The organism is Bacillus sp. NMCN1, assembly GCF_002998085.1.
Taxonomy (GTDB): domain Bacteria; phylum Bacillota; class Bacilli; order Bacillales; family Bacillaceae; genus Bacillus.
This window is the reverse complement of record NZ_PVQL01000002.1, coordinates 1-115,343: the sequence shown is the minus strand read 5'-3', so window position 1 is coordinate 115,343 and position 115,343 is coordinate 1. Positions and strand designations below refer to the sequence as shown.

Genomic DNA, 115,343 nt, shown 5'->3' with positions numbered 1-115,343 from the left:
TATATATCTAATTGATATATCTTTTAGATAGGTGTGCTGATATGAAAAAATACAATGATACGACGTATGCGATTTTAGGTATTTTAACGACAGATTGTAAGTCAGGGTATGAAGTGAAGCAATTAATTGATAAGAGCTTGCATCATTTTTGGAAAATTAGTTATGGACAAATCTATCCTGCTTTAAAGTTTATAGTCGAGGAAGGACTTGCTGAGGTTTCACCTGCTTCTACGACTGGCCGCTCCGACAAGCGGGAATATCATCTGACTGAAAAAGGGCTGGACACGTTAAGACAATGGCTGGCGAAGCCGCTCGATCAGTTACCAGCAGAACGAAATGAAGTGTTATTAAAATTATTCTTCGGTCAATATCTTTCGTTTGAGAAAAAGCTGGTGCTTCTACAGGATTATGAAAGGCAGCTTCGTATCCGTTATGAGACCTATGTTTCGATTGAAGAAAACATTCAAGAGCTTTATCCAGATGAAGCGGATGCGAAGTATTGGCTGTTTACTTTAGATTACGGAAAAAGAGTGGCTCAAGCAGGAATTGATTGGTGCTTGGAAACATCCCATTTGATGAAGAAGGAAGGGTAAATGAATGAAAAAATACATACGTGCTGGCAGGTTTACAACAGAGAATTCTGACTCGATTGTTGTGTTTATCATCGGCATGCGGATCAACAAACGCTGGGCGGTTCATCAATGGCTGCCTGTGTTCATGGCGATGCCTGGCATGATCAAAGAACTGTATACCCATCAAGACGAGCTTGGTTTCCTCGGGACAGAAAATTACTTCGGTTTACGCACGACAGCCATGATCCAATATTGGAAGTCAACAGATGACCTCCTTGCCTATGCGAAGATGGAGAAACATTTGGCGGCTTGGAAGAACTTTCATCAGAGAGCACAGAACAATGACGCAGTGGGCATTTATCATGAAACCTATCAAATTCAAGCCGGCTCGTATGAATCCGTCTATGTGAACATGCCTTCCTACGGACTGAGCCAAGCGAGAGCTCCTATTCCAATTGGTAAAGGAAAACAAACAGCGAAAGAACGGCTGAAAACAACAAATTCCTAGAGCGCGAATCTCTAGGAATTTCTTTTTGCAACGGTCACAAAATGCTTTAATATGCGGGCTGTTAATCCCCAAATGGTATAGTTTTCATAATCATAAAACCATTCCTCTATCGAACGGCTCCCCCAGTGGTACTTCTCACCATTCATGATTTTTTCATAAGGAAAATCGTCAGCAGGTGTTGGCTGAACGGATACATGATGTAAGTACGGCTCATATTGGCTGAGCCATGATAGAGGCACGGTAAAGGTCTCTTCTACTTCTTCTTGATTGAAGGAGTGTTTCACTTTTTGTACATCAATGATACCGACATATGGGTAGACCACGAAGGATGGAGAAGCAATGTAAGGACTGAGCTGTCCAAGAATCTCCACCGATTCTGGCGGAATGCCCAGCTCTTCATGTGTTTCTCGCAGTGCAGCTTCCTGTGCCGTTTCGCTGCCATCGAGTTTGCCACCAGGGAAGCTAATATCACCCGGCTGTTTTCTCATGGTCAGCGATCGCACCTCAAATAAAATATGCCATTCCCCGTTTAATTGCACCAAAGGAACAAGGACCGCAGCTTTGAACGCTGTCTCTTCTCCAATAAATAACGGTTGTGATTGAAGTAAGTCATTTTTTAATTGGTCAATGAACACGGACATCACCTGTTTTCTGTTTCTCTTTCCTTTAGCGTATCATGGTTCACCTTTTGATTAAAGATGATCTTTCTGACAATTATTTTTATCAATTTGACAACTAAACTTGTCAAATTGAATATAATACTTTACAATCAAAGAAAGATTTCAATCAAAGTTGAGGTGACAGAATGAAAAATCGGCTAAAAGAGCTTCGTGCGCGTGATGGGTTGAACCAAACTGAGCTTGCCAAGCGTGCAAAGGTTTCTCGTCAGACCATCAGCTTAATGGAACGAGATGAACTAATGCCGTCTCTTTTGCTTGCTGTTAAGCTTTCACGAATTTTTCAGGAACCCATTGAACGTATTTTTCTATTCGAGGAGGATGAACTCACATGAAAACTGTATACAAAATGCTCTTAGGTGCTCTCCTTGGCTTTCTCGGCGCTTACTGTCTGCTGGCTGCCGAATTTGAAATGACACTTCTTGATATTGCATTCGAAGCGACTCTTGTCTTCAGTGGATTGACGATTCTATTGATTGTTTATTGTTTTTCAGGGATTTCACGTATGAAAAAAAGAGTATCTCTTTCAGTATCTGGAGATGAAGAGGATGAACTGGAAGCAAAACAGTCTCGTACCTTTAATGATGTGTCTTTATCCAATACGGTGAGTACCATTTTATCCATTATTGCCATCGGTATGGCTATCGTTACCGAACAGCCTATTTGGCTGATTCTGGTCAATGTTGCTTTATTTATCGTCACCATTATTAGTTCTTATGTAGCGATATCCGTTCTAAAGCTTGTCTACCCTAATCGCGACCTACCAAGCCCCACTGACAAAGATTATAGTAAAAAGCTGCTCGCTATTTCGGACGAAGGTGAAAAGCATGTGATGCTGGGAGGGCTGTTTCATACGTATCAATTGATGAATATCCTATTGATCGGTGCCATGTTTATTTTGATTGTGTATTCCCTCGGCGCCAATCACTCTCAGCTCTTCTCGATCATAGTGATTGGACTTGTTTTGATTATTTTGAATGCAAATTATATGTTGAAGATTAGAAATCGTTAAACGAACAAAAGCACAACCTAATGCAAAGGCTGTGCTTTTTTCCGTCCATTATGACGCACGGCGTTTCTTTCGTGCATAAATCAATAATAAGAAACCAAACCAAACCGGTGTTAATAAGAGTGCCGGACGTGTTGCATCCGCAAACAGCATGATCACAAGAATGGCAGCGAAGAGCACTAGAACACAAATATTCACAAAAGGTGTGAACGGTGCTTTAAAGGTAGATGCTGCATGCAGTTCAGGCTGTGTTTTTTTATATTTCAAATGACAAATTAAAATAATACTCCATACCCAAATGAAACAAATAGCGCTGATGGTTGTGACAATACCAAAGGCTTGTTCCGGAATCAGCTTGCTTAAAAGAGCACCGACCGATACCACAATCGTTGAAACGAATAGTGCATTACTTGGAACAGCGTGCTTGTTCAGACGGCCAAAGGAAGATGGTCCCTGTTTTTGATGACTGAGATTATACAGAATTCGGCTCGTTGAGAACATACCGCTATTACAAGCAGAAGCCGCAGACGTCAGGACAACAAAATTAATGAGTCCCGCTGCTACCGGGATTCCAATCAGTCCAAAGGTTTTTACAAAAGAACTTTCTGATGGACTGAGCTCAGTCCATGGGTTGATACATAACAAGACAAAAATGGCACCCACATAGAAAAATAGTATTCTTAATGGAATTTTATTAATCGCAGACGGGATATTTTTTTGCGGATTGGCTGTTTCTGCTGCGGACACACCGACCAGTTCCACTCCCACATACGCAAAAATCACCATCTGGAATGACAGTAAGAAGCCTGTGACACCATGAGGGAATAGTCCGCCGTGTGACCAAAGATTTGTTACCGTCACTGGACCTGCATCTGTTTGAAAACCAATAATTAAAAGGACAATTCCAACGCCGATCAATAATAGAATCGTAATCACTTTAATGAGTGCAAACCAAAATTCCATTTCTCCGAAAAGCTTCACCGTTAATAAATTAAACCCTAGTAAAATCAACAAACAAATGATAGCAGGAATCCATTGCGGGATGTCAAACCAATACTGCACATACACTCCGACTGCAATGACATCCGCCATCGCGGTCATAATCCAGCAAAACCAATACGTCCACCCTGTCACAAAGGAAGCCCACGGACCAAGGTAGTCCTCTGCAATATCGGTTAATGACTGATAGCCTGTCTTCGATAAAAGCAATTCACCAAGTGCCCTCATGACAAAAAAGATCGCCATTCCGACAATTAAATAAGCAAAAATGATCGATGGACCTGCCAATTGAATGGCCTTTCCAGAGCCTAAAAACAGCCCTGTTCCAATGGTTCCGCCAATTGCAATCAACTGAACATGGCGGTTTGATAAATCTCGTTTTAATTCTTGTTGTTCCAATGCTAACGCCCTCCTACGACACGATCTTATACTGAAATAATGAACCCTCAAAAAGTCCATAAAAAAAGAGATTGGATGCGCTCCAATCTCACGGTCATAAAAGAATAGCAAAATAGAGAAAAGCAATACACGGCGTCATCCATGCATTACAAATACAATATTTCGTACTCTTCTGTCCTTTTGCCTGAGATTGTGAACCCTTCGGCGCCGCACATACATGCGGTCTCTCCAGAAGCTGCTCCTGCCATAGTGTGACCCACAGCAATCATAGCCTTCGTTATTTACTTAAAATGTTGCTATTTCTGAATAATTTCATATTTTACGCCTCTAGAAGAAAGCTGTCAATGGAAATCTTTGATTTCTGTCACTCTAGCTGACTACACTTCATCAACACCCCTCATTAAGGTATAATAAATCAAAAGATGTTCGGCTCGTTTGATGGAGAATTCCATCCTGACCATGAACCAAGTTAGGCAATCCATTGAAGTTGGTGAAGATAAATGAAAAAAATGAACAAACAGCGTGTCACATTACAGGAAGTCGCCCGTCATGCCGGTGTATCGACTTCAACGGCCTCACTCGTTGTTCGAAACAACCCAAGAATCTCTGAAGTCACTCGAAAAAAGGTCCTGCAATCTATGGAGGAATTAGGATACGTGTATGACCGCGTCGCTGCTAACATGCGGTCAAAAAGTTCAAATATTGTAGGTGTGATTGTCACGGATATTTCAAACACGTTTATTTCTGAGTTTTTAATCGGCGTGCAAACCACACTTGAATCACTGGGCTATACCGTTTTACTTGGGACAACCTTTGACAGTGTCGATAAGCAGGAACGGCTCATTTCTACCATGGTAGAGCACCGAGTTGGCGGGATCATTTTAAACCCAGCTTCGAAAAGCTCTGCTCGGACGGTCAAACAATTAAATCAAATTCGCACCCCAAAAGTATTGGCAAATCGTGAATTAGCGGATGTGCATTGTGACTATGTCGGCGCTGATTATGAACAAGGCACTTGGATGGCGGTCCATCATCTTCTTCAAAAGGGACATCGGCGCATTGCCTTTTTAGGCGGCATCAAGGCCTCCTCGACTTGGATCGACCGAATGAAAGGGTTCAAAAGAGCCCACGATGAGGCAAACCTAACAATTGATGAATCTCTTATTATTGATATGGAACCGACTCGTGAAGGCGGGAAAGAAGCACTCGCCCAAGTCATCGATCAGCCCGAACCTCCTACAGCTATTTTTTGTTTTAGTGACTTAGTTGCGTTTGGGGTCATTCAAGGACTGACATCACGTGACATCAAGCCTGGTGAAGATATCGATGTAGTTGGATTCGATAACATCCCTGAAGCGGAAATGTATCACCCACCGCTCACCACTGTGTCTTCATTCCCACGGTCCATCGGGGTAAAAGCAGCGAACCTTTTATATCATAAAATGAACGGGCAGGATGAAGAGCTGCAGCGATTGATCTTAAAACCTCAACTTCATATCAGAGAAACCTCTACCTCATCGTGAAAAGGAGAATTGTGTACAGCAATTCTCTTTTTTTATTGAGCAAGTCAATCATTTCTTTGTTTCATTTTTCTTTTTTTAAATCACAAAGTCATAAACTTGACACATTTTAAACACAGGAGTATATTTATCTCGTTGCTTCTTTTAGTATATCGTTATACCTTTTTCTGTGTATCGTTGTTTTTATTCAACATCAGTTAAAAGTGGGATTTTCTGATTCTGATCAAATTATGAAGATTCACTTTCTCATCAAGGCTATTTTTATTTTTATATTTTAGTAGAACGATGTACTTAATTGAAGAACAGATGAATATTCATTATTTTTTCATCAATCACATAAGGGGTGTTGTGATGGGCTTTATGTACATTCATAGAAAGAACAACCGACATACAAAGAATTTAACCCTAAAAGGGTTGCAAATATAGGAGTGGGAACATGAAAAATCCTTATATTAAATCGTCACTCGGCATGTATTTAAATTACTTCATGCTCGGCATGATCAATATCATTGTAGCGTCCAATATGGATAGCTTATCTGAACGCTACCATGTGGATATTACGAAAATCAGCTTGCTTGTATCGGCGATCGGAATTGGTAAACTGATTGCTCTCTTTTTCTCTGGCCGGTTAGCAGACCGCTGGGGACGTAAGCCTGTCATTATTACAGGAAACTTTCTTTACTTATTATTCTTAATCGGTATTCCAACGACAACGAATTATACACTGGCTTTTATCTTTGCGATTTCAGCTGGGATTGCAAACTCATTACTTGATTCGGGAACATATCCTGCTTTGACAGAATCGTTTCCTAAAAAGGCAAGTTCAGCTTCTGTTTTAGTGAAGGCGTCCGTTTCAATTGGAGCGACTGTTCTTCCATTTATCTTGGCGTTCCTTATTGCACATGACATCTTCTGGGGCTGGGCGTTCTTTGGACTAGGACTTCTTTATTTACTTGTAGGGATTTACTTGATCTTTATGCCGTTCCCGAACCATAAGCAAGTCTCTTCACAAGATGACCTTCCAGTGCAGGAACAAATGAAGGAAGAACCTAAAATGTTGGGTGAAGGCTTAGCCGTCGTGCTCATGGGATTCACGTCTACTGCATTGTTTGTCGTATGGCAAACGTGGCTTCCACAGCTCGGATTGAAATTGATTGGGCTTGGCGCAGGACAAGCGACACAGCTTCTTTCTTATTTTAGTATTGGTGCCCTTGTGTCAGTTCTACTGCTCTCAATTGTATTAGATAAATTCATTTCGCCGATTATGGTCGCAATCATTTATCCAGTTGGAGCATTTCTTGCCATGCTTTCACTATTTCAAATTGAAACGTATAGCATTGTCATTGTCAGCACCTTTTTCTTAGGATTATTTACAGCAGGGATCTTCCAGCTGGCGATGAGTATTATGATGAAATTATTCCCTACAAACAAAGCAACGGCTTCATCATACGTCAACATTGCGGCAAGCTCAGCGTTTATTCTTGTGCCGCTCATTACAAGTGGGTTGGTCAGCACGTACGATATTAAAATGACGTTATTTTTCGATATGATCATTGCGGTTATTAGCGTATTGTTAGCAATCTTTGTTCTTGGACGCATGAAAAAATTGTTTAGATAATTAAAGGAGATGTCAATCATGACAAACATACATGAACGTAATATTGATGGAAAAACAAAATTAGTAGGCCTTCTTGCTACACCAATCGGACACAGCCTGTCACCACGTATGCATAACCTTGGCTATACACTAACAGGGATCAACTACGCTTACCTCGCATTTGAAGTAGGGAATGAGGAACTAGAAGCAGCTGTCAACGGTATGAAAGCAATGGGTGCAGCTGGGTTTAACGTTTCTATGCCGAACAAAATGAAAGTGCTAGACTACTTAGATGAACTAGATGATTCTGCAAAATACACACGTGCAAGTAACACCGTCGTAAACAAAGATGGCAAACTGATTGGCTACAACACAGATGGTCTTGGTTACGTGAGAAACTTGATTGAACATGGCGTTGAATTAGCTGGACAAAAGGTCACACTAGTCGGATCTGGCGGAGCTGCAACACCGATTGCCATTCAGCTTGCACAATCAGGTATTCGTGAAATTAGTATTTTTGCTCGTAATGATCAATACTTTGTTCAAGCGGAAGAAAATGTGACTTACATCAACGAAGAAATGACATCATTCGGTGTGAAAGCAAACATTTTCCCACTTGAAGACAAAGAAGCGTTCCGCCGTGAAGTAGCTGAAAGTGCCATCTTAGCAAATGGGACAAGCCTTGGCATGAAACCACTAGATCAGCTCAGCATCATCGATGATACGCTTGATGTCCTGCGTGAAGATTTAATCGTGACAGACGTCGTATACAACCCGCAAAAAACAAAGCTTCTTGCGCAAGCACAGGAGGCTGGCGCCAAAACCATTAACGGTCTTGGCATGATGTTATGGCAAGGGGCACTTGCTTACAAACTCTTTACTGGTGAAGATATGCCAGTTGATCAAGTGAAACAAATTCTTTTTGAAAATGACCGTTTCTAAACAAAAGAAAGACGACTTCCTGAGCGGAGGTCGTCTTTTTTATTCATGGACCATGATTTGGCGGTATCGATACAGAATATACAGTGCACCAATAATGGCGACAACTGCCACCATCGCATCGAACAGAAAGATTTGTAAAATGGTCGAGTGACTTTCAATTAAACCTGTTACGACCGGAATGACAATAGCTGACACCCCGCCGGCTGTGGAAATAATCCCTGTCATCGTTCCTTTGTTCTTCCAGAAGAATTCAGCCATCACCGTTAACGTCAGCTGAAAAACACCGGCTGTGGAGAATCCCAATACAAAGGCATTGACGGTTCCGATGACTGGGGATTTCACGACCAATAGGACACAGATGGAGACAAGTGTAATGATTGGATAGATCAGCAGCACAGTGACTGGACGGACAAAACGTCGCAAAAGAAATGCGAGCAATAAGACAGACAGCAGCCCGCCCATGCTATAGTAACTAAGCAGCTTCACAGCACTCCCTGAAGCCATCCCTAATATGGCCTCACCGTACGTAGGCAGCCAAATTTGCGGCAACGCATACAGCCCATTTGACGTAAAGCTGATCACAATGAGTGCAATCCCTTCTCTCCAAAACGTAGGCTCTGTCGAGAAGCGCGGAAGTCCGTCATGCTCCGTTACCTGGACTTGCTCCACCTTGCGATGATTCGGAAATGGCAAGCTCCACAGCATCAAGACATTCACAAGATAGATCAGAGCGGGAACAAAAAATGCCATTCCATAAAACAAATCATGCTCTGCTAAAAAGAAAATCGCCAGTGGCAAAATGGTTGCCCCAATCGAGATAAAGGCCTTCACCATCACATTCGCAGATCCCGAGTTTTGAGGAAAAGCCTCCATTAACGCTGGATACGTTCCTGCATCCATCGCCGAATTCGCCACCCCTGCCAAAATCGCAAACGTAAACGCAATTTGATAATTCGGAGACAATGGGATTCCGATGAGAAACACCGCCATCAGCACCCCCGAAACCAAAATGACCGGCTTTCGCCCAAAACGATCTGACAGCACGCCCGATAGACCATACGTCAGCACCCTGCCAATGCCGAGCGCTGCAATCATATAACTAATTCCTGCACTATTGGTATCTAACTGTTTGATTAAAAATGGCATATTTGAGGCCAAAATAATATTGACCATACCTAATAAAAAATAATTGATATAAAGACTAGAAGCCGTTCTCAAATACGGATTTCTCATGCTGACACACCCCTCAACACCATTGCAATGAAGTGACAAATAATGGTTAAAATTACAAGATCTTTCGTGAGGAGGGACAGCTTCGCAACCTTCACGTTTAAACATCTCATGCAGCTCACAGCCTACATGCCCTTCATTTATCAAGCATCTCTTCAATTTTTCACTAGGTCTTATTTTATATGAATGTGAAAGGTAATGATAGTGAATTGCTTAAATTTGAGGGAAATGCTGTAGCGAATATTCCCTGGGAAATGCAGAGGGATTATGAATAATGGATATAGTTTTTAATCATTGTCGTTTTGGAGGCATCATAAATAAATTCATGATATTAGCCCCCACGTACTAAACTCGTAATAATATTCCGTTCTCTTTATGCATAAACCAAAACGAAAACCTATGCGACTAAAATAAAATCTCCGTATCCACTTAAAAATTTCGTTTGCTCAAGAAGCTGGTTTAAATGGCTAAAAACTTTATTCAAGTTCAATAAAACCGCTTCAATTTCATGCTCTCGAAAAAATATTAATCTACCTTGTGTAGGAGTTACTTTCACCTGGCTGACCATTTCCTTTAACATGTGTGTAGACTTCTCAATATGCTCTCGATAGTGGTTTCCGTGTATTTGAATTTTATCTTCTCTCGATTGAAGGAAAGTAAATACCTTCTGACAAAACAATTGATTTTCTTCGATATCTAAAGATGGGTGTTCTAGAAGTTTAATTCGTTCATTAAGGGCTTTCTTCTGCTTTTTCTTTTTAAGGTTTCGATTTTTGTTTTTTGGTTATTATTCATAGAAGTCACTTTTTTAGGGCTACCTTACTCTTTTTATATTCAAACATCTAAGATTTCTAATCGCCAATAATGAGATTTACTCTTCAAATATTTCTGGTATTTTCTTTTTCCAAATTAACAACAGCTCTATGAACTCCTTCGTTTCGATTTTATTTATATGAGGTTCTTCAATCCTATAATGATGTTCAACTATTGTCTCATCTTTTTTGATACTGACACTTGTAGCATTCAATGTAATTTCAAAGTTTTCATATACTCCATCTATAACATTTTGAATATAACCTATATACTCATCCACTTCTTCTTCTGTTGAAATATCTTGTATAAAATCTGAGAAAATACTTATTTCTTCTGGTAGTATTATAGCTAAATCGCCAAATTGGTCTTCCTTAAATTCATATGAATACCTCATATTAGTTAATCACCTTCTATTATTTTTTATATAGTGGATATGCTGTAGCTATTGACCCATCTTTTTTTAGATACATCTCTATTTTAATTCCTGATGATGTTACACCTTTAAATTTATTAGGACCTACCTGTTGTTTATTTTGGTAAGCTTCATCGATAGCTTTTAACACATCAACACGGTTCCATTCCTTGGGAAAGAAACTTGATTTAGCTACTTTTTCAATCCCATCAATTTCAACTTTAGCTCTATAAATTCCGTTTTTATCAGGTAAACTTTCACTTCCTGGAATAATCTTACCACCTTGCATACTTTCATGATGATAACCAACTGCTTTTCCCCGTTTGTTAATTTCGCCATGATAAATGTGCTTCATTGTATGGGTATCATACTTTTCAGCATCCTTAATTCCCAACTTTCCATGAAACCCTTTCGCCCCAAACGGCAAAAGCATCCCCAGTGCCGCATTCATACTCGCTTCCTGCTGTTCTTTCGAGACCTTATTACCAAACATATCTCGACCCGTAATCGCTTCGCTGAAGCCGTTGGTGGCGGTGAGACCATATAAGCCTTTTTGAGATGTTTTTAAGGTGTCAAAGGACTTTTGCGATGACTTGTAAATGTCGACTGCTCTGACTGCGGCTGATGTGGCTTGGGTGGTTTTGTAGACGGCTTTTCCACCTTTGAAAATACGTCCTGCCCAGCCGACGATAGGGATGTAGCCGGCTGCTGCCATGCCGCCTGCGGCGACTCGCTGTCCTGAGGTGAGTTCCTCGCCTGTGATTGGATCAATGCCCGTTGCAGCACGTTTTGCATCGTTCACGCCTGTCAATTCATTGACGATATTTCCGCCATAATCGAGCGCTTTTTCATACCAAGGACGGTTGGCGAGTGCTTCTTGTTCCTTTGCGATCTCGCGTGCTTCTTCTTGTTCTTTTTTAATTTTGAGATATTCAGAAGTTTGTTTCTCAATATCGCTTTTTGCCTTGTAGATTTCGCTATTTTGATACGCTTTCTTGTCAAAATTCATAGGCGAAATGGCTTTTCCATCATTTGTCGCATTCATCATTTCTGCGTACAATGCCATTGTAGCTTGCTGCTCCGTTTCTGACAAAGCATATTCATCTTTTAAATTTTGATCAAGTTCTATTAAATCTTTAACCGTCTTTTTTCGTTCGTCTTCGGCATCTGCGATCTTTTCATCAAAGGTTTTGCTGTCAAATACCTCTAGAAAAATGAGGTCGTCGATGTCTTGAAAAATCGTTTTGAGTGCCTTTTTTTGATCCTTTACAATGCTTTTGGCATTCTTGATGCCCATATGTACAGCGTTGTCTAAAAAGTGTTCTTCTACAAAGGTATCGCCGCCAAAGCTTGTATCATCGAGTGTCCCAGAAACACCTTCATGGAACGCTTTTTGCTTATCAATGAAGCTGATAAACATGTCCACATTTCCAGCCAGCTCTTTATAAAAGCTTTTAATGTTGTCGGCGCCTTTTCCAGTGAAATCATCACCGAGATTCGCCACACCTTGTAGTGCCTTTTTTAAATCTACCATTTGTTCACGGAGTTCCTGATAGTGTTTTGCCCTTGTGTCCGTGGCACTTGTTAGTGCTTTTGTATCAAGTATCTTGCCCAGAAGAAGTCACTCCCTCCATTATTGATCATAAAGTCTATTTTACCGTGTCCACCAAAACGGAAAAATAGGCTAATTGACTTAAAAAATGGAATAGACTCACTATTTAACGGGCTAAAAAATAAGCTAGACAATGCGCTTTGCTCTGTCTAGCCATACATTCGTATTATTTATAATCATTGACAGGTCCTTTATCCATCAAAACCTCAATTTCATTAGAAGACTTCATTTTTAATTTAGGTCTGCGCTCAGAGTTTGGTTTGCTGTAAAGCTCAAGTGGGCGGATGATCACACCATCATTTGTATTTTGAAGTATACCTGGCACACAAGAATAAATACGATCATTGTCATTGGCATGTTTGGCATGAATCGTCACAGACGTTCCTTGATGATTATCGATACTCATAGATACTCTATATCTATAAAAGGAACCTGTTCCGTTTGATTGGGCAGAATAAACAACCGGAACGACAGCAAGGATATCGTCATTTAACCGTAGTTTAATAACTTCTGTTTTCATTGATTCATGGTCTCTACCGACATCTCCCATATGCTCAACAGCTCCGCTGCCGTAACTTTTGAGAGCAGGAATTCCTTTCGCACCAAACATAGCCACATCTATTTGCTTTCCTGACTTTGTGTAGACCAATGCATAAATATCATAATCGGTGCCGGACTCCCAGGATACTGTAGCTGTGATCTCAGGCGTTTTCTCGATTATGATCGGTTTATGACCTTTGTCTAGACTAATTTTACCCTGAACTTTCTCTAAACTGATAGGTGCAGCGACTTTCTCTTTAGCAGTTGTCTTCGTTTGAGCAGGGTCTTCAATTGGTTGTTTTTCAGGAGCCATTTGAGGTGTAGAAATATCCTGTTCATCAGGTTCAACCTCCACACCATAAAGCTTGCATAGACCTTCCAGTCCAGAATCGAAACCACGCCAGATTGAGCGTGCTTTCGTGTCACCATTTCTTATATATAGCTCTACTACGACAATGCCCTTTTCATTTGTAAAGTTTACTGGTGTTAGATAAAACACCTCGTCACCTGTACGAATTTCTGCTTGCAAATTCTTCACTTGAGAAAAGCCCGTTCCTTGATCTTCTGTTAATGTAATAGCCATCTTTGTGATTCCAGCAGGCACTTTGCTCATATCAAAATTCAATTGATGCCTTTTCAACTGACCTGATACCTCTGCTGGTAAAAGTGACGCTGCACCCGAAGCACTCTCTGGTTGATTGTAAAAAATAATGCCATGATCTCCTTCAACCTGATCTGAATCTGTTAAAAGAAACGCCGTTAAAGAAATATCAATTGCAGATGACACTTCATAGCTGATGGATACATGCCCCTTTGGAGAACTTAGTACGGTATTGGCTCCCATTTGCAGTGTTTGATTCATTTCAACAACTCCTATACTTTATCTACCATTTATCATTTTTATAGATCAATTATACCAAATCATGTAATAGAACCTATTAATATCTTTATCTCTTTTCAACCTCTGCAAAGATATGAGACAATGCCAACTAAAAGATAGACTACTCTTATAAGGAGAATCAATGTGTATAAAAGAATCATTCCTGCTGTTATGGTGATATTCGGCCTTTGGATTCTTCTTCAAATATCCTTGAACATTGAGATCTTTCAGAATCCAATGAACTATTTTGTCGCCATTACCCTCTTTTTTCTTTGTATTCAGGCTCTATTAAAACATAAACGATGAAAAACCCGAACAAGCATTTACCACGCTCATCCGGGCTTCTATTTTTCCCTTTATTACACTTCTTCACCGTTCGTGGCGATGACGTTTTGATACCAAGTAAACGAATCTTTTTTGAGTCTCTTCATTGAGCCTTTGCCTTCGTTATCACGGTCAACGTAGATCATGCCGTAGCGTTTTTTCATTTCACCTGTTGTGAATGACACGATATCAATGATGCCCCAAGGTGTGTAGCCAATAAGGTCAACACCGTCGTATTCAATGGCTTTTTTCAGTGCTTCGATATGAGAAGCGAGATATTGAATTCGTTCTGGATCGTGAATAGAACCGTCTTCTTCCACTTGATCTATTGCACCAAACCCATTTTCAACGATGAATAGCGGGATTTGATAGCGATCGTAAAAACGATTCAACGTATATCTTAAGCCTGTCGGGTCAATGGACCAGCCCCAGTCGCTTGATTTGATATAAGGATTGTCTACACCATGCGGCAGGGCTCCGTTGACAATGTCTCCGTTGTGATCAGACACTGCATCACTTTTAACTGTTGTCGACATGTAGTAGCTAAAGCCAAGATAATCTACTTTCCCTTTTCTTAAGCTTTCTTCATCGCCTTCTTCAAACGGAATATGATAGCCTTCGCGTTCGAATTCTTTAAGTGCATAGCTTGGATAGTAGCCCCGAACTTGTACATCTGGGAAGAAATAGCGTTGTCTCATATATTCTTCAGCAAGCATGACATCCTCTGGATTTGAGGAATATGGATAGATTGGTACGTGAGAAACCATTGCTCCAATTTGAAAAGCAGGATTGATTTCTTTTCCTTTTGCTACTGCCCATGCACTTGCAAGTAATTCATGATGTCCTGCTTGATACATGATTTCTTTGGCATTTTCACCTTCTTTGACTGATACCCCTGAGTTTGTCCAAAGGAACAGTGGATTGTTGACATCCATTTTGTTATTGATTTCATTAAATGTCATCCAGTATGTGACTTTGTCCTTGTATCGATTGAAGCACACTTCTGCGAATTTCGTGAAATATTCAGCGACTTTTCGGCTTCGGAACCCGCCGTATTCTCTTGCCAAATGAAGCGGCATCTCAAAGTGAGACAGCGTAATCACAGGCTCGATGCCATGCTTGAGCAGTTCATCAAATACATCATCATAGAATTGTAAGCCTGCTTCATTCGGTTCTGCTTCATCCCCCTTAGGGAAAATCCGACTCCAGCCGATGGATGTACGCAGGCATTTTAAACCCATTTCGGCAAACATCGCGATATCTTCCTTGTAACGATGGTAGAAATCGATTGCTTCATGGTTCGGATAAAATTTGCTGGCTTCTATCGTCTCAGTAATTTGTCTCGGTACTCCGTGAGCACCTGCTGTCATTACATCCACAACACTTGGGCCTTTTCCTCCTTCATTCCATCCACCTTCGAATTGATGAGCGGCTAATGCTCCGCCCCACAGAAAATCTTTTGGTAAAGTCATTATTTATTCCTCCTATTTCACAATTGTTATCATGACGTCAGTTGGCTGACATGTCGATTGTTCTTCTACTATCACATCTTCGTACGCTTGTGTATTGGTGATGATGACTGGTGTGACTGTTTTTAATCCTTTGCTTTCAATGGCTTCTTGATCAAATGTCATCAACAAGTCACCCTTCTTCACCTTGTCACCTTCTTTGATCTTGAGTGAAAATGCTGAGCCATCTAGGGAAACCGTATCAATTCCTACATGAACAAGTAACTCTACACCAAATTCAGACCGCAGCCCAATGGCATGCTTTGTTGGTGCAAGCATGACGACACTTCCGTCAAACGGTGCATATAGTTTATCGTCTGTCGGTTTAATGGCAAACCCTTTGCCCATCGCCCCAGAGCTAAATACGGCATCCGGTACTTCAGATAATGTGAGCACTTTTCCTGCAAGTGGTGCAGTGATTGTTTCCTCATTGTTCATCGAAGCATTCATTTTTTCTCCATCTTGATCTTTGACAGGTGTTGCACCGGCTGTCTGTTCTACTGTATCTTCCCCATAACCAAACATTTGAATGAGGACAACTGGTAAGATCAGCGCAATTGCGACACCAATTAAAATACCGATGATCGATGTTGGATAATCTGCACTAATTCCGTTCACAATTGTCAGCGGACCAGGCAAGCCTGCATATGCAAAGTAATAAGGTGTGAAGAAGCTAGCAACGATGGCACCGGCTGCTCCAGAAATACATCCGAAAATAAACGGCTTTTTAAAACGTAAGGTAACACCGTAAATCGCAGGCTCCGTAATCCCGAAGAGTCCCGTGATTCCAGCAGACACTCCGACTTTCCGTGTTTCGCGATTTCTTGCTTTTAAAATAACTCCTAACACTGCGCCGACCTGAGCGATAACAGCGATGGTTTGATATGCCTGGAAAGAGTCACGTCCATATTGTTCAAAGTTGGCAAGCACCATTGGCGTAATGCCCCAGTGAACGCCGAATATGACAAGTACTTGCCAGAATCCACCGATAATGGCGCCTGCTAATGCCGGTACATTTTCTGCCAAGATATTGTATCCGTTTGCAATCCCATTTGCACCTGCTGTTGAAAGTGGACCAATTAATAGAATGGTTAACGGAACCATGACGACCATACAGAGAAATGGCACAAATAGCGGTTTGACAACCTCGTGAATCCGTTTATTTAAAAATCTCTCTACATATGAAAGAATCCATACCAAGAACAGCGGAGGCAAAACAGATGACGTATAAACAGTTTCAGATAAAGCAATGCCTAAAAAGGTAACGCCTTCACCTGAAGCCACACGTCCAGCAATTTCCGTCCAAGCCGGACTAACAAGCGCTGCTGTACACGCTACTGCGATATACATATTCGTTTTAAAATGCTTGGCTGCTGTGATGGCAATAAAGATTGGTAAGAACGTAAACGGCGCCCAGGAAATAAAGCTAAAGACTTCATACGTTCCCGTTTTCGAAAAGCTTGGAAATAACAGATTAATGAGGATAAGTGCACCTTGCAAAATACCAGCAGCGGCCAAAATATACACAAAAGGCGCAAACACAGCGGACATGGTCGCAATGACACGGTTCAGTACCGTTCCTTTGTTTTCATTAAGCTGGTCATCATCCGACGTTTGGAGCTGAACAAGGCTTGAAAAATGCTCGTATACCTCACCAACATGCTGGCCGATGACGACCTGAAATTGACCGCCGTTTTCCACCACGGTAATGACGCCAGGCATCGCATTGACTGCTTCCTTGGCCTTTGGATTCGAACGTTTCAGTACCAAACGCAGCCGCGTGGCGCATCTTGCGGCACTCACCACATTTTCTTCTCCACCAACTGCCTCTAAGATGTCTTCTGCAAGCTTTTGATAATCCCTCACTTTTGACATATAAAATCCCCCCTTTATCACTACTAGTATATGTACATTATAATTATACCGGTACAATTAATCAATACATATATAATTTTAATTAATATATCAAAGAAAAATCGGTATGTGCTATAATCAAAGACAATAAATCGTGAAAACAAAGAGGAATGGCTATGTTAAAGTATCAACAAATTGCGAGCGATATTGAAAAATATATTGTCACCCATGAGCTGCAGCAAGGGGACAAACTCCCTGTACTGGAAACACTCATGAGCCAATTTGCTGTGAGCAAAAGTACAATTATCAAATCATTAGACTTACTCGAAAGAAAAGGCATTATCTATCAAGTGAGGGGCAGCGGCATCTTTGTTCGAAGACACAGGCGCAAGGGCTACATCAGTCTTTTATCCAACCAAGGGTTTAAAAAAGATTTAGAGGAATTTCAACTGACATCAGAGGTTTTAATGCTAGACACCATCAAGCCGTCCGAAGAAGCTGCACTTAATTTGAACATTGAACAAGAAGAGGATGTTTTTTACCTCAAACGTATTCGTTACATCAACGGAGAAACCTTATGTTTAGAAGAATCCTATTATCGAAAAACCATCATTCCCTATCTCAACACAGAAATTGCCGCCGATTCTGTTTTTAAATTCATCAGTGAAGGCCTTGGACTCAAAGTCGGCTTTTCCGATATGTACTTACAAGTAGGAAAACTGAATGAAACCGAAGCAACGCACCTCGGCCTTAAACAAGACGATCCCGCTCTCCGCGTCGAAACCGTCTTTCATCTCACAAACGGCCAGCCCTTCGACTTTTCAAAAATCACGTATAACTACATGCAGTCCCAGTTTTTTATTCAAGCGAATAATTATTATGGGTGATGGATGGAAAAAGCCTCCTGAGACAATCAGGAGGCTTTCTTACAATTTACCTTTCAACCATTAAACATTCCTTCTTTCTTGAGAAGAAAGCCCGTCAATCGCCACATCACCATAATAAATGTCTATATGATCTCCTTTGCCAATGAAACCAACTGGAAAGGCATGATGTTCTTGTAGACACTTTTCAAACTCATCGGGATGAATCTCGACTTCAATTTCATGTCCAATGAATGCATATTCAAATGGAAGCGTATGATAAAGATCCACAAGACATCGTATGATCTCCTGTTGAAGATGAACTACACCGTGAGAAACAACCTCTGCCCACTTTAAACAGATAACGAATCCTACATGATCTGCTTCTTTTTGTATGTTGATCGTCATATCTTTTAGCTTTGAACTTAAGCCCGACAATTCAAACTCCATATAATAACCTGAAAAGTCATCGTCTTTGATGATACTCTCTTTTACACTGTGTTCAATCCATATATCGCCGTCAGGGTCCTGACTAAACTTTACTTTTGTAATAGATATATCTTTTTGGGCTAGATAATTAGTCAATTGGCGAAAAGTATTTGGTATATGAATAGCCTCATAAACAACGAAGCCGATATTGATGTATCCACCTATAGCTATCATGCATCCCTCACTTTATTTTTTCTTTAATTATACTTTACTCAAACCTTTATTCTGAGAAAACTCACTCTCTTACATAAACATTTCCGATTTAAAGTATCAAAAAGATTCATTTTACGAATGCATTAATCAAACTTATGATTATACATAACAAGAGTGTATAGGAGGATTCATCATATGAGAAATATTAGAGTGTTTCATGTCGATGCATTTACAACTGAGAAATTTGGAGGAAATGCTGCTGGGGTTGTGTTGGATGGTGAACTTTTAACGGAAGATGACATGCAGAACATCGCCAAGGAGTTGAATTTACCCGAATCTGTCTTCTTGCTTCCTGCCCATAATGAGGATGCCGATTATCGGGTCAAATACTTCACACCGACGGAGGAGGTCAATTTCTGCGGGCATGCGACTATTGGATTGACTTGGCTTTTAGCGACGGAGCTAGGGCTGGCAAAAGAGAAAACAGGGGTTGTGTTAGAAACAAAGATTGGCAATGTCCCTGTTGTATGGCACGAAGAAAATGGCAAAGTCGTTGATGTGGAAATGACGCAGGTGACCCCGAAAACGCGAGATTTTGTTATCGATTTAGAAGAGCTTAGTGACATGCTTGGTGTCAGCAGTGACCGAATTGATCCATCCTATCCTATCAAATTAGCAAACACCGGAAATTGGCACCTTCTCGTTCCGATGAAGCACCAGCAGGACATCGATCAAGCGGCACCGAACTTAATGGCTTTAGCTAGAATGAATAAAAAGCATGATATCACAACGACTCATCTATATACGTTTCACACCTCAAAAGAATGCGATCTTTATACGAGGGATTTTGCACCTGGGATTGGGATACCCGAAGATCCGGTGACGGGTGCAGCAAACGGAGCATTGGCTGGATATCTTTATTTGGAGGGTATCATTTCTCAGCAAGAAACCACTCACCTGAACATTGTCCAAGGGGATGCCATCGGCAGACCTGGCATGCTTCGAATCACGGTCATTCCGAATGAATCAAAGCCTGTGATCAAAGTGGCGGGCGCAGCGGTTATCACTATTCGCGGCGTGTTGACTTTATAAACCATCAGCTTGAATGGGAGACATCTCGTTCAAGCTGATTTTACTTGAAATGATCTTTGACCGCTTCGATCCATCTTTTGGCCGATGGCGATGCTGCTTTGAATGATTTGAACGCCAAGTTGATTTCACGATAGACGCTCGTCTCAAGTGGAATGACTTTCGTATGAGACATCTGCGGCGGCAAAATTAATGTCGGAATGATGGTCATTCCGAGCCCTTCTTGAACCATAGAAATGAGCGTATTGTTGTCTCCAATTTCAAACAAAACATGAGGCTTCACGCCTCTTTCTTTTAATAATTTCTTGATGAATGTGTCACAGCCCGCTTTCGGCATGATAAACGATTCATCATGTAACGAGTCAGCTTCAATCACTTTCTTCGTATTGAAGCGATGATCCTCTTGCATGAGCACCACCAATTCATCTTGAAATAACGGAACCGTTTCGAATTCTCTCGATGGTTGCGTTAAAAAACCTACATCAACCGCGCCAGACGCAATCCATTCCTCAATCTCTTCATAACCGCCTTCATATAACTCTAATTGGATATTGGGGTACCTTTTTGTAAAGTGGTGAATCAGTTGCGGAAGCATTTTTGAAGAAAAACTAGAGAATGTTCCGACCTTGATACTCCCCACTTCCACCCCTTGAATCAATGCCGCCTCCTGCTCAAGCAATGACGCATGATGCATGATTTGCCGAATGTGCGGCATCACCCGCTCACCTGAGTCCGTTAACGACAGCCCGTTTCGATTCCGCCGAAGCAGCACAATCCCGAGTTCCGACTCAAGCTTCGCAATATTATGACTCACCCCAGACTGCGTTAGTCCTAGCTTCTCCCCGGCTTTTGTAAAACTGCCGCATTCGACGACTGTTAGAAATACTTTGTATTGGAATGTGATCAGTTTGGTCACCTCACAAGCTCATATTAGATCTTGGCAAAATCTACTGTTAGACATTTCTTTGATTTTTCGATTTAAATGGTGTTCTATCAATTGAAAGCATGTCTGCTGAATCCATAAACGTTGAAATGTATAGACCTGTTCTTTTTCATCACCATGCAAATCTTCATCTTTCTCTAACTGGAAATCTGTTAAGTCTATTTTTTCATGAACATGCATCTTAGTAAAAACATGAGCATTGTGAAAATCGTGCATATGCTCTACTAAAGAAGAGATCGTGGTGATAAAATCATCAAAGGTATCTTCTTCAAGCGTTTTTTTGAGATCGACATTACTATGAGCATCAATTGAAATGTAATTATCTCTCTCATCCAATTCTTCTTGGGGAGCTAGCGGATTATCGTGAATCGTTGCTTTTCTATTTAAATCGGTAATGGAGAAATAAATAATGATTTCTTTTTTATCGAGAAATTCATACTCCCATAATTCTGCATCTCTCAATCTTATGATGCGGGTGAGATTGGTCAATTTTTTAAGCCCTCCAAATTAATTCGTCGTTGTCGACGACGAAGACCTAGACGCTACTTCATCAGCCTTCACACAATCAATCGCAACAACGAGCGCAATCATCATAGGCTCCATCTCTTCTTTCAAAATATCGACCTTATAACTATCACCCCAAGTAAACCATTCCTTCTTCACCTGACCGATCACTTCGCCGTTCTGCAGCACTTGGAAATTCATATCCCACCAGTTGCCTTGTACTTCTACACCAGCAGCATCAATTGAATATTTTGCTTTAAAGAACGTAAACTCTTTTTTGATCGTCAATACCTCTTGACCACCTACTTCTACTAAAAACTTCGGTAAAAAGCTAAACATTTTCTTCGTAATCACAGCGATTTCTTCTCGGTCTGTAGTCAGAATGGTAAACGTCTTCGGCACCTTCATAAAGCTGCCCTCGACCACATACACATCGTTCTCCTGCTGATCCTTTACCGTAAACCTGTTGCTCAGACTAAATACTTTCTGCTTCATGTATAGTTGCTTCATATGTACCTCCAATTAAATTCAATTTATCAGGCTTTTCTTACATCTAATTATACCAAAGATTAGAATGTACAAAAAAACTCAATCAAGTGGCTTACGGTTACTGTGTCATTATTGTTAATATCAAAAACATGTCTGTTGTTGTAGGTTTGCCATAGAAAATAAAAAAGTCTCGTTTGAGGGAAATCAATCAAATGAGACTTTTTTGTTTAGTTTCAGCAATTATTTAATAACCATTTACAAAGTAAGCAATGGTTTCTAATTCATCTTCTTTCAGTTCTCTGTTCACGTAATTTTGATATTCTATCGTGATTTTCTGCTTATCTCCACCACAAAGATCAGTGTATTTCGCAATCATCCTAAGCTTATCTGTTTCCTGACGAAACTCCTCTTTTGTCCACGGTCTTTGGTGCGATGGAATATACGTATCGGCATCAAAAGCATCTAACTCATCTAAAAGACGCAAGATTTCTTTCAACGTATAATGTACTTTTTCAGCATACATTTTCGGATAAATGCAATCACCAAGAAAAAGGATTTTCTCTTCTTTCACATACACGATGACTGAATCCGCGGCATGATCGCCTCCAACATGCTGCACGACACAAGTAACCCCGCCAAGATCAATCTCTATCCGACGGTCAAACGTCATATCCGGTAAAACCACCTGAATATCTCGATAATCCTGATATTCTTCCTTGATGGCCTTCGCGCAGAACTCAATCTCCGTTCCTTCCCTCACCCGCTCATCAATTGACTCATCTGACCACGAAAACGGGAGAAGCTTCTCCATTTCCTTTCTGGTCTTTGCAGAAGCAATTGAAACCGTATCAGGAAGTGCCGGCAGACCAAAAATATGATCCCAATGCCAATGCGTGAGCACAACCATATCGGCCTTGGCGTTCTCGTGTTTTAAGGTTTCTTTGATAAAGTATTTGGCATGATCTTCTGAATTGCCTGCATCGATCATTAATGTTTTGTTATTGCCTATGACCATGCCTAGGATGGGGCGGTCGGTTCGTGATACTGGTGTGATGTAGGTGAAGGTTTGGCCTATTTTTTTGATTGTGTGCATGGTGACGCCCGCTTTCTAATATTTTTAGATTTTATCTTCATTGAATCGTTGGCAGTTGGCAAATCAAATCTTATTTTAATAAGTGTTTGGCTAACTTTCGATCTTCTTTATCATCCGTCTTCACGGAAATATGTTCAATCAATTCCCTTGTGGCCGCTTGCTGCGAATACGAAGGAGACCATTCTTTTAATACACTTAAAGCATGATACTGTAAATTTCCATCATCTGATCTAAGTGCAGCTTGAATCAATGACAATCCTACACCTTCGTGTTCATATAAATCTTGCACAATATATTGTAGACAAGCCACTTCATCATCGGAGAGGTTTAATAACGATAAATGTGTTTCTGCAAATGTGCAAAGCTCTCTAATATGCTTTTGATGATTTGTGTCCATCACAGCAAAGTAAATTTCACTATTTGCCGGATCTTTCTCAAGTAAAGCAAATAGATGTTCAATCACATCTAAACGATAAAAGAGAGCAATTTTAAGTGTTTGGGGGCTAAAACCCTGTTGTAACGTATCGATTGCAAGCTTTGGCCATCTACTATCATTGATAAACGGTTGAACCGCTTCTTGGACAGCCTCATATTCGTCCTGTTTCCATGAATCATTCAATCGGTCTTCCCAAATCTCTTGATCATCATTTAAAAACTCATTTATTTTCAAAATTGGATAAAAGTCCTCAATTGTTTGGCAGTGCTTATGAGCATGGTGAATAAAACGGCAGAGAACTGAGCTTGCATTTGGATACTCTTCGATTCCGTTGATAGAAACCTCATCTTCTAATAATGCTTGAATGATGAGACTCGCTCCATCATATAATTCTTTGGAAATTTTATCTTCTGATAAAGCTGTTTCCAAATCACCATTAAGAGCGCAAGTATAGGCTAAGTATTCATTCATGATTGTATTTTCGCAGCCCTTTGTTAGCAACCATCGTTTTATTTCTGGCGTCGATGCTTCCAATTGCTCAACAGCCGAAATTTTCCCCCATCCATCGACGGACTTTGCAAGACGCCAAACATGTTCGTTTCCTTGACTTGTGCCATTCTTCAATGCAAACACGACATAAGAAGTAAATTCTTCATGCATACCTATTGTGAATAAAAGCTCTTTGTATTTTTCGCAGTTCGTACACCCAAGTATCGTGACTGCAAATTTGACAACCTCCCGATGTGCCGCATGTTCAAGAAGCCATAACGCTTCTTGTTGTACACGGGATTCATCCCATTGTGTTTGCTGAAATCGTTCAATTAATTCACTACTGCGGCTCGCCATATTGTCAGAAATGATTTTTTCATATGTTTTCTTTCTTGTTTCATTTGTAGGATGATTTAGTTGTTTTTCAAAAAGCTTCATTAGTTTCTTCACATAAAAAGGGGCAGGTCGTTCATCTACATAATAATCAGATAAACCGGGAGCCAATCGTGGTTCATGTTCGTCAAATAAATAGTCTTCATCGGGTAAACGATCATCTACTATTTTATGATGTGATTGAATTTGTTGTTGAATAAAGGGAACGATTTTCTCTTTATGATCCCACGGGAGAAAATCCAACTTAATTGAATCATCTAAAACCGTTTCATGATCTACCTTCACAATACAGCGAAATCGTAAATAACCGCCAAGTTTAACGGATACCTTGTGTTTAGTACCATCTTGAAGTTCCAATATCCCCGACAATTTTGAATATGGAATTATATGAGACAATAAACTTTTCCGTTGTTTTTTATCAACTGTCACACCATCAATGATCAGTTGCTCTTCTTTTATATGGTTTATAATTTCTACAGAATGCCCTTTATAATCAATTTTCCACATTTTATTTATTTCTTTTTCTACGTCTTTTACTACGTTACGCATTTCACGTTTAAAGTCAGCTTTAAAACTCATGGAAGTCTCCTTTAAGTAATTATGGATAGAATGTGATTATGAATCTATGTTTCTGGTCGTTTCCAATTCTCGCTGTAATTGTTTTTTGAACTAAGTTTTCTTTGTCTATACTACGATATTTATTAAAGAGAGTCTTCTTATCTTTTTACATAAAAAAGGTATGGGAAATGAATAAATTCCCGTACCTTTTTAAAATATTATTTATTAAATGTCGGCTCTTTTTTCTTTGCATTTTCAAAATACTGAGTAAACAAAGAGACGCCTGAATAGGATATTGATAGATACTCTTTAGCACGAGTCATTCCTATATACATTAAAGACACTTCTTTATCTTGATCCTCTTCATACTTTAATGGCATTAGATCAGCTTTCACAATAAAAACTGAGTGGAAGTCAAGACCTTTACTACTATCAAGGGAACAAATTTTGACTGTCTCTTCCTCTGGATTGAACTTGTGTTTTGTTCCACCATTTTCAGTTATCCAATTGTAAGGAATATTCTTTGTTTGAAATGCCGATTGAATCGCTGATATATAATGACTATTATATCCCTTTATACGATATAAAATGGCCATTTCAGAATAAGGTATGTTCTTTTCAAAATGTTGATCCACTATTTGTTTAGTAATTTCCTCTATTTCTTCTTTAAAAGTATTACATCTTAAAAGATCTACCTCTGGTCCTTTACGTTTTGTCTTTTTTGGAGGGATGATTTCGATTGTGTCTGTCTGTTCTTGTTTTAATTTATGATCTAAAGCTCTATGGCTATCGTAAAATTTCCAAGCAAAAGTCACAATTTGTGACGTATTACGATAATTTATATTTAAGATTCTAGATCTACCTCTAAAATCAAGCCCCGTATCTTTCACATAACTTCTACTTTTTTTATAGATATTTTGCGCTCTATCTTCTACTAATAGCAAAGATTGCGACTCTTGATCTAAGCATAAACTGATGAGATGCAGCCAGCTCCCTTCAAAGTCTTGTCCTTCATCAATTAAAATGGCATCATACTTTACAGGAGTTAAAGTATCATTTTCTATCTTTTCAATGTAGTCATCTATTTCAAGTTCTGAAATCCCATGATCTTTTTTAATCCAGTGATGAAAATTTAATATTTGTATATTATTAAAATTTGGTATTTTTCTATGGTCGGATGTCAGAAAATCATCTGGTTCTGTAAATTTAGAATGAATCATTTGTTTAATATTTTGTTTCAAAGCTACATTGTAACAGAGTATTAATATCTTCCAATTCGGATGTTGTTCTGCTAACATTTTTGCTCGGGTTGCTAAGATTAAGGTTTTACCACTTCCTGCTACTCCTCTAATTAACCGATGTTTATCACCAATCTGTTTAGCCAAGTTTTCTTGATGCAGATCCATCGTTTTGATGTTTCGAAAAGATAATAACAGTTTGGCTTGGTATGGAACTGGTTCAATATCTGCCCCAACACGTATTTCTTTGTATAGATGATAACGAATCCTTTCTAATTCGTCAGATGATAGTGGTGTATTTAACTTGAAAGGCACATGAAACATATCAAACAATTTTTCTATTAAAATCTCAGGATCAAAATGATCATTATCCGGATCAATTTGATCACGGGATAAAATAAAATGTGGATCAATAACCTCATATACTTTATTTTTAAAAAGTTGTTCTTCATGAAGTCGAGTGAAGACGACACCATAACCATAAGGAAACTTTAATTTAAACTGATATTTCCCTTCTGTATTGATTAAATCAATGTCTTTCTCAAGCATATCTTTTATTTTAAAGGCATATTCTCTTGATTGAACTAGAGGACTCTTCACTCTATGTAAATCACCAGACGAATCTAAAATTCCCCAGGTATTGTCGTTTAGCTCTTGTATTGTATTTTTAGTGTAATCTTTTACTTCCAGAACTAATACTCCTAAATCAGGACCGATTATCACAAAGTCTGGTCTAAACCCATTGATATTAGGCTCATAATGAACAATATAATCCTCGGGTAGATATTCCTTTAATGTTCGAAATAGAATTCGTTCCCCTGCAGTAGCAGTACTTTTAATATTTTCTGGTAATGTAATTGCCATTTATACTAACACCCCTCTATTATCCTTATACATTATATATCGGAATAATTTGGGTGTTTTAAACGTTGTATATTACATTATATAGGATTATTTCAGCAATAGTCGTCAGGATGTTTGTTATAAAGATAGATGAAAACTCAAAAAAGCTCTTAAATTATTAATTTAAGAGCTTTTTGTTAAAATTTCGCTTTGTACCTGTATTTATTTTTATTTAATTTGTGAATAATCGCTTTATATACAATATACACTAGATACATTACATAGCCTAAAACAAATGTAATTACTCTAAATCTTTAAACGCTAAGCTTGTCCTTTTTGGGTATAGATACTCCATATTAAGGGTAGTATTTTTACAGTGAACGCCAAAGCAAATCCTAATAATGAAGGTAATACGATATAAGTAATAACAAATGATTTAATTATGCTCTTCTCCTTTAAGAATTTTTACAATTAATTTCTATTAACTGCCCAATTAATTTGATTTGAGTTTGGCCTACTTATTTTAAGGCTCTCCGTGATATATCAAAATGAGGCTTTTGTTATCGAAATTATGTTTAATTATTTAAAAAGGATTGAATAAAATAGAATTTCACATATCAATCAAGAGTTATTTTGTTATCTAATAGTACCTTCGAGAATAACTCTCCTTTATAAATTATAAATTAAACGATTATGCCTTCTCCTTTTAGAACATCTTTAAAATGATTTTGTATGTTTTCTTTAAGTATTATGGTCGATGCTAAATCTAAATTGTTATCTTTAATTATTATTTCAAAGATATTTTTTATATATATCAAATTTAAATTCTCAACAATTTTAATAACATATTCAATTAAATCAGTATCTAATTTAGTGAGTTGCGTAAAATTCAACAAATCACTTTGAGTGCTATAGGTATGATGAATTAACTTAGAATAATCAGTGTATAGCGTATCTAATGTTTCTTTTTCTTTTACATCAAATTTTTCAAGACGTTCAGACATTTTTTTGCGATCATGTTTTCTGATTGAAGATTCGACTAAATGTGGATGATGACTCCCATAAATTATTCTATAAAGTTTTTCAATCAATAACCTTGCAAGTGCATCTATTAAATATTTATCATTTAACGGTATTAGGAGTAATATTCTGCTTAAATATACTCGGTACTCCTTTAATAAGTTGATAAAATTACTCGTTAAATATCCCTGTTTATCAAAAAAAAATGAAATCGTAACAAAAACATCATTTACTGATAAAAATAATGTTTCAAGATTTTCTCTATCTTCATCTTGAAGCCTATCTAAATAGTTCGGGTGATTTTTTTCTAGAAATTCTAAATATGCCTTAAACTTTAATTGGTTTTGCAAAAATTATCCCCTATTTCTTGAATATTTATTTATGAACTTAGTAGTTTCTGAAAAGTCTACCAATTGTTTTTCTTCTATAACTTTCAATACAAATTCTTTAAAAATTGATATATTAAAATTAATGTCTTCAATTTTATTTCTATCAATTTCTCTTATAACTTTAGCTACAAGCGCTGTTCTATTAGAAAATAAATATTCTCCTATTGTATTTTCAAATTTAAATAGCTCTAACAGTTCTTTAATATCTTTGTTATATTGAAAGATTTCTTTAGATAGAAGCACTGGTATAAGAACAGAATAAAATTCCATTTTAACATGATCTATATCAGAGTTTGACTCCAGTAATCGAATCCTTCTCCACAGGATCTTCATTATTCATCTCCTCAATTCTATCCATCAATTCATTACAAATATTATTGATAGTATCATCTAAAGCTTTATCTTGCCTGTCAACAATACTTTTTTCAAAAGGAGCTGTCGCCAGTTTATTTGATTCCCCAAAAACACTTTTAAAGATATGTATTTTATTTTCCATAACTATATCTGAATCTTTTAAACCTTCTATATAATCTGCTTGTCTTGGTTTCCTAGTTAGATTTACTCCTGTCCATATTACACCTAAGTTTCTAGGTTGTCTTTCTTTAAACACTCCATTTCTCTGAGCTTTAACTATATCTTTTACTACTTTTTCTAATAAGTCTACACCTAAAACAGAATACGCATCCGGTACAGCTGGTACAAAATAATAGTCACTAGCATAGAATGACATCTCCGTATAAACAGAATATGTTGGTGGACAATCTAAAAATATAAAATCATACTCTCCACGTAAATCTTCTTCTAAAATATAATCCATTAACTTGTTAGGTGTACTAGGGTTATTCTGTCTTTGAATAAAAATTGTTTCTAACTCACCTGGCATTAGATCCAAGTTTTTTGTTAAATTTAGAATAACACGCTTCCTATCTGCTCCAACCATATCTTCTTTAAAGATATTATCCACAGAACATTTATATTCTAAAACTTTTTCTCCGGCTTCATTTTCAGTATAGAACTTAGTATCTTTTGAATACTTTTCTAACAATGATTGTGTTAAATTAGCTTGTGGGTCAACATCAATTAACAAAACCCTAATTGGAACTTCAGTACCTCCTTCTGCTTCTTTCTTAAAATATGTAGATATATACAGTGCTATTTCTCTACAAAGAGTGGTTTTACCTACACCACCTTTCATATTAATTAAAGAAATTACCTTTCCTTTCACGTCCATAGTAATAACCTCCCAGAAATTTAAAATACTTATACTTTTTTCTACATTATATGCCAAAATTTCTTTTATTTTTTCATTTTAGTAAGCCTTTTCTCTTCCAATCTTATATTCTTTACTAGACTACTAGTTTTTTGTATTCTCACTTACCTTTAATAAATCATTCACCTTCTTCTTTACCTTTTCATTACTTGCTTCCTGACTCTCGTTTATTTGCTACTTTAAGCACTGCTTTAATACATATCATTATAGTTTCTCTTTCAAATTACTCAAATAAATACTGCTAAATTAAACGGCCGCTATTAAATGACAGCGGGTAAAGTATGATTAAGTTTCTCTGAATAACAATAATACTCATCTCCACCTTCAACAGTCATTTGCTTAGGAAGGTTCTACACCTACAATTGCAATTCTATAAAAAAGTATAGAATATTAGTTTACTGTTCCTTGCTTTATTAAATAGATCACACCAGTTTTATTCTTCCTTAAAAACCCCATTCACTTATGATAAGGCTCCCCCCGCACAATCCGAAACGCCCGATAAACCTGCTCAACCAACACCAACCTCATCAACTGGTGAGGAAACGTCATCCTCGAAAACGATAACTTCTCATTCGCGCGCTGCATGACAGCATCGCTTAATCCGAGGGATCCGCCTATGACGAAACATACCTTGCTTTTTCCGTATGTTGCCAGCTTATCTATTGTATCGGCTAATTCTTCGGAACTTTTCATTTTTCCTTCGATGGCGAGGGCGATGACGTGGGCGTCTGGGTTGATTTTGCTTAGGATGCGTTCGCCTTCTTTGTCTTTGATGATTTTCATGTCTTGATCGCTGAGGTGTTCGGGTGCTTTTTCGTCTGCGAGCTCAATGATGTCGATTTTCGCATAGGCTTGTAATCGCTTTGTGTATTCGGCTATGCCTTGCTTTAAATATTTCTCTTTTAATTTTCCTACTGTGATAATTGATATATTCACAGGTCATCCCCACCTTAAGAACAAGTTATTCATATAAGTTATCAACAATTGTGGATAAAATTTGTGTATTTTGTGTCCGATCATTCGTTCCCCACTATATATATTGCAGGTTCATCGCACAATTCACAGGTTGTGGATAAGCTGTGTGTATGTTCGATTTTTCTGAATTCAGGTGGCATTTCGTGATCATCTATGTACATGTCTAGTACGGTTTCTATATGTTCTGCACAAGCATAAAGTGATTTGTTCATAAGTTTCTGATTCCTCCAATATGTTGTCTTGTTATTCACAAGTGTTTTGCTCATTGTTCAATATAACCGATTTATTCACATGTTAATAGTCTTTTACCATTTTCCACACCTTTTATCCACAAACAAAACGAAAAAGCCTCCACTCCTGTGAAGGCTTCTTTCTATAGAAATGGATTATAAAATCTTGTTCCTCTTACAAAAGTAATCACAAGCGACACGATGAGCACCACACCAACAAATATTAACGCGGCATAATCTGCTTTTTGAAAGTCTTTCGCCGTAAACCATGTGCGCTTTTTATGCTTTCCAAATCCGCGCAGCTCCATCGCATTGCTGATCGTTTCAATCCGCTCCAGGCTGGAAAAAATCAGCGGCATGACAATCGACAGCGCATTTTTGATTCGTTTCCCCAGCTTTTCATTCTTCGATAAATCAATTCCTCTTGCCTGCTGAGAAATTGCGATCGTTCGAAAATCCCTCTGAATATCTGGAATATAGCGCAGAGCAATCGCGACAGCATAGGAAATCCGGTAGCTGACCCCAATTCGGCTGAGCGATGAGGCAAATTCACTTGGATTCGTTGTGACGATAAATAAAAGTGCTGCTGGCATGACCGTCACATATTTGAGTGTAATATTCAACTGATAGAAAAGCTGTTCAAGTGTGACATTGTACCAGCCTGCAATATGAAATAGCTCATGCTTTGCTCCGTAGATGACGACACCTTGCTGCGGCGCAAAGATGTAAATGGCGATGTTGTTGATGACTAGGAAAATTGCCAGGACGATCACCACGAAGGAGATATCACGAAATCGCACGTTCGATAGCTGAAAGAATACGATACTGGCGGCGAGCATAAAGACTAAAATGCCTGTATCATATGTGAGCATCGCTGCGGATGACCAGAGGATAAAGCAAATGAGTTTGGTTGCACCGGTCAGCCGATGAATTGGCGACGGGCGATCGATATAGGACAGCATGTCTACAGCCATGTCATTCGTTCCTTTCTGTCAACCTCAATGAAGCGATCCACGAGTCCATTTGGATTCGGCCAGTCTGCTTTCAGCGCCAATTCATACAGCGACGTTTCCTTTAAACTCGCCTTTTGGACAAGCAGCTGATCTGTCAGCACTTTGGCTGGTGTATCATCTGCGATTTTTTCTCCATCTGAAATGACAATGGTTCTTGTTGTGTATTCGAGCATCAAATGCATATCATGTGTGATCATGAAGATCGTGACACCTTGTTTGTTTAATTGTTCTAAAAACGTCATCATCTCTGTGTAATGTCTAAAATCCTGTCCGGCGGTTGGCTCATCTAAAATAATGATTTCTGGCTCTAATACAAGAATAGACGCAATGGTGACGCGTTTTTTCTGTCCGAAGCTGAGGGCTGAAATCGGCCAGTTCCGAAATGGATATAAGCCGCACACTTTCAGGACCCGCTCCACCCGTTCCTTTATTTCTTCTTCCTGTACGCCACTTAAAACGAGACCAAGTGCGACTTCATCAAAGATCATTTGTTTTGAAATCATTTGATTTGGGTTTTGCATGACGACACCGATTCGTTCGGAGCGCTGTTTGATCGTATCTCCTGTGATGTCATCGCCATTTAGATGAATTGTCCCTTTTGTTGGCTTTTCAAATGCGCAGAGCACCTTGGATAATGTCGTCTTACCTGCGCCATTGGCTCCTGCGATGCTGATCATTTCTCCTTTTTTGACGGTAAAGGAGATGTTGCTCAGCGTGTTTGGTCTTGTCGGATAGTCAAAGCTCAGCTCACGCACTTCTAGTAAATCCTGCGCTGCAATCTGCTCGACTGACGGCTCAGACGCTTCCATCCACTGCTCGATTTTCACTTTTGCCTCTTCATTTAAGGTAAGATGCTGTAAATTAGCTATCTGATCTCCTGCTTCAACCGGAATGCCTGCATATTTCATGGCTTTTACATATAAAGGCTCACGTAAATATGCCGCTTCTAATACATTTGAGGCGAGCAATTCATCTGGTGTCATGTCCGCTGCTATCGTTCCGTCATTGACGACAATGATGCGGTCCACATGACGGAAGAGGACGTCCTCTAATCGGTGCTCGACCATCACGACAGTTTTTTTCGTTTGTTTTTGCAGTCGATCAATGAGATCGATCACTTCTTTGCCTGTTGCGGGGTCAAGACTTGCAAGTGGTTCGTCAAATAGCAAAATGTCGACATCGTTGACAAGCACGCCTGCGATGGCAACACGTTGTTTTTGACCGCCTGACAGCTCATGTACGGACGATGCCAGCTTGTCATCTACTTCTGTTAGTCTTGCCGCTTCTTCAACACGTGTTTTCATTTCTTCGCGTGTGACTTGATCATTTTCAAGTGTAAACGCGATGTCTTCTCCAACGGTCAGCCCGATAAATTGTCCATCAGGGTCCTGCAGTACCGTTCCAACGAGCTGTGAGAGGGAGAAAATGTTCTCTTTCTCTGCATTTTTCCCGCCAATGTGAAGACTTCCTTCCATAGAGCCTTTATAAGACGCAGGAACTAGCCCATTGATACAATGGGCTAGTGTGCTTTTTCCCGATCCAGACGGGCCTGCGATGAGGACTTTTTCTCCTTCATAGATGGTCAGGTTGATATCTTTCAATGTCGGTTCTGACTGACTGCGATACTTGAATCCGAAATGCTCGAATTGAATCATCGGTTTCTTCATTTATGTGTTCCACCTTGCTTCATGATGTTTCTTTCGATAGGCTGCCGCTTTTGCTTCTCGTTTTCGCATAAGCCGCAATGATGATAGTTCCTAGTACACCGACTGTGATGATGTTTGAGATCCCTGCCACGATGCCTTGAACAAATACTTTGTTCGCAGGTTCTGCATAGATCACAATGTCGAGTACAGGAGCAATGACAAACCAGCCTAATGCCTGCGCACCTGCTTGTACGGCGTTGAAAAGCGTGATTTTTTTCCAGCCAAAGTCGCCCTCTTCTACTTTTAAACGGTTCGAAATGAAGCCGATTAATAAACCAACAACACCTGAAACGATAATCCAGCTCCACCAAGGGCCGAATGTGGTGGCATCTTTAATGAGATGACCAATAAACCCAATCAGTGCGCCTGCAACAGGACCAAATAGTACGGCCATTAATGCAAGAAATGCATACGATGTTTCAATTTGTGTATTCGGAATCCCAGTTGGAATGGAGACGAAGCGTCCTAAAATGACAAAGACGGCTGCGCCAATTCCGATGGCAACGACAGTTTTCGTTGAAAGTTGTTTACCTGCCATGGTGTATCCTCCTCTTATTCGTATATAATGCGCGGAGCTTTGCGAATCGAAAGGCGCCAGCCTGTGCCTGTACCGATGTTATAAGCCTTTGCAAATGACCCTTGATTGATCGCCACGCCTAAATGGTCGAGTGAATTGACATATACGAGTGGTTCGCCTACCTTTAAATCGGCAAAAGATCGTCCATAGGTCATGATATTTTTATACACATTTTTCGGCCCGTTGGCAATGGTAACTTCTATTGCATCCCCATAATTGATTGAAAGCTGTTCAAATAACGTGTGATGAATGTTTGTCCAAAGGTTTCCGAACCTCACATCTAAAATATCAATCGTTCCTGTGATGACCTCTTCTTTCGCATACGCCTGTACGACTGGAAGGTGAATAATATCATCAATATTCGCCTTTGGTCCAACCTCTTCAAAAGAAATCACGCCTGAAGCGATTCTCGCCCCTGTATACGCGTAAATATCTCTCCCATGGAAAGTATGTGATTTTCCCGACTTGGGCAGCCGGTTAATGGTTTCATCTAAATAACGGGCTTCCACAATGCCAATATCCTGCGCGACGTGCGTGAGTGTCCCGTTATCTGGGGTAATAATGTAGTGCGAGCTTGTGGTTTTGACGACAAGACTCTTCCTTTCTGACCCAACGCCTGGATCAACAACGGAAACGAAAACCGTCTCTTCCGGCCAGTATGTGACGGTTTGGAGCAGTCGGTAAGATGCCTCCCAAATGTCATACTGCGGAATATTGTGTGTTAAATCAAAAATGCGAATGCTGCTGCTGACCGTATTTGCCACTCCGTACATTGCGCTGACTGCTCCATCATCAATGCCGAAATCTGATTGTAAAACCAATGCATGTTCACTCATGTCAATCTCCCTTTCATTTGAAAAAATGGATGTGGTGTTTCACGTGGAACATTTGAACATTTGTATGAAAAAAGTGGACAATAAAAAATACCCCATCCTTATCTTTGAATCATAAGGACGAGGTATTTGTCTCGTGGTACCACCTTTATTTACTGTTTGCTCGCGCTAAACAGCCTCTACAAGTACAAAGCTCCAATCTGGCTCATATACTGTGGTTTTGATAACGAGTACCAACTCTCGTCGTGACCTACTAATATCATAGATATGTTCAGCACGAGGCTCAGAGACCATTTTTCGAATCATTATTTTTGCTTCTTTTCAGCTACCGAAGCTCTCTGTGGAAAAATTGATGATTGTACTTTCTCTCGTCATTGCCTGTTTAACTATCTTGAATTAAAGCTATCATACATGATGTTTTTTGATAAATCAAGATATTTTTCTGAACATTTTCAAAAATGAGTCAACTGATGCTGGAAGAGTCTTCTTTTTATAAAATTTAAACAAATGTTAAAGAGCGAGATATGGTGTCTTTCCTTTCTAGCGGTATAATAAAGATGAAGGGAGGTACAGCGTGTGTGGACCATCTGTATGAATGAGTTTAAGCAGCTCTTCAAAAGCACAAAATCTATTTTAACAATTGTTATTATTTTCATTTTATCTACTTTTGTTTCAACTCTTCCGTTTATTGCTGCTCATCAGGACAAATGGGAGCAGGCAAAGGATCCTTATTCTATTGGGAATGAACTGGTGATGTCGTTATTTGGTTTCTTCCTTATTTTTTTATTGTCGCACGATATTTTGAGCCGCGAAATTCATTTGAAAACCATTCGTTTTCTCGTCAGTAAAACAACCCGTTTGAACATTATTATCGGGAAATATCTTGGGCTGATGCTGTTTTGGCTTAGCTGCATTATGACGACATACGTACTGAATATGGTGATTTCACATCGTTTTCTGTTCTCTGATGCGTTAAAAATCTTAACCTTTATCAGTGTCGGTATCTCATGTGCTTTATTTTTGTCCATGCTCTTTCCAACCCCGCAGAAATCAATGTTTGTTGGGATGTTGTTTTCCTTTCTTTTCCCAATCGTCAGTATGATATCTGTTCTTTCTTCAGAACGATTGATTCATTGGTTCCAATATATGACGCCTTATTATTATGCGCGCTTGAGTGAGCCGCTGACCTATGTACTCATGAATACAGCATTGACCGTTATCTTACTCATTGGAACAGCACTCCTATTTCAAAGGAGGGATGTTTAAATGCTCCATACAAAAGAGCTCACAAAAAAATATCGGACAAAAGTCGCGATAGATCACATTACTCTTGATGTCAATCAAGGCGATATTTTCGGACTCATTGGACCGAAGGGTTCAGGTAAGACGACGTTTTTCAATATCATTACGGGAATTTCCCGGCCAACCTCTGGTACGTTTACGATGATGGATATGCCTTCATTAAAAAAGGTGAGGCAGCATATCGGTGTTCTGCCTGAATATACGGATTTATATGAAGGGCTCACGGCACTTGAACATATTGCCTACTTATCAAAAATCACCGGGACACGCCAGAAAACGAGTGATTATGAGGAACTCCTCGAATTTGTAGGTTTACATCACTATCATCAGGAAAAGGTCGGTACCTTCACACCTGGTATGAAGAAGCGGCTCGGAATGGCGCAGGCCATCGCCCATCGGCCCGAATTTATTTTACTCGATGAGCCTTTTGCCGATATTGATGCTGATTCGATCTTGCACATCCAGCAGGTCATTGAAGTGTTAAAACATGAAGGGAAAACCGTCTTTTTAACGGCTGACCGCCCAAGGTTCACAAATAGTATTTGTACAAAAACTGCTTTTATTTCTGAAGGAAAATTAGTGTCCCCCCATACACATCCTCAAGAGAAAACCATCACATCCTCAAACATACGTGCAACCTTCAAGCATGCGTGGATTGATGATGAGGTGAAGCCTGTTCTCACGCAGTACTTACAAACTGTTGGAACAGATCTTGTGATCAGTGATGACGAGACCTCATTGTTGATTCGTTCAGAAGCCCAAGTCCCATCGATCATCCGCGCTTTCGTGAAATGCAAAGTCGATTTATACAGAGTCACGGCTCAGGATGCCATGAGCACTTCATAAAAAAGTACCGTACGCGATCCGCACGGTACTTCTTCTTTTTTATAAAGGTTTACTCATATAGATTCCGGTTTCTGCAAATCCGGTCTTCTCGTACAGTGAACGAGCGATTTGATTGTGAGCAAAAACATGCAGCGAGAGTTTTTGCACGCCTAATGACTTTGCCTGCCCCTCTAATGCAGCAATAGCCTGCTTTGCAAAGCCTTTTCCTCGATAGGCTTCGAATAAAATAAAGTTATAAATGAATCCTTCCTGCTGAGGGTGATTCGGGTCATAACAAAGCCAAACCCAGCCAATCGCTTCTTCCCCATTTAAGAAATTCCATAGTTCATGATGCTCTGTTTGCAGACCTTCTGGAAGCAGACGATCAAATTGTTCTTCTGCGTTCGCAAGTGATTCTTCCTTTCCCCATGTCCCTGCGAGTACCTTTTCTTCTGCGTACCGCTGAATGGCCTTCTCCATCAATACATCGTAATCCGTTTGTGACATTGGTTGTAGTGTAACCAATCGTACCGCCCCCTTTCCTCCATCATATGATGAGCATGCAAAAAAAACCAGTCCCATCAAGGAACTGGTTATCCGCCGAATCGGTCGGTTTGAGAAAGTTTGATCTCTACTGATTTTTTCTTTCCGCTTCGGTAAAACTCCATCTTTACCTTGTTGCCGACTTTCTTTTGATATAAATACTTACGAAGATCTACGATATTCTGTACACTCTTGCCATCAAAGGAAGTGACAACATCCAACTCTTTTAGTCCCGCTTTTCCTGCCGGAGACAAAGGCTCGACACTCATCACGACAACCCCTGATGTGACTTTGGATGGCAGCTTCAACGTTTCCTGCCAGTGATAGCTCGCAATATCTGCTAATGATTTCATGCCAACGCCTAGATACGGACGCTTCACCTCTCCGTAGCGCTCTAAATCCTCTATGACAGGGATGACTAGATTTGCCGGGATAGACAGCCCGATGCCTTCTACCTCTGATTCAGCTATCTTCATTGAGTTGATGCCAATCACTTTCCCGTCCATATTGATCAAGGCACCACCGCTGTTGCCTGGATTGATGGCGGCATCTGTTTGCAGTACCTCCGCATTCCAATCCGCCTGACCGTCCCCATTCGAATCCACAGGAATCGCACGTTCCGTTCCCGAAATGACACCTTGTGTGACAGAGCCAGCGAATTCAAGCCCTAATGGATTTCCAATGGCGATGACTGGTTCACCTGGCTTCACATGATCTGAATTGCCAAAGGCGGCGGTTTTCTTGATCTTATCACTTTTGACGGTGAGAACTGCTAAATCCATGAGCTGATCGCTTCCGACAAGATTGGCACCAATTCTTGTCCCATCATGAAGGCTCACTTCAAGCTGGTTGGCGCCTTTGATGACGTGGTGGTTGGTCACGATATAAAAGGTATCACCCTTTTTCTTATAAATCACACCTGACCCGCTGCCTGCCTCTCCGCCTTCTTCCCAAAAGCTCGACTTTTGGATATTAATGACGCCGACAACCGTATCCGACATATTAGATACTACTTTTGTTACCGCATCATTGACGTTCACATTGACGGTCTTTAAAGGGCCCTGTGCTGCTTGCTCATCTCCGTTCTGCTGCCACCCAAAGGGACTGCCGCTCTGTCCTGTCACATAGGGGAAAAAGAATCCCATTAAAAAAGCTCCTACCAATACACCGATCAGACCAGATAGGAAATATCCTTTTCTGCTTCGTCTCGGCTTCCACTCTACATCGCGATAATCCACTATGTTTCCTTCCTTTCAGTGAATAGATGATGTATATAGTGTTGGTAAGAAGCTCTTATCTTAATCATAAGTTTGTAAAAATCATACGGCGCAAAGCGGGGTTGCTTTTTTCGGGTCCGTATCATATAAATCAAAGCCATCCCCGACAACAAAGCCTTTCATTTCAAGCGTCTGCTGGACCGCCATACGAGCTAAATCCTTCATGTTGTTGTCTTGACTCAAGTGAGCCAAATAAATGCGTGAGGTGGCATCTCCAATCACATCTGTCATCGCAAGAGCGGCATCTTCATTTGATACATGTCCGACATCACTCAAGATTCTGCGCTTAATGCTCCACGGGTATCGGCCCATTTGCAGCATACCGACATCATGATTGCTCTCAAATACAAATGTATTGGCTGACTGAATGATGCCTTTCATACGGTCACTCACATAGCCTGTATCCGTCATTAGAGCAAGTTTGCGCCCTCCATAATGGAACACGTAAAACATGGGCTCAGCCGCATCATGTGAGACGCCAAAGGACTCAACATCGAGACCCCCAAAGGATTGGACGGTTTCCATATCAAAATGGAATTTTTGCTCTGTGTCAATCTTCCCGATATGAGTCTCCATCGCCTTCCATGTTTTCGCATTTGCATAGACAGGGAGCTTGTACTTTCTTGCCATGACACCGAGCCCTTTAATATGATCTGAGTGCTCGTGTGTCACAAAAATGCCGTCCAAGTCTTCAGGCTTGCGGTTGATTTGACTCAGCAGCTCGACCATCTGTTTGCCGCTTAACCCAGCATCCACTAAAAAGGCATGCTCGTCTGTTTCTAAATAAAAAGCGTTCCCCGTACTTCCGCTCGCTAGTACACTGAACTGCAAGCTCATGTTCTCTCACTCCATTGAAGATTTGTCATCTTTCTCTATATGATCAAGTGTTGAGCCATCAATGGCATTGATCAAATATTCTTCTTCTGTCTTTTTCTTTGAACTAGCTGATACACCTTCAAGCTCGACTCGCCATACAGGCACCATAACCTGCGTGCTTGCACCCGGGTATTGCGTATAGTAGCCAAGCTCTACCTTTTTCACGGTCGTGTTTTGGCTCAGCATATTTTGCGTATATAGGTCCTTCACGGTTTCAAGCGCCGGGACAAGGGTTTCTTTTCTCACTTCATTAATCGATGTCACCATCGACTGCTGATACGATACGACCTCGTTTTTATCATTTACATCGAGGGTGATTTTTCCGATGGTTTCGGTGTCATCAAGGCCTTCTTGGAAGATGTATTTCCCTTTATACGTTTGGAAAAAGACGATCTTCCCTGTCTCTTCATCAATACTCCACAGCTTATAATTCTTCCCATCCAGCAAACGCTGGTTCACAAGGTTTGCCGCCGCTGTTTTCATATCTTTTTTCGGCAAGGCAACGGGTTTATTGAAGGTCATTTCAAGCAGCGTGACAGGATCATCTTTGTCTGTTTTCGGGAATGTGCTTTTCGCCTTTTGATCAGCTAATCCGTCGACATCCTTTTTCGTATATTGCTTCTTTTCAGCTGTAATGCGGTATCCAATCTTCGCTTCATCTGATAGATTGCCATATTTGATCCCATCTGCCTTCATTTCTTCCAGCGTATCCGTTTTTTCGATAATCGCAAAATGATCGGTGGATCGTTTTTCAAAGTATTGAAAACCTAGAAAGATATCGAGAACGAGAAAGGCTAGGATAAAGATCGTTTTGGTCTTATTCCACTCCATTCTTCTCGCTCCCCTCTGTCAACAAATCATGCGATAGAATCACGGTTTTGCCGTTATATTTCATGCACCATACTGGCTCCAGCCAGACAAACATCGCTTGATCTTGATCTGATGGGGTTGAAGCAGCTTGATAGGCCGGGAAAATTTGTTCAATTTTCTCCAGGTCATCATATTTCGTCTGCTTGACGATTAAGTCCTTCAGCTCTGTCCCGTTCATCAGCTTGACCTGTTCACTTTGACTCGCTTTGTTGCCTAGAATAAAGTTTGGACGCTTGTAATTCAAGATGTCATCATTCGCCCACTGTACTTCAAGAGAGGTCATCCCAAATGGATGCTTTGTACTGTTGACGATTGGCAGGCCATCCATAAACATATTAAAGGAAAGCTGCTGGTTGCTGTTGATGCCAAAGTATTGATAGTCATCAGTAAAGCTCCCCGTATCATTGAAATACTTCACACTTCGCTTGATCAAATCTCCCGTTTGGAATACGGTGCTGGAATTGATATTGCGGTGCTGATATTGAATGCGGTGGTCTTTTTGATTGGCTTCAAGGCGGCTTGTGCCATCTGTGTACACCGTCCGGTTTAAATTAGACTCCTCGCCGACAAGACTCGGGTCCGTAAACAAAGCGTCCTTGAATTTGCTTGTTTTAATCGTTTCGATAAAGAACATTTTCGCTTCAAGCTGCCTTTGCTTTCTCGGAAGGAGGAAATCTCGTTTCGAATTCGCTGAGAATGTATAGAGATCATAGTGCGGCATCTCGTTTTGGGCGGCTGCGATACTGTCCATTAGATTCCGATAGTTAGCGGATTCTATTGTCAGCTCAAGCACCGTTTCCTTGCTGTATGAAACCAAATAGACTTTCTTATTGGCCTTGTCCTGCTGGGAGAACGGCACAATCATCCGGTCAAACGAGTTGTATTCAATGGACTTATTCGGCCATTTAAACAGTGCTTGGAAAATATCAATCGGAATCGGGTCATTGAACACAAGATCCAATGTCTTCCCCTGCCCTCCGCTTCCATAGAAGAAATTCTTAAATCTCTGCTCCGAATATTGATCCGACACATCCGAAATCTCTTTCACATCCCAAAGGCTCACATCATTCCAAAAGTTTTGAAAGAGTTCCTTTTGATCCACTTTAAAATGCTCCCCATTTGAATGGATGAACATCTCGCGCGGCTTTACGACATCAATGAGGCTTCTTGGCTCGTCGCTTGAAATCTTCTTCGTTTCCACGACCTTTGTGCCGGCATCTGCCTGGTCCTGCATGACGGGCTGGAACATCCAAATATTCCACGTAAACACAAGACTGATCGCAATCAGGATTGTCAATATTATGGTTTTAAAGGTCTCACGCTTCATCCCAATCATCCTCTTGTTCTTCATTGTACGGAAGGGTAAAGGTCACCGTTGTTCCTTTTCCTTCAATGCTGTCAGCCCAAATATCTCCGCCATGAGCCTGAACCATTTCTTTTGCAATCGCAAGGCCTAGGCCGGTGCCGCCAAGCTTTCTTGTTCTCGCCTTATCCACTCGATAAAAACGTTCAAAGATTTTATCCATATCCTTCTTCGGAATACCGATCCCTTCATCTTTGACGCTGAATAATACAAGGCCCTTCTCCTCATCCAGATCAACGGTAAACGTGATATGTCCACCCTCTGGCGAGTATTTCATGGCATTGGAAATGATATTATCGAGCACCTGTGTGATTTTATCTTGATCAATTTCCACATATATTTCACGCTGCGGAAGATTGCGGATAAACTCGACATGCTGCTCCTTCGTCATTTCAAAACGATCAATGACCAATGAGATAAACCTGATAAAATTCGTCCACTCACGGTTGAATTGATAATCCTTGCTGTCGAACTTAGACAGCTGCAGCAGGTCATTAACAAGCCGGATCATGCGCTCTGTTTCATTTTGCGTGACACTGAGGAACCTTGGCGCAAGCTCTTTATCACCAATTGCCCCTTCAGCCAGTGCCTCAAGATAGCTTCGCATCGTCGTCAGCGGTGTGCGCAGTTCATGTGATACGTTTGCGACGAATTCACGGCGTTCTGCATCAATTTTCTCCTGCTCTGTGACGTCATAAATGACCGCAATTAAACCATCAATCTTCCCATGCTCTTTCTGAATAACTGAGAAATTCACACGCAAAACAGACAGCTGATCTTCGCGTTCAATTTCTATCAGCATGGAATCTTGATTTTCAACTAAATCTTCAAATGTATGAGTTTCCTCGAGGCCCAGTAAGGACGTAATCGGCATCTCTAGTGCTGTTTCACGTGAAACATTTAACAGCTCTAATGCCGGGCTGTTTAATAGAATAATCGCACCGTTTTGATTCGTGGCGATGACGCCATCTGTCATATAGGCAATGACAGAAGAAAGCTTTTTCCGCTCACCCTCCGTCATCAGCTGCGCTTCCTCCAGCTCTCTCGTCAAATGGTTAAAGGTCGTCGCAAGCTGGCCAATCTCGTCATGCCCATACTTTCGGACCTTTCTGGAAAAGTTCCCTTTGGCGAGCTCTATCGCTTGCTTTCTCATATCCGAAATTGGGTGTGTAATGGTTCTGAATATGAATATACCAAGTAGAGCGGTTATCCCAAGGGCAAGCAGCGTTCCCGTTGCCAAAATAGTATTAATGGTTCGCATTTGGTTAAAAACACTTTCCATGGATGAGACCACATAAATGACACCAACGGTCTCTTGGTTTTCATTTTTCACAGCTGTCGCAGAAATACGCACCCGTTTATTTGAATCTGGGTCATAGAATTTCTTTTCATAGTCTTTGCCAACCGCGAAAATACGGCTAATGATTTGATCTGTGATTTTCTTCCCGGCAATCTCCTGACTGCCGTTATTCACAGAGGCAATAACCTCTCTGCTTTCGTCAATATAGCTGACTTCAGAAATTTCATTAGACTCATCTTTGTTGTTAAAATCGTTTAATATCTTTTGAGCATCCTCTTTTAATTCTGCTTTGCTTTTCGATGAATCTTGTTCTAGGTAATACGATAACGAGTAGATTCGCTGATTCAAGGAATTGTCATAGGAATTAATTAAGGACTGCTCTAGCTGCTTCACAAAGTACACGCCAATGATCTGCATGGCGACAATGATCAGCAGCACGTAAATTAAGGTCAATTTAAAATGAATCGAGCGAAAAAAACCTACTTTATTCATAAGAATCTTAGTCCTGCTCTGGGTTTCTTAAATAGTAGCCAACGCCTCGTCGTGTCACGATCCAGCTCGGGTGGCTAGGATTGTCTTCAATTTTCTCACGAAGACGGCGGACTGTGACATCTACTGTACGGACATCACCGAAATAATCGTAGCCCCATACAGTTTGCAGCAAGTGCTCACGTGTCATCACTTGTCCGATATGTTTCGCTAAGTAATGAAGCAGTTCGAACTCACGGTGTGTCAATTCAATCGTTTCCTCACGCTTAGACACCACATACGCATCTGGATAAATGACGAGTGATCCAATTTCAATATCATTTGATTCAGATTCTTCTTCTGTCTGCGGCGTAGCAATTTGTCTTCTTAAATTCGCTTTCACACGGGCAAGCAGCTCGCGCGTGCTAAATGGCTTCGTCACATAATCATCTGCTCCAAGCTCAAGACCGATGACTTTATCAATTTCAGAGTCTTTTGCTGTCAGCATGATAATCGGCATGTCATATTTTTTTCTCACTTCACGGCATACCTCAACGCCATCTTTGTTCGGCAGCATAATGTCGAGCAGAATGATGTCCGGTTTGATTTCTTCTACCATTTCAAGGGCTTCATTTCCGTCATATGCACAATGAACCTCATAGCCCTCTTTTCTTAAGTTAAACTCCAATATATCAGCAATCGGTTTTTCGTCATCTACGACAAGAATCTTTTTTTCCATTGTGATTTCCTCCTGCATTTTTAGCATCTATGTCATTCCATTTTGCATCTCTCATCAGGCCTTTTCGTTTGAGCAAAAAAGGCTCACTGTCTATTATAACGTTTTACGTGGCAAAGATAAAAATAATAACGGCTTTCTTTTCTAGTAAACGTTGGATAGGAAGACACCTCTCAAAAAAATTGATGGCTTTTTCCTTTTTTATCGAAACTTTTCCAGTCACCAATCGTCTATATAGATGTAACGTCTTCTTCTTATGGAGCCGGGCCCTACCTAGGTCCGGCTTCTCCCTTTTTATGCCTTCTTTTCATAAAATAAAAACGCACCTGCGATTGCAGATGCGTTTGGAAGTGGCTCGGGACGGAATCGAACCGCCGACACACGGATTTTCAGTCCGTTGCTCTACCAACTGAGCTACCGAGCCATCATCAAAAAGATGAATATGTATAAATGGCGGTCCGGACGGGACTCGAACCCGCGACCTCCTGCGTGACAGGCAGGCATTCTAACCAACTGAACTACCGGACCTCAGTAACTTGCCCGAAAAAGCAATCGTGGTGCTCCTTCAAGCAAGTGAGGAAAAATTAGCTTAACGCTAAAGTAAATCAATGACCCGTACGGGATTCGAACCCGTGTTACCGCCGTGAAAGGGCGGTGTCTTAACCGCTTGACCAACGGGCCAATACATGGTGAGCCATGAAGGACTCGAACCTTCGACCCTCTGATTAAAAGTCAGATGCTCTACCAACTGAGCTAATGGCTCTCGGTTTGTGAAAAGTGAATCTGAAGAAGCTGTATTGCGTCAAACCAATCGCTTTAAAAAGCTGGAACATCGCATCCTAACAAGTTTCAGAGACCTTTGCAACAACGAGATTTATAATATCATAGAGTAATTACATATGGCAATACGTTTTTCGACATTTTTTTAAAAAAAGTGTCGGATTTGAAATCTCCTGTCAAATCGCCCATTTCTGCAAACGCCTTCAATTTTGATCCTTCTTTTCAATGGTCACTGCCTCTTCAAGCACATAGAAACGTTTCAAAGCGCCTGAAAATGGTTATACAAGAGACAAGTAACATTGTGATTGAAAAAGGAGGAAGCAGTATGAGTTCATTTAAATTAGGAGATAAAATGCCCAACTTTTCACTTCCAACCATTCAGGGCGAACATATTGATTTTCACAAACATTTAGAGGAGCATCAAAGCTGGCACCTCATCATTTTCTTTAGAGGATCATGGTGCCCAGTATGCGTAGAGGAATTAAAAGAGCTAGAAAAGCAACAATCATACTTTCAAGACAAGGATATTCACTTAATGGCGATTTCAACGGATAAACCTGATGACTTGAAGGAATTTTCTGATAAAGAGGGACTTTCCTTCCCAATCATGTCTGACCAAGATCTCACTTCATTAAAAGCATATGAAGTGTTCTATCATGGGGAAGATGCCCCATATGAAGATCACGGGGTACACGGAGAACCCGCCTATTTCTTATTAAATGAAAAAGGCCAAGTACTCTATCAGCAAAGACAAACAAGTCCATTTGGCAGACCGCATGCGAATGAATTGCGCAAAATCATCCAATACATTCGTAAAAATTTAAAAGGGCAATATAAAAGCCTGAAATAAGAAAGAAGCTCTCGTGATGAGGGCTTCTTTTATGAACTCCTTTTATTATATAACCAATCTGCCGTAAAAAAAACAAAGAGACCCGCCATGAGAATGACAAAGGTGACGGGTGTTCCATCATCCTGGAAATAAGAGTACAACGCATGTCCTCCTAATGCGAGAAGATAAAAGATAAATGCCGGCTCAGCGGCTTTATGTGCATTCGCTTGTTCTCTTTTCGTACTTTTTTTAAAAAACATGATAACGACTCCCCTTTATCCTGCTTTCTTCTTCGTCACCCGGCGAAGTGCCTGCGAACGAATATATTCCATCGGACCCATTCTCCAAACCTTTAGACAACATGCTGATATGGCGATTTGCAGAAGAGAAATCAATAGCCATGCCAATACGATAAGAGGGGCGTTGATTTGTCCGCCAAGACCCAATCCCCAGCTATAAAAAAGAACCGAGCAGATGATATTTTGCAGGATGTAACAGCTGAGTGCCATTTTCCCTACATATTCAAACCAATTCCACATGAACCATGATTCCGTGTGAACCAAGAGCTTCGCAATGACAGCGATATAGAAAAGAGAGAGGAATGGCGAAAACGCATAGCGCACCACGAATTCCACTAGTTCGTTCGGAACGAAGACAAGTGCATTCAGCGGCAGACCCACCCACAGACCGACTCGGAATAATATTTTCCGTAGAGATTGCCCGCGTTCATTTGCATAAAAAACACCGGCTCTCATCATCCGCACACCTAATAAAAACAGAAATGTGTTCATTGGAATGATAAAGATCGCTTCTTCACGGTACATGAAAAAGTGTTGTAATCGTTCTTGAACCTGCGAGATCCATGTCTCTGGCAGCTGCTCTTCCAGCGCCGGTTCACTGCTTTGATCATACGATTCTGTCTCCATTTCAGAGAGGGAGAACACCATCAGACAGGACAGAACAAGCAAATGAATGACTCCAGAGAAGATCATGCCCTTTTTGATGCTCTTGCTCCCTCCTCGTACAATAAATGCCACAAGCAAACCGGTCACAGCGTAACTCATGAGCACATCATATTCCATCACAAGTGCAAAATGGACAAAACCTTCGATAAATAAAAATAAAAGAATCCATAAATATGTACCCGGCCAAGGCGTGTATTTTCTTTTGACCTGCTGATATTTCAGCTCTAGCCCTACACCGAACATGATGGTGAGCAGTGAGAGCATTTTCCCATAGACGAACATGGAAACAAGGCTTTCTAGAAAACTGCCATGTTCATATTCATCTGCAATCTGATCTGTCGCAAAGGTATCCCCTGCATACGCAAAAAACCAGACGTTCGTTCCCAATGTGCCTAATATGGCAAAACCTCTTAAAATATCTAATAATCTTATTCTTTCTAACACTAGAACGCTCCTTCCCCCCTATACAGTTATCATATTTTGGTAATGATCGGAAGCCTGTTCTACTGAAATTAAGAAATATTTAAACAAAAAGACACCAGTAAAATGTGCAATTTTACTGGTGTCTGATCAGTCTATTATTATGGACGGTACACGCTACGGACAACGTTCGTTTGTGAACGATCTGGTCCGACTGAGAAAATGGAAAGTGGAATACCTGTTAATTGTGAAATGCGCTCTAAATAATGACGGGCATTTTCAGGCAGTTCGCTTAAATTCTTCACGCCTGTAATATCCTCTGTCCATCCTGGCATTTCTTCGTAGACAGGCTCACATTTCGCTAATTCATTTAGACTTGCTGGGAATTCTTCTGTGATTTCTCCGTTCAATTTATATGCGACACAGATTTTCAATGTTTCAATCCCTGTCAGTACATCAATTGAGTTAAGAGATAGATCTGTAATCCCGCTCACACGGCGAGCATGGCGGACAACGACACTGTCAAACCAGCCAACACGGCGCGGGCGTCCAGTTGTTGTACCGTATTCACGGCCAACCTCACGGATTTGATCGCCGATGTCATCATGGAGTTCTGTTGGGAATGGGCCATCTCCAACACGTGTAGTATACGCTTTTGACACGCCGACCACATGTTGAATTTTCGTTGGTCCTACACCAGAACCAATCGTCACTCCTCCAGCTACTGGGTTAGATGACGTGACAAATGGATATGTCCCTTGATCAATATCAAGCATAACTCCTTGTGCTCCTTCAAATAGCACACGTCGTCCTTCATCTAGTGCGTCATTCAAGACAACAGATGTGTCCACGACATATTTTTTCACTTGCTGGCCATATTCATAATACTCGTCTAAAATATCTTCAATCTTGAAGCCTTCTGTGTCGTACATTTTCTCTAAAAGACGATTTTTCTCTTCTAGATTACGTGCAAGCTTCTCTTCAAATACTTCACGATCTAATAGATCTGCGACACGGATACCGATACGAGCTGCTTTGTCCATATAAGCTGGTCCGATTCCTTTTTTCGTCGTACCGATCTTGTTAGCCCCTTTCCGCTCTTCTTCTACCTCGTCCAATTTTAAATGGTAAGGCAGAATCACATGGGCTCTATTGCTGATTCTGAGGTTATCTGTACTCACATTCCGTTCGTGAAGATACGCAAGCTCAGTGACCAACGCTTTAGGATCAACCACCATTCCATTACCGATGACACAAGTTTTCTCTTTATAAAAAATACCGGACGGAATGAGGTGTAGCTTGTAAGTCACTCCATCAAATTTGATCGTGTGACCTGCATTGTTTCCCCCTTGATAACGGGCAATCACCTCTGCATTTTCTGAAAGGAAATCGGTAATTTTCCCTTTCCCTTCGTCACCCCACTGCGTACCTACTACGACTACTGAAGACATATCGTGCACCTCCGTTAACCTTTCAAAACGTTATCTCTTTCAAACACATTTATTTTATCAATGCAAACCGAAAAAGTCAACGCTAAATCCGAACATTAATATCTCTAAATCAAATTTTGTTCGCTTTAAATGTGAGGAAAAGCGCTTTAATCGCTTCTTCTACGCTTGAAAAAGAAGATTTTGAGCAAAAACAACTGTTTTTATCGATTCCCGCTTTATTCATGATTTTCAATTAATTGAATCATCGAGCTTGCCATGAAGTCAGGTGAATACGGTCTTCCTTTCCTCAGCCACCATTCAGCGGTTCCAACATAAGCAGAAATGACAAATTGCTTCTGCATCTCGAGAGGAACATGATGCGGGTCAGGTTTTGAACCCGCGACCTCCTCTAACCCCAAAGAAAAACTTTCCTCAAAAAAAGCACTGGCTGTCTGATGAATATTAAGCTCTCTCCCTCGTTTCAAGAGAATCTGATACTCCTCTTCATGTTCCTGCAAGTGCTGATAAAATCGAAAAATATACACATATGCTGCGTGGTCTGCCTGCCAATCCTCTTCTTGTACAGGAGCAAAAATAGCTGCTTTCATCACATCAAACATCTCATCCATGACCTGCTGGGCAAGATCAAACTTATCTTCATAATGCTGATAGAAGGTGGTGCGATGGATGCCTGCCTTTTTCGTTAAATCCTGTACGGAAATCTTTCCCCATTCCTTCTCTCTTAATAAATGAAATAACGCTTTTCTTAATTGCTGTTTTGATTCCGTTGCACGCTTATCCCCTCTGTAGCAGTCCGCCACAAATCGCTCTCCCCTTCCTATTTTCTTCAACAGATTTCGCTTTTCTGTTGGTTGAATCCTCCAGGCTGATGAATTAACTTTAATCTAACACAATGAAAAAAAGGAATCATCTGACAACCTATAAGGAGTGATGATCGTGGAAACAACAACACCAACTGCCGTGCAAAAAGCGTTATTAAGAGGAAAAAACAAGCAGGATCCGTATAACCCATTTGATTGGTATGCCAACATGCGTCAGACATCCCCTGTTCATTTTGACGAAATCAACCAAACATGGAGTGTATTCACCTATGAAGAAGCAAAACGTGTGGCAATCGATAAAGATACCTTTTCTAGTCAGCCTCCTAAAGACCGGCGGAAGCATTCCCTGATGAAAACAATGGTGATGATGGACCCGCCCAATCACACTCGCATCCGCTCCATTGTCAGCAAAGCCTTTACACCTCGAGTGATGAAATTGTGGGAGCCGCGTATTCAAGAGTTGATGGATGAACTCATGGCACAAATAGAAGGGAAAAAAGAGATTGACCTAGTGCAAGACATCTCTTATCCACTCCCTGTCATCGTGATTGCAGAGCTTTTAGGTGTGCCGTCAGAGCATAAACAATCCTTTAAAGAATGGTCAGATATTCTTGTCAGTATGCCTAAAAGCGAAAATAAGGAAGATGTAGCGGAATGGCAGAAAACTCGGGACCAAGGAGAAGCGGACATGATGGCGTTTTTTGCAGACATCATTGAAAAGAAACGTCATAACCTCGGTGATGATTTGATTTCCCTCATCATTCAAGCGGAGGAGAATGGAGACAAGCTGGCAGCGGATGAATTAATTCCATTCTGTAATCTTCTTCTTTTAGCCGGCAACGAAACAACCACCAATCTGATCTCTAATATGATCTTCAGCCTGTTAGAACAGCCGGGTGCGTATGAAGCGCTCGCTCAATCACCTGAACTCATCCCACGTGCGGTGGAGGAAGCCGTCCGTTTTCGTGCACCGGCTCCTACGATCGTCCGCTATGTCACAAAAGACACAGAACTTGGAGGAAAAGTGTTGAAAAAGGGAGACAATGTGATTGTGTTTCTTGCTTCTGCCAACCGGGATGAGCGTCAATTTTCAAACGCACATGAATACGATATACACCGCCACCCTAACCCTCATATTGGTTTCGGGCACGGCATCCATTTCTGTCTTGGCGCGCCACTAGCACGTCTTGAAGCATGTACAGCTATAAAGGCCTTAATGGAACGATATGAGGCGCTAGAGCTCCTCTCTTACGTTCCGATGACAAGCAGCAGTATGTATGGACTGAAAGAGCTGAAACTGCGTGTCACGCCTCGTTCATAACAGAAAAAGACTCCCAGGCATGGGAGTCTTAAAATTGTTGGCAAAGGGCTAAAATGATCTTTATTTTAGCCTTTTGTCTTCTTTTCAGTGTGATAGAAAACCTTTGCAGTCTAGGAAGGTCGAGTACCGGAGCAGAGCGAATTTGACATTCGTGAGCACCGGCGCGCAGACCTGACACCGAATGCGAGGGTTTGCCTACACACTGAAGACTCCCCAGCATGGGAGTCCTTTTTTAAACGGGGGTGATTCCATCTGTGTTCATGAGCACAATGCGATACCCATCTGGATCTTCAATGGTTGCTCCTCCCCGTTCCCAGTATGGATTTGTAGAGGTGACTTGCCGTCCGCCAAATGAGATCAATCTCTCTTTCATTCGCTGAAATTCCTCAGCATCTGGAATGTAGAACACAAGAAGCTGTTCTGGATGCGGGGCGGGCAGGCTTTCTTCTTCTTCATGTTTGGTGATTTCTAAATGAACATGCTGATGAGGAAGCCCCAGCATGACACCATCGTATCCTTCATGCTGATCAAATGAGCCTATTCGTTTGAGCCCTAAGCCTTCTTCATAAAAGGAAACAACCTCTTCCATGTTGACGGTCGGGCGTGCGATGCGTAATTGAGCGGCTTCGAACTGTTGAAATTTCATCAGTCATCACTCCTTTTCTCCTTTTAGTATACGATTTCTCTCTCTACCTCTCCTCCTCATTTCGACCGTTTTTCAATCATTCTTTCGATGTAGATCCATCAAAAAAAGCCCAGCTTCTTGAGCTGGGCTTTAAGCACCGGGTGGAACACCCGCATCGTCAAATCTTCTTTCCAGGTTGACGAATTTGTTATATTCTTTGACGAACGCCAGTGAAACTGTACCAACTGGGCCGTTACGCTGTTTGGCAATGATGATTTCAATAATGTTCTTATTCTCCGATTCTTTGTCGTAGTAATCATCACGATAAAGGAATGCCACGATATCGGCATCCTGCTCGATACTTCCCGATTCACGAATATCAGACATCATTGGCCGTTTGTCCTGACGCTGCTCTACTCCGCGTGAAAGCTGAGACAAAGCAATAACTGGAACTTCAAGTTCCCTCGCCAGCGATTTTAATGCCCTAGAGATTTCAGAAACCTCTTGCTGACGGTTATCGCTTGATCGTCCGCTCCCTTGAATGAGCTGCAAGTAGTCAATCAGGATCATGCCAAGACCATTTTCTTGCTTCAAACGGCGGCATTTCGAGCGAATTTCACTTACTCTAATTCCAGGTGTATCATCAATGAAAATCCCACTATTTGATAGCGAGCCCATCGCCATTGTCAGCTTGCCCCAGTCCTCTTCTGTCAGATTACCGGTTCTTAGGTTCTGTGCATTGATATTCCCCTCTGCACAAAGCATACGCATGACGAGCTGCTCAGCCCCCATCTCTAAACTAAAGATGGCGACACTTTCGTCCGTTTTGGTCGCGACATTTTGTGCGATGTTCAATGCGAAGGCTGTTTTCCCTACTGATGGACGAGCCGCTACAATGATTAAGTCATTTCGCTGGAATCCAGCAGTCATTCGGTCAAGCTCTGAGAAACCTGTTGGAATCCCTGTGATATCACCTTTGCGGTTATGAAGCTGTTCAATATTATCATATGTCTGAACAAGAACGTCCTTAATGTTTTGGAAAGCTCCTGAGTTTTTACGCTGCGCCACTTCCATAATGGTCTTTTCAGCATCACTCAACAGATTCTCTACTTCATCCTCACGCGTGTACCCATCCTGTGCAATGGTTGTCGCCGTACGGATCAGACGTCTTAAAATTGATTTCTCTTCTACAATTTTTGCATAGTATTCAATGTTTGCGGCAGTTGGGACAGAGTTCGCAATATCGGTTAAATACGAAATCCCGCCTACCTCTTCTAGTAAATCTGTATTGGCAAGTTCAGAAGTCACCGTGACAAGGTCAACCGGTTCCCCTCTATCGCCAAGTATAAGCATCGCATTGTATATCTTTTGATGCGACATTCTATAGAAATCCTCTGGAATTAATACTTCAGAAGCGAGCGTGAGCGCAGATGGTTCTAAAAAAACAGCACCTAATACGGCCTGCTCGGCTTCTATATTTTGCGGCGGCAGCCGGTCATCGAGAAGTTCCGTCATGCCAAGCACCGTCCTTTCATAAAAAAATACGCTACTCATCATTTTAACATTTTCATCATTAAAAAAGTGAAAAACATCGACTATAGTCAAAATTACCATGAGGATGTTTCGTTGAACAGTGTGTTTCTGAACAGCAAAACTAACGCACTTCAATAGAAAAGACTCTATAACATAAGTTGTTATAGAGTCCCAGATTGTTGACAAAGGGCTAAAATGATCTAGGTTTTAGCCCTTTGTCTTCTTTCCAGCGTGATAGAAAACCTTTGCAGTCTAGGAAGGACGAGCACCGGAGCAGAGCGAATTTGATATTCGTAAGCACCGGAGCGCAGACCTGACACCGAATGCGAGGGTTTGTCTACACGCTGAGACTCTATAACATAAGTTGTTATAGAGTCCTTCTGTATCAGATTTTTATCTGTTGAAGTTCACACCTGTGATCGACGCTCCAACATGGCATGTTCGAATGCGTTTTTTTAATCTATCGTTTTCTTAAGTCCTTAATTTTCTTTTTGTCCAATATCATATAAAGACCCGTTTTGATAACCAATAGATAGTACCAAATCGGGAATAGAATCAAATCCGTTTTTCGCTAGATCAAATAGCTGTGCACCATAATGTGAAGCGGCAATGCGCGCATTTTCTGCTGTGTATGGATTTTTCAGGAGTTCTTCTTTGTATATATCAAAGATATTCGTCCCGTTATCCGTGACAAATTGACCGTTTACAATGCTTAAATCTTTTAAATTGTAGCCTGTCACCGTTTTGATTTGATTGACAAGGTGGAACTTGGCAAGAGAATCCGGCGTAAATTGAGTAGAATCTTCATTTCTACTTTTCATAATATGGAAAAATAGTTCTCTTGTATTATTGGTTGTATTCAATAGGTCTTCTATTTGTTTGACCAGCGTTTCGTCTTTTGATCCACTCACCACTAATTTAAAATGATTTGGGTCAATGGTAAAAGTTAAATTAGTGTTTTTGGGAATGTTTAAACCATTGGTAGAAAATAAAGCTTGCAGTTGTTCGTTTACCTTCTGTCTGTTGAATATTTTCTTTTCTACACTTTCTTGGGTAGGATCGTACCGTTTTTCATTGCGGAAGATGGCGTCATTAAAGTCATATTGACCTCCTTTTCCAGAATTAGCCCAGCCAATCTCCATCGTATAAGCAGCTTCTCTCTCTACTTTAGTTAGATCATTCCTGAAATAAGGAGAGTAAGAATTTCTATACTTATCGTGTATATGACCATGAGGATTTTTGAAACGTTTATTTTGTTCATTTATTTTTTCGTATTTTTCATCTAATATTTTCATTCGTCTATCAGATTCGGTCATCACCTCATTTGTACTTTTAATAGCTGATTGACCTTTATAGTCTATTCTGTTCTGATTGTTTGAAGCACCTGCCGTGTATGACGTATTAATATTCATTTTGATTCTCCTTTTTAAAAAAATTAGTGATTATTAAATATATCGGCAATTCAGTTAAAATTTGTTAGTTTTGATCCGATATAGTAATTATTACAAGGAGGGTTAAAATATGACAAATACTTTCTTCAAACGTTTTTTATTACCTGCATTGGTATTAGTGCTTGTTACTAGTTTTTTTGCACCTCATTCAGCGGAAGCAGCTATTACTGGGAATAACAGCCCTAACACAGCAAGCTCAATGGGATATTGGAAAAATAATCGTCCAGATACAACAATCTTACCTGAAGGTGAAAATGAAGCGTATTATCAGTTCACGATCAATAAGGGTGAAAGGGTTTATGTGCGAAGTTCATATGATAAGCAATATACAGGGATGAAAATCGAGGTGTATAATTCGAAGAGTTCTAAGCCAGGGTCAAGAGTGATTAATCCTGATTCAGTAACGCCCTTTATATTTGCAAATACTGGTGACGTTACTTCTACTTCAGAAACATATTTTGTGAAAGTGACCCGTGGTACATATACAGGGAATATGTATTTTACTGTCTCCATTCAAGATCGTATCAAATCTGGAAATGGGACATTCAATTTTACGGGAGCCGCTATCAACTCGGGGAATACTTCTTTGAATTTTTTGGGAGTTGATTCTTCTATCATTACAATGGATTTAACGAACAATTCTTCTATTCCTAAAAATGCAATCGTTAAATCGATTTCAACAACTAGTACCCAATCGCCTAACCAAGGAAATGTCACACATAAACTGATGGCTGATGAAAACAAGATTTGGAACGAATCCGTTTTTTCATCTGCAACAAGTGGTTCTTACCGTATTTCTCTGGAAGATCAATTAAAAGTCGCTCAAAAATGGAGCTTTAAGTACAACGCAAAAGCTACAGCGAGATCTACTATGAGCAATGTCAAAGCCGATATCCGTTACGAATATGATGTCACAGATGGATTCTAATTTAATGGTGTTTACAGACATGTACACCAATTGATCAAAAAGTAAGGGTACATCCCTTACTTTTTTAATGCTATACTTCGCCACTCTTAAAACAGCTACGCATGATATTGAATAAGTTGTGAGATATGATCACCAGCTTTTCGCAAAATCCCCCTCTTTTTTCCTAAAAATACAAGTGGGTCTATAGACTTATTTTTCCTCAAAATTATTTCGAGAAGAAAAGCCTATATTTATTCCTGAATCAAACAGAAGAAAATGGTAAATATTCCGAGACAGTCAAGGTCTTTTGACATTTCTCCTCTTTTTAAATGACAAGGTCCGGTATTCCCTATTTCAATCATTTGTTAGTGAGTTAGTCTGTTATTTTCTGAATATTGAGATTTAAAAGATCAAATACACAACTTTATGAACATTTGACTTCATAATTGATAACCATTATCATTTGATTTGCTTGCGTGATAGTTGAGAATCATTTTCATTTGGTGGAACCTTTCATCAATTACTACACTCATCCAATATCCGCAAGCCTGCTTTTATCATCGTATGAGGGTCAATTTGAGGAAGGAGATTTTTTACATATGTCCAAACGCCCTGAAGGAATGGGTACTGAGGATTCACTTTTCGGAGAAAGCCGTCCTTTTTTTATACCTGGGACGGAGCAACTGGATATCACAGCACACCCATACAGACTTTTTATATTTAAACCGAATACTACTCCTCCAGCGGCTGGTTTTCCAGTCATGTACGTGCTTGATGGGAATTCACTTTTTGGCACAATGGTCGAAGCAATTCGTTTACAGTCAAGAAGACCTGAAAAAACAGGTGTCGTACCTGCCATCATTGTTGGAATTGGCTATCAGACAGAAGCGCCCTATCATCCGCTCAGGCATTATGATCTCACTCTTACCAGCCCTGACGCTTCCATTGGGAGCAAAAGAAAGGACTTCTCCATCCATACATATGGCGGAGCCTCTGCTTTCTTTTCTTTTTTAGAAAAGACTGTAAAGCCTTATATCGAGCAACGCTTTCCGATCAACCTGAGTCGTCAAACACTGTTTGGGCATTCTCTTGGCGGTCTTTTTGTATTACACACACTATTTGAGCACCCTGAAGCTTATCAGACATATATTGCGGGCAGTCCTTCTATCCACTGGAATAAAAAATTATTTCTAGAAAAAGAAGACCAATTCACCAACCGTATACGTCAGGTGCCTATGAATGTCAGGCTGCTTGTAGGTGTAGGTGAGTTAGAAAAACATCATCCATGTCAAATGAATGATCATGCAAAGTCACTAGCAAATCGTATGTTGCCTTTATCCTCATATGGCTTACATACGGCCTATCATGAGTTCCCTGAAGAAGGACATACGTCCGTTTTACCGGTGCTGATGAATTACGCTTTTCGTTTTGCACTCTATCATGATGATCCTTTAACAACCACAGACATGAAAGAAAGGTAGTGAACGCATGAAACATAGTGGTCTATCTCAAAAGATTGCCCTTATCACAGGCGCAGGACAAGGTATTGGGCATGCAGTCGCAAAAAGACTATCCGAAGAAGGTGCGATCATTGCAGCAGTTGACGCAAATGAAGATCAGCTGCAAAGCACCATCCAACAAATGAATGATGAAGGCATACGCGCCTTTGCCTATCCAGGTGACATTACCGATCAAGCTTCTGTTCAACACATTGTCGATCAAATTGAAAAGCAGCTCGGACCCATTTATTTACTAGTCAATGTAGCAGGCATTCTTCGAATCGGTTCTATTGACCAGCTTTGTGCAGATGACTGGCAACAAACCTTCGCAGTCAACACACATGGTGTCTTTTACGTATCTCAAGCTGTCTCCAAATACATGATGAAAAGATCAGAAGGGGTCATTGTGACCGTCAGCTCTAACGCAGGTGCCATTCCTAGAATGAATATGGCTGCCTATGCCGCTTCAAAAGCCGCAGCTACTTCCTTTACAAAAACGCTTGGATTAGAGCTATCAGCCTATGGAATCAGATGCAATGTCGTCTCTCCTGGCTCTACCGCAACACCTATGCAATGGGCTTTATGGTCTGATGAACAAGGAGCAGACCATGTGATCAAAGGTTCATTAGAGACGTATAAAACCGGTATTCCTTTACAAAAAATCGCTGATCCTCAAAACATCGCTGATGCAGTAATCTTCTTTGCATCTGAGCAGTCCAGTCATATTACGATGCAGAATCTCACGATTGATGGTGGCGCAACACTCGGAATCTAGCATTTCATTAAAAAGGAGGCCTTTTCATGAAACATTCACTATTGTCGTCAGAAGAAAAACTACAGTTGATTCAAGACTATCAGCCAGGCGCTTTTTTCCTTGCTTCCCCTAAACGCACGATACTTGCAGAAGGGATTTTCCAGCATATTGAAACCAATCAGCTAAATGAACTATCCACAAGGGTAGCTCACGTATTTGACGCTGCCAAACAAGCTGGTATTCGAACACCGATTGTTGCTGGTGCTGTTCCGTTTGATCCAGCGCAACCCGTTCGTTTAAGTGTTCCACTCCATGTACAGTTTAGTGATCCACTCGAATTTCATCAAGGTGATGAGGAGACGGAAGTGGCAGCTCCATCCTATGAGGTGACACCTGTACCCTCTCCAGATGTCTACATGAATGGTGTGAACGAAGGGTTAGCTAAAATTGAGAAAGGAGAGCTTAGCAAAATCGTACTCTCTAGATCTCTCCATCTCAAATCAAATCGAGAAATTAATACGAAAGCAATACTCGAACGACTTGCTCGTCGTAATACGACTGGCTATACGTTTGCTACAAATGTAGCCGACCCGGAATCTTCCCAAAAGCGCACACTGCTTGGGGCAAGCCCTGAGCTGCTTCTTTCAAAAACTGGTTCATCTGTTATTTCCAATCCACTTGCTGGTTCTAGACCACGCAGTTCAGATCCAGTAGAAGACCAGCGTCGTCACGATGAACTCCTTACTTCAGCGAAGGATTTACACGAGCATGCAGTGGTTGTCGATGCTGTCACTAAAGCGCTTGCTCCTTACTGTCATACACTAGATGTGCCTGCATCACCATCCGTCATACAAACAGAAACGATGTGGCATTTATCTACTGTCGTAAAAGGTGAATTAGCAGATGCAGGTGTATCCTCAATTGATTTAGCGCTTAGCCTTCATCCAACACCCGCAGTATGCGGAACACCTACAGCAGATGCTCGTGAAGCAATCCAAGCGATTGAACCCTTCGATCGAGGATTTTTCACAGGAATGATCGGTTGGTCAGATGCAAATGGTGATGGTGATTGGATTGTCACCATTCGTTGTGCAGAAGCTGAGGGGCACTCCCTTCGCCTCTTTGCTGGTGCAGGAGTGGTCAAAGGATCAAAGGCAGAAGAAGAGCTAGCCGAAACATCTGCAAAATTCAACACGATGCTTCATGCGATGGGCATCCATCAGCTATAAAAATACATAGGAGATGACAAAACATGTTTGTTCAACCACCTACATGGCCAGAAGAATTTGCAAAACGCTACCGTGAAAACGGCTGTTGGCGTGGGGAAACCTTTAGCGGCATGCTTCGTGAACGCGCCATATCGTTAGGGAATAAAACAGCAATTACATACGCTGATACGCACATGAGCTACCAAGAACTTGATGAGCGCGTCAGCAGTCTTGCCGCCGGTTTTCATCAGCTTGGAATTCAAAAGGGAAGTCGAGTTGTCGTTCAGCTTCCTAACATTCCTGCTTTTTTTGAAGTCATTTTCGCTTTATTTCGAATCGGTGCTTTACCCGTCTTCTCGCTACCATCTCATAGAAGCAGTGAAATCACTTATTTTATTGAGTTTGCCGAAGCAGACGCATATGTTATTACAGATATCGACGGCGGCTTTGATTATCGATCACTTGCACGTCAAGTGAGAGAAAAGCTTCCCTCATTGCCTCATGTCATTGTTGCAGGGGAAGCTGAGGAATTCCTTGCCTTGGATGATCTGCGCAAGGACCCAGCGCTTGATCCTCAAATTCATGTAGAAGCAAGCGATATTGCGTTTCTTCAGTTATCTGGAGGCAGCACAGGCCTTTCAAAACTCATTCCCCGCACACATGATGACTATATTTATAGTCTTTGGAAAAGCAATGAAGTGTGCGAGCTCACACAGGATAGTGTGTATCTAGCTACACTTCCAGTTGCACACAACTATCCATTAAGCTCGCCTGGAGTCCTTGGGACGTTATACGCAGGCGGAAGAGTCGTTCTTGCACCTGGATCAAGCCCTGATGTAGTCTTTCCACTCATTGAAAAAGAACGAGCGACCATTACCGCTGTGGTTCCACCTATCGCATTGATTTGGCTAGAGGCCGCTCCTCAACGATCAGATGACTTATCGAGTCTTGAGGTCTTACAAGTCGGTGGTGCTAAATTAAGTGCTGAGGCAGCAAAACGAGTGATGCCTGCCCTTGGATGTAAGCTCCAGCAAGTTTTTGGCATGGCAGAAGGTCTGGTCAACTATACCCGATTAGATGATCCTGAACATGTCATTATTCATACACAAGGACGCCCGATGTCTGAATATGATGAGGTACTAGTGGTAGATGATGAGGACAAGCCCGTCCCGAATGAAGTGGCTGGACATCTTTTAACAAGAGGACCTTATACGATTCGTGGCTACTATCAAGCCGATGAACAAAACAAAAAAGCATTTACACCCGATGGCTTTTACAGAACAGGTGACATCGTGCGATTAACCAAAGAAGGAAATGTTGTTGTAGAAGGCAGAGACAAGGATCAAATCAATCGTGGTGGCGAAAAGGTTGCCGCTGAAGAAGTCGAAAACCATTTACTTGCGCATGCTGACATTCATGATGCCGCCATGGTGTCCATGCCAGATCCGTTTCTTGGCGAACGCTCATGTGCCTTTGTTATTGCGAAAGGCAACAGCAAACCAGCGCCCGCGGCCTTAAAGTCATTTCTAAGAGAACGCGGGCTCGCCGCCTATAAAATTCCTGACCGCATTGAATGGATCGATGCGTTCCCACAAACAGGTGTAGGCAAAGTCAGTAAAAAAGCATTAAGAGAATTAGCTGCAATCCATACTGCCAACGTATAAAAAAAGAGGAGTGAAAACCATGGCAATCCCTACTATTCCTGCGTATCCAATGCCGAGCACACAAGATTTACCCGAAAATAAAGTGAACTGGATACCGGATCCGAAACGTGCTGTCCTACTGATACATGACATGCAGCAATATTTTTTAAATGCATTTCAACAAGATACATCACCGATCACAGAGTTAGTTCAACATATTGAACAATTACGTAATACATGCAATGAACTTGGAATTCCAGTCGTCTATACAGCTCAACCAGGTGACCAAGACCCGAAGGATCGTGCCTTATTAACAGATTTTTGGGGACCTGGACTTGGTGATGATGAAGCATTGACAAAAATCATTGATCAGCTTGCTCCATCTGAAGCAGATACAATGCTGACAAAATGGCGTTATAGCGCATTCAAAAAATCCAATTTTTTAGATATTCTTCAAGAAGGCGGGCGTGATCAACTGATCATTACTGGCGTATATGCACATATTGGCTGTATGCTGACAGCCGCAGAAGCATTCATGCTCGATATTGAAACCTTTTTTGTCGCCGATGCCGTTGCTGACTTTTCACTTAAGCATCACAAAATGGCAATGACCTATGCAGCTGAACGCTGTGCGGTCACCACAACGACAAACCAAATCATTAGTCGTTTAACAGGACAGGAAGCAGACGATGACCTATCTTTTGAGGCCATCCTTCACCAAGTAGCTGAGTATCTCCAAATCGAGCCGAATGAAATACCGCTTGACGAAAATCTCGTCTACCTTGGGCTTGATTCTATTAGAATGATGAGCCTAGCGGAAAAGTGGAGACAGCAAGGAGCGACAGTCAATTTCGTTGAGCTTGCAGCAAATCCAACGCTCACTCATTGGCGAACTCTCCTTTTCCCAGAAAAACAGCCATCTATCCCAAATATCGATTACATGTAAAGGAGGTATAGACCCTTGTCGATCCAGTCAGTCGATTCATTCCCGCTAACCGGTGCCCAATCAGGCATATGGTATGCGCAGCAGCTTGATCCATCTAATCCCATTTTCAATACAGCTGAGTATATAGATATTAAAGGTTATATTGACTCCATACACTTTGAAGCAGCCATTAGAAAGACTGTCTTAGAAGCAGATTCCTTGTATATGCGCTTCGTTGAGGATACTGACGGTCCAAAGCAATGGTTTACATCTAAGAAAGAGATTCCATTTCAATATATCAATTTACAAAATGAAAAACAGCCGCTTGATGCGGCTAAAGCATGGATGAATGCAGATCTTTCAACACCAGTCTCTTTAGAGAACGATGTATTATTCCGTGAAGTACTTTTTCAACTTGCTGACGACAGATTTATCTGGTATCAGCGCATTCATCACATTGCCATTGATGGATTCGCCTTTTCGCTCATTGCACGCCGTGTTGCTGAGGTCTATTCAGCCCTATCGAAAGGGACACCTGTGCCTCCTCAAACATTTGGAGCCTTACATGACGTAGTCCAAGAGGAGATCACCTATCAACAGTCCAATCGGTATGAAGATGATCGAGCGTTTTGGAAAAATCGCTTTGCTGATCAACCTGAAATTGTCAGCCTTGCTGAGCTTGCCCCAAGAACTTCAGATGATTTTATCCGAAAAACCGCTAGCTATGATGCCGAAAAGGTAAGCAAAATGAAAAAAAATGCTCAAGCTTTCGGTTGTACCTGGCATGAAATGATTCTTGCCGCATCCGCTCTATATATGCATCGTATGACTGGTGCACACGATATTGTTTTAGGATTGCCTGTTATGATGCGCCTTGGATCTTGCGCCTTACAAACACCCGGAATGGTCATGAACCTAGTACCGCTTCGTTTAACATGCAAACCAGAAATGGCGCTCTCAGCACTTGTTCGCCAAGTATGTGATGAACTGAAAGCCATTCGTCCTCATCAAAGATATCGTCACGAAGACATGCGGAGAGACTTTAAACTCATCGGAAGAAATCAACGATTATTCGGCCCACAGATCAATATCATGCCATTTGATTATGATCTCATGTTCGATCAGAGCATTGGCCAAGCACATAATCTTTCAGCAGGACCCGTAGATGATTTATCGATCAACATATACGACCGCGCGGATGGGAACGGATTTCAAATCGACTTTGATGCAAACCCTGCCGTTTACAAAGAGCAAGCAGTTGACGCTCATCAGCATCGTTTTCTTCAATTGCTGGAGGAAATAACTGGACTAGAACAAGATCAGACAATCAGTCAATTCAACCTTCTTTTGTCTAAAGAAAAAGAGAACATCCTCAAGCACTGGAATGATACAAAACGAGAATTTCCAAAAGAATCTTTACGGGAACTATTTGAAAAACAAGTCAGCAAAACACCACAAGCAAAAGCAATACAGTTTGAAGGAACCACTTTGACCTACGAAGAGTTAAATCAGCGAGTAAATCAATTAGCTCATTATTTGAAAAGGCATGGCATTGGACCAGAACAATTTGTCGCAATTGCTCTGCCTCGATCCATCGATATGGTCGTAAGTCTGTTAGCCGTCGTCAAAACAGGAGCCGCATATCTGCCATTAGACCCTGATTACCCTAGCGATCGTGTTGCATATATGCTAAATGATGCCAAACCAGCGTGCTTGCTCACAGTCAAAGAGACAGCAGACCGTTTGGACCATCCACACATCGTTCAACTGGATGATTCAACTGTTCATCAGGAGATCGTAGGCAGTCCGCATCTCAATCCGACCTGGAACGAAGGCTCTCCACATCACCCGGCATACATCATCTACACGTCAGGATCGACAGGCAAACCAAAGGGTGTTGTTGTAACAAAGCGAAATGTGATCAACTTTATATTGTCGATGCAAGATTCATTTTTATTAGATCAAGGAGATCAGCTTCTAGCGGTAACGACCATTGCCTTTGATATTTCCGGGCTAGAAATGTTCCTCCCGCTCTTACATGGGGCTGCTCTTTTATTGGCAAAAAAAGAAATCATACAAGAGCCAGCAAAGCTTTCAGACATGATTCGTTCTCATCATGTCACAATCATGCAGGCAACACCAACGTTGTGGCATGAATTGGCAGATGAATACCCTGACGTGATAACAGGTATGCGTGTTCTTGTTGGAGGAGAAGCACTCCCTGCCTCCCTTTTGCACACATTGCAATCTCTTCAATGCGACATTACCAATTTGTACGGACCTACAGAAACGACGATCTGGTCTACGATGGAAAATGTCACAGCACATCAAGAGAATAGCGGGCCGCCAATTGGTAAACCAATTTGGAATACGAGTATTTACATTTTAGATGAAGGACTAAACCCTGTCCCAGCAGGATCAATCGGTGAACTTTATATTGCAGGTGAAGGAGTATCCAGAGGATATCTTGGACGATATGATTTAACGGCTGAACGTTTTGTGGCTGATCCATTCGGTACAAAAGGCACGAGAATGTATCGTACTGGTGATTTAGCCAGATGGCGTTTGGATGGTTCGATTGATTATATCAGCCGTGCCGATCATCAAATTAAAATCCGCGGCTTCCGAATTGAACTAGGTGAAATTGAAACCGTGATTATGCAACACCAATCCATAAAGCATACATCTGTTATCGTTCGTGAGGATCAACCTGGACAACAGTTGCTTTGTGCGTATGTTGTGCTGACAGATGGCACTTCTCTGCACCCTTCAGAGCTCAGGCAGTTTGTGGCTGCATTACTTCCTGATTACATGGTTCCTACTGCTGTTGTCGTTTTGCCAGAACTTCCACTTACACCAAACGGCAAAATCAATCGCAAAGCATTACCAGCACCAAATATGTCTTTAGTTAGTTCTGAACGTACACCTAGAACACCCCAAGAAGACATGTTATGTAGTTTATTTGCAGAAACCCTTGGCCTATCTCAAATTGGCATAGATGATAGTTTCTTTGACTTAGGCGGACATTCCTTACTCGCCGCTCGTCTGCTTAGACGTATACGCGATACACTTGGTGCAGACCTAAGCATGAGTACCATTTTTGAATCACCTCGAGTGGCTGAGCTTGCGCAGCACATTGACAAAGCGAAGGACATTCGGCCGCCGCTTCAGGTAGAAAACAAGCCAGATGAGATTCCGTTATCCTTTGCCCAAAAACGGCTCTGGTTCCTTCATTACCTTGAAGGGCCAAGTCCAACTTACAATATCCCACTTGTCATTCAGCTGACAGGTACACTAGATCAAAAAGCTCTAATTGGTGCACTGGCAGATATCACTGAAAAACATGAAACCCTTAGAACCATTTTTCCAAATAAGAACGGCATGCCAAGACAGGTCATTTTACATCCAAAAAGTGTTCAGCCTGAACTCCATGTCACAGCTTCAAGCGATCAACAAATTGAGAATCAGTTAAACGAAGCCATTCGCTATAGCTTTAAGATTGAAGAAGAACCCGCACTGCGAGCAGATTTATTCATGCTTGATGCAAATCGATCCGTACTGCTTCTATTGCTACATCACATCGCTGGTGACGGCTGGTCACTTGCACCATTGACACGAGATTTAGCTGTTGCTTATGAAGCCCGTATGCAAGGAAAATCAATCTCCTTGCCAGCCGAACCTGTTCAATATGCTGACTATGCCATTTGGCAGCAGAAGCTGTTGGGCAGTGAAGAAGAGAAAGATAGTCTATTTGCCAAACAACTAAGTTATTGGACAGATGCATTACATGGTCTGCCAGAAGAACTGGAGCTTCCCTATGACTTCCCACGTCCACAGGAAGGAAGCTTCAACGGTGCTACGATAGACTTTACGATTGAACCCGCTTTACACCAGCTGCTTCTTGATCTTGCAAAGCAGCATCAAGTGAGTTTGTTCATGGTGCTCCAAGCATCACTTGCAGCATTACTGACACGCCTTGGGGCGGGAACAGATATCCCAATTGGCAGTCCGATTGCTGGACGGAATGACGATGCACTTGATGACATTGTGGGGTTGTTTGTGAACACACTTGTATTACGTACAAATACAACTGGTAATCCAACCTTTAGTGAGCTATTGAAGCGAGTGCGAGACGTTGACTTAGCAGCCTATGAGCATCAGGATCTACCATTTGAGCGGCTAGTTGAAGTCCTAAATCCAACTCGATCCAGATCACGCAATCCATTGTTTCAGGTCATGCTTGCCTTCCAAAATACACCGAAGGCCGAAATGAAGCTGGCACAACTTGACTCAGACCTCTACGTGAAACCAGTGGGATCAGCTAAATTTGATCTGACCATCGAATTAACAGAACAAAGAACCGAAACTGGGTCAGCAGCAGGGTTAACAGGGTTATTTGAATTCAGCACAGATGTGTTTAAACAAAGCACCATTCAAGCAATCGCTGACAGAATGAAGCGCTTTTTAACAGAGATAGCTGAGCACCCACATCTGCCAATTGGTCAAGTGAACATCTTATCAAAAAAAGAGCGACAAACGTTTCTCCCTGACAAGCAAACAATCGCTCATTTAGACCAAGCACCTGCTCTCCCAGCATTATTTGAAAAAACGGCGCAGCAATACCCTGATCGAGTGGCTGTAACGGATGGCAAGAGGCAGCTTACCTATAAAGAGTTAAACAACAAAGCCAATCGTCTTGCTCATTTATTAATAGAAAGAGGCGTTGGACCAGAACAGTTCGTTGCACTTGCCCTGCCTAGATCAATCGATATGCTCGTGAGTTTATTAGCCGTTCATAAAGCAGGCGCAGCCTATGTCCCGCTTGATCCTGACTATCCAGCAGACAGGCTAGCATACATGATACAAGATGCCAAACCTGTTTGTAGCATCACAACAAAAGCAGACGCAGTGCATCTCCCTGCTGATTGCGATTTGATTTTGTTAGACGAAAAAGAAACGAGCGGCCAACTGCTGACTACGCCACATCACAATCCGGCTGATACAGACAGAATTGAGCCACTATCTTCTCTGCATCCGGCCTATATTATTTATACATCCGGTTCTACAGGCAAACCAAAAGGAGTGGTCATCCCACACCAAAATGTCATCCGTCTTCTGACATCTACTGCACATTGGTTCCATTTTGATGAAGAGGATGTTTGGACAATGTTTCATTCGTATGCCTTTGATTTTTCCGTATGGGAAATATGGGGACCACTTTTATATGGAGGTCGACTTGTGATTGTACCTCATACCATCTCTCGCTCTCCTGAAGAGATGCTCCTGCTTCTAGTCGATGAAGGTGTGACAGTACTTAATCAAACCCCTTCTGCCTTCTATCAGCTCATGCAGGTAGAAAAGGAACAACAAACACTTGGTCAAGCATTATCACTCCGCTATGTCATCTTTGGCGGCGAAGCATTAGAGCTTAGCAGATTAGAAGATTGGTACAGCCGTCACTCAGATTGTAAGCCAAAGCTAATCAACATGTACGGTATTACAGAGACCACCGTACACGTTACGTACAATGTACTCAATCGAGACATGATCGCAAAGAAATCCAGTAGCTTAATAGGTGAACCGATTCCAGATTTACACGTTTACGTACTAGATGAATACCTACAACCTGTTCCCCCTGGGACGACAGGTGAAATGTATGTAGCTGGAGCTGGCTTGGCAAGAGGTTATCTAGGCAGGCCTGATCTGTCATCAGACCGTTTCCCTGCCGACCCTTATGGAGCACCTGGCACAAGGATGTATCGTACAGGTGACCTCGCACGCTGGACAGAAGAAGGGGCACTTGATTACATTGGCAGAGCTGATCATCAAATTAAAATACGCGGGTTTAGGATTGAACTTGGAGAAATCGAAGCCGTTCTGGCACGCCACGATGCAGTTGCACAAGTTGCCGTCATTATGCGAGAGGATCAGCCTGGTGACAAACGCTTAGTCGCATATATCGTAACAACTGAAGAAGACTGTTTCGATACAGAGACCCTTCGTCATTTTGCCGCAGCCAGTCTTCCTGATTACATGGTGCCTGCGGCATATGTGCAGATTGATACCATGCCACTTACAGCAAACGGGAAGCTTGATCAAAAATCACTGCCGGCACCTCAATGGCATATACAGCAAACGGATGGCCGCGGCCCAAGAAATCCAAAAGAGGAAATCCTATGCCATCTCTTTGAAGAGGTGCTTGATTTGCCAAAAATCAGCATTGACGATCGCTTTTTTGACATTGGCGGGCATTCATTACTTGCGGTTCGTTTAATCAGCCGCATTCGTGATGCACTTGGTGTCAAACTAAGCATCGGAACGTTGTTTGAAGCACCAAATGTTGCAAGTTTGGCAGAGAAACTAGAAACAGGAAGCGATGAAAACGCACTAGAAATCTTGCTGCCACTACGAACAAATGGAGAAAGATATCCTCTCTTCTGTGTTCACCCAGCAGGTGGTCTTAGCTGGTGCTATGCAGGTCTCTTGAATACATTAGAGAAAGACATCCCTATTTATGGATTACAAGCACGAGGAATCGCAAGAAAAGATGACCACCCGCGCACACTAGATGATATGGCTGCGGATTATATCAAGCACATCCAAACGATTCAGCCAAAAGGCCCTTATCATCTTCTTGGCTGGTCACTAGGCGGAAACGTTGTACAGGCAATGGCTACACAGCTCCAGCAGCAAGGTGAAGAAATCTCACTCGTTGCGATGCTGGATGCCTATCCGAACCATTTCTTACCAATTAAGGAAGCACCTGATGAAGAAGAAGCACTAATCGCTCTTCTTGCGCTCGGCGGTTATGATCCAGATACCTTAACAGATGAACCACTCACGATGAAAAGTGCCGTCGACATCTTGAAAAAAGATGGTAGTGCACTAGCAAGCTTAAGTGAAGATGCCATTAGAAATCTAAAAGAAACCTATGTCAATTCAGTTCGCTTGCTCGGAGATTATCAGCCAAAAACTTATCATGGAGACATATTATTCTTTAGATCTACCATTATCCCAGATTGGTTTACACCAATTGATCCCGAAGCATGGGCACCTTATATCAACGGAAAAATTGAACAGCACGACATTCATTGCCGGCACAAAGACATATGCCAGCCTATACCCCTAGCAGAAATTGGTGTCATCTTAGACAACACACTGCATCGGGTCAAACAAAAGCACTAAGAATAAAGGAGAGATGACAAATGACAAATCCCTTTGATCGTGAAGACGGTGTCTTCCTTGTGCTTGTCAATGAACAAGGACAGCATTCACTTTGGCCATCATTTGCACCAGTGCCAGATGGATGGGAAAAGGTCTTTGGTGAAGACACTAGAAATGCCTGCATCGATTATATCCAGACACACTGGCAGGACTTACGGCCATTAAGCTTAACAAAAGAACCTGCCCTAGCACATGGAAAAACGAAATAAATCATCGCACCCTGATCTCACTCAGGGTGCTTTTTTGACAGAATAAACATCACCATCTTTCCAGCCCTTTCTGCTACAATTTAATTGAGAATGTTTATCAATCAATAAGAGATCAGGTGGTTTTATGGGAAATAACAATCAATTACGTACAATGGCAAATGCCGAACAATTCATCTATCGATTAACATATACTGAAAAAATAAATAATGCAGAGCTTCCGCATACGGAGCAACAGCTATCAGATACATTCTGCCTCCTCTTCAGCATAAGCGGCAGCGGTTTATTCACATTGAACGATCAAAAATGGCGATTGAAAAATCTGACACTCTATACGATCATGCCAGGGGAAACATTTATGTTGAAAACAGAGCCTTATCAAAAACACGAGCTCTATCTGTTTCGCTTTCAGCTCTACACGCTGCAAGATCAAAACATAGGAGAAGTATCAACTGAACATGCCCGTTCTTTAATGAATGTATGGCAATTTATCGATATTAGCTCGATTGAACAAATTCATTCTTTACTGCCTGAAATGACAGAGGAATGGAAAAGACCTGAATCCATTAGCTTTTTTAGAAGCCAAACTCTTTTTCAACAGCTCATTATGCAGCTTTTCACACTGCATAAAGAAGATATTTTTGACACGGCACATGCCCTTTTCAAAACAAAACAATATATCGATCAACATTCCGAAGAACCCCTCAGCCTTACAAGTCTATCTCATATGGCTGGCATCAGCGCCAATCATTACAGTGAGCTATTTAAAAAGCATTTTGATGTGAGTGTCACTGATTATATCACCAAGAAAAGGATGGCTAGAGCCAAACAGTTAATGGCAAAAAGCAATGCAAAGCTCAAAGACATTGCACTGGAAATCGGCTATCAAGATCCCTATTACTTTAGCCGCATCTTTAAGAAAAAAACTGGTATGACCCCTTCTGCATATATGAAAAGCCGTCAGCGCAAAATTGCAGCCTATGGTCATTCCATACTCGGTCAGCTCACACCAATTCATATCATCCCATATGCTGCCCCTCTTCATCCTAAATGGACAGCACATGATTTTGAGCATCATGCAGAAGAAATTCCGATTCACCTGAGTGCACATCGTATCAACGAGCACGCTGAAGCCAATTTACAGCAATTAAAGGAAACAAATCCTGAGCTGATCATTGCCAATGATCATGTGACAGAGGAAGAAAAACAAGTGTTGAAAACCATCTGTCCTGTTCACTTTGTTCCATTCACACAATTGAATTGGCGCGCTCAATTCAGACAAACAGCTATGTTCCTGAACGAAGCGAAGGAAGCAGAAGAATGGTTGCTTCATTACGAGGAAATCGTCATTCAAGCGAAAAAGGCATGCCTTGTTGATCATCCACCAAAAACCGTCCTGCCTCTTCGTATCTTTCAAGATCAGCTCTACTTGTCTGTAAATCGCACCATGTCAGAAGTGATTTTTCATGACATTGGTCTTCTGCCAGCTTTTCAGAATGATGGTCAGCTAATAGAAAAAAAAATCAGCATTCGCTCCATACAACAGCTAGACCCAGATGCCATCTTTCTCTTCTTGCATAAAGAGCCAAAAACCATTGCATTTTATCAAAAGTTAAAGCAACAGGAGGCTTGGCAAAATCTCAAGGCTGTGAGTCAACAAGCAGTCTATCCACTCGCTTCTGACCCTTGGCGTGAATACACAGCAGCCAGTCATCAACGAGTCATTCAGGACCTTTTATCTTTTTTTCCGTAAAAAGTCCATCATTTGATAGAGAATTGTCTATGGCTAAAAGGACGAAAGCCTAATACAATCTTTAATTGAGAACAATTATCAGTTAAAGGAGAAAACAAATGAAAAAATGGTTAGCATTGCTTACCCTTTGTATCATGACGATCACCACAGCAGCCTGTGGTGCTACAGAAAATAAACCTGCTTCAAACTCAACTAAAAGCAAGTCAGCTGAAGCAATAGAAACAAAAATCAATTACTTAGATCAAACGTACAAGCTCAAAACACCAGTGAAACGAATCGTCATTGCCGGAAGTTTAGAATCAATGGAAGATGCAAAATTACTTGGTATCCAACCTATTGGTGCTTCTACTGTAGGCGGCACATTCCCTGAATTATTTAAAGACATCACAGCGAAAACAGAAGGCATCGGTGAAAAAACAGAACCAAACCTAGAGAAAATCTTAAAACTAAAACCAGACGTGATACTCGGATCAACAAAGTTCCCACCTGCAACAATTAAAAAACTGGATAAAGTCCAAACGACGATCCCGGTATCCCATGTCTCTTCTGACTGGGAAAGTAATCTTTTATTGCTCGGTACACTGACTGGAAAAAGTGAAGAAGCCAAAACCCTCATTTCTGATTATCAGAAAGATCTCAAACAAGCGAAAGAAACCCTGAAAGACAAAAGCAACAACAAAACAGCTGTCATTTTACGCATTAGACAGGGAGACCTGTACGTGTATCCTGAAGATGTATACTTCAACTCTACCTTATATGGGGACTTAGGATTTACAGCACCAAGTGATATCAAAAAAGCCAAAGCACAAGCGATGATTTCAATGGAGCGCCTTGGCGAACTAAATCCTGACTATATTTTTGTTCAGTTCTCTAAAGAGGAAAACTCATCGAATCCAAACGCATTGAAGGACTTAGAGCAAAATAAAATTTGGACAAGCCTAAAAGCTGTGAAAAATGGGCACGTCAATGAAAATGTCGTTGACCCTATGCTTCAAGGAGGAACAGCACTAAGCAAAACAACCTTCCTTGATAAGGCTGTCAAATGGTTAGCGAAAAACAACTAAAGAAGGAAGCGCCAATTTGCGCTTTCAGATTGTTGACAAAGGGCTAAAATGATCTTTATTTTAGCCCTTTGTCTTCTTTTCATCGTAGTGAAAACCTTGAGGAGAGAATACACATGAACGGAACGTTTCTATATGACGAGTTTAATGGGCGTCAGCTTGATATTTACCTTCCACAGGACACTTCTATTGATGTTCCAGCTGTCTTTGTACAAGATGGCTCTTCTTTGTTTAGAACACACCTGCTAGAGATCGAAAGAATGATAGAAGCCAATACCATCTCGCCAATCATCATTGTCGGCATACACCCCTTCAATCGACTTGATGAATATACACCATGGAAGGCGTCATCACTGCGTTCTGAGTTTCCTGACTTTAATGGCGAGGCACAGACGTATGTGTCATTTTTAGCAAATGACTTGCTCCCATATATCAAAAGAGAATATCCAGTCAAGCAGACCTGTCATCAACATAGTCACGTAGGTGCTTCATTAGGTGGACTATTTGCTATTTATACCCTATTGATGCACCCTGCCCTTTTTAAAAACATCGCATCTATCTCTGGGTCATTTTGGTATCAAAATTTTCTACCGTTTGCTAAACAACAAAGCATTCAGTGTGTGGATCACCTTGTCTATTTATCTTTAGGCAGTGAAGAAGGTAAAGGCAAAACATCTGCTCAACAGCACATGCCTTTATTCAACAAACAACTACATGACCTTTTATTACAGAAAGGGATGCAGGAATGGCAACTGCAATATCACATCGAACAAGGGGAGGGCCATCATCTGAAACAATTTCAAAAAAATTTCTTATCGGCCATAAAGTGGTTTTATAAAAGAGAACTCTAATTTTTTATCAGCATGGCACAAAGCCGATATGATATATTGGAACGTATAGATTGAAAGAGGAGGGATTTGCGTATGAGACCATTACAAATCTCAGCCGATACGGCACAAAAACTTGCGGCATCACTCAATGTACCCATTGAACAAATCATGCATATGCCGCAGCATATCTTAATCGCTAAACTAGCAGAGCTTGAACAGAAGAAAGATCGTTCTTCTTAAAGAAATAAAGGAGTTTACATTCATGGAACAACAACTAGAACAATCAACATTACAGCATCGCAGTAAAGGACAAACCGTCCTGCTGATTGCTGGGATTTTACTCATTGCATTTAATCTACGCCCTGCCATTACGTCCGTGGGGCCTCTCATCGGCGCCATTCGTTCCGATTTGCAGCTTTCAAATGGACTTGCAGGTTTTCTCACGACATTACCACTGCTCTCATTCGCATTGCTTTCTCCAATTGCACCTAAAATCGGAAAACGACTTGGCAATGAACGAACCCTCTGGCTAGGACTTGCTGTCCTTCTATTTGGGATTGTGATTCGCTCGTTTGGCACGATCACCTTCTTAATGATTGGAACCGCGCTTGTTGGTGTCGGGATTGCAATATGTAATGTGCTCTTACCGGGGCTCGTGAAGCATAAATTCCCTGCACATGCAGGATTGATGACGAGCGTGTATACGACCTCGATGTCCGTCTTTGCGGCACTTGCATCAGGTGTCAGTGTTCCACTCAGTCATACGATGCCTGGCGGCTGGAATACTTCATTCCTCGTATGGGCTGGCCTTGCACTGCTCGCGATGATGGTCTGGGCGTCGCAGCTTCTTCATCAGAACACAGCAGCCGTCAAAAGCATTTCGCTCACAGAGCAGCCGATATGGCGTTCACGTGTCGCATGGCAGGTGACCTTTTTTATGGGCTTGCAGTCATTCCTTTTCTATAGCAGCATCGCCTGGTTTCCTGATATTTTAATATCACACGGAATGAATCTGTCGACGGCTGGCTGGATGCTGTCCATTATGCAGTTTGCTGGGCTGCCATCTACCTTTTTAACACCTGTTTTTGCAGAAAAATTAAAAACACAAAGACCGCTTGTCTTCGGCCTTGTTCTTGTGTATTTACTTGGCATGATCGGACTTCTTCTCGGAGGATCGACGCCTATTCTCGTGATCTCTGTTTTATTGATTGGCATTGGACAAGGTGCCAGTATCAGTCTGGCGCTCACATTTATCGGATTACGGACTACCAATATGGAGCAAGCCGCTGCCCTTTCCGGAATGGCGCAGTCTCTCGGTTATTTATTAGCCGCCGTTGGTCCGTTCATGGTCGGAATCCTTTTTGATCTCACACATACATGGACGCCATCCATTATCATCTTTATCATCATCCTATTTTTCATGCTTTTATCCGGTATGCGTGCCGGACGAAGCGTCTATATTTCAGATCCATCATAAAAAAAGAACCCGCCTCCTCGTGAGACGGGTTCTTTTCTAATTATGCTTGTTCTGTCACATGAACCTTTAATGTTGCTTGTACCTCTGGATGAAGCTTCACCGGTACATTTGTGTAACCTAATGCACGGATGGCATCATTCAGCTCGATTTTGCGCTTATCGAGTTTGATTTGATGATCTTTTTGCAATTTATCAGCGATTTGTTTGCTTGTAATCGATCCAAACAGACGACCGCCTTCACCTGATTTTGCAGTGAGCTCCACTGTTAACGCCTCAAGTGTCTCTTTTAGTTGCTTCGCTTGTTCAAGCTCTTGGATGGCATTCTTTTTCTCTTTGTTTTTCTGCCCTTCCAATGCGCTTAGGTTCGTTGGATTTGCTTCAACCGCTAACCCTTGTTTGATGAGAAAGTTGTGAGCGTATCCGTCAGCTACATTCTTGACTTCGCCTTTTTTCCCTTTGCCTTTTACGTCTTTTAGAAAGATGACTTTCATCTTTGAACCCCTCCTTCGAAATATTCATCAATGGCAGCTTTTAACTGCTCTACCGCTTCTTCAATGGTTATACCATACATTTGGGTTGCAGCGTTAGTCAAATGACCGCCGCCATCTAACGCTTCCATGATAATTTGGACGTTGATATCTCCTAATGATCTCGCACTAATGCACACCGTGTTGTCATCTCGTCTAGCGACAGCAAATGACGCTTCTACCTCACTCATTGACAACAGAGAATCAGCCGTCTGGGCAATCGTAATTTGATCATAATACTCTGAGCTGTCTGACGGCAAGGAGGCAATCGCCACCTGGTTTTGATACAGATCTGTATGCTGAATGAGCTTTGCCCGTTTGATGTAATGATCGACTGTCTCTTTTAGGAATTTTTGCACAAGGACAGGATCTGCCCCCTTCGCACGAAGATAGGATGCTGCATCAAATGTTCTTGATCCCGTTCTCAGTGAGAAGCTCTTCGTATCAACGATGATCCCTGCGAGAAGCGCAGTAGCCTCAATCATGTTAATGCGCAATTTCTTCGGCTGATACTCTAAAAGCTCTGTCACAAGCTCTGCTGTGGATGAAGCATACGGCTCCATATAGACAAGTAATGGATCACGGATAAACTCTTCGCCGCGTCTATGATGGTCAATGACCACGACATTTTCAATCTTATTGAGCAGTCGTTCTTCCATGACGAGAGACGGTTTATGTGTATCCACGACCACAAGCAATGTATCATCCTTTGCAAGCTCCATGGCTTCCTCTGGGGTGATAAAACGTGACCAAAGATCTTCATAATTCTTAATTTCACTAATCAAGCGTTGAACACTGTCCCCAATCTGGTTGGCATCAATGACAATATAGCCTTCTTTCCCATTGGCCTGGGCGACCTTTAAAATCCCAATAGATGCACCGATCGAGTCCATGTCTGGGAACTTATGCCCCATGATCATGACATTCCCGCTTTCAGATACAATTTCTTTTAAAGCATGAGAAATGACCCGTGCGCGTACGCGTGTCCGTTTCTCCATTGGATTCGTTTTCCCGCCGTAGAATTTCACTTTTCCATTTGGCTGCTTAATCGCTACCTGATCTCCGCCTCGTCCAAGGGCAAGGTCAAGACTCGACTGCGCAAGTGCCCCAAGCTCTTTTAAAGAAGGAACGGACGCACCAATCCCGATACTGAGAGTAAGCGTCGCACTATGCGCCCCTGTTTTCTCACGGACTTCGTCTAAAATGGAGAACTTCGACGCTTCAAGCTCTGCTAAGATGCTCTCATTTAGAACCGCCATAAATCGTTCAGACGAAATTCGCTTCAGGAAAATGCCATATTCTTGTGCCCAATTGTTTAACAGCGACGTCACTTCACTATTAATGGTGCTGCGCACCTGATCATCAAGACCCTGCGTGACATCATCGTAATTGTCTAAAAAGATATAAGATAACACCGTTCGTTCATTTTCGTACTGTCTTTCAATCTGCACCTGTTCCGTGACATCAAAGAAATATAAAAGGCGCTCTGACCGTTTAATAATGACTTTGAATTTCCGGTCATTCAGCGTCACATTTTCTGTCTCGACCTCTTGTTTAATAAGAGGCACAACGGACTCGAATGTATCATACAAGGATCTGCCGACAAGCGTGCTTTCATGAAAGCACGAAGCGAGAAATGGATTTGTCCATTCGATATAATACTGGTCATTAAACAGCATAATACCAATTGGCATTTCCATTAATGCTTCTTCTCCAACCTTTTTGACTCGATAGGATAATGTTGAAATATATGAATCAATCTCTTTTTGCACTTGCGTATCTGCCCACTTTAAGAAGTAGAGCACACCTGCAAGGACTAAAAGACCAACCGCTCCTATGATCCAATTATAATAAAGGTTGAGGAGGACTGTGACCACCGCAAGGACAATTAATGCGATGATCGGATACTTGATGACAGGTTTTCTATAGAAGCTTGGCACTGATATCAACTCCTCAACATTCAGAGTGAATTATTTGTTTTTTACTTTTTCTCTTAAATCAAAGCCTATGTCAGCAATCCCTATCATACGCACAATCACACTGAGTGGCGGATAGAGAACCGATAACACGATAGCGAAAATGGGCACCGCTTTTGAGATGCTCTTTTCATGGCAATAATAGAAGATAAAAGAAAATCCCTGAATAAGCACCAGTATAAATAAAATTCGAAATGCACTCGTTTGAACGAGCCATAAAAAGCTGCCTTTTTCCGTCTGAATCAGCATCAAAAGCAGTGTGAGTAAATAATACCATACCATGCTTTTTGGCAGCCGCATATCCTTAAATTTCTTAAGGGCTGGCATGTCTGGAACAAACCGTTTGATCAAAGGCCGAACAAACCAATGATTGACGAAAGACATCAGCGTGACAAAAATCAAAAGCGCTACAGGTAAAGAATTTAATGCCGCATCCTGCATCTCTCTAAACTGCTTGAGTTGTTTCGCTATGTCCTGTTCAGAAGCACCGGATTGCTTTAAGGTACTCTCTACCATAGGCATGATTTGGTCAATTGATTCTTTAGCAACACCAAGTATATCTACTTGAAAAAGCTGAACACTGACAACAAAGGAGATGAGAAAACTGAATAAATAGATCAGCGCACCTGTAATGATGGCATTACCAGGCTGTCTTCTGCTGTAGAAAACACCCATTCCTAATCCGGCAGCGATCAACATAGGTGCACTGAGCAGCCCATTAATAGACCCAATTAAAAAGCTGATCACTATCCCAATAGCGCCAGCAGCAATTCCCTTTCTCAAGCCGTGCCTGATTGTATAGAGGATGATCGGAATCGGAGCAGCTAGAAAGAAAATAATGGATAATAGCGGCACATACAAATAAAACAGCGTCATAACAGAGAAAATACTGATCATGATAGCGCCCTCTACTAACGCTTTTGTTTGTTTCACACCTTCACCTCTATCCAATCCTTTTACTATATCTTGCTCAATGTGTCCTTCTATGTATACGTACGATGTAATCTACACCATGTCTTACCCCAACCTTTATTTTACCATAGCGGCAAATCGCAAGTAAAATGCAGGCTATCTTAGGAGCGTTTCACGTGGAACACCGATATAGATTCGTACATGCAACTTTTCAAACAGCATGTTACAATTTTTTAGATTATTCTTAGCTATAAACCCTGAATTCAAGGCCAAAAGCTGTTAGAATAGAAACATCATCAATAAATGTAAGAAGGAGAATTCATATGGGAAAAACACTCGTATTCGGACACAAAAACCCTGACACAGACACGATTTGCTCTGCTATCGCTTACGCTGATCTAAAAAACAAAATCGGCGCCGAAGCAGAAGCGGTCAGACTTGGAGAAATCAATGGAGAAACACAATACGCATTAGATTTCTTTAAACAAGAAGCACCTCGTTTCATTGAAACGGCTGCAAACGAAACAAAGCAAGTCATTCTTGTCGATCATAACGAATTCCAGCAAAGTGTAAGCGATATTGATCAAGTACAAGTGACTGAGGTTATTGACCATCACCGTATTGCCAACTTTGAAACAAGTGAACCTCTTTACTATCGCGCTGAGCCTGTTGGCTGTACAGCAACGATCTTAAACAAAATGTACAAAGAGAACCAAGTGACGATTGAAAAAGAAATCGCTGGTTTGCTTTTATCTGCCATCATTTCTGATTCCTTACTATTCAAATCCCCAACATGCACACAGCAAGACATTGATGCTGCGCATGAGCTGGCAAAAATCGCAGGGGTAGACCCAGAAGTATACGGTCTAGACATGCTGAAAGCAGGCGCTGACCTAAGCCAAAAAACAGTTCAAGAATTAATTACAATTGATGCAAAAGAATTTGCACTAGGCAGCAGCAAAGTGGAAATTGCGCAAGTCAATACAGTAGATATCGCGGAAGTAACAGCAAGACAGGCTGACATTGAAGCAAAAATCAATGAAGTCATCGCAGCGAAAGGTCTTGATCTATTCGTTCTAGTGATCACAGACATTCTAGAAAATGACTCCCTTGCTCTTGCACTCGGTACCGAAGCGACAAAAGTAGAAAAAGCATTTAACGTCACACTTGAAAACAACACCGCTTTACTAAAAGGTGTTGTATCAAGAAAGAAACAAGTCGTACCTGCAATAACAGACGCACTTTCTTAATGAACACAACAAGACTGCTGACATATTCAGCAGTCTTGTTTCTTCTTTTAATGAATGTACATATCACTTACAAGGACATCCTTTAACACACTTGTTGGAATCGTAAATTCCACTACACCCATGTAGCCAGGCGCCACATCATATTCATTAAAGGAAATCACCAGTTTGCCTTTTGAATTGATATAGAAGCTTTGATCTGGCTGAATTTTCTTAAATGTGTCCATATCATCCTTGCCAATCCAATATATCTTGTTTGAATCCTCTTTCATCTGTTTCTTCATTTGATCTTTAATATTTTCACTAATGACATCAATATAACGATCATCTTTAAACAGGCTTGGTAATGTAATGAGTACATGGTTTTTCTTATCCACCGTATCATACGTCATTTCCTCTGCCGCAGAAGCTTGAGTCGTCACCTTGTATCGACCTAGTGAAAGAATTTGATCATTGTTTGTTCTCACTTCATATCCGCTCTCTACACTTAAATGACCATTTTTATAACCCTTTGTTTCCTTCTCAAAATCTTGATACAGCTTTTTATTTTCAGCTAAATATTTTTGATTCAGGCTGTCTTGTAATTTTCCGTCCCCAAGCCCTGAAACGTGTGGTGTTTTAAGGTCAATATTCGTTCCTTGATCGCTCTTTTTAAATTCTGTGAATGTCACGACTTTCACCAGCTCGCCAATGACAGGTACCTCTGAAATAGCTCTTGCCGCCTGTGGACTGACATTAACAGTCGTGACAAATAGAGCAGCCGCAGCAACAAGTCCGATCGTCCATTGCTGAAAATGAGGTTTTTTGTTTTTTCGTTTCAACGTTCGTTCAACCATAGCATCATACTCCGGTGGAATCGGGATTTCTAAATATTCCTCTTTTAACTGTTCCAAATGCTTATCCATTTATATTTCCTCCTGCGATAATTCTACTTTTAAAAGCCGCAACGCCTTATATAATCTTGTTTTAATGGTGTTTTCATTTTCATCGAGAATATGGGCGATGTCCTCTAGTTTTAAATCTTCAAAGAATCTCAAAATAATGATGACCCGATACATCTCAGGCAAATCCTCTATAGCCCGTCTGACGTCTTGATCCTCATATACATCTGATTCGCCCTGTGATAAGAATTCAAGCGTGTCATCATCTGTCACTTGCACCCGCTTCTTCTTTCGTAAAAAGTCTAGGGCAGCGTTCACCACAATTTTATAAAACCAGCTATGCATCTTGGTCGCATCCTCTAATCGGTGAACAGATTTGAGTGCTTTATGAATCGCCTCTTGAACGACATCCATCGCATCCTCTGGGTTTTTGACATAACTATAGGCCAATCGATAAAAACTATGTTTATGCTCCATTACGTAATCAGCAAATTGATCCTCAATCTTTCGTTTCTTCATTTTACAAAGAGCTCCTTTATCTTAAATGCGCATCGGTTATTTCTTACAATGGATAGACGCGCACCTTTTGAAAATAGTTTGCGCTCGGTTATTTTTTTAACATGTCATTCCATTTCCGTTTCTATACAAAAAGAGCGAACCAGACAGGTTCACTCTTTCAAAGCAGATATTGTTTGATGAACAAACTGTTTAAGTGGAGACAGCGGATGAATGATCAGAACGCCTGTCTCCTCTTCCATCTGCTGTGCCGCATGAACCATCGATAGCTGCATCACGCAAATATCTCCGCTTTTTTTCATACATCTTCTGAGCTGCTTTTTGATTTGCTTCTCATAAGCCTGTTTATCACCATTTAGGCAAAGGTGAAAGACATCCTCCATCACCATAACTTCTGCATCAATCTGTTTGCCGTACTCTTTTGCATATGACTCAAGCCGCTTCATTGTCCCTTTCACTGTATCCGGGTTTGAAAACACAAGTTGAAGAGGCCCTTTTTTCTGACAAATCAGCTCAAATAACGGCTCATCAATCGGAACAATCGGTTGTTTAAAGAGATGCTGCTGATCACCCAAAGCGGCAATGTATTGTGTACATGTGAGCAGAATGAGATCGGCTTCATCTTCTTGCATCAGTTTGTTGATGGCATAGTTTTGCTGCTTGTGATGATCAAAATCGGGATCTTGTGTGGCACGTTCTAAAAATGATGAATCGACCGTGTGATGCAGCTCAATATCTGTATCACCAAAAATGTCATCTATATAGAACTGATTAGACGGATGGGCGTGAAGGCAGTGTAATCGAATCATCAGGTTCGCTCCTCGTGAAAGTTTTCAATCATTATATCAATCCTTGTATGAAATAGGGAGAAAGATGACCATATTGTTAGGGAGATATTGAAGGAGGGATTTAATTGAAAGAAGACCAACACCCTAAACCATCTTCAGAGTCAGAAGACACTTTAACAAATCGGCAAGGTCATCCCGTAACAGACAATCAAAATATGAGAACCGTTGGGAATAGAGGACCCACTACGCTTGAAAACTACGATTTCCTAGAGAAAATCAGTCATTTTGATCGCGAACGTATTCCTGAACGTGTCGTCCATGCGCGTGGGGCCGGAGCTCACGGTTATTTTGAAGCCTATGGCACATTCGGTGACGAACCCATTTCCACTTATACAAGGGCGAAATTATTTCAGGAAAAAGGAAAAAAGACACCTGTTTTCGTTCGTTTTTCTTCTGTCATTCACGGCGGTCATTCGCCAGAAACATTGCGCGATCCTAGAGGATTTGCGATTAAATTTTATACAGAAGAAGGCAACTGGGACCTCGTGGGGAACAACCTGAAAATTTTCTTTATCCGAGATGCTTTGAAGTTTCCAGATTTGGTTCATGCCTTTAAGCCTGACCCTGTCACCAATCGTCAGGACGGTGAGCGCATATTTGACTTCGTTTCGCAATCACCCGAAGCGACGCACATGGTGACATTTCTCTTTTCACCATGGGGCATCCCAGCAACCTATCGGCACATGCAAGGCTCAGGTGTCCATGCCTACAAATGGGTGAACCATGAAGGAAAAGCGGTACTTGTTAAATATCATTTTGAACCGAAGCAAGGCATTCGCAACCTGACGCAAGAACAAGCTCAAGCGATACAAGGTGAAAACTTTAATCATGCCACACAGGATTTATATGAAGCCATTGAGCAAGGAGATCATCCTGAATGGGAGGTCTATGCGCAGATCATGGAAGATGATGCCCATCCTCACCTTGACTTTGACCCGCTTGATCCGACAAAGCTTTGGTACAAGGATGACTATCCATGGAAACCGATCGGACGAATGGTGTTAAACAAAAATCCAGAAAATTATTTCGCAGAAGTTGAGCAGGTTGCCTTTGGGACTGGCGTTCTCGTAGACGGTTTGGATTTCTCAGATGATAAGTTGCTTCAAGGACGTACCTTCTCCTACTCTGACACGCAGCGATATCGTGTGGGGCCAAACTATTTACAGCTACCGATCAATGCACCGAAAAAGCATGTCGCCACCAATCAGAGAGATGGGCAAATGGAATACCATGTCGATCAAGGCAAAGGGCAAAACCCCCATGTAAATTATGAACCATCGATCCTCGGCGGATTAAAAGAAGGCAAGCAGGATGGAAAGGATCATACGCCATTTGTAGAGGGTGATGTCAAACGAGAAGCCATTGACCGCCCGAACAACTTTGGACAAGCCGGAGAAACGTATCGCCGCTTCAATGATTGGGAACGTGAGGAACTGATTAAGAACTTAGTCAACACCCTTGCGACCTGTCAAAAAGACATTCAAGAGCAAATGATCGAAAACTTTACAAAGGCTGACCCTGATTACGGAAAGCGTGTTGCTGACGGCTTAAAAGCCTTCAAACAAGAACAGCCAAGTGGACCTATAGGCTCTACAGGCGCCGCTCAAGCTGTAGACGAAGCGATCAACAACAGCACACCATCAGATCCTTATTAATGAAAAAAAGAATGCAGCGCCGAGACTGCATTCTTTTTGTATCCATCTATTAAGCATGTTGACCTTTTTTGATCCATTCTGCTACATTGACTGTACGTTTTGCCTGATGTTTCGCAGCTGCTTCCGCATCCTCTTGGATTTTTCCATTTTGGTCAACAGTGACACTTACGCCATAAGGGTTGCCCCCTGCACCGTATAAGGAATCATCTGTGTATCCAGGAGCGGCAATAATAGCTCCCCAGTGGAACATCGTTGTATAAAGGCTGAGAATGGTCTGCTCCTGTCCGCCATTTGGGTTTTGTGCAGATGTCATCGCACTTACTGCTTTGTTTGCCAATTTTCCTTGGAACCATAAGCCCCCAGTTGTATCTAAGAATTGCTTCATTTGAGCCGGTAAGTTACCAAAACGCGTCGGCATGCTAAAGATGATCGCATCTGCCCACTCTAAATCACTTAATTGAACCTCTGGGACATCCTTTGTTTCGTCTAAATGTGCTTTCCATGCTGGATTTGACGCCACAACTGATTCTGGCGCCAATTCAGCAACCTTTAATATTTTGACTTCTGCGCCAGCTTCTTTTGCGCCAGCTTCAGCCCATTTTGCCATCTGATAGTTTGTACCTGTTGAACTATAATAAATAATCGCTAATTTTACGTTTTCCATTTGTTCCATCTCCTTTTGTTTATTTTGCCCAAAAAGCTTCTGTAAAAATCCCACCTGTATTCCCCACCTTATTTAAAATTGACGACGATACCATAATGCCGCAGCATCGACTTCTTCTCTCGTTAGCTGATGTCCGCGATTTTCCCAATGAAGTGTGACAGACGCGCCTGCCTCCTGAAGCAATTGCTCAAGCTCCTGTGATTCCTCTGGACGGCACATTGGGTCATTTTCACCAGCTGCTATAAAGACTTGTTTCCCCGCTAATGAAGGCAATGAAACCCCGCGTCTTGGGACCATTGGATGATGCAGGATAGCTCCTTTTAACGCATCCTCGTAATGGAATAAAAGACTTCCAGCAATGTTCGCCCCATTGGAATATCCGATAGTGACGACATTGTGACGATCGAACCCATATTCATCTGCTGCATCTCCGATAAATGTATATAGTTCCTCTGTCCGCTCAATTAAATCCTGCTCATCAAATACACCCTCTGCCAAACGTCTGAAAAAGCGCGGCATACCGTTTTCCAACACATTTCCTCTCACACTAAGAACAGAAGCGTCAGCATCTACTAAATCGGCAAGCGGCAATAAATCTTCTTCCGTCCCGCCAGTTCCATGCAGTAATAACAAAACAGGTCTTTGTTCATTCTTTCCTTTTCGAAAAAGATGCTTCATCATGAATCTCCTTTCCCTTTGATTTCTCTTACCTCAATAGGCAGTACAATTTGTTCAATCTGACTGCGTTGCGCCTCATATTGCGGTGGCAGTTTCAATGCTTCACCCATTGTTTCCACTGATTCATCGTGTGCAAACCCTGGAGGATCAGTCGCAATCTCAAATAATATGCCGCCAAGCTCTCTAAAATAAATGGCATTGAAGTAATTTCGGTCTTGCACAGGAGTCACTTGATACCCGCTTTGCGCAATATGTCTTTGCCAATCTAATTGATCCTGATCATCTGTCGCTCTCCATGCAATATGATGCACAACCCCAACACCCATGCGTCCGCGTGCAACAGGTGTCTTGTTCACATCAATTACATTGCCTATCTCACCAAACGAACGGAATCTCACATAGTCCTCTTCTGCTCCAACTCGTTCAAAACCCATTGTTTGTTCGAGCAGCTGCATCGTTTGCTCAGGCTGTGACGTTAACAAAACAGCTCCGCCAAATCCTTTGATCGCAACATCTGGTGTGACTCCGTTAAATGTCCACTCATTTTGTTTCCCTTCCGCACGTTCTACTAGCTCAATCAACAAGCCGTGTGGATCTTCAAATGAGAGAAAGGCTTCACCAAAGCGTTCAACCATTTCATAAGAAATATCAAACTGCTCAAGACGTTCCTTCCAGAAAGAGAAAGCGCCTGGCGGTACGACATATGTCGTCACGCCCACTTGACCTGCGCCAATTTGTCCCTTTTGTGCACCTGGCCATGGGAAAAACGTGATAATCGTCCCCGGAGATCCTCCTTCATTTCCAAAATATAAATGGTACGTACCCGGATCATCAAAATTCACGGTCTTCTTCACGAGACGAAGTCCTAAAACACCTGCATAAAAATCAACGTTCTCCTGAGGATGCCCTACAATTGCTGTGATATGGTGAATTCCTTCTGTTTTCTTCACTTCTAATGACCTCCTCATCATGAAGTACAAACCTCTATTCATTATGTCTTTACTGACATCTTTATATTATCTTGAATTCGAGATATTAAATCAAAAAAATATATTTATCTCGAATTAAGGATATGATGTTTTTAAATAAAAGTCAACGATTTTTGTTTTTCCTATTAAAAAAGCAGGTCTGCTTTTTACATAACAGACCTGCTCTTCCTTGATTATTGCAGTAATTTTTTCTTTTTTAAATAGGTTTTCGCTACTTGAAATGCATCCTTACCTTTCACATTCACTTCATAATTCATTTCTCTCATCTCATCGTCTGTGATTTGACCACCAAGCTTATTGAGAGAGGTCTCAATTTCAGGGAACTCAGTTAATGTCTCCTGCCTTAGCAGCGGTGCTCCTTGATATGGCGGGAAAACATGCTGATCATCATCAAGCACCTTTAATTTGTATTGCCTCAATTCACTGTCTGTCGAATACGCATCGACTAAATTGATATCTCCTTTTTGAATCGCTCGATACCGAAGCTTCGGTTCCATCGTTACCACATCGTCAAAGGAGAATTGATAGGTCTTTTGAATACCTCGATACCCATCCTGGCGATCAGAAAATTCTAAGGTGAATCCTGCTTTTATGCGATTCTTAATCTTGCCTAGATCTGAAATGTTGGATACATCATATTGATCAGCCAGCGACTGAGGCACAGCTAAAGCATACGTATTGTTGTAAGCCATCGGCTCAAGAAGACGAAGCTGAAAGGATGATTTTAAACCGCGCCGCGCTTGCTCATACACTTTTTCTTTATCTGTGCTTTTCGCTGTTTCTTTGAGAAACTCGGAAATCGCAGTACCTGTAAACTCAGGATAAATGTCAATATCACCGGATCGTAAAGCTTGAAAAACAAAGGAAGTCTTGCCAAGACCAGGCTTAAGATTGACTTGAATATCCGTATCCTGTTCAATTAAAAGCTTATACATCGAGATTAGGATTTCAGGCTCTGACCCTAACTTTCCACCGATGGTGATTTCTTTCTTTTCTTGTTGAAACAGTAACGGGCTCGCGACAACTGCTCCTGCAATCACAGCGAAAACCGTCACAGAGATCACAGTCCTTTTAAAAGAGATTTTCTCAAAAGTGCGCAGCACCACATCAAATAAGAGTGCGAGTAAGGCAGCTGGTATAGCGCCAATGACAATGAGCGCCATATCATTTCGATCAATCCCAAGCAGAATCAGACTTCCTAATCCCCCAGCTCCGATCAATGCGGCAAGAGTGGCAGTACCCACAATGAGAACCATCCCAGTTCGGATACCTGCCATGATGACTGGCATAGCCAGAGGCAGCTCCACCTTTAATAACCGTTTGCGGTGATTCATTCCCATGGCAAGTGCCGCTTCTCTCAGGGAAGGGTCGACCTCCTGAATGCCTGTATATGTATTTCTTAAAATAGGGAGTAAGGCATAGACGACAAGCGCAATAATGGCAGGCACTTGTCCAATCCCAACGAGAGGAATCAGCAAGCCAAGCAGCGCGAGCGACGGTATTGTTTGCAAGACCGCAGTCACCCCAATCACCCACTCTGCAAGCTTTGGCACCCTCGTTAAATAGATACCTAATGGAATGGCAATCAAAATGGCTAAAAATAAAGCAATAAACGAAATTTGAATATGCTCAAGTAAGGCGTGTCCCAATTGTTCTTTTCGGTCCCACAACACACTGATCCAATCATTCATGTGACTCGCCCCTCTCTCTAGGAGAATCAGCTAAAAACTGAATCAAAGCTTGACGATTCACTAGTCCAATTCGCTCCCCATCCTTTTCAACAGCCAATTCCTCATGCTTTGCCAATTGGGATAAGACATCATCCAGTGTGGCATGTGCTGAAACCGCTTCATAGCCTAAAAGAGCCTCATGAGCCATTGGTCTAGCCATAGCCTCTAGCTCAAACGCTTGATGCTCTACATGGCGAGCAGCCCCTGAGACAAACTCCCGAACAAAGGCATTGACTGGGTGTTGAACCAATTCCTCTGGACGACCAATCTGCACCACTTTACCTTCCTTCATGATACAAATTCGATCACCAAGCCTCATCGCTTCCTGCATATCATGCGTCACGAAGACAATGGTCTTTTGAATACGGCGCTGCAAATCAAGCAGATCATCCTGCAATTTCTCCCTCGTTAGTGGATCTAACGCACTAAAAGGTTCATCCATCAGGACAATCTCAGGATCAGCTGCAAGTGCACGTGCCACACCGACACGCTGCTGTTGTCCGCCAGATAGCTCTGACGGCTTTCGATGTCGATACATAGCAGGATCAAGCCCAACCATCTGCATCAATTCATCGACACGCTTATTGGTCTCATTCCGGCTCCACTGTTTAAGCTCTGGTACCACGGCGATATTTTCTTCAATGGTCATATGAGGAAAAAGAGCAATTTGCTGCAGGACATAGCCAATATCCCAGCGCAGCTCATACATATCATAATTATTTATTTTTTGACCCTTTATGTAAATCTCACCTTCTGTAGAAGAAATGAGACGATTGATCATTTTCAATGTCGTCGTTTTCCCGCTTCCACTAGGTCCAATGAATACAAAAAATTCACCCTTCTGAATCTCTAAATCAACCGATTGAACGGCATAGCGCTCATTAGAAAATTGCATCGATACCTTCTTAAATTCAATCATCTTCCCACGCCCTGACTGCAATTATTTTCTAAAATACCAATATGACAGATCGACCCCGTATTTGTATAGAACAAACTGTCACTTTTACTCTCTTTTACATACTTCCCCTAGGATGCCCGCCAAAAACAGCTCTAGCCAATACGGATGAGATTCTTAGTGAGACAAATAAAAAAAGCGAAGAGCTCGGGGCTCTCCGCTTTTAAGTCAACGACTTACTCACCAGTAACGTATGGAAGTAATGCCATTTGACGTGATTTTTTAATCGCTAATGTCAATTTACGTTGATACTTAGCGCTAGTTCCTGTTACACGACGAGGTAAAATTTTACCACGCTCAGAAACAAACTTTCTAAGAAGATCAACATCTTTGTAATCGATGTGCGTGATACCGTTAGAAGTAAAGAAACATACCTTACGACGTTTCGCACGACCGCCTCTGCGTCCACCTGCCATTTGTTTTCACACCTTTCCTTTAGTCAATTTTTCAGATCAATTAGAATGGCAAATCATCATCGGAGATGTCAATCGGTTTACCATCATTCGCGAATGGGTCATCATTGAAGCTATTTCCCTGATTACGATTTTGTTGGTTGCTTTGATTGCCATATGGATTTTGATTTGGTTCATTTCCGAATGGATTCTGATCGTTTTGGCTACCGCCATAATACTGGCCTCCGCTATTGCCACCGCCGCTGTATCCACCTGAACCAGCACCGCCGCTCTTAGGCTCAAGAAATTGAACACTTTCAGCTTGAACCTCTGTCACGAAGACACGCTGTCCTTGCTGATTTTCATAGTTTCTTGTCTGCAAACGACCGTCTACACCGGCAAGACTTCCTTTTTTCAAGAAATTAGCCACGTTCTCGGCTTGTCTTCTCCAAGTAACACAGTTAATGAAATCGGCTTCACGCTCTCCAGATTGATTCGTAAACGTACGATTCACAGCTAGAGTAAACGTGGCTACAGCCGCACCATTAGGCGTGTAGCGAAGCTCAGGGTCTTTTGTTAGTCTTCCGACCAATACAACACGGTTTAGCATATTGAAAGACCACCTTTAAATATATATTTCAATGATTTATACTTCTTCTTTAACAACAATGTGGCGAATGATATCGTCACTGATCTTAGCTAAGCGGTCAAATTCTTGAACTGCTGCAGCGTCAGATTGAACGTTTACGATTTGGTAGAAGCCTTCACGGAAATCGTTGATTTCGTATGCAAGACGACGTTTACCCCAATCCTTTGTTCCAGTGATCTCCGCACCGTTAGAAGTTAACACGTTATTGAAACGCTCGATAACTGCTTTTTTAGCCTCATCGTCAACTGTTGGGCGGATGATGTACATAACTTCGTACTTTCTCATCTGATTGCACCTCCTTTTGGTCTAAGCGGCCCTAAACGGGCAAGGAGCAATAAATTATATTACTCACAATTGTATATTATAACAAATTACTTGGCCTATGACAAGAACCTATACATTAAAACGGAAATGAATGACGTCTCCATCTTTCACTACATATTCTTTACCTTCTAGACGGACTTTTCCAGCCTCTTTTGCAGCAGACATGCTTCCGCCAGCAAGTAAATCTTCATATGCAACCGTTTCAGCACGAATAAACCCACGTTCGAAGTCCGTATGAATGATTCCAGCACATTCCGGTGCCTTCATTCCTTTTTTAAACGTCCAAGCGCGTACTTCCTGCTCACCTGCTGTGAAATAAGTAGCTAAACCAAGAAGTGAATAGGATGCTTGAATCAGCTGATCTAGACCTGACTCTTTAATGCCAAGCTCTTCAAGGAACATCTGCTTCTCTTCTCCTTCAAGCTCTGCAATTTCAGACTCGATCTTCGCACAAACGACGATGACTTCAGCGTTTTCACCAGAAGCAAACTCACGGATTTGCTGCACATATTCGTTGCCGTCATGATCCGCTACTTCATCCTCACTCACATTTGCTACATAGAGAACTGGTTTAGATGTGAGTAAATGGAGCTGTTTCACAAGCTTTTGCTGCTCATCAGTAAATTCTACAGATCTTGCCGATTTCCCAGCTTCAAATGCGTTCATTAGCTTCGACAAAATATCAAATTCAGCTACCGCTTCCTTATCCTTTTGTTTTGCAAGCTTACTCACACGAGCCAAACGCTTTTCAACTGTTTCTAAATCGGCCAAAATCAACTCTAAATTAATGGTTTCGATATCTGACACAGGGTCAACCTTACCTGATACGTGTGTAATATTATCATCTGCAAAAGCTCTCACCACGTGACAGATCGCATCTACTTGTCGAATGTGCGAAAGGAATTTATTTCCTAAACCTTCACCTTTAGAAGCCCCTTTGACAATACCGGCAATATCAGTGAATTCAAAAGCAGTCGGAACTGTCTTTTTCGGCTGCACCAATTCTGTGAGCTTTTGTAAACGCTCGTCTGGAACTTCTACAATTCCGACGTTTGGATCAATGGTACAAAACGGATAGTTAGCAGACTCCGCTCCAGCCTGTGTAATTGCATTAAATAGCGTTGACTTCCCGACGTTAGGTAAGCCAACAATACCAGCTGTTAAAGCCATTCTTTCATCTCCTCTATATCAAACGTGCTCGTTATACTGCGTAATATGAACCTAGAGCAATTATAAGTAGGTTTACATGAAAAGACAAGCTAACCGTTATGCATTATCAATAGAAGAAACATTGCCAAAAAGGATAAATCAATCCTTTAAAACGGGAATTTGCATCTAATTCTTCTATACAAAAGACGAATTTCATCAAAAAAGCATGAGGCCTACTTAAGCAGTTGGCTCCTCATGCTTGACGAGAATTTTCTTCATTTTTCGTTCAAAGTCTCTTCTTGGAATCATCACGCTGTGCCCACAGCCTTCGCATTTAATGCGAATATCCATGCCCAAACGAATCACCTTCCAGCGATTGACACCACATGGATGGGGCTTTTTCATTTCAACAACGTCATGTAACCCAAACGCTTTGTCTGCCATCAGCCTTCACCTCTCTTGCTCACTTCATTGAATCTATTGTACAAAAAAACGGCGATGAAGAGCAATGCACAAAACAAAGAGCCTCTTTCAATCGTTCATTCTATTCTTTTTTATAGAAAAAACCCTTCTTTTAGATCATTTTATTTGTGACCAATAGTTACTTAAACTCCGCTTTTTTTCAATATTGTCACAAACACTGTAGGCCAAAAGGTTTTTATTGGTAGAACGCTGTGGTTTTTCCATATTTTTTGATTTATGATATCTGCATAAATGTTATGTGAGGGAGCAGGTAAGATGGTCAATCGAAAGGATAGATTAACTGATAAAGAATATAAAATCATATCCGATCATGCTGGAAACATAGACAATTACCAGCAGCACCATACGATAGAAATAGGTCAGCAAACGCTCACTGTCCATGATTTTCTCAAGGTCGATCATCAATTATATGGTTTAACGATGCAGCCGGAACAATCAGACGAGTTCATCGTCGCTTTTCACTGTCCGATGCCAAATCAAATGCCGGTGACCTCGCCACAAGATGTACGCACCGCGGCACAGTCATTGCTCAAAACGGATTATGCCTATCCCATTGAAAGGAAGTCCCTTGATGGCAATCAAGATCATGTTTTTTTTAAAGGGAAGGAATACATAGAGCAAGTCTGTCAGAAGCATCCAAATGCAGGTATCTATCTCACTGGACAAGCCCTTGCCGGTGCTGTTTGTGCTTTTGTTGCAACAGAACAGCCAGCTGTCAAAAAAGCCGTCACCTTTGATAGCCCAAATATATGGAGCAGTCTGTCGCCTGCGATTCAGCAGAAAGCACAGCAAGGTCAATACACACGGATATTGACTGAATATATTCAACCTAGTCATTATGTAGGTTTACTCAATCGTCATGATCATGGGGTTGGTCAAGTCAAGTACACTGTACCGCCACGGCAGCAAGACGCCGTACAAGAACCCGTTAAATACAAGAAAAGAGAAATTGATACCTTTTTAAAATCAGCTTTTGCGTCTATGAATATAGAATGGAACGAATCCTTTGATACAAATGCTTTTTTAGCTCTTATTTCTGGGAGTTACAAAGGAAATGGGTATTCATTCCATAAAGATGGGTCTGCCCGTATTTTAGATGAACAGCTTGATCATAATACAAGTTTTACAGCCATGCTGTTGCAAGAAATCCATTCTGGACGTGCATATGCACAAAGCGGCCTTGAAATTATCATAAAATCCCATTTACTGAAAAATTCATCCTACGATCTGCAGAGCATTATTGAACATGAAGTTCACACTGTATTCGAGAGAATCGATGGGATCGATGAAAGTGTAAAAGACGCCGTCCAGCATGTAAAACAAGAGCTCAAAGGACTCGTCGGCTTTGGCCACTATGATTTATTAAATCCAAGTGATGTGGAAGCACTAGTAGAGGAAGTGAAGATGGAACAACATCATTCCTCCTTTTATTCACACGAAAAACAGCTGAATGCCCTGTACACCCTGAGAGATTACGAACAAGAACTTTCTACCCTTTCAAGACATATGTACACAATGGGTGATGACTACGCCAAGGCAGATAGACGCCTTGCGATACAAATGGGTATTCATTAAGAAAGGAGTCACCGCATGATCAATCAAAATAAACCTCCTAGTGACGCCCAGCGTTTCTTGCAAAATGTGAGTGCCCGCCGCTCCATGTCTGTATTTGAAAATCAATCGGCACCACAAACACAAACGCAGTCCCCTGAAGAAATGGCCGCAATTCAGGCCATACGAAGAGAAGGACAGCGAAAGGATCTAAAACGGCTGCTCAAAATGCGGCTACACGACGAATTAGCAAATACTCGCGTGCACTTGGAGTATCAATTGTCTAAAACAGAAGACATGATCAACCAGACGACCATTGTCAAACAACACATCTCCCAGCATTTAAAGGGACAAGCCATTTCAGAATTAGAGGAACGACTTCAGCGCCTCAAGCAAATGCCAGTCTATGATGATATCAAAGACGCCATTGATTCTATTCGGATAAAATAAGCACCGCTCCGACAAAGAGAGGTGCTTATTTTATTTTATCAATATAATTTTTAGAGGGAGAAAATATCTTTTTACTTAAAATCGGATATAGCATTAAGCAGACAAGCAAATAAAGATTCAGCAAACTATATATCGGATACAAGAAAGCAATCAAATCGGCAAACCCAAGAGATGTTAAAGGCGCCATCAAAAGAAGCATCACGAGCACAACCAGCCAGCGAGGCAATGGTACAAAAGAGAGCAACCGGCTGGATAAACCAAATAAACCTGCGGCTGTCGTCGTATAAATAGCTAGACAAAGGACAACGGTCATAAACACAAACAATGACGTCGGCGCCCCTTCTAATACTGTAAACAAAGGAATGCCTTCTGCTGATAGGCTCCCAGAAATATCAACCAGTATTTCGTTATACACGTACGAGATTACCCCAAAAATCAGGCCGCTTAATATACTCGCCACTTTGGCCTCTCCAAGCCCCTTCATTTCTTTCCCAACCGAAGACAGCACTGCCACCACAGATAATATATTCAAAGAGGCAAAGACAATGCTGGCAGGCCAATTGTACTGCTGCCCAAAATCAATCCGCCACATATGATCATGGTTCATATAATAAAAAACAAATGCATAGATGAGCCCCGCCACCAAAATTGGTATAATGAAAGCATTCACAGATAAGAGCCCTTTCACATCCCAGAAAAAAATCATAAATGAAAACAGACAAAACGCACCGATGCCAATCCAAAATGGCACATGATACATCTCGAGTGTCACCCCGCCACCGGCAATCATGACTGTCGTTGTCGTGAATAAATAAAGGACAATTAAAACATCATACACTTTAGCCAGCCATGGGCCGACAAGCCGCTCTAGCACTGGCACAAAGTGATCGGCACGTACCTCATAACTGATTTTCAACACCACATAGGTAGACAGCATAAACATCAATGTAAACAGTAGAATGGCTAGTCCACTATCAATGCCAAAAAACTGCCAAATTTCTTGGCCGGAAGCATACCCCGCTCCTATTAAGCTTCCTAAAATTAAAAGCGTCCACCTTGAACCAGCCTTCCACACAATCATCACCTCATAGGTATAGAATTAAGCTTGTTTCCGTATACTGTTACTAACTACTATGACAAGGAAGTGAGACCTATGAATAGCAAGAACGGTCTTTTTTTTAGAAATAGGGTGAAAGAATACGTGTCCCATACGGATACAAATGCCATTCAACAGCTTAAAAGTATTTTATTCTCGCATCTCCAGAAAGCAGGAAAAAGACCCGTTGCCATCGTTTGTATTGGAACAGACCGCTCAACTGGCGACTCTCTAGGTCCACTTGTTGGTACAAAGCTTTCAAGTCTGGATTTGAAAAAGCTTCATGTATATGGAACGCTCTCTGACCCAGTTCATGCGGTCAATTTAAAAGAAAAGCTCGCTGAAATTGAACAAGCTCATAAACATCCGTTTATTGTAGCGATTGATGCCTGTTTAGGAAGAGTGAAAAGTGTGGGTTCCTTCCAAATTGGAGATGGACCGTTAAAGCCTGGGGCGGGTGTACAAAAGGAGCTGCCAGAGGTAGGAGATATCCATATTAATGGGATCGTCAATGTGAGCGGTTTTATGGAATACTTCGTTCTCCAAAACACTCGTCTTCATCTTGTCATGTCTATGGCCAATACACTTTCTGACAGCCTATCTCACATTGATCAAATGGATTGGACAAGAGAAAAAAATCGGTCCCTTTTCGCTCCTATTCAAAATATCACTGGGAGAATATAAAAAAGACCATCTCGTATCCAGATGGTCACTCTGATGAGTCTCTCGTAGAAAGCAATTCAAGAATTCTTTCTAAATCTTCGTTGGAGAGAAATTCAATCTCAATTTTTCCTTTTTTCTTCTGTTTCTTGATCGTCACTGAAGTGCCAAAGTAGTTTTGTAAGAAAGACTCTCTTTCTTTCAACATTCGATCCTTTGGTGCTTCTTTTTTCTTTGTTTCACGTGGAACATTTTCGTTTAACTGCTGAACAAGTTTCTCAACCTGACGTACGTTTAACCCCTCATCCACGATTTTCTTTACCAATGGCGCTAGCTTATTTTTGTTTTTCAAGCTAAGCAATGTTCTTCCATGTCCCATCGACAACGTTCCATCTGCAATCAGCTTTTGTACTTCATCCGGTAAAGTCAAAAGACGAAGATGGTTCGCAATATGCGGTCTGCTCTTCCCTAATCGCTTCGCTAATTCCTCTTGCGTCACACTTAGGTGATCTAGCAAGGAAGCATAGGCTTCCGCTTCTTCTAATGGAGATAAATCCTCGCGCTGTAGGTTTTCTAAAAGGGCAATCTCTCTCATCAGCGTTTCTGAAAATTCTCTAACGATCGCAGGAATCGTTGTCAGACCAGCTTGTTGTGCTGCACGGAAACGGCGTTCGCCTGCTACAATGTCATATCCCTTAATCGATTTACGGACAATGATCGGCTGTAAAACACCATGCTGCTGAATTGATTCTTTCAGATCAGACAATGCATCATTATCAAATGTTTTCCTTGGCTGATACGGGTTCGGACGCAAATCCTTTAATTTGATTTCTTCGACCGTTTCTTCATTTGAGTCTACATTGTTAAATAGAGCATTAATACCCTTTCCAAGACCTTTAGCCATTCGCATCCACTTCCTTTGCTAAGTCTAAATAGACATCTGCACCTCTTGAACGTGGATCATACAAGATAATCGGTTTCCCATGACTAGGCGCTTCACTCAATCTCACATTTCGCGGAATCACGGTCTGATAGACTTTATCTCTAAAGTATTTCTTCACTTCTTCGATAACCTGAATCCCAAGATTTGTTCGTGCATCAAGCATTGTCAGCAAGACACCTTCAATGGCAAGATCAGTATTTAAATGTTTCTGCACGAGACGAACTGTGTTTAACAATTGGCTCAATCCTTCAAGCGCATAATATTCACACTGTACCGGGATTAAAACGGAATCGGATGCTGTTAACGCATTAATCGTCAGTAATCCGAGTGATGGCGGGCAGTCAATAATCATATAATCATAATTTTGCTTAACAGATTCAAGTGCTCTCTTCAATCTCACTTCACGTGAAATCGTAGGCACAAGCTCTATTTCAGCCCCTGCAAGCTGTATCGTCGCAGGAATGACATCAAGATTTTCGACCTCTGTCGTCTTAATCACATCAAGAACATCTGCATCATCAACTAAAATATCGTACACACACTTCTCTACGTCGGCCTTCTCAATCCCAATACCACTCGTGGCATTGCCCTGCGGATCAATATCAACTAACAACACTCGTTTACCTATGTATGCTAAACACGCACTCAAATTAACAGAAGTTGTCGTCTTCCCGACGCCGCCCTTCTGGTTGGTAATCGCTATGATTTTTCCCACGATGTCACCCACTTTCAACTTAACAAGTTTCTCATTCATTCATACTTCCTATTCTATCAAAAAAAGTCTGAAACGTTTGCTTTTTTTGTTTCTCCAATATATATTCGTCAGCAAATGTCTATTTTCGTACATGAAAGGACGAACCAAAACGAACCAAAAAAATATATCAGTATATCTTTTGGATTAAAAGACATGCATAAAAAACCCTCACTTCCATCAAAAGTGAGAGTCATATGTCAAAAATTTAATCCACCAATTTTCCGGCCTTCGTTCACAATGACCTTAGGGGTCACTGTTTGATAGCTTCTCTTTTTTAAGAATCCATAGGGGGTCTTAATGGTAAATGTCGCATGCCCCACAGCGTCACCTGTTTTGGCATAGGCCTGCCACACAATCTTTGAACAATAAGTCGGGTCCAGTGATTGAATTGACATGGTGATGGAGTATCGAGCCTTTGGATGGGCTTTCACATAATCATGTGCCCATTCCCCTGCTAGGTCTGCTGTTTCCTCTTGATTAATCCGAATTACCTTTGTATTGGCACTATAGCGAAACCAGCTATGAATGGAATCAAGCTGAGGATGCTGTCGAAACCCTGGAATAGAAGCAAAGCTTTTCTCATTAATGACGATACCTGCATGTCCAACGATACCCTTCAAAGCATCAGTGCTTGTCACCAATATATCCCCTTTTTTAGGCATAATATCGGTACCAGGATACGGCTTTCCTAAAAGGCGCTTGATGGTGTGCGGCTTTTCATCCGTCACCAACTCATCCTGCTTGTTTTGTTGTAGGCCATAATCCTTCAAATCATCGTCAACTGAAATCAAGTCAATTGTGTCGTCCTGAGATTCATGCTCTTGATTTAATTGCTGTAGCGTGACCTCCTTAGAAACAACACCTTTTTTCTTCAGAACGTTCAGTTCTTTTTTGGTCAGCGGGCTTTCTTCTGTAGGAGCCGTTGGTGAATCCACAGCAAATATCGTTGTTTCATTTGTAAAAAAAGAAAAAGAAAATAGTAAATAACAAATAATAACATAATTCGTCTTTTTCATTTTCATCAAGTCGTGTCACCTCCTTCCTTCTATTAAATTCATATTTTACCAATTTATAAATAATAAGTAAATATGATGTAGAACCAATAAAAAAAGCTGACGAGTGGCTCTCATCAGCTTTTTTCTATTTAGGAATCCGAATCGTTAATTGGATATATTCCTCAAATTCTTCTTCCTCGGTATTTATTTTAAGCCCGCTGTCTTCTACCATATGGAGAGACTGGCGAATGGTATTCATCGCAATTCGTGTGTCACGACTAAACGCCTTACGTTTTGGCTTCGGTTTGCGATCTGTTTTTTGTTCAAGCATTTTCACTACACGCTCTTCAGTCTGTTTTACATTCAGCTGTTTTTCGATGATTTCCTGCAATAACGCGATTTGTAATTCTGGAAGCTTTAGGGGTACAAGTGAACGTGCATGCCTTTCAGAGATTTTTTTCTCTAAAAGGGCCTGTTGTACCTCTTCAGGCAACTTTAAAAGTCTTAATTTGTTTGCAACAGTTGATTGTCCCTTGCCTAAACGCTGAGCAAGCGCCTCCTGTGTTAAATCATGAAGCTCTAAAAGACGTGCATAAGCATGAGCCTCTTCAATAGCAGACAGCTCTTCCCTTTGCAAATTTTCAATCAATGCCACAGATGCCGTTTCCGTATCAGTAAAGTCTTTTATAATAGCGGGGATTTTCTCCCATTGAAGAGTCTGTACCGCTCTCCAACGTCTTTCGCCGGCGATCAGTTCATATTTACCTTCTTCTTCTGTTGGTCTGACAACAATAGGTTGGATAATGCCATGGGTATGAATCGTCGTGGCCAGCTCATGTATCTTTTCTTCTGAAAAAATGGTGCGTGGCTGAAAACGGTTTGGCATAATTGTGTCGACCGGGAGCTCCTGTATCTCTTCCTTTAATGTATCATGCTCAGCAATCTCTGCCTCTATTTCGGTTTCACGCTCAGGATGTTCTTTATCACCAAGCCCGAAGAAGCGTGAGAGTGAATGCTTCATGAACCTACACCACCTTTAAAAACTACCTTTTTATAATTCTATTTTCTCATGTTTTTTCCTTCTGTAAAATCTTAAATATTGAAGAAAAACCGACCTTTTACATGATCAACCTTCTATTGGTGATTTATTAGGTGTTCCTGGTTTTCTAGGATATTTTTTTGGTGTTTGCTTTTTCTTTTCAATGACAATGATGTTCCGTTCGCTTTCTTCTAAAGGAAGAACAAAGGAATGCTTTTCAACAACCTCTCCTCCGAGGACAGTAACGGCTTTCTTCCCTGCTTGCATTTCTTCTTCAGCGGCAGATGCTTTTAATGCCACAAACAATCCTTCCTTTTTTACAAGGGGCAGACATAGTTCGCTCAAGACGGATAAACGCGCAACCGCTCTAGCAGTGACAAGATCATAGCTTTCACGCTTTTCCTTACGTTGTCCAAACGTCTCCGCACGATCATGATAAAAAGTAGTATCTTGTAAGTTTAACCCTTTTGCTAACTCATTGAGAAACGTAATTCGTTTCTGAAGAGAATCAACAATGGTCACATGTAGATGAGGGAAGCAAATTTTAAGAGGAATGCTTGGGAAACCAGCACCAGCTCCAATATCGCAAATCGTCGTCACTTTGTGAAAATCAATGAAAAATGCTGCAGAAATTGAATCATAAAAATGCTTTAAATATACTTCTTCCTTTTCAGTAATGGACGTTAAATTCATTTTCTCGTTCCATTCTACAAGCATGCGGAAGTAAGTTTCAAATTGTTCAAGCTGCACAGGAGAAAGAGTCATCCCTTTCTCCACTAGTGCTGCTGTAAATTGTTCAATGTTCATGCCGACATCCTTTCTATTCTGCTATCTTCGCAATACGTCCCTGCTCTAAATATACTAAAAGGATAGAAATATCAGCAGGGTTAACGCCTGAAATACGAGAAGCCTGTGCAACAGAAAGCGGTCGGACTTCTTTCAGCTTTTGTTTCGCTTCAGTTGCAATCCCTTTGATGGCATCATAATCAATACGATCAGGAATCTTTTTGTTCTCCATCTTTTTCAGCTTTTCAACTTGTTGGAGTGACTTTTCAATATAACCTTCGTATTTAATTTGAATTTCTACCTGCTCACACACATCAGAAGGAAGTGGTGTTTCAGCAGGAGCTAACGTCACTACAGATTCATAGTTCATTTCTGGACGCTTCATCAAATCACTTGCACGAATACCGTCCTTCAGCTCACTTCCACCAAGTGAACGAATAAATTCTTGTGTCTCTGCTGTAGGTTTGATGATGACAGAATATAAACGTTTTTTCTCTGCTTCAATGGCTTCTTTTTTCTGCTGGAATGCCTGGAATCTTTCTTGAGAAATTAATCCAATATGATAGCCAAGTTCAGTTAATCTCAAATCCGCATTGTCATGACGAAGAAGCAAACGATACTCTGCACGGGATGTCAAAAGACGGTAAGGTTCATTTGTTCCCTTTGTGACAAGGTCATCAATGAGAACACCGATATATGCATCAGATCGGCTTAAAATGACTTCTTCTTTACCCAATGCTTTTCTTCCTGCATTAATCCCTGCCATAATTCCTTGACCTGCTGCTTCCTCATAGCCAGACGTACCATTAATTTGGCCAGCTGTATATAATCCAGAAATTTTCTTCGTCTCAAGTGTAGGCCACAACTGAGTAGGCACAATTGCATCATACTCAATGGCATAACCCGCTCTCATCATTTGTACATTTTCGAGTCCTGGGATGGTGGAAAGCATGCGCTGCTGTACATCCTCTGGAAGACTTGTAGATAATCCTTGAACATACACTTCCTGCGTATTACGACCTTCTGGCTCTAAGAAAATTTGATGTCTTGGTTTGTCATTGAAACGAACCACTTTATCTTCAATGGAAGGGCAGTATCTAGGACCAGTTCCTTTAATCATACCTGAATACATTGGAGAACGGTGAAGATTCTCATCAATAATTTGATGTGTTTCTAAACTCGTATATGTTAACCAGCATGGCAGTTGGTCTGTGATATATTCAACCGTTTCATAGGAGAACGCCCGCGGAACATCATCACCTGGTTGAATTTCTGTTTTACTATAGTCAATCGAGTGACTATTCACTCGAGGAGGTGTTCCTGTTTTAAAGCGAACCAAATCGAATCCTAACTCTGCTAGGTGATCCGATAATTTGATTGATGGCTGCTGGTTATTAGGGCCACTTGAATACGATAGATCCCCTAAAATAATGCGGCCTTTTAAGAAAGTCCCAGTCGTTAATACAACAGACTTCGCACGATAGTTTGCTCCTGTTTGGGTAACGACACCTTTACATTCATCATCTTCTACAATTAAATGATCCACCATACCTTGAAGCATTGTCAGGTTCGGTTCATTTTCCATTGTTTTTTTCATTTCATGCTGATATTGGAACTTATCTGCTTGCGCTCTTAACGCACGGACAGCAGGTCCTTTCCCCGTATTCAGCATGCGCATTTGGATATGCGTCTTATCTATATTTCGTGCCATTTCTCCGCCCAGTGCATCAATTTCTCTAACGACAATCCCTTTTGCAGGACCGCCTACGGACGGATTACATGGCATAAAAGCAACCATATCGAGGTTGATAGTCAATACAAGTGTTTTGGCGCCCTGTCTTGCAGAAGCAAGAGCAGCCTCAACCCCAGCATGACCGGCACCCACGACGATTACGTCATAATTGCCAGCTTCATAACCCATTTCTTATGTTCCTCCCTTTACTTTCCTAAACAGAATTGAGAGAATAACTGATCAATCAAGCTTTCATGAACAGCATCTCCTATAATTTCACCGAGCTGTTCCCAGCAGCGTGTTAAATCTATTTGAACAATGTCGATCGGTACGTCCATTGCAATTCCTTCAAGAGCATCCTCAATTGATTGTTTTGCTGCCTGAAGGAGAGCAATATGCCTTGTATTACTTACATACGTTAAATCTCCACTTTCAATTGATCCAGTGAAGAACAGTGATTGAATCGCCATTTCTAGCTCATCAATGCCCTTTTCTTGTAATAATGATGTGGTGACCACCGGACGATCCTTCGCTAACTGCTTGACCTTTTCTACATCAAGCTTAGGCTCAAGGTCTGTCTTATTCACAATTACGATGATATCCATACCTGAGACAGCCTCAAAAAGCTTCATATCTTCTTCTGATAATTCTTCGCTATAATTGAGCACAAGTAAAATCAGGTCAGCTTCTTTTAAGACCTGTCTAGATCTTTCAACCCCTATACGCTCAACAATGTCCTCAGTCTCACGTATACCCGCAGTATCGACTAGACGAAGAGGTACACCTCTTACATTCACATATTCCTCAATGACATCTCTCGTAGTTCCAGGAATATCTGTGACAATCGCCTTTGTTTCCTGTACAAGACTATTCAGCAAGGAAGACTTTCCAACATTCGGCCTTCCTATAATCACAGTGGATAAGCCCTCTCGAAGAATTTTCCCCTGCTGAGAGGTCGAGAGCAGCGACTCAATTTCTTTTTTGACCGATGTCGCTTTTTCCACTAAAACGCGATGTGTCATTTCTTCAACATCGTCATACTCAGGGTAGTCAATATTGACTTCAATATGCGCCAGTGTTTCTAGGATCTCGCCGCGCAACCGCTGTACCAAACCGGAGAGGCGTCCCTCCATTTGAGTGATTGCTACATTCATCGCACGATCAGTCTTTGCCCGAATCAAGTCCATAACAGCCTCTGCTTGCGAAAGATCTATTCTTCCATTTAAGAAAGCACGTTTTGTGAACTCACCTGGCTCTGCTAATCTTGCCCCTTCTCTTAAAGCAAGCTGCAATACTTTATTGACCGTTACAATTCCGCCATGGCAGTTAATCTCAATAACGTCTTCTCTCGTAAATGTTTTTGGCGCTCGAAGTACTGACACCATGACCTCTTCTATTACTTGATCAGTCCTTGAATCCACAATATGACCATAATGAATTGTATGAGAATCCACTGATACAAGTTTTTTCTCCTTAGGCCCTTTATACATCCGATCAGCGATCTGTACCGCCTCAGGCCCGCTTAAACGAATAATCGCAATTGCTCCTTCACCCATCGGTGTAGAAATGGCTGCAATTGTATCCATCGCTCAATCACCTCTTTCTCTACTTAATAGACAGTCTTTTATCTATTAAATGGACGCTGTCCATCTCTATATCAAAAACGCTTAATCCAAAATTTAAAGATACCATAAATGAAAGCGAAGTGAAAGTATCCCATATCTAATTATCCACAGCTTTGCATCCTATCTATTTTAACACTTAACTTATCCACATGTGAATAACGACGTTCTCAACTTATCTTCACATCTTACACCCAAATCCAATAAATTTAAACGCCCCGATCCCTTTGCTTACTTGTAAAAATGGCGTTTTCCACTCATATCACACACTAATTTTTTAGAAATAAAGGATGAATCTTCTATAGAAAGACAATTTTTCAATAAAAAAAGACTAAAATCCAGCTTTGCTGAATCTTAGTCTTTCTGTTATTTTTTATACAGCACCACAACATGACGCTTGCTGCCTGTATCTTCCGATGCCGTTGCAAGTTCTTTAGAAAATGCGGCGATCGTATCATGAATTACTTTTCGTTCATTCGAAGGCATTGGTTCTAAATGAACCTTTCTCTTCGTTTTTAAAACTCTGTTTGCTGTCTTGACGGCATATTGTTCAAGTGCTTCTTGTCGCTTCTTCCTATAATCTCCAATATCAATGGTAATATGATGATACTGATCAGAATAGCGATTAAACACTAACTGTACCAATGTTTCTAAAGAGTACAAAGTTTGTCCTCTTTTTCCAATCATTAATGACGTTTTATCTCCATCAATGTGGAAAGAAATCTTTTTCGGTTCCTGTTTGGAAACAATCTTTGCTTTAGGATCAATTGATTTAACAATATTTTCTAAATACTGTGTAGCTAATTTAAGAGCATTTCTCTTTTCTATCAACTTGACTACAGCTTGTCTTTTGCCAAATAATCCTAAGAACCCTTTATTTCCTTCATCAACTATTGTGATATCTACTTCTTCTTTTAGAAGCTGCATTTGTTTAAGTCCGGAATCTACTGCTTCTTCGATTGTGCGACCGACAGCAGTTATTTCCTTCATTTTTTATTCCCGCCAGCTTTTTCTTTTGTATCTAATTTTACTTGAGGAGTTTTAATCACTAATGTTTGGATGATCATGAAAATGTTACCTACAACCCAGTACAATGAAAGTGCTGCTGGGAAACTAATGGCAAATACAATGATCATAATCGGCATAACCCATAGCATGATAGCCATTTGGGGGTTGTCCGAAGGATTTCCAGCCATCATCAGCTTTTGCTGAATGAAAGTAGCTACCCCCGCAATGATCGGTAATAGAAACAATGGATCTGGACTGCCTAAGTCAAACCATAAGAATGTATGCTTTTTAATTTCTGCTGTTCTCATAATCGCATGATAAAAACCAATTAGGATTGGCATCTGAATTAAAATCGGGAAACAACCAGCTAATGGATTGACGCCATTTTTTTGGAAAAGGGCCATTGTTTCCTGCTGAAGCTGCTGCTGAGTTTTTTGGTCTTTAGAGCTATATTTTTCACGAAGCTTTTTCAATTCAGGCTGCAATGCTTGCATTGCTTTTGTACTTCTTAACTGCTTAATCATTAATGGTAAAATGAGCAAGCGGATTAACAGTGTCACAATAATGATCGCAACCCCATAGTTTTCACCAGTCAAATTTGCCATGTACGTGATTAATTGAGATAGGGGGTAAACTATATAAGAGTTCCAGAATCCCTTACTATCTGATGTGATTGGTTCATTAATTTGTGTACATCCTGCCAATAGAACCAATGCGCCAATCAAGCTAAATATTAGTAATAATCGCCTTTTCAACAAGATTCCTCCCATTACTTCAAACTTTATTTAAGTTGGAATTGATTACGAAAGTGACTCACCTAATCAGTATGGTAACATTTTTTCATTACAAAGTGGTGGTTTCATTTTAATTCACTAGATGAAGGAAGCGCTTTTAAAAATAGATTCAACGAAAGTTTCTATTACGAAGACTTTTTCGGTTGTTGTTGATAAACAGCGGATTTTCTAAATAAATGTTGGAGAGACTTCTTTGTTTCTTCAAAGGTCAATTCACTTGCTGGTTTTCTCGCAATGACAATGTAGTCTTTTTCTTGCTTTAACTTATGACCTTCCTCTAAAAACACCTGGCGGATCAGTCGTTTAATTCGATTTCTCATCACGGCATTACCAATCTTCTTACTGACAGACAATCCCAAACGCAGTTCATCTTGATTTGGTTGATCCAGCTGGTAAATAACGAATTGGCGATTCGCCATTGATTGACCTTTTTTGAACACTTTTTGAAACTCTTCATTTTTTTTTAGCCTGTTTCGCTTCTTCATGTTTTCTTCCACTCCGATAAAAACTGACAGTTCATTTACGATTTTATGTAAAAAAGACCACTGACATTATTCAGTGGCCTAAGCTGATAATTTTTTTCTACCTTTGCTGCGGCGTCGCTTTAAAACTAGACGTCCGTTTTTAGAACTCATACGGCTGCGGAAGCCATGAACTTTACTACGCTTACGGTTATTTGGTTGAAACGTTCTTTTCATTTATGACACCTCCCTGAGGAATAGCTGTTTAAGACAGTCTAACTCATTATATTTGTGTAACCCATCGATTGTCAATATCAATGATAAAACTCTTATTATCAACCTTATAAGCATAACATAATTTATCAAACGAAGAAACCTTCTTTTTCAGTTTCCAGCATTTTATTCTTTTTTTCCTCCTAAAAGACCTCCAAAACAAGGGTGTGGATATTTTTGCGGCATATTTAGACTATCCACATCCATTATCGACATTTTTTTCACACAAATAACCGATGTGGATAATTATTTTTCAACAGGATGTAAAGTGTGTGGATAAGTTTGTGACACCCATTGCGCCTTCTTGTTTATTTTGATATTATATTTGTGTTTTAACTCTTAATTACTTATCTGACCCATTTGCGTTATCCACAAATTGTGGATAAGCTGTGGAAAGATATTACACAGGCTGTTGAATTGTTTATCCACAGACTGTGTAATTTGTCGAAAAGACGTTTTTCTACTATATTATTTGTTTTCAACAACGTATGTGCACGAATGGTGATGACCATTTGCTCTTTTTCGTGTTCTATAACAGTTTGATACTGGTCATTTTAAAAAGAAAAGGAGGGGGGAGAAGCCTTATGGAAAATATTTTGGATCTGTGGAATAAAGCACTTCAAAAAATAGAGACAAAGTTGAGCAAACCCAGTTTTGAGACATGGATGAAATCGACAAAAGCCCATTCTCTTCAAGGCGATACGCTTACAATTACGGCACCTAATGAATTTGCTAGAGACTGGCTGGAATCAAGATATCTCCACTTAATTGCTGATACCATCTACGAACTGACAGGTGAAGAGCTCAGCATTAAATTTATTATTCCTCAAAATCAGGATGAAGTAGAAGCCATGCCAAAGTCTCCAATTAAAAAAATGTCTAAAGAAGAGGCCGTTGATATTCCACAAAATATGCTGAATCCAAAATATACATTTGATACTTTTGTTATTGGTTCAGGCAACCGATTTGCGCATGCCGCTTCACTTGCAGTTGCGGAAGCACCGGCAAAAGCATATAATCCGCTCTTTATTTATGGGGGCGTTGGTTTAGGAAAGACTCACTTGATGCATGCGATTGGTCATTATGTCATCGACCATAATCCATCAGCCAAAGTGGTCTATCTATCATCTGAAAAATTTACAAATGAATTTATCAACTCAATCCGAGACAACAAAGCTGTCGATTTCCGTAATCGCTATCGGAGTGTAGATGTGCTTTTGATAGATGATATTCAATTTTTAGCAGGAAAAGAACAAACACAAGAAGAGTTTTTCCATACATTCAACACACTTCACGAAGAAAGTAAGCAAATCGTCATTTCTAGTGACCGGCCGCCGAAAGAAATTCCGACACTTGAAGACAGATTACGCTCTCGATTCGAATGGGGCTTAATCACAGATATTACCCCGCCAGATTTAGAAACACGTATTGCAATTTTGCGAAAAAAGGCAAAAGCAGAAGGCTTAGACATTCCGAATGAAGTCATGCTTTATATCGCCAATCAAATCGACAGCAACATTCGTGAACTGGAGGGTGCTTTGATTCGTGTCGTTGCTTATTCTTCTTTAATTAATAAAGACATCAATGCGGATCTAGCAGCTGAGGCGCTAAAGGACATCATTCCTTCATCAAAGCCAAGGGTCATTACAATTAAAGATATTCAAAGAATTGTAGGGCAGCAATTTAATATTCGCTTAGAGGATTTCAAAGCGAAGAAACGTACGAAGTCAGTTGCTTATCCAAGACAAATTGCTATGTATCTCTCTAGAGAAATGACCGATTCCTCTCTGCCTAAAATAGGAGAAGAATTTGGAGGTCGTGATCATACGACTGTCATCCATGCTCATGAGAAGATTTCTAAATTAATCGTTGAAGATGAACAGCTTCAGCAGCATGTGAAAGAAATCAAAGAACAATTAAAATAACCAAGCTGATATAATAAGTACGGGAAAATGTGAATAACTAGACCATAGTCATGCACAGTCTGTCCACATGTGGATAGGCTGTCTTTCCTTTCTATTTACCGACTTATCCACATATTCACAAGCCCTACTATTACTTCTACGATTTTTATTAAATAAAATATATATACATGTCATTAAGAAAATTTAGGAGGACCACTATGAAATTCACGATTCAAAAAGATCGTCTTGTCGAAAGTGTCCAAGATGTATTAAAGGCCGTATCCTCTAGAACAACGATACCTATTTTGACGGGGATTAAAATTGTTGCATCTGATGAAGGGGTTTCTCTAACAGGAAGCGACTCCGATATCTCAATTGAATCCTTTATTCCTCAAAGAGATGGAGATTTAGAAGTAATCACGATTGATCGTACAGGGAGTATTGTGCTTCAGGCCCGCTTCTTTAGTGAAATTGTGAAGAAACTGCCAATGGCTACTGTCGAAATTGAAGTAGAACAAAATCACCTCACCATCATCCGATCTGGTTCAGCGGAATTTAACTTAAACGGCTTAGATGCTGAGGAATATCCGCATCTGCCGCAAATTGAAGAGCATCATGCATTTCAAATTCCGACAGATTTGCTTAAAAACTTAATTCGTCAAACCGTTTTTGCAGTGTCCACCTCAGAAACACGACCTATCTTGACAGGTGTAAACTGGAGAGTAGAAAAAGGTGAATTAATATGCACAGCGACGGATAGCCACCGTCTTGCTTTAAGAAAAGCGAAGTTGGATATTGACGAGGAAAGCTCATACAATGTCGTGATTCCAGGGAAGAGTTTAACGGAGTTAAGTAGAATCCTTGATGACGGACAAGATCTTGTGAGTATCGTAATTACAGAAACGCAAGTTCTCTTTAAAGCACAAAACGTGTTATTCTTCTCAAGATTGCTGGATGGTAATTATCCAGACACAGCTCGCCTGATCCCTCAGGAAAGTAAAACGGATGTCGTGGTCAACACTAAGGAATTCCTTCAAGCCATTGACCGTGCATCACTTTTGGCAAGAGAAGGACGCAATAATGTCGTAAAGCTGTCAGCCGATCCTGAACAAAGCCTTGAGATTTCTTCTAATTCACCTGAGATCGGTAAAGTAGTCGAAACGGTTCAAGCAGATGACATTAAAGGGGAGGACCTCAAAATCTCCTTCAGTCCAAAATATATGCTGGATGCGTTAAAAGTATTAGAGGGAACAGAAATTCATGTAAGCTTTACTGGTGCCATGAGACCGTTCCTGTTGCGCACGCCAAATGATGATTCAATCTTGCAGTTGATTCTTCCAGTAAGAACATATTAATTCAATCTAAAATAGCTGCTGTGTGAGTGTACAGCAGCTTTTCTTCTCGTTTACCATGCTTTCTTTCATCCCAGTTCGCTTTCCCCCTTTCCTTCTTGTCTTGTTTTTTAGTACAATTAGATATTAGTGATATTGAAAGAGGTCGATACAATGCCTAATCTTATAACCATTGAGAAAGAAATGATTACATTAGGGCAGTTTTTGAAATTAGCCGAAGTCATCCAATCTGGCGGAATGGCGAAATGGTTTTTAAGTGAACATGAGGTGTTCATTAATCAAAAGCCAGATAATAGACGGGGACGAAAACTATACCCAGGAGATGTTGTCGAGATAGAAGGTTATGGCACATTTCAAGTTGTGAATTAGAAACGGGTGACAATACATGTACATTCAAAGTCTGGCGTTAACTTCATACCGAAACTATGAACACACCGAGCTTCAATTCGACAACAAGGTGAATGTCATGATCGGTGAGAATGCCCAAGGTAAAACGAACTTGATGGAAGCGATCTATGTATTGTCGATGGCAAAGTCGCATCGTACGTCAAATGATAAAGAACTTATCCGATGGGACCAAGACTATGCTAAAATAGAAGGTAGAGTCATCAAAAAAAATGGTCCACTCCCAATGCAGCTCGTGATTTCAAAAAAAGGGAAAAAGGGCAAGGTCAATCACATTGAACAACAGAAGCTCAGTCATTATGTTGGTGCGTTAAACACCATCATGTTTGCACCAGAGGACTTAAGTCTTGTGAAGGGCAGCCCGCAAATCCGCAGAAGATTCCTCGATATGGAGATTGGACAAGTTTCTGCTGTCTACTTGCACGATTTATCGCTCTATCAAAAAATCCTCTCTCAGCGGAATCATTACTTGAAACAATTGCAGACAAGAAAGCAAAAGGATCAAGCGATGCTGGAGGTTTTAACAGAGCAGTTGATTGATGCGGCAGCGAAAGTTGTCAAAAGACGACTGACTTTTACGAAACAGCTCGAGAAATGGGCGCAGCCGTTGCATCTTGGCATTTCTAGAGATCTAGAAACACTCACGCTCCAATACCAGACGGCGATAGAGGTATCAGAAGCGTCAGACTTGTCGAAAATAAAGAATAGCTATGAAGAATCGTTTCAGAAACTAAGAGACAGAGAAATAGACCGAGGAGTGACACTGTGGGGACCTCACAGAGATGACCTTCTTTTCTTTGTGAATGGTCGGGATGTTCAGACATATGGCTCTCAAGGGCAGCAAAGAACAACAGCTCTTTCACTAAAGCTGGCAGAAATTGACCTGATACATGAAGAAATCGGAGAATATCCCATTCTTCTACTCGATGATGTGTTATCTGAACTTGATGATTACAGACAGTCTCATTTGCTTCATACCATTCAGGGACGTGTACAGACCTTCGTCACCACAACAAGTGTTGAAGGCATCGATCACGCCACCTTGAAAGAAGCGGAAATTTTCAGAGTAGCCAGTGGAAACGTAATTGACTGATAAATGAGGTGTGAGTCTTGTATATTCATTTAGGTGATGATTGTGTTGTTTCTACACGAGAGATTGTCGCAATTGTTGATTACAAAATGAGGTCGTCTTCTGTTGTAGAAGAGTTTCTCCAAAAACAAGAAGAACAAATCATTTCGTTATCACAAGGAACACCCAAATCCATCGTCGTCACAACTAAATCTGTTTATTACTCTCCTCTTTCCTCAAGCACGCTCAAAAAACGTGCTTCATTTGTGATTGAAATTGAAGTCTAAAAGCTCAATTCATATAAATATATCGTTTAAGAAAAGTGTAGGTGAATGTACGTGGCAATGGAACAGCAACATAATAGTTATGATGAAAATCAGATACAGGTGCTCGAAGGACTAGAAGCTGTTAGAAAACGTCCAGGAATGTACATTGGGTCAACCAGTGCAAAAGGACTTCACCATCTTGTATGGGAAATTGTCGATAACAGTATTGATGAGGCATTAGCTGGTTATTGTACAGACATTACAGTGCAAATTGAAAAAGATAATAGCATTACAGTGAAAGATAATGGCCGCGGGATTCCGGTTGGGATTCATGAGAAAATGGGACGTCCTGCTGTAGAGGTCATTATGACTGTTCTTCACGCTGGCGGTAAGTTTGACGGCAGCGGTTATAAAGTATCTGGCGGTCTGCATGGTGTAGGGGCGTCTGTTGTAAATGCGTTATCCACCACCTTAGACGTGACCGTATATCGTGACGGGAAAATTCATTATCAACAATTCAAACGCGGTGTACCAGCTGGAGATTTAGAGATCATTGGTGAAACAGATGTTACAGGGACAACCACTCATTTTGTGCCAGATCCAGAAATTTTTACTGAAACCATTGAATTTGATTACGACACACTTGCCAATCGTGTACGTGAGTTAGCCTTCTTAACAAAAGGTGTTAACATCATCATTGAGGATTTACGCGAAGGCAAAGAGCGGAGAAATGAATACTGCTATGAAGGCGGTATTAAGAGTTATGTAGAACATTTAAACCGCTCGAAAGAAGTCGTTCATGAAGAACCCGTTTACATCGAGGGTGAAAAAGACGGAATCACTGTTGAAGTTGCATTACAATACAATGATTCCTATACAAGCAATATCTATTCTTTTGCTAACAATATCAATACGTATGAAGGCGGAGCACACGAAGCAGGCTTTAAAACAGGTCTGACGCGTGTCATCAATGATTACGCTCGTAAAAATGGCGTATTCAAAGATGGAGACTCGAATTTGAGCGGTGAAGATGTGCGAGAAGGCTTAACAGCCATTGTCTCCATCAAACATCCAGATCCTCAATTCGAAGGACAAACGAAGACAAAGCTTGGGAACTCAGAAGCAAGAACCATTACCGACTCCCTTTTCTCTGAAGCACTTGAGAAATTCCTCTTAGAGAATCCTGATGCTGCAAAGAAAATTGTGGAGAAAGGTGTTATGGCAGCTCGTGCAAGAATGGCTGCCAAAAAGGCACGTGAGCTGACAAGACGTAAAAGTGCACTGGAAGTCTCCAGCTTACCGGGGAAACTGGCGGACTGTTCTTCTAAAGATCCTTCCATCTCTGAACTCTATATCGTAGAGGGAGATTCTGCGGGCGGATCTGCTAAGCAGGGTCGTGATCGTCACTTCCAAGCCATTTTACCGCTAAGAGGAAAGATCCTAAACGTTGAAAAAGCACGACTAGATAAAATCTTATCTAACAACGAGGTTCGTTCTATGATTACAGCGTTAGGAACTGGAATCGGTGAAGACTTCACTTTAGAGAAAGCTCGCTATCACAAAGTTGTGATCATGACGGATGCGGATGTCGATGGTGCCCATATTCGCACGCTGCTCTTAACATTCTTCTATCGCTATATGCGTGAAATCATTGAAAACGGTTATGTGTATATTGCGCAGCCACCTTTATTTAAAGTGCAGCAAGGTAAACGTGTTGAGTATGTGTATAACGATAAACAGCTAGATGAGCTGCTAAAGACATTGCCTCAAACACCAAAACCTGGACTTCAGCGCTATAAAGGTCTTGGAGAGATGAACGCAACTCAGCTTTGGGAAACAACAATGGATCCTGGTGCGAGAACACTTCTTCAAGTTACACTTGAGGATGCAATCGATGCTGATGAGACATTTGAAATGCTCATGGGAGATAAAGTAGAGCCGAGAAGAAACTTTATCGAAGAAAATGCGCAATACGTGAAAAACCTTGATATTTAGATAAATCCCTTCTGAGAACAACCTTATTTCTTGTTTGGAATAAGGTTGTTTTTCAAGAAATAGGGTCGTGTAACCAATGTCCTGTTTTTCCGTGTTTTCGTTGATTTTCTAGTAAATAAATGTGTATAAAGACGAGATTATTGATATAATGGAGAATAGTCTTGTGAAGATAAATACATATTTTACTCCCACATAATTTATTTCATGTGATACGTAAAGGGAGGTTCTTATAGTGAGTGAACAACATACACCAAATGTACGCGAAGTGAATATTAGTCAAGAAATGCGTACGTCCTTTTTAGATTATGCGATGAGTGTGATTGTGTCGCGTGCATTACCAGATGTGCGAGACGGATTAAAGCCCGTGCATCGAAGAATTTTGTATGCGATGAATGACCTAGGTATGACAAGTGATAAACCATTTAAGAAATCTGCACGTATCGTTGGGGAAGTTATCGGTAAGTATCACCCTCACGGTGACAGCGCTGTATACGAAGCGATGGTTCGTATGGCGCAAGACTTCAACTATCGTTATATGTTAGTTGATGGTCATGGAAACTTTGGTTCAGTCGATGGAGACGGAGCAGCGGCGATGCGTTATACCGAGGCGCGTCTATCTAAGATTTCTATGGAAATCCTCCGTGATATCACTAAGGACACCATTGATTATCAAGATAACTATGACGGCAGTGAAAGAGAGCCAATGGTGATGCCTGCAAGATTCCCGAACTTATTGGTCAACGGAGCGACAGGAATTGCTGTAGGAATGGCGACCAATATTCCGCCGCACCAATTAGGTGAAGTGATTGATGGGGTATTGGCCATCAGTCAAAACCCGGAAATGACCACACAGGAGCTTATGGATATCATCCCAGGGCCAGATTTCCCAACAGCAGGTCAAATCATTGGCCGAAGTGGTATTCGAAAGGCGTATGAAACAGGGCGCGGCTCTATTACATTAAGAGCAAAATCGAATATTGAGGAAACATCTAGCGGTAAACAGCGCATTGTTATCAATGAGATCCCGTACCAAGTCAACAAAGCCCGTTTGATTGAAAAAATTGCTGATCTTGTGCGTGATAAAAAGATTGATGGCATTACAGATTTGCGTGATGAATCAGATCGTAATGGTATGCGTATTGTCATTGAACTGCGTAGAGACGCAAATGTCCATGTTCTATTAAACAATCTTTATAAACAAACGACACTTCAAACGTCATTTGGAATCAACTTATTAGCACTTGTTGATGGACAGCCGAAAGTCTTGTCCCTCAAACAATGTCTTGAGTATTATCTAGAGCATCAAAAAGTGATCATTCGCAGAAGAACGGCGTATGAGCTGCGTAAAGCAGAAGCAAGAGCACACATTTTAGAAGGCCTCAGAATTGCTCTTGACCACTTAGATGAAGTCATTGCTTTAATTAGAGGCTCTCAAACTGCGGAAATTGCGAGAAATGGTTTAATGGAAAACTATAGCTTGTCTGAAAAACAGGCACAGGCCATTCTTGATATGCGACTTCAGCGTTTGACTGGTCTAGAACGAGAAAAGATAGAAGATGAATATAAAGGACTTGTTGATTTGATTGCTGAATTAAAAGCCATTTTAGCAGACAATGAGAAAGTACTTGAAATCATTAGAGAAGAATTAACAGAAATTAAAGAACGCTTCAATGATACGCGCCGTACTGAAATTGTGACAGCGGGGATTGAAACAATTGAAGACGAAGATTTGATTCCTGTTGAGAACATCGTGATTACGCTGACGCATAATGGTTATATCAAGCGTCTCCCTGCATCAACATACCGCAGTCAAAAAAGAGGCGGTAAAGGTGTCCAAGGAATGGGGACCAACGAAGATGATTTCGTTGAACAGTTGATTTCAACATCGACCCACGATACGATTCTCTTCTTCTCTAATAAAGGGAAGGTTTATCGTGCGAAAGGGTATGAGATTCCTGAATTCGGACGGACAGCGAAAGGGATTCCGATCATTAACCTTCTTGAAGTAGAAAAGGGAGAATGGATCAACGCCATTATTCCAGTAAGCGAATTTGATGAAAATTCGTATCTCTTCTTTACAACAAGACACGGTGTATCAAAACGGACGACATTGTCTCAGTTTGCTAACATTCGAAACAACGGTCTTATCGCTCTCAGCCTTCGTGACGAAGATGAACTGATGGCTGTTCGTTTAACCAATGGAGAAAAACAAATCATCATTGGAACGAAAAAGGGAATGCTGATCCGTTTTGACGAGACAGATGTTCGTGAAATGGGACGTACGGCAGCTGGAGTGAAAGGTATCACACTTTCCGAAGATGACATTGTCGTAGGCATGGAAATCCTTGAACCAGATGCAAACGTATTGATTGTAACTGAAAAAGGATATGGTAAACTAACCCCTGAAAAAGAATACCGTGTTCAAAGTCGTGGCGGTAAAGGTCTTAAAACGTGCAAAATCACTGATAACAATGGTCCACTTGTCACAGTGAAGGCAACTAATGCTGAAGCCGAAGAAGACTTGATGATTATTACAGGAAGCGGTGTAATCATTCGTATGGCCGTTTCTGACATTTCGACAACAGGTCGAGTCACTCAAGGTGTCCGCCTAATCCGTCTCGGTGATGAGGAACATGTTGCTACAGTGGCGTTAGTTGAACAATCAGAAGAAGACGATGAAGAGATTACTGAAGAGAACGTAGAAAATATAGAGTCAGATCAAGAGCAATCTGAGTAAAAATAAAGCCGGTTCTTCACCGGCTTTATTTTTTTTGAAAAAACATCACTTTTTTTGAAATTTATAATGCTTTTTTCATAGATATGTGTTAATCTTTCAAAGGAGCAAAAAGAGGCTCTATTTTTTATCTCTTTCTAAATAGAAACTTCTTAAAAAAACAAAATGTTTTTCAAGAAAAATGTTGACTGTTGATAGAGATATATGATATATTTAAGTGGTCGCTTTAAGAGAGTGGCACACAAGTTCTTTGAAAACTAAACAAGACAAAACGTACCTGTTAATTCGAGTTTTTATAAAAAAATCCTATGATATATCATAGGTAGTCAGTCAAACGCTGACGAAAAACAAAACTTCGGTTTTGTACTTTTTCGGAGAGTTTGATCCTGGCTCAGGACGAACGCTGGCGGCGTGCCTAATACATGCAAGTCGAGCGGACAGAAGGGAGCTTGCTCCCGGATGTTAGCGGCGGACGGGTGAGTAACACGTGGGTAACCTGCCTGTAAGACTGGGATAACTCCGGGAAACCGGAGCTAATACCGGATAGTTCCTTGAACCGCATGGTTCAAGGATGAAAGACGGTTTCGGCTGTCACTTACAGATGGACCCGCGGCGCATTAGCTAGTTGGTGGGGTAATGGCTCACCAA

Annotated in this window: 107 protein-coding genes, 4 tRNA genes, 1 rRNA gene, 1 riboswitch and 1 other annotated feature; of the genes, 40 read left to right on the top strand and 72 right to left on the bottom strand. The window is 41.2% G+C overall.

What is annotated here, in order from left to right:
* Positions 1 to 41: 41 nt before the first annotated feature.
* Both C6W21_RS10415 and C6W21_RS10410 read left to right on the top strand, forming a co-directional pair.
* On the top strand, positions 42 to 593 hold the full coding sequence (locus C6W21_RS10415) for a PadR family transcriptional regulator (RefSeq protein WP_106050310.1): 552 nt from the start codon (positions 42 to 44) through the stop codon (positions 591 to 593).
* A 4-nt stretch (positions 594 to 597) separates the two neighbouring features.
* A complete protein-coding gene (locus C6W21_RS10410) occupies positions 598 to 1,080 on the top strand; it encodes a DUF4188 domain-containing protein (protein WP_106050309.1) in 483 nt (160 codons plus the stop codon).
* A gap of 11 nt (positions 1,081 to 1,091) precedes the next feature.
* Here C6W21_RS10410 and C6W21_RS10405 read toward each other — a convergent pair whose 3' ends face one another.
* Positions 1,092 to 1,715 (bottom strand): NUDIX hydrolase, encoded by a 624-nt coding sequence (locus C6W21_RS10405; RefSeq protein WP_106050308.1) that lies wholly within the window; start codon positions 1,713 to 1,715, stop codon positions 1,092 to 1,094.
* Between the two features lie 170 nt (positions 1,716 to 1,885).
* On the opposite strand from C6W21_RS10405, the gene C6W21_RS10400 reads away from it, so the two are divergent.
* Together C6W21_RS10400 and C6W21_RS10395 are read left to right on the top strand one after the other, a co-directional pair.
* Positions 1,886 to 2,092 (top strand): helix-turn-helix transcriptional regulator, encoded by a 207-nt coding sequence (locus C6W21_RS10400; RefSeq protein ID WP_034323321.1) that lies wholly within the window; start codon positions 1,886 to 1,888, stop codon positions 2,090 to 2,092.
* Positions 2,089 to 2,769 (top strand): DUF3169 family protein, encoded by a 681-nt coding sequence (locus C6W21_RS10395; protein WP_106050307.1) that lies wholly within the window; start codon positions 2,089 to 2,091, stop codon positions 2,767 to 2,769. The genes C6W21_RS10400 and C6W21_RS10395 overlap by 4 nt, the downstream gene beginning before the upstream one ends.
* A gap of 48 nt (positions 2,770 to 2,817) precedes the next feature.
* On the opposite strand, the gene C6W21_RS10390 is transcribed toward C6W21_RS10395, so the two are convergent.
* Positions 2,818 to 4,164: an amino acid permease gene (locus tag C6W21_RS10390; RefSeq protein ID WP_106050306.1), complete on the bottom strand. Its 1,347-nt coding sequence runs from the start codon at positions 4,162 to 4,164 to the stop codon at positions 2,818 to 2,820.
* A 162-nt stretch (positions 4,165 to 4,326) separates the two neighbouring features.
* Positions 4,327 to 4,406: riboswitch (glycine riboswitch) on the bottom strand.
* A 258-nt stretch (positions 4,407 to 4,664) separates the two neighbouring features.
* Here C6W21_RS10390 and C6W21_RS10385 point away from each other — a divergent pair.
* From C6W21_RS10385 to C6W21_RS10375, 3 genes are all read left to right on the top strand, one after another.
* The gene (locus tag C6W21_RS10385) at positions 4,665 to 5,687 is read left to right on the top strand and encodes a LacI family DNA-binding transcriptional regulator (protein ID WP_106050305.1); all 1,023 of its coding nucleotides are present in this window, start codon (positions 4,665 to 4,667) and stop codon (positions 5,685 to 5,687) included.
* 433 nt (positions 5,688 to 6,120) lie between these two features.
* Entirely contained in the window at positions 6,121 to 7,302 is a 1,182-nt protein-coding gene (locus tag C6W21_RS10380) for an MFS transporter (RefSeq protein WP_106050304.1), read from the top strand.
* Positions 7,303 to 7,320: 18 nt separating this feature from the next.
* Entirely contained in the window at positions 7,321 to 8,223 is a 903-nt protein-coding gene (locus C6W21_RS10375) for a quinate/shikimate dehydrogenase (protein WP_106050303.1), read from the top strand.
* A gap of 39 nt (positions 8,224 to 8,262) precedes the next feature.
* Here the strand turns inward: C6W21_RS10375 and C6W21_RS10370 are convergent, their stop codons facing one another.
* From C6W21_RS10370 to C6W21_RS10350, 6 genes are all read right to left on the bottom strand, one after another.
* Entirely contained in the window at positions 8,263 to 9,456 is a 1,194-nt protein-coding gene (locus tag C6W21_RS10370) for an MFS transporter (protein WP_106050302.1), read from the bottom strand.
* A 320-nt stretch (positions 9,457 to 9,776) separates the two neighbouring features.
* A complete protein-coding gene (locus tag C6W21_RS19565; RefSeq protein ID WP_486187525.1) occupies positions 9,777 to 9,830 on the bottom strand; it encodes a hypothetical protein in 54 nt (17 codons plus the stop codon).
* Positions 9,831 to 9,850: 20 nt separating this feature from the next.
* Positions 9,851 to 10,132 carry a YxiF family protein gene (locus tag C6W21_RS19560; protein WP_486187524.1) on the bottom strand — a complete coding sequence of 94 codons (282 nt, stop codon included), beginning with the start codon at positions 10,130 to 10,132 and terminating at the stop codon, positions 9,851 to 9,853.
* A gap of 192 nt (positions 10,133 to 10,324) precedes the next feature.
* A complete protein-coding gene (locus C6W21_RS10360) occupies positions 10,325 to 10,660 on the bottom strand; it encodes a tRNA-Val4 (RefSeq protein WP_106050301.1) in 336 nt (111 codons plus the stop codon).
* A gap of 19 nt (positions 10,661 to 10,679) precedes the next feature.
* Positions 10,680 to 12,293, bottom strand: a complete 1,614-nt coding sequence (locus C6W21_RS10355; RefSeq protein WP_106050300.1) for a T7SS effector LXG polymorphic toxin — start codon at positions 12,291 to 12,293, stop codon at positions 10,680 to 10,682.
* A 163-nt stretch (positions 12,294 to 12,456) separates the two neighbouring features.
* Positions 12,457 to 13,692: a TerD family protein gene (locus C6W21_RS10350; RefSeq protein ID WP_106050299.1), complete on the bottom strand. Its 1,236-nt coding sequence runs from the start codon at positions 13,690 to 13,692 to the stop codon at positions 12,457 to 12,459.
* Between the two features lie 162 nt (positions 13,693 to 13,854).
* Between C6W21_RS10350 and C6W21_RS19230 the strand changes: the two genes are divergently transcribed.
* Positions 13,855 to 14,016, top strand: a complete 162-nt coding sequence (locus C6W21_RS19230) for a hypothetical protein (protein ID WP_223249574.1) — start codon at positions 13,855 to 13,857, stop codon at positions 14,014 to 14,016.
* Between the two features lie 53 nt (positions 14,017 to 14,069).
* On the opposite strand, the gene bglA is transcribed toward C6W21_RS19230, so the two are convergent.
* The gene (gene bglA, locus C6W21_RS10345) at positions 14,070 to 15,509 is read right to left on the bottom strand and encodes a 6-phospho-beta-glucosidase BglA (protein ID WP_106050298.1); all 1,440 of its coding nucleotides are present in this window, start codon (positions 15,507 to 15,509) and stop codon (positions 14,070 to 14,072) included.
* 9 nt (positions 15,510 to 15,518) lie between these two features.
* On the bottom strand, positions 15,519 to 17,417 hold the full coding sequence (locus tag C6W21_RS10340) for a beta-glucoside-specific PTS transporter subunit IIABC (protein ID WP_106050297.1): 1,899 nt from the start codon (positions 17,415 to 17,417) through the stop codon (positions 15,519 to 15,521).
* Positions 17,418 to 17,572: 155 nt separating this feature from the next.
* On the opposite strand from C6W21_RS10340, the gene C6W21_RS10335 reads away from it, so the two are divergent.
* On the top strand, positions 17,573 to 18,283 hold the full coding sequence (locus C6W21_RS10335) for a GntR family transcriptional regulator (protein ID WP_106050296.1): 711 nt from the start codon (positions 17,573 to 17,575) through the stop codon (positions 18,281 to 18,283).
* Positions 18,284 to 18,343: 60 nt separating this feature from the next.
* Here the strand turns inward: C6W21_RS10335 and C6W21_RS10330 are convergent, their stop codons facing one another.
* A complete protein-coding gene (locus tag C6W21_RS10330; RefSeq protein ID WP_106050295.1) occupies positions 18,344 to 18,922 on the bottom strand; it encodes an Imm64 family immunity protein in 579 nt (192 codons plus the stop codon).
* Between the two features lie 174 nt (positions 18,923 to 19,096).
* On the opposite strand from C6W21_RS10330, the gene C6W21_RS10325 reads away from it, so the two are divergent.
* The gene (locus tag C6W21_RS10325; RefSeq protein WP_106056258.1) at positions 19,097 to 19,993 is read left to right on the top strand and encodes a PhzF family phenazine biosynthesis protein; all 897 of its coding nucleotides are present in this window, start codon (positions 19,097 to 19,099) and stop codon (positions 19,991 to 19,993) included.
* 40 nt (positions 19,994 to 20,033) lie between these two features.
* Here C6W21_RS10325 and C6W21_RS10320 read toward each other — a convergent pair whose 3' ends face one another.
* From C6W21_RS10320 to C6W21_RS10250, 15 genes are all read right to left on the bottom strand, one after another.
* Positions 20,034 to 20,906, bottom strand: a complete 873-nt coding sequence (locus C6W21_RS10320) for a LysR family transcriptional regulator (protein WP_223260983.1) — start codon at positions 20,904 to 20,906, stop codon at positions 20,034 to 20,036.
* 9 nt (positions 20,907 to 20,915) lie between these two features.
* A complete protein-coding gene (locus tag C6W21_RS10315) occupies positions 20,916 to 21,422 on the bottom strand; it encodes a hypothetical protein (protein WP_106056256.1) in 507 nt (168 codons plus the stop codon).
* A gap of 18 nt (positions 21,423 to 21,440) precedes the next feature.
* On the bottom strand, positions 21,441 to 21,947 hold the full coding sequence (locus tag C6W21_RS10310; protein ID WP_106056254.1) for an LURP-one-related/scramblase family protein: 507 nt from the start codon (positions 21,945 to 21,947) through the stop codon (positions 21,441 to 21,443).
* Between the two features lie 223 nt (positions 21,948 to 22,170).
* Positions 22,171 to 23,019 carry an MBL fold metallo-hydrolase gene (locus tag C6W21_RS10305; protein ID WP_106056252.1) on the bottom strand — a complete coding sequence of 283 codons (849 nt, stop codon included), beginning with the start codon at positions 23,017 to 23,019 and terminating at the stop codon, positions 22,171 to 22,173.
* A 70-nt stretch (positions 23,020 to 23,089) separates the two neighbouring features.
* Positions 23,090 to 24,916 (bottom strand): hypothetical protein, encoded by a 1,827-nt coding sequence (locus C6W21_RS10300; protein ID WP_106056250.1) that lies wholly within the window; start codon positions 24,914 to 24,916, stop codon positions 23,090 to 23,092.
* A gap of 197 nt (positions 24,917 to 25,113) precedes the next feature.
* Positions 25,114 to 26,997: a 3'-5' exonuclease gene (locus C6W21_RS10295; RefSeq protein ID WP_106056248.1), complete on the bottom strand. Its 1,884-nt coding sequence runs from the start codon at positions 26,995 to 26,997 to the stop codon at positions 25,114 to 25,116.
* Positions 26,998 to 27,659: 662 nt separating this feature from the next.
* On the bottom strand, positions 27,660 to 28,346 hold the full coding sequence (locus C6W21_RS10290; RefSeq protein ID WP_106056246.1) for a hypothetical protein: 687 nt from the start codon (positions 28,344 to 28,346) through the stop codon (positions 27,660 to 27,662).
* A 3-nt stretch (positions 28,347 to 28,349) separates the two neighbouring features.
* Entirely contained in the window at positions 28,350 to 28,718 is a 369-nt protein-coding gene (locus C6W21_RS10285) for a hypothetical protein (protein ID WP_106056244.1), read from the bottom strand.
* Positions 28,672 to 29,616 (bottom strand): ParA family protein, encoded by a 945-nt coding sequence (locus tag C6W21_RS10280; protein ID WP_106056242.1) that lies wholly within the window; start codon positions 29,614 to 29,616, stop codon positions 28,672 to 28,674. The genes C6W21_RS10285 and C6W21_RS10280 overlap by 47 nt, the downstream gene beginning before the upstream one ends.
* 495 nt (positions 29,617 to 30,111) lie before the next feature.
* The gene (gene rlmH, locus C6W21_RS10275; protein ID WP_106056240.1) at positions 30,112 to 30,591 is read right to left on the bottom strand and encodes a 23S rRNA (pseudouridine(1915)-N(3))-methyltransferase RlmH; all 480 of its coding nucleotides are present in this window, start codon (positions 30,589 to 30,591) and stop codon (positions 30,112 to 30,114) included.
* An 80-nt stretch (positions 30,592 to 30,671) separates the two neighbouring features.
* A complete protein-coding gene (locus C6W21_RS10270; protein WP_106050281.1) occupies positions 30,672 to 30,842 on the bottom strand; it encodes a CxxH/CxxC protein in 171 nt (56 codons plus the stop codon).
* A gap of 161 nt (positions 30,843 to 31,003) precedes the next feature.
* Positions 31,004 to 31,834, bottom strand: coding sequence for an energy-coupling factor transporter transmembrane component T family protein (locus tag C6W21_RS10265; protein WP_106050280.1), 831 nt, complete (start codon positions 31,832 to 31,834; stop codon positions 31,004 to 31,006).
* Positions 31,825 to 33,540 carry an ABC transporter ATP-binding protein gene (locus tag C6W21_RS10260; RefSeq protein ID WP_106056239.1) on the bottom strand — a complete coding sequence of 572 codons (1,716 nt, stop codon included), beginning with the start codon at positions 33,538 to 33,540 and terminating at the stop codon, positions 31,825 to 31,827. Before C6W21_RS10260 ends, C6W21_RS10265 begins: the two co-directional genes overlap by 10 nt.
* 19 nt (positions 33,541 to 33,559) lie before the next feature.
* A complete protein-coding gene (locus C6W21_RS10255) occupies positions 33,560 to 34,117 on the bottom strand; it encodes an ECF-type riboflavin transporter substrate-binding protein (protein ID WP_012011871.1) in 558 nt (185 codons plus the stop codon).
* 14 nt (positions 34,118 to 34,131) lie between these two features.
* The gene (locus C6W21_RS10250) at positions 34,132 to 34,992 is read right to left on the bottom strand and encodes an SAM hydrolase/SAM-dependent halogenase family protein (RefSeq protein ID WP_106056237.1); all 861 of its coding nucleotides are present in this window, start codon (positions 34,990 to 34,992) and stop codon (positions 34,132 to 34,134) included.
* 110 nt (positions 34,993 to 35,102) lie between these two features.
* Positions 35,103 to 35,373, bottom strand: a binding site (T-box leader).
* A gap of 192 nt (positions 35,374 to 35,565) precedes the next feature.
* Here C6W21_RS10250 and C6W21_RS10245 point away from each other — a divergent pair.
* Both C6W21_RS10245 and C6W21_RS10240 read left to right on the top strand, forming a co-directional pair.
* A complete protein-coding gene (locus tag C6W21_RS10245; RefSeq protein ID WP_106050278.1) occupies positions 35,566 to 36,255 on the top strand; it encodes an ABC transporter permease subunit in 690 nt (229 codons plus the stop codon).
* Complete coding sequence (locus tag C6W21_RS10240; RefSeq protein WP_106050277.1) at positions 36,256 to 37,137, top strand: ABC transporter ATP-binding protein; 882 nt, start codon at positions 36,256 to 36,258, stop codon at positions 37,135 to 37,137. It begins immediately after the preceding gene.
* 39 nt (positions 37,138 to 37,176) lie between these two features.
* Here the strand turns inward: C6W21_RS10240 and C6W21_RS10235 are convergent, their stop codons facing one another.
* From C6W21_RS10235 to C6W21_RS10185, 11 genes are all read right to left on the bottom strand, one after another.
* Positions 37,177 to 37,641 carry a GNAT family N-acetyltransferase gene (locus C6W21_RS10235; protein WP_106050276.1) on the bottom strand — a complete coding sequence of 155 codons (465 nt, stop codon included), beginning with the start codon at positions 37,639 to 37,641 and terminating at the stop codon, positions 37,177 to 37,179.
* Positions 37,642 to 37,709: 68 nt separating this feature from the next.
* Positions 37,710 to 38,897, bottom strand: a complete 1,188-nt coding sequence (locus C6W21_RS10230; RefSeq protein WP_106050275.1) for a S1C family serine protease — start codon at positions 38,895 to 38,897, stop codon at positions 37,710 to 37,712.
* Positions 38,898 to 38,978: 81 nt separating this feature from the next.
* On the bottom strand, positions 38,979 to 39,773 hold the full coding sequence (locus tag C6W21_RS10225; protein ID WP_106050274.1) for an MBL fold metallo-hydrolase: 795 nt from the start codon (positions 39,771 to 39,773) through the stop codon (positions 38,979 to 38,981).
* 6 nt (positions 39,774 to 39,779) lie between these two features.
* Positions 39,780 to 40,643: a two-component system regulatory protein YycI gene (locus tag C6W21_RS10220; protein ID WP_106056235.1), complete on the bottom strand. Its 864-nt coding sequence runs from the start codon at positions 40,641 to 40,643 to the stop codon at positions 39,780 to 39,782.
* Entirely contained in the window at positions 40,630 to 42,009 is a 1,380-nt protein-coding gene (gene yycH / locus C6W21_RS10215; RefSeq protein ID WP_106056233.1) for a two-component system activity regulator YycH, read from the bottom strand. Before yycH ends, C6W21_RS10220 begins: the two co-directional genes overlap by 14 nt.
* On the bottom strand, positions 41,999 to 43,837 hold the full coding sequence (walK, locus tag C6W21_RS10210) for a cell wall metabolism sensor histidine kinase WalK (RefSeq protein ID WP_106050271.1): 1,839 nt from the start codon (positions 43,835 to 43,837) through the stop codon (positions 41,999 to 42,001). Before walK ends, yycH begins: the two co-directional genes overlap by 11 nt.
* Before the next feature lie 7 nt (positions 43,838 to 43,844).
* Positions 43,845 to 44,552 carry a response regulator YycF gene (gene yycF, locus C6W21_RS10205; RefSeq protein ID WP_003215017.1) on the bottom strand — a complete coding sequence of 236 codons (708 nt, stop codon included), beginning with the start codon at positions 44,550 to 44,552 and terminating at the stop codon, positions 43,845 to 43,847.
* Between the two features lie 348 nt (positions 44,553 to 44,900).
* Positions 44,901 to 44,973: transfer RNA gene (locus tag C6W21_RS10200), tRNA-Phe, on the bottom strand.
* Between the two features lie 27 nt (positions 44,974 to 45,000).
* Positions 45,001 to 45,077: transfer RNA gene (locus tag C6W21_RS10195), tRNA-Asp, on the bottom strand.
* Positions 45,078 to 45,158: 81 nt separating this feature from the next.
* Positions 45,159 to 45,230 (bottom strand) — tRNA-Glu (locus C6W21_RS10190).
* Between the two features lie 6 nt (positions 45,231 to 45,236).
* Positions 45,237 to 45,312, bottom strand: a tRNA-Lys gene (locus tag C6W21_RS10185).
* Positions 45,313 to 45,654: 342 nt separating this feature from the next.
* On the opposite strand from C6W21_RS10185, the gene C6W21_RS10180 reads away from it, so the two are divergent.
* Positions 45,655 to 46,179 (top strand): peroxiredoxin family protein, encoded by a 525-nt coding sequence (locus tag C6W21_RS10180; protein ID WP_106050270.1) that lies wholly within the window; start codon positions 45,655 to 45,657, stop codon positions 46,177 to 46,179.
* Positions 46,180 to 46,208: 29 nt separating this feature from the next.
* Here C6W21_RS10180 and C6W21_RS10175 read toward each other — a convergent pair whose 3' ends face one another.
* From C6W21_RS10175 to C6W21_RS10160, 4 genes are all read right to left on the bottom strand, one after another.
* The gene (locus C6W21_RS10175) at positions 46,209 to 46,418 is read right to left on the bottom strand and encodes a hypothetical protein (RefSeq protein ID WP_106050269.1); all 210 of its coding nucleotides are present in this window, start codon (positions 46,416 to 46,418) and stop codon (positions 46,209 to 46,211) included.
* Between the two features lie 15 nt (positions 46,419 to 46,433).
* Entirely contained in the window at positions 46,434 to 47,567 is a 1,134-nt protein-coding gene (locus tag C6W21_RS10170) for a DUF418 domain-containing protein (protein WP_106050268.1), read from the bottom strand.
* 137 nt (positions 47,568 to 47,704) lie between these two features.
* On the bottom strand, positions 47,705 to 48,994 hold the full coding sequence (locus C6W21_RS10165) for an adenylosuccinate synthase (RefSeq protein ID WP_106050267.1): 1,290 nt from the start codon (positions 48,992 to 48,994) through the stop codon (positions 47,705 to 47,707).
* Positions 48,995 to 49,209: 215 nt separating this feature from the next.
* Entirely contained in the window at positions 49,210 to 49,794 is a 585-nt protein-coding gene (locus C6W21_RS10160) for a TetR/AcrR family transcriptional regulator (protein ID WP_106050266.1), read from the bottom strand.
* Positions 49,795 to 49,930: 136 nt separating this feature from the next.
* Here C6W21_RS10160 and C6W21_RS10155 point away from each other — a divergent pair, with 136 nt between their 5' ends.
* Positions 49,931 to 51,136: a cytochrome P450 gene (locus tag C6W21_RS10155; RefSeq protein ID WP_106050265.1), complete on the top strand. Its 1,206-nt coding sequence runs from the start codon at positions 49,931 to 49,933 to the stop codon at positions 51,134 to 51,136.
* Positions 51,137 to 51,368: 232 nt separating this feature from the next.
* Here the strand turns inward: C6W21_RS10155 and C6W21_RS10150 are convergent, their stop codons facing one another.
* From C6W21_RS10150 to C6W21_RS10140, 3 genes are all read right to left on the bottom strand, one after another.
* Entirely contained in the window at positions 51,369 to 51,782 is a 414-nt protein-coding gene (locus tag C6W21_RS10150; protein ID WP_106050264.1) for a VOC family protein, read from the bottom strand.
* Between the two features lie 129 nt (positions 51,783 to 51,911).
* Entirely contained in the window at positions 51,912 to 53,276 is a 1,365-nt protein-coding gene (gene dnaB, locus C6W21_RS10145) for a replicative DNA helicase (protein WP_106050950.1), read from the bottom strand.
* A gap of 497 nt (positions 53,277 to 53,773) precedes the next feature.
* A complete protein-coding gene (locus C6W21_RS10140) occupies positions 53,774 to 54,706 on the bottom strand; it encodes a DUF4885 family protein (RefSeq protein ID WP_106050263.1) in 933 nt (310 codons plus the stop codon).
* 109 nt (positions 54,707 to 54,815) lie between these two features.
* Here C6W21_RS10140 and C6W21_RS10135 point away from each other — a divergent pair, with 109 nt between their 5' ends.
* From C6W21_RS10135 to C6W21_RS10075, 13 genes are all read left to right on the top strand, one after another.
* Positions 54,816 to 55,673, top strand: a complete 858-nt coding sequence (locus C6W21_RS10135) for a hypothetical protein (RefSeq protein WP_106050262.1) — start codon at positions 54,816 to 54,818, stop codon at positions 55,671 to 55,673.
* Between the two features lie 578 nt (positions 55,674 to 56,251).
* The gene (locus C6W21_RS10130) at positions 56,252 to 57,133 is read left to right on the top strand and encodes an alpha/beta hydrolase (protein WP_106050261.1); all 882 of its coding nucleotides are present in this window, start codon (positions 56,252 to 56,254) and stop codon (positions 57,131 to 57,133) included.
* 7 nt (positions 57,134 to 57,140) lie between these two features.
* Positions 57,141 to 57,926: a 2,3-dihydro-2,3-dihydroxybenzoate dehydrogenase gene (locus tag C6W21_RS10125; protein WP_106050260.1), complete on the top strand. Its 786-nt coding sequence runs from the start codon at positions 57,141 to 57,143 to the stop codon at positions 57,924 to 57,926.
* Positions 57,927 to 57,952: 26 nt separating this feature from the next.
* Positions 57,953 to 59,134 carry an isochorismate synthase DhbC gene (gene dhbC / locus C6W21_RS10120; protein WP_106056232.1) on the top strand — a complete coding sequence of 394 codons (1,182 nt, stop codon included), beginning with the start codon at positions 57,953 to 57,955 and terminating at the stop codon, positions 59,132 to 59,134.
* A gap of 23 nt (positions 59,135 to 59,157) precedes the next feature.
* Positions 59,158 to 60,777: a (2,3-dihydroxybenzoyl)adenylate synthase gene (locus C6W21_RS10115; RefSeq protein WP_106050258.1), complete on the top strand. Its 1,620-nt coding sequence runs from the start codon at positions 59,158 to 59,160 to the stop codon at positions 60,775 to 60,777.
* Positions 60,778 to 60,796: 19 nt separating this feature from the next.
* The gene (locus tag C6W21_RS10110; protein ID WP_106050257.1) at positions 60,797 to 61,702 is read left to right on the top strand and encodes an isochorismatase family protein; all 906 of its coding nucleotides are present in this window, start codon (positions 60,797 to 60,799) and stop codon (positions 61,700 to 61,702) included.
* A gap of 15 nt (positions 61,703 to 61,717) precedes the next feature.
* Complete coding sequence (locus tag C6W21_RS10105) at positions 61,718 to 68,866, top strand: amino acid adenylation domain-containing protein (protein WP_106050256.1); 7,149 nt, start codon at positions 61,718 to 61,720, stop codon at positions 68,864 to 68,866.
* A 20-nt stretch (positions 68,867 to 68,886) separates the two neighbouring features.
* On the top strand, positions 68,887 to 69,114 hold the full coding sequence (locus tag C6W21_RS10100) for an MbtH family protein (RefSeq protein WP_106050255.1): 228 nt from the start codon (positions 68,887 to 68,889) through the stop codon (positions 69,112 to 69,114).
* Between the two features lie 124 nt (positions 69,115 to 69,238).
* Positions 69,239 to 70,864, top strand: a complete 1,626-nt coding sequence (locus C6W21_RS10095) for an AraC family transcriptional regulator (protein WP_106056230.1) — start codon at positions 69,239 to 69,241, stop codon at positions 70,862 to 70,864.
* A 98-nt stretch (positions 70,865 to 70,962) separates the two neighbouring features.
* Positions 70,963 to 71,928 (top strand): ABC transporter substrate-binding protein, encoded by a 966-nt coding sequence (locus C6W21_RS10090; RefSeq protein WP_106056228.1) that lies wholly within the window; start codon positions 70,963 to 70,965, stop codon positions 71,926 to 71,928.
* A 113-nt stretch (positions 71,929 to 72,041) separates the two neighbouring features.
* Positions 72,042 to 72,776 carry an alpha/beta hydrolase gene (locus C6W21_RS10085; RefSeq protein ID WP_106056226.1) on the top strand — a complete coding sequence of 245 codons (735 nt, stop codon included), beginning with the start codon at positions 72,042 to 72,044 and terminating at the stop codon, positions 72,774 to 72,776.
* A gap of 72 nt (positions 72,777 to 72,848) precedes the next feature.
* Positions 72,849 to 72,995 carry a YycC family protein gene (locus C6W21_RS10080; RefSeq protein ID WP_003214589.1) on the top strand — a complete coding sequence of 49 codons (147 nt, stop codon included), beginning with the start codon at positions 72,849 to 72,851 and terminating at the stop codon, positions 72,993 to 72,995.
* Between the two features lie 22 nt (positions 72,996 to 73,017).
* Positions 73,018 to 74,232, top strand: coding sequence for a CynX/NimT family MFS transporter (locus C6W21_RS10075; protein ID WP_106056224.1), 1,215 nt, complete (start codon positions 73,018 to 73,020; stop codon positions 74,230 to 74,232).
* 40 nt (positions 74,233 to 74,272) lie between these two features.
* On the opposite strand, the gene rplI is transcribed toward C6W21_RS10075, so the two are convergent.
* From rplI to C6W21_RS10060, 3 genes are read right to left on the bottom strand one after another with little or no spacing between them, the layout of a single operon-like run.
* Complete coding sequence (rplI, locus tag C6W21_RS10070; protein WP_034323903.1) at positions 74,273 to 74,722, bottom strand: 50S ribosomal protein L9; 450 nt, start codon at positions 74,720 to 74,722, stop codon at positions 74,273 to 74,275.
* Positions 74,719 to 76,698, bottom strand: a complete 1,980-nt coding sequence (locus C6W21_RS10065) for a DHH family phosphoesterase (protein WP_044139054.1) — start codon at positions 76,696 to 76,698, stop codon at positions 74,719 to 74,721. Before C6W21_RS10065 ends, rplI begins: the two co-directional genes overlap by 4 nt.
* Positions 76,699 to 76,728: 30 nt before the next feature.
* Positions 76,729 to 77,667 carry a YybS family protein gene (locus C6W21_RS10060; protein WP_142392851.1) on the bottom strand — a complete coding sequence of 313 codons (939 nt, stop codon included), beginning with the start codon at positions 77,665 to 77,667 and terminating at the stop codon, positions 76,729 to 76,731.
* A gap of 302 nt (positions 77,668 to 77,969) precedes the next feature.
* On the opposite strand from C6W21_RS10060, the gene C6W21_RS10055 reads away from it, so the two are divergent.
* On the top strand, positions 77,970 to 78,896 hold the full coding sequence (locus C6W21_RS10055; protein ID WP_106050250.1) for a manganese-dependent inorganic pyrophosphatase: 927 nt from the start codon (positions 77,970 to 77,972) through the stop codon (positions 78,894 to 78,896).
* Positions 78,897 to 78,943: 47 nt separating this feature from the next.
* On the opposite strand, the gene rsiV is transcribed toward C6W21_RS10055, so the two are convergent.
* From rsiV to C6W21_RS10040, 3 genes are all read right to left on the bottom strand, one after another.
* Complete coding sequence (gene rsiV, locus C6W21_RS10050; protein WP_106050249.1) at positions 78,944 to 79,798, bottom strand: anti-sigma-V factor RsiV; 855 nt, start codon at positions 79,796 to 79,798, stop codon at positions 78,944 to 78,946.
* Positions 79,799 to 80,293 (bottom strand): RNA polymerase sigma factor SigV, encoded by a 495-nt coding sequence (gene sigV, locus C6W21_RS10045; RefSeq protein ID WP_106050248.1) that lies wholly within the window; start codon positions 80,291 to 80,293, stop codon positions 79,799 to 79,801.
* Between the two features lie 149 nt (positions 80,294 to 80,442).
* Entirely contained in the window at positions 80,443 to 81,099 is a 657-nt protein-coding gene (locus tag C6W21_RS10040; RefSeq protein WP_106050247.1) for a hypothetical protein, read from the bottom strand.
* A 194-nt stretch (positions 81,100 to 81,293) separates the two neighbouring features.
* Here C6W21_RS10040 and katX point away from each other — a divergent pair, with 194 nt between their 5' ends.
* Positions 81,294 to 82,793 carry a catalase KatX gene (gene katX, locus C6W21_RS10035; protein WP_411266033.1) on the top strand — a complete coding sequence of 500 codons (1,500 nt, stop codon included), beginning with the start codon at positions 81,294 to 81,296 and terminating at the stop codon, positions 82,791 to 82,793.
* A gap of 49 nt (positions 82,794 to 82,842) precedes the next feature.
* Here the strand turns inward: katX and wrbA are convergent, their stop codons facing one another.
* From wrbA to C6W21_RS09985, 10 genes are all read right to left on the bottom strand, one after another.
* Entirely contained in the window at positions 82,843 to 83,457 is a 615-nt protein-coding gene (gene wrbA / locus C6W21_RS10030; RefSeq protein WP_189318177.1) for an NAD(P)H:quinone oxidoreductase, read from the bottom strand.
* Between the two features lie 72 nt (positions 83,458 to 83,529).
* Complete coding sequence (locus C6W21_RS10025; RefSeq protein WP_142392850.1) at positions 83,530 to 84,138, bottom strand: alpha/beta hydrolase; 609 nt, start codon at positions 84,136 to 84,138, stop codon at positions 83,530 to 83,532.
* On the bottom strand, positions 84,135 to 85,106 hold the full coding sequence (locus tag C6W21_RS10020; RefSeq protein WP_223249571.1) for a ring-cleaving dioxygenase: 972 nt from the start codon (positions 85,104 to 85,106) through the stop codon (positions 84,135 to 84,137). The genes C6W21_RS10025 and C6W21_RS10020 overlap by 4 nt, the downstream gene beginning before the upstream one ends.
* A gap of 191 nt (positions 85,107 to 85,297) precedes the next feature.
* A complete protein-coding gene (locus C6W21_RS10015) occupies positions 85,298 to 86,815 on the bottom strand; it encodes an ABC transporter permease/substrate-binding protein (RefSeq protein WP_106050243.1) in 1,518 nt (505 codons plus the stop codon).
* Complete coding sequence (locus C6W21_RS10010; protein WP_106050242.1) at positions 86,808 to 87,773, bottom strand: ABC transporter ATP-binding protein; 966 nt, start codon at positions 87,771 to 87,773, stop codon at positions 86,808 to 86,810. The genes C6W21_RS10015 and C6W21_RS10010 overlap by 8 nt, the downstream gene beginning before the upstream one ends.
* Before the next feature lie 212 nt (positions 87,774 to 87,985).
* Positions 87,986 to 88,225, bottom strand: coding sequence for a 30S ribosomal protein S18 (gene rpsR, locus C6W21_RS10005; RefSeq protein ID WP_008347556.1), 240 nt, complete (start codon positions 88,223 to 88,225; stop codon positions 87,986 to 87,988).
* 40 nt (positions 88,226 to 88,265) lie between these two features.
* Positions 88,266 to 88,811 carry a single-stranded DNA-binding protein SsbA gene (gene ssbA / locus C6W21_RS10000; RefSeq protein ID WP_034660649.1) on the bottom strand — a complete coding sequence of 182 codons (546 nt, stop codon included), beginning with the start codon at positions 88,809 to 88,811 and terminating at the stop codon, positions 88,266 to 88,268.
* 36 nt (positions 88,812 to 88,847) lie between these two features.
* The gene (rpsF, locus tag C6W21_RS09995; RefSeq protein WP_003215073.1) at positions 88,848 to 89,135 is read right to left on the bottom strand and encodes a 30S ribosomal protein S6; all 288 of its coding nucleotides are present in this window, start codon (positions 89,133 to 89,135) and stop codon (positions 88,848 to 88,850) included.
* A gap of 108 nt (positions 89,136 to 89,243) precedes the next feature.
* On the bottom strand, positions 89,244 to 90,344 hold the full coding sequence (gene ychF, locus C6W21_RS09990; protein ID WP_044139039.1) for a redox-regulated ATPase YchF: 1,101 nt from the start codon (positions 90,342 to 90,344) through the stop codon (positions 89,244 to 89,246).
* A 216-nt stretch (positions 90,345 to 90,560) separates the two neighbouring features.
* Positions 90,561 to 90,767 (bottom strand): DUF951 domain-containing protein, encoded by a 207-nt coding sequence (locus C6W21_RS09985; protein ID WP_012011910.1) that lies wholly within the window; start codon positions 90,765 to 90,767, stop codon positions 90,561 to 90,563.
* A 294-nt stretch (positions 90,768 to 91,061) separates the two neighbouring features.
* Between C6W21_RS09985 and C6W21_RS09980 the strand changes: the two genes are divergently transcribed.
* Both C6W21_RS09980 and C6W21_RS09975 read left to right on the top strand, forming a co-directional pair.
* Positions 91,062 to 92,381: a hydrolase gene (locus C6W21_RS09980; RefSeq protein WP_106050241.1), complete on the top strand. Its 1,320-nt coding sequence runs from the start codon at positions 91,062 to 91,064 to the stop codon at positions 92,379 to 92,381.
* 15 nt (positions 92,382 to 92,396) lie between these two features.
* Positions 92,397 to 92,807 carry a hypothetical protein gene (locus C6W21_RS09975; protein ID WP_060597704.1) on the top strand — a complete coding sequence of 137 codons (411 nt, stop codon included), beginning with the start codon at positions 92,397 to 92,399 and terminating at the stop codon, positions 92,805 to 92,807.
* Positions 92,808 to 92,832: 25 nt separating this feature from the next.
* Here C6W21_RS09975 and C6W21_RS09970 read toward each other — a convergent pair whose 3' ends face one another.
* Positions 92,833 to 93,888: a YkvI family membrane protein gene (locus C6W21_RS09970; RefSeq protein ID WP_106050240.1), complete on the bottom strand. Its 1,056-nt coding sequence runs from the start codon at positions 93,886 to 93,888 to the stop codon at positions 92,833 to 92,835.
* A 72-nt stretch (positions 93,889 to 93,960) separates the two neighbouring features.
* Here C6W21_RS09970 and yyaC point away from each other — a divergent pair, with 72 nt between their 5' ends.
* Positions 93,961 to 94,587: a spore protease YyaC gene (gene yyaC, locus C6W21_RS09965; RefSeq protein ID WP_106050239.1), complete on the top strand. Its 627-nt coding sequence runs from the start codon at positions 93,961 to 93,963 to the stop codon at positions 94,585 to 94,587.
* A 25-nt stretch (positions 94,588 to 94,612) separates the two neighbouring features.
* Here yyaC and C6W21_RS09960 read toward each other — a convergent pair whose 3' ends face one another.
* From C6W21_RS09960 to rpmH, 11 genes are all read right to left on the bottom strand, one after another.
* Positions 94,613 to 95,467 carry a ParB/RepB/Spo0J family partition protein gene (locus C6W21_RS09960; RefSeq protein WP_106056222.1) on the bottom strand — a complete coding sequence of 285 codons (855 nt, stop codon included), beginning with the start codon at positions 95,465 to 95,467 and terminating at the stop codon, positions 94,613 to 94,615.
* Positions 95,460 to 96,221, bottom strand: a complete 762-nt coding sequence (gene soj, locus C6W21_RS09955) for a sporulation initiation inhibitor protein Soj (RefSeq protein WP_034620351.1) — start codon at positions 96,219 to 96,221, stop codon at positions 95,460 to 95,462. Before soj ends, C6W21_RS09960 begins: the two co-directional genes overlap by 8 nt.
* A 236-nt stretch (positions 96,222 to 96,457) precedes the next feature.
* Complete coding sequence (locus C6W21_RS09950; protein ID WP_106050948.1) at positions 96,458 to 97,282, bottom strand: orthopoxovirus pf05708 family protein; 825 nt, start codon at positions 97,280 to 97,282, stop codon at positions 96,458 to 96,460.
* Positions 97,283 to 97,400: 118 nt separating this feature from the next.
* Positions 97,401 to 98,276 carry a nucleoid occlusion protein gene (noc, locus tag C6W21_RS09945; RefSeq protein WP_106050237.1) on the bottom strand — a complete coding sequence of 292 codons (876 nt, stop codon included), beginning with the start codon at positions 98,274 to 98,276 and terminating at the stop codon, positions 97,401 to 97,403.
* A 105-nt stretch (positions 98,277 to 98,381) separates the two neighbouring features.
* Positions 98,382 to 99,101 carry a 16S rRNA (guanine(527)-N(7))-methyltransferase RsmG gene (gene rsmG, locus C6W21_RS09940; RefSeq protein WP_106050236.1) on the bottom strand — a complete coding sequence of 240 codons (720 nt, stop codon included), beginning with the start codon at positions 99,099 to 99,101 and terminating at the stop codon, positions 98,382 to 98,384.
* Positions 99,102 to 99,114: 13 nt separating this feature from the next.
* Entirely contained in the window at positions 99,115 to 101,001 is a 1,887-nt protein-coding gene (gene mnmG, locus C6W21_RS09935; RefSeq protein WP_095286178.1) for a tRNA uridine-5-carboxymethylaminomethyl(34) synthesis enzyme MnmG, read from the bottom strand.
* A 17-nt stretch (positions 101,002 to 101,018) separates the two neighbouring features.
* A complete protein-coding gene (gene mnmE, locus C6W21_RS09930; protein ID WP_106056220.1) occupies positions 101,019 to 102,398 on the bottom strand; it encodes a tRNA uridine-5-carboxymethylaminomethyl(34) synthesis GTPase MnmE in 1,380 nt (459 codons plus the stop codon).
* Between the two features lie 402 nt (positions 102,399 to 102,800).
* The gene (jag, locus tag C6W21_RS09925; RefSeq protein WP_106050233.1) at positions 102,801 to 103,424 is read right to left on the bottom strand and encodes an RNA-binding cell elongation regulator Jag/EloR; all 624 of its coding nucleotides are present in this window, start codon (positions 103,422 to 103,424) and stop codon (positions 102,801 to 102,803) included.
* Complete coding sequence (gene spoIIIJ, locus C6W21_RS09920; RefSeq protein ID WP_095117972.1) at positions 103,421 to 104,203, bottom strand: YidC family membrane integrase SpoIIIJ; 783 nt, start codon at positions 104,201 to 104,203, stop codon at positions 103,421 to 103,423. The genes jag and spoIIIJ overlap by 4 nt, the downstream gene beginning before the upstream one ends.
* Positions 104,204 to 104,361: 158 nt before the next feature.
* Positions 104,362 to 104,721, bottom strand: a complete 360-nt coding sequence (rnpA, locus tag C6W21_RS09915; protein WP_003214983.1) for a ribonuclease P protein component — start codon at positions 104,719 to 104,721, stop codon at positions 104,362 to 104,364.
* Between the two features lie 78 nt (positions 104,722 to 104,799).
* Positions 104,800 to 104,934, bottom strand: coding sequence for a 50S ribosomal protein L34 (gene rpmH, locus C6W21_RS09910; protein ID WP_008360908.1), 135 nt, complete (start codon positions 104,932 to 104,934; stop codon positions 104,800 to 104,802).
* Between the two features lie 620 nt (positions 104,935 to 105,554).
* Between rpmH and dnaA the strand changes: the two genes are divergently transcribed.
* From dnaA to C6W21_RS09870, 8 genes are all read left to right on the top strand, one after another.
* Positions 105,555 to 106,895, top strand: coding sequence for a chromosomal replication initiator protein DnaA (dnaA, locus tag C6W21_RS09905; protein ID WP_106050232.1), 1,341 nt, complete (start codon positions 105,555 to 105,557; stop codon positions 106,893 to 106,895).
* A 197-nt stretch (positions 106,896 to 107,092) separates the two neighbouring features.
* Positions 107,093 to 108,229: a DNA polymerase III subunit beta gene (gene dnaN, locus C6W21_RS09900; protein ID WP_106050231.1), complete on the top strand. Its 1,137-nt coding sequence runs from the start codon at positions 107,093 to 107,095 to the stop codon at positions 108,227 to 108,229.
* Positions 108,230 to 108,379: 150 nt separating this feature from the next.
* Positions 108,380 to 108,595, top strand: coding sequence for a S4 domain-containing protein YaaA (yaaA, locus tag C6W21_RS09895; protein ID WP_106050230.1), 216 nt, complete (start codon positions 108,380 to 108,382; stop codon positions 108,593 to 108,595).
* 16 nt (positions 108,596 to 108,611) lie between these two features.
* The gene (recF, locus tag C6W21_RS09890; protein WP_106050229.1) at positions 108,612 to 109,724 is read left to right on the top strand and encodes a DNA replication/repair protein RecF; all 1,113 of its coding nucleotides are present in this window, start codon (positions 108,612 to 108,614) and stop codon (positions 109,722 to 109,724) included.
* A 17-nt stretch (positions 109,725 to 109,741) separates the two neighbouring features.
* Positions 109,742 to 109,987: an extracellular matrix regulator RemB gene (gene remB, locus C6W21_RS09885; RefSeq protein ID WP_024718423.1), complete on the top strand. Its 246-nt coding sequence runs from the start codon at positions 109,742 to 109,744 to the stop codon at positions 109,985 to 109,987.
* A gap of 57 nt (positions 109,988 to 110,044) precedes the next feature.
* Entirely contained in the window at positions 110,045 to 111,961 is a 1,917-nt protein-coding gene (gyrB, locus tag C6W21_RS09880) for a DNA topoisomerase (ATP-hydrolyzing) subunit B (protein ID WP_106050947.1), read from the top strand.
* Positions 111,962 to 112,193: 232 nt separating this feature from the next.
* Entirely contained in the window at positions 112,194 to 114,698 is a 2,505-nt protein-coding gene (gyrA, locus tag C6W21_RS09875) for a DNA gyrase subunit A (protein WP_106050228.1), read from the top strand.
* A gap of 365 nt (positions 114,699 to 115,063) precedes the next feature.
* A 16S ribosomal RNA gene (locus C6W21_RS09870) occupies positions 115,064 to 115,343 on the top strand; the annotation flags it as partial.

Bases quoted from the DNA above. Each gene is read 5' to 3' on its own strand.
- C6W21_RS10295 (WP_106056248.1), bottom strand. From the start codon at position 26,997: ATGGCAATTACATTACCAGAAAATATTAAAAGTACTGCTACTGCAGGG.
- C6W21_RS09950 (WP_106050948.1), bottom strand. From the start codon at position 97,282: ATGAAAATGAAAAAGACGAATTATGTTATTATTTGTTATTTACTATTT.
- C6W21_RS10335 (WP_106050296.1), top strand. From the start codon at position 17,573: ATGTTAAAGTATCAACAAATTGCGAGCGATATTGAAAAATATATTGTC.
- walK (WP_106050271.1), bottom strand. From the start codon at position 43,837: ATGAATAAAGTAGGTTTTTTTCGCTCGATTCATTTTAAATTGACCTTA.
- C6W21_RS10340 (WP_106050297.1), bottom strand. From the start codon at position 17,417: ATGTCAAAAGTGAGGGATTATCAAAAGCTTGCAGAAGACATCTTAGAG.
- yycF (WP_003215017.1), bottom strand. From the start codon at position 44,552: ATGGAAAAAAAGATTCTTGTCGTAGATGACGAAAAACCGATTGCTGAT.
- C6W21_RS10100 (WP_106050255.1), top strand. From the start codon at position 68,887: ATGACAAATCCCTTTGATCGTGAAGACGGTGTCTTCCTTGTGCTTGTC.
- rsmG (WP_106050236.1), bottom strand. From the start codon at position 99,101: ATGAACATTGAACAATTTACAGCAGCACTAGTGGAGAAAGGGATGACT.
- dnaN (WP_106050231.1), top strand. From the start codon at position 107,093: ATGAAATTCACGATTCAAAAAGATCGTCTTGTCGAAAGTGTCCAAGAT.
- C6W21_RS10240 (WP_106050277.1), top strand. From the start codon at position 36,256: ATGCTCCATACAAAAGAGCTCACAAAAAAATATCGGACAAAAGTCGCG.
- C6W21_RS10415 (WP_106050310.1), top strand. From the start codon at position 42: ATGAAAAAATACAATGATACGACGTATGCGATTTTAGGTATTTTAACG.
- C6W21_RS10135 (WP_106050262.1), top strand. From the start codon at position 54,816: ATGACAAATACTTTCTTCAAACGTTTTTTATTACCTGCATTGGTATTA.
- C6W21_RS10075 (WP_106056224.1), top strand. From the start codon at position 73,018: ATGGAACAACAACTAGAACAATCAACATTACAGCATCGCAGTAAAGGA.
- C6W21_RS10175 (WP_106050269.1), bottom strand. From the start codon at position 46,418: ATGTTTTTTAAAAAAAGTACGAAAAGAGAACAAGCGAATGCACATAAA.
- C6W21_RS10095 (WP_106056230.1), top strand. From the start codon at position 69,239: ATGGGAAATAACAATCAATTACGTACAATGGCAAATGCCGAACAATTC.
- C6W21_RS10110 (WP_106050257.1), top strand. From the start codon at position 60,797: ATGGCAATCCCTACTATTCCTGCGTATCCAATGCCGAGCACACAAGAT.
- C6W21_RS10125 (WP_106050260.1), top strand. From the start codon at position 57,141: ATGAAACATAGTGGTCTATCTCAAAAGATTGCCCTTATCACAGGCGCA.
- C6W21_RS09960 (WP_106056222.1), bottom strand. From the start codon at position 95,467: ATGGCTAAAGGTCTTGGAAAGGGTATTAATGCTCTATTTAACAATGTA.
- mnmG (WP_095286178.1), bottom strand. From the start codon at position 101,001: ATGGGTTATGAAGCTGGCAATTATGACGTAATCGTCGTGGGTGCCGGT.
- C6W21_RS10300 (WP_106056250.1), bottom strand. From the start codon at position 24,916: ATGAGTTTTAAAGCTGACTTTAAACGTGAAATGCGTAACGTAGTAAAA.
- C6W21_RS10410 (WP_106050309.1), top strand. From the start codon at position 598: ATGAAAAAATACATACGTGCTGGCAGGTTTACAACAGAGAATTCTGAC.
- ychF (WP_044139039.1), bottom strand. From the start codon at position 90,344: ATGGCTTTAACAGCTGGTATTGTTGGCTTACCTAACGTCGGGAAGTCA.
- C6W21_RS10265 (WP_106050280.1), bottom strand. From the start codon at position 31,834: ATGGCTGTAGACATGCTGTCCTATATCGATCGCCCGTCGCCAATTCAT.
- C6W21_RS10180 (WP_106050270.1), top strand. From the start codon at position 45,655: ATGAGTTCATTTAAATTAGGAGATAAAATGCCCAACTTTTCACTTCCA.
- C6W21_RS09975 (WP_060597704.1), top strand. From the start codon at position 92,397: ATGATCAATCAAAATAAACCTCCTAGTGACGCCCAGCGTTTCTTGCAA.
- noc (WP_106050237.1), bottom strand. From the start codon at position 98,276: ATGAAGCATTCACTCTCACGCTTCTTCGGGCTTGGTGATAAAGAACAT.
- C6W21_RS10375 (WP_106050303.1), top strand. From the start codon at position 7,321: ATGACAAACATACATGAACGTAATATTGATGGAAAAACAAAATTAGTA.
- C6W21_RS10020 (WP_223249571.1), bottom strand. From the start codon at position 85,106: ATGATGAGGAGGTCATTAGAAGTGAAGAAAACAGAAGGAATTCACCAT.
- rplI (WP_034323903.1), bottom strand. From the start codon at position 74,722: ATGAAAGTCATCTTTCTAAAAGACGTAAAAGGCAAAGGGAAAAAAGGC.
- recF (WP_106050229.1), top strand. From the start codon at position 108,612: ATGTACATTCAAAGTCTGGCGTTAACTTCATACCGAAACTATGAACAC.
- yaaA (WP_106050230.1), top strand. From the start codon at position 108,380: ATGCCTAATCTTATAACCATTGAGAAAGAAATGATTACATTAGGGCAG.
- rpmH (WP_008360908.1), bottom strand. From the start codon at position 104,934: ATGAAAAGAACGTTTCAACCAAATAACCGTAAGCGTAGTAAAGTTCAT.
- C6W21_RS10220 (WP_106056235.1), bottom strand. From the start codon at position 40,643: ATGGAGTGGAATAAGACCAAAACGATCTTTATCCTAGCCTTTCTCGTT.
- yycH (WP_106056233.1), bottom strand. From the start codon at position 42,009: ATGAAGCGTGAGACCTTTAAAACCATAATATTGACAATCCTGATTGCG.
- dhbC (WP_106056232.1), top strand. From the start codon at position 57,953: ATGAAACATTCACTATTGTCGTCAGAAGAAAAACTACAGTTGATTCAA.
- C6W21_RS10255 (WP_012011871.1), bottom strand. From the start codon at position 34,117: ATGGCAGGTAAACAACTTTCAACGAAAACTGTCGTTGCCATCGGAATT.
- C6W21_RS10310 (WP_106056254.1), bottom strand. From the start codon at position 21,947: ATGAAGCAACTATACATGAAGCAGAAAGTATTTAGTCTGAGCAACAGG.
- C6W21_RS09980 (WP_106050241.1), top strand. From the start codon at position 91,062: ATGGTCAATCGAAAGGATAGATTAACTGATAAAGAATATAAAATCATA.
- rpsR (WP_008347556.1), bottom strand. From the start codon at position 88,225: ATGGCAGGTGGACGCAGAGGCGGTCGTGCGAAACGTCGTAAGGTATGT.
- mnmE (WP_106056220.1), bottom strand. From the start codon at position 102,398: ATGGATACAATTGCAGCCATTTCTACACCGATGGGTGAAGGAGCAATT.
- C6W21_RS10225 (WP_106050274.1), bottom strand. From the start codon at position 39,773: ATGAGCTTGCAGTTCAGTGTACTAGCGAGCGGAAGTACGGGGAACGCT.
- C6W21_RS10305 (WP_106056252.1), bottom strand. From the start codon at position 23,019: ATGCACACAATCAAAAAAATAGGCCAAACCTTCACCTACATCACACCA.
- C6W21_RS10280 (WP_106056242.1), bottom strand. From the start codon at position 29,616: ATGGACGTGAAAGGAAAGGTAATTTCTTTAATTAATATGAAAGGTGGT.
- katX (WP_411266033.1), top strand. From the start codon at position 81,294: ATGAGAACCGTTGGGAATAGAGGACCCACTACGCTTGAAAACTACGAT.
- C6W21_RS10285 (WP_106056244.1), bottom strand. From the start codon at position 28,718: ATGAAGATCCTGTGGAGAAGGATTCGATTACTGGAGTCAAACTCTGAT.
- C6W21_RS10150 (WP_106050264.1), bottom strand. From the start codon at position 51,782: ATGAAATTTCAACAGTTCGAAGCCGCTCAATTACGCATCGCACGCCCG.
- rnpA (WP_003214983.1), bottom strand. From the start codon at position 104,721: ATGAAGAAGCGAAACAGGCTAAAAAAAAATGAAGAGTTTCAAAAAGTG.
- dnaB (WP_106050950.1), bottom strand. From the start codon at position 53,276: ATGACGGAACTTCTCGATGACCGGCTGCCGCCGCAAAATATAGAAGCC.
- C6W21_RS10085 (WP_106056226.1), top strand. From the start codon at position 72,042: ATGAACGGAACGTTTCTATATGACGAGTTTAATGGGCGTCAGCTTGAT.
- C6W21_RS10015 (WP_106050243.1), bottom strand. From the start codon at position 86,815: ATGAATGATTGGATCAGTGTGTTGTGGGACCGAAAAGAACAATTGGGA.
- C6W21_RS10090 (WP_106056228.1), top strand. From the start codon at position 70,963: ATGAAAAAATGGTTAGCATTGCTTACCCTTTGTATCATGACGATCACC.
- wrbA (WP_189318177.1), bottom strand. From the start codon at position 83,457: ATGGAAAACGTAAAATTAGCGATTATTTATTATAGTTCAACAGGTACA.
- C6W21_RS10380 (WP_106050304.1), top strand. From the start codon at position 6,121: ATGAAAAATCCTTATATTAAATCGTCACTCGGCATGTATTTAAATTAC.
- C6W21_RS10370 (WP_106050302.1), bottom strand. From the start codon at position 9,456: ATGAGAAATCCGTATTTGAGAACGGCTTCTAGTCTTTATATCAATTAT.
- C6W21_RS10080 (WP_003214589.1), top strand. From the start codon at position 72,849: ATGAGACCATTACAAATCTCAGCCGATACGGCACAAAAACTTGCGGCA.
- C6W21_RS10350 (WP_106050299.1), bottom strand. From the start codon at position 13,692: ATGAATCAAACACTGCAAATGGGAGCCAATACCGTACTAAGTTCTCCA.
- C6W21_RS10055 (WP_106050250.1), top strand. From the start codon at position 77,970: ATGGGAAAAACACTCGTATTCGGACACAAAAACCCTGACACAGACACG.
- C6W21_RS10140 (WP_106050263.1), bottom strand. From the start codon at position 54,706: ATGAATATTAATACGTCATACACGGCAGGTGCTTCAAACAATCAGAAC.
- C6W21_RS10040 (WP_106050247.1), bottom strand. From the start codon at position 81,099: ATGATTCGATTACACTGCCTTCACGCCCATCCGTCTAATCAGTTCTAT.
- C6W21_RS09985 (WP_012011910.1), bottom strand. From the start codon at position 90,767: ATGGCAGACAAAGCGTTTGGGTTACATGACGTTGTTGAAATGAAAAAG.
- C6W21_RS10385 (WP_106050305.1), top strand. From the start codon at position 4,665: ATGAAAAAAATGAACAAACAGCGTGTCACATTACAGGAAGTCGCCCGT.
- C6W21_RS10270 (WP_106050281.1), bottom strand. From the start codon at position 30,842: ATGAACAAATCACTTTATGCTTGTGCAGAACATATAGAAACCGTACTA.
- C6W21_RS10250 (WP_106056237.1), bottom strand. From the start codon at position 34,992: ATGAGTGAACATGCATTGGTTTTACAATCAGATTTCGGCATTGATGAT.
- C6W21_RS10360 (WP_106050301.1), bottom strand. From the start codon at position 10,660: ATGAGGTATTCATATGAATTTAAGGAAGACCAATTTGGCGATTTAGCT.
- dnaA (WP_106050232.1), top strand. From the start codon at position 105,555: ATGGAAAATATTTTGGATCTGTGGAATAAAGCACTTCAAAAAATAGAG.
- rsiV (WP_106050249.1), bottom strand. From the start codon at position 79,798: ATGGATAAGCATTTGGAACAGTTAAAAGAGGAATATTTAGAAATCCCG.
- yyaC (WP_106050239.1), top strand. From the start codon at position 93,961: ATGAATAGCAAGAACGGTCTTTTTTTTAGAAATAGGGTGAAAGAATAC.
- C6W21_RS10115 (WP_106050258.1), top strand. From the start codon at position 59,158: ATGTTTGTTCAACCACCTACATGGCCAGAAGAATTTGCAAAACGCTAC.
- gyrB (WP_106050947.1), top strand. From the start codon at position 110,045: ATGGAACAGCAACATAATAGTTATGATGAAAATCAGATACAGGTGCTC.
- C6W21_RS10395 (WP_106050307.1), top strand. From the start codon at position 2,089: ATGAAAACTGTATACAAAATGCTCTTAGGTGCTCTCCTTGGCTTTCTC.
- sigV (WP_106050248.1), bottom strand. From the start codon at position 80,293: ATGAAGAAACGAAAGATTGAGGATCAATTTGCTGATTACGTAATGGAG.
- C6W21_RS10260 (WP_106056239.1), bottom strand. From the start codon at position 33,540: ATGAAGAAACCGATGATTCAATTCGAGCATTTCGGATTCAAGTATCGC.
- rpsF (WP_003215073.1), bottom strand. From the start codon at position 89,135: ATGAGAAAGTACGAAGTTATGTACATCATCCGCCCAACAGTTGACGAT.
- jag (WP_106050233.1), bottom strand. From the start codon at position 103,424: ATGAAGGAAATAACTGCTGTCGGTCGCACAATCGAAGAAGCAGTAGAT.
- C6W21_RS10025 (WP_142392850.1), bottom strand. From the start codon at position 84,138: ATGATGAAGCATCTTTTTCGAAAAGGAAAGAATGAACAAAGACCTGTT.
- ssbA (WP_034660649.1), bottom strand. From the start codon at position 88,811: ATGCTAAACCGTGTTGTATTGGTCGGAAGACTAACAAAAGACCCTGAG.
- C6W21_RS10130 (WP_106050261.1), top strand. From the start codon at position 56,252: ATGTCCAAACGCCCTGAAGGAATGGGTACTGAGGATTCACTTTTCGGA.
- C6W21_RS10010 (WP_106050242.1), bottom strand. From the start codon at position 87,773: ATGATTGAATTTAAGAAGGTATCGATGCAATTTTCTAATGAGCGCTAT.
- C6W21_RS10325 (WP_106056258.1), top strand. From the start codon at position 19,097: ATGAGAAATATTAGAGTGTTTCATGTCGATGCATTTACAACTGAGAAA.
- C6W21_RS09970 (WP_106050240.1), bottom strand. From the start codon at position 93,888: ATGATTGTGTGGAAGGCTGGTTCAAGGTGGACGCTTTTAATTTTAGGA.
- C6W21_RS10165 (WP_106050267.1), bottom strand. From the start codon at position 48,994: ATGTCTTCAGTAGTCGTAGTAGGTACGCAGTGGGGTGACGAAGGGAAA.
- C6W21_RS10330 (WP_106050295.1), bottom strand. From the start codon at position 18,922: ATGATAGCTATAGGTGGATACATCAATATCGGCTTCGTTGTTTATGAG.
- C6W21_RS10400 (WP_034323321.1), top strand. From the start codon at position 1,886: ATGAAAAATCGGCTAAAAGAGCTTCGTGCGCGTGATGGGTTGAACCAA.